Origin of the sequence: Marinomonas ostreistagni, from assembly GCF_016888445.1 — a bacterium.
In the GTDB taxonomy this organism is placed as follows: domain Bacteria; phylum Pseudomonadota; class Gammaproteobacteria; order Pseudomonadales; family Marinomonadaceae; genus Marinomonas; species Marinomonas ostreistagni.
Window position 1 is genome coordinate 632,744 of sequence record NZ_JAFEKF010000002.1, and the last position, 115,343, is coordinate 748,086.

Annotated in this window: 104 protein-coding genes, 1 tRNA gene and 1 CRISPR repeat array (2 of these 106 running past the window's edge); of the genes, 65 read left to right on the forward strand and 40 right to left on the reverse strand. The window is 49.2% G+C overall.

Features of this window, described 5'->3' with window-relative positions; all coding sequences use genetic code 11:
• Window positions 1–462, reverse strand: partial view of a LysO family transporter gene (locus JQX58_RS08355; RefSeq protein WP_204146381.1) — the 5' portion only. 450 nt of this gene lie to the left of the window's left edge; 462 of the gene's 912 nt are visible here — the first part of the coding sequence; its start codon is at window positions 460–462; its stop codon lies beyond the left edge, outside the window.
• Window positions 463–637: 175 nt separating this feature from the next.
• Here JQX58_RS08355 and JQX58_RS08360 point away from each other — a divergent pair, with 175 nt between their 5' ends.
• Window positions 638–2,020 (forward strand): MATE family efflux transporter, encoded by a 1,383-nt coding sequence (locus JQX58_RS08360; RefSeq protein WP_239090222.1) that lies wholly within the window; start codon window positions 638–640, stop codon window positions 2,018–2,020.
• A 45-nt stretch (window positions 2,021–2,065) separates the two neighbouring features.
• Here JQX58_RS08360 and JQX58_RS08365 read toward each other — a convergent pair whose 3' ends face one another.
• Both JQX58_RS08365 and JQX58_RS08370 read right to left on the reverse strand, forming a co-directional pair.
• A complete protein-coding gene (locus tag JQX58_RS08365) occupies window positions 2,066–3,679 on the reverse strand; it encodes a methyl-accepting chemotaxis protein (RefSeq protein WP_204146382.1) in 1,614 nt (537 codons plus the stop codon).
• A gap of 340 nt (window positions 3,680–4,019) precedes the next feature.
• The gene (locus JQX58_RS08370; protein WP_204146383.1) at window positions 4,020–5,504 is read right to left on the reverse strand and encodes a cobyric acid synthase; all 1,485 of its coding nucleotides are present in this window, start codon (window positions 5,502–5,504) and stop codon (window positions 4,020–4,022) included.
• A gap of 86 nt (window positions 5,505–5,590) precedes the next feature.
• Between JQX58_RS08370 and cbiB the strand changes: the two genes are divergently transcribed.
• The 6 genes from cbiB (at window position 5,591) to JQX58_RS08400 (ending at window position 9,722) form a co-directional block, all read left to right on the forward strand.
• A complete protein-coding gene (cbiB, locus tag JQX58_RS08375) occupies window positions 5,591–6,529 on the forward strand; it encodes an adenosylcobinamide-phosphate synthase CbiB (RefSeq protein ID WP_204146384.1) in 939 nt (312 codons plus the stop codon).
• 3 nt (window positions 6,530–6,532) lie between these two features.
• Window positions 6,533–7,600, forward strand: coding sequence for an aminotransferase class I/II-fold pyridoxal phosphate-dependent enzyme (locus JQX58_RS08380; RefSeq protein WP_204146385.1), 1,068 nt, complete (start codon window positions 6,533–6,535; stop codon window positions 7,598–7,600).
• A complete protein-coding gene (gene cobU, locus JQX58_RS08385; RefSeq protein ID WP_204146386.1) occupies window positions 7,600–8,121 on the forward strand; it encodes a bifunctional adenosylcobinamide kinase/adenosylcobinamide-phosphate guanylyltransferase in 522 nt (173 codons plus the stop codon). Before JQX58_RS08380 ends, cobU begins: the two co-directional genes overlap by 1 nt.
• A 146-nt stretch (window positions 8,122–8,267) precedes the next feature.
• Entirely contained in the window at window positions 8,268–8,765 is a 498-nt protein-coding gene (gene gpt, locus JQX58_RS08390) for a xanthine phosphoribosyltransferase (RefSeq protein ID WP_204146387.1), read from the forward strand.
• A gap of 181 nt (window positions 8,766–8,946) precedes the next feature.
• On the forward strand, window positions 8,947–9,351 hold the full coding sequence (locus tag JQX58_RS08395) for a DUF2914 domain-containing protein (protein WP_204146388.1): 405 nt from the start codon (window positions 8,947–8,949) through the stop codon (window positions 9,349–9,351).
• A gap of 38 nt (window positions 9,352–9,389) precedes the next feature.
• Window positions 9,390–9,722 carry a DUF1904 family protein gene (locus JQX58_RS08400; protein ID WP_204146389.1) on the forward strand — a complete coding sequence of 111 codons (333 nt, stop codon included), beginning with the start codon at window positions 9,390–9,392 and terminating at the stop codon, window positions 9,720–9,722.
• Between the two features lie 110 nt (window positions 9,723–9,832).
• On the opposite strand, the gene astB is transcribed toward JQX58_RS08400, so the two are convergent.
• The 3 genes from astB to astA are packed head-to-tail and all read right to left on the reverse strand — an operon-like array spanning window position 9,833 to window position 13,725.
• On the reverse strand, window positions 9,833–11,182 hold the full coding sequence (astB, locus tag JQX58_RS08405) for an N-succinylarginine dihydrolase (RefSeq protein WP_204146390.1): 1,350 nt from the start codon (window positions 11,180–11,182) through the stop codon (window positions 9,833–9,835).
• 11 nt (window positions 11,183–11,193) lie between these two features.
• On the reverse strand, window positions 11,194–12,666 hold the full coding sequence (gene astD / locus JQX58_RS08410; RefSeq protein ID WP_204146391.1) for a succinylglutamate-semialdehyde dehydrogenase: 1,473 nt from the start codon (window positions 12,664–12,666) through the stop codon (window positions 11,194–11,196).
• A gap of 12 nt (window positions 12,667–12,678) precedes the next feature.
• Entirely contained in the window at window positions 12,679–13,725 is a 1,047-nt protein-coding gene (astA, locus tag JQX58_RS08415) for an arginine N-succinyltransferase (RefSeq protein WP_204146392.1), read from the reverse strand.
• Between the two features lie 252 nt (window positions 13,726–13,977).
• Here astA and JQX58_RS08420 point away from each other — a divergent pair, with 252 nt between their 5' ends.
• Entirely contained in the window at window positions 13,978–14,223 is a 246-nt protein-coding gene (locus tag JQX58_RS08420) for a DUF1653 domain-containing protein (RefSeq protein WP_204146393.1), read from the forward strand.
• Window positions 14,224–14,264: 41 nt separating this feature from the next.
• Here the strand turns inward: JQX58_RS08420 and JQX58_RS08425 are convergent, their stop codons facing one another.
• From JQX58_RS08425 to JQX58_RS08435, 3 genes are read right to left on the reverse strand one after another with little or no spacing between them, the layout of a single operon-like run.
• Window positions 14,265–15,236: a LysR family transcriptional regulator gene (locus JQX58_RS08425; protein ID WP_204146394.1), complete on the reverse strand. Its 972-nt coding sequence runs from the start codon at window positions 15,234–15,236 to the stop codon at window positions 14,265–14,267.
• 51 nt (window positions 15,237–15,287) lie between these two features.
• A complete protein-coding gene (locus tag JQX58_RS08430) occupies window positions 15,288–18,377 on the reverse strand; it encodes an efflux RND transporter permease subunit (RefSeq protein ID WP_204146395.1) in 3,090 nt (1,029 codons plus the stop codon).
• A gap of 1 nt (window position 18,378) precedes the next feature.
• Window positions 18,379–19,482, reverse strand: a complete 1,104-nt coding sequence (locus JQX58_RS08435; RefSeq protein ID WP_204146396.1) for an efflux RND transporter periplasmic adaptor subunit — start codon at window positions 19,480–19,482, stop codon at window positions 18,379–18,381.
• A 318-nt stretch (window positions 19,483–19,800) separates the two neighbouring features.
• Here JQX58_RS08435 and JQX58_RS08440 point away from each other — a divergent pair, with 318 nt between their 5' ends.
• Complete coding sequence (locus tag JQX58_RS08440; RefSeq protein WP_204146397.1) at window positions 19,801–20,415, forward strand: COG3904 family protein; 615 nt, start codon at window positions 19,801–19,803, stop codon at window positions 20,413–20,415.
• Between the two features lie 15 nt (window positions 20,416–20,430).
• The gene (locus JQX58_RS08445) at window positions 20,431–20,724 is read left to right on the forward strand and encodes a DUF1289 domain-containing protein (protein ID WP_204146398.1); all 294 of its coding nucleotides are present in this window, start codon (window positions 20,431–20,433) and stop codon (window positions 20,722–20,724) included.
• Here JQX58_RS08445 and radA read toward each other — a convergent pair.
• The 4 genes from radA to glnK all read right to left on the reverse strand — a co-directional run bounded on the left by radA (window position 20,721) and on the right by glnK (window position 25,512).
• The gene (gene radA / locus JQX58_RS08450; protein ID WP_204146399.1) at window positions 20,721–22,106 is read right to left on the reverse strand and encodes a DNA repair protein RadA; all 1,386 of its coding nucleotides are present in this window, start codon (window positions 22,104–22,106) and stop codon (window positions 20,721–20,723) included. The genes JQX58_RS08445 and radA overlap by 4 nt on opposite strands.
• A gap of 102 nt (window positions 22,107–22,208) precedes the next feature.
• Window positions 22,209–23,735, reverse strand: coding sequence for a bifunctional GNAT family N-acetyltransferase/carbon-nitrogen hydrolase family protein (locus JQX58_RS08455; protein WP_204146400.1), 1,527 nt, complete (start codon window positions 23,733–23,735; stop codon window positions 22,209–22,211).
• Between the two features lie 136 nt (window positions 23,736–23,871).
• The gene (locus JQX58_RS08460; protein ID WP_204146401.1) at window positions 23,872–25,134 is read right to left on the reverse strand and encodes an ammonium transporter; all 1,263 of its coding nucleotides are present in this window, start codon (window positions 25,132–25,134) and stop codon (window positions 23,872–23,874) included.
• 39 nt (window positions 25,135–25,173) lie between these two features.
• Window positions 25,174–25,512, reverse strand: coding sequence for a P-II family nitrogen regulator (glnK, locus tag JQX58_RS08465; RefSeq protein ID WP_204146402.1), 339 nt, complete (start codon window positions 25,510–25,512; stop codon window positions 25,174–25,176).
• 457 nt (window positions 25,513–25,969) lie between these two features.
• Between glnK and JQX58_RS08470 the strand changes: the two genes are divergently transcribed.
• Window positions 25,970–26,218 carry an accessory factor UbiK family protein gene (locus JQX58_RS08470; RefSeq protein ID WP_204146403.1) on the forward strand — a complete coding sequence of 83 codons (249 nt, stop codon included), beginning with the start codon at window positions 25,970–25,972 and terminating at the stop codon, window positions 26,216–26,218.
• A gap of 5 nt (window positions 26,219–26,223) precedes the next feature.
• On the opposite strand, the gene JQX58_RS08475 is transcribed toward JQX58_RS08470, so the two are convergent.
• Window positions 26,224–26,436: a TIGR02450 family Trp-rich protein gene (locus JQX58_RS08475; protein WP_204146404.1), complete on the reverse strand. Its 213-nt coding sequence runs from the start codon at window positions 26,434–26,436 to the stop codon at window positions 26,224–26,226.
• A 70-nt stretch (window positions 26,437–26,506) separates the two neighbouring features.
• Between JQX58_RS08475 and JQX58_RS08480 the strand changes: the two genes are divergently transcribed.
• Window positions 26,507–28,024 (forward strand): YifB family Mg chelatase-like AAA ATPase, encoded by a 1,518-nt coding sequence (locus JQX58_RS08480; RefSeq protein WP_204146405.1) that lies wholly within the window; start codon window positions 26,507–26,509, stop codon window positions 28,022–28,024.
• A gap of 58 nt (window positions 28,025–28,082) precedes the next feature.
• Here JQX58_RS08480 and JQX58_RS08485 read toward each other — a convergent pair whose 3' ends face one another.
• The 7 genes from JQX58_RS08485 to JQX58_RS08515 all read right to left on the reverse strand — a co-directional run bounded on the left by JQX58_RS08485 (window position 28,083) and on the right by JQX58_RS08515 (window position 36,007).
• The gene (locus JQX58_RS08485) at window positions 28,083–30,179 is read right to left on the reverse strand and encodes a TonB-dependent siderophore receptor (protein WP_204146406.1); all 2,097 of its coding nucleotides are present in this window, start codon (window positions 30,177–30,179) and stop codon (window positions 28,083–28,085) included.
• A 38-nt stretch (window positions 30,180–30,217) separates the two neighbouring features.
• Entirely contained in the window at window positions 30,218–30,988 is a 771-nt protein-coding gene (gene fecE, locus JQX58_RS08490) for a Fe(3+) dicitrate ABC transporter ATP-binding protein FecE (protein ID WP_204146407.1), read from the reverse strand.
• A gap of 2 nt (window positions 30,989–30,990) precedes the next feature.
• Window positions 30,991–31,950, reverse strand: coding sequence for a Fe(3+) dicitrate ABC transporter permease subunit FecD (fecD, locus tag JQX58_RS08495; RefSeq protein ID WP_204146408.1), 960 nt, complete (start codon window positions 31,948–31,950; stop codon window positions 30,991–30,993).
• A complete protein-coding gene (locus tag JQX58_RS08500) occupies window positions 31,947–32,948 on the reverse strand; it encodes an iron chelate uptake ABC transporter family permease subunit (RefSeq protein WP_338040708.1) in 1,002 nt (333 codons plus the stop codon). Before JQX58_RS08500 ends, fecD begins: the two co-directional genes overlap by 4 nt.
• Before the next feature lie 3 nt (window positions 32,949–32,951).
• Complete coding sequence (locus JQX58_RS08505) at window positions 32,952–33,848, reverse strand: Fe(3+) dicitrate ABC transporter substrate-binding protein (protein WP_204146409.1); 897 nt, start codon at window positions 33,846–33,848, stop codon at window positions 32,952–32,954.
• Window positions 33,849–34,019: 171 nt separating this feature from the next.
• On the reverse strand, window positions 34,020–35,330 hold the full coding sequence (locus JQX58_RS08510) for a sensor histidine kinase (RefSeq protein WP_204146410.1): 1,311 nt from the start codon (window positions 35,328–35,330) through the stop codon (window positions 34,020–34,022).
• A complete protein-coding gene (locus JQX58_RS08515) occupies window positions 35,330–36,007 on the reverse strand; it encodes a response regulator transcription factor (RefSeq protein WP_204146411.1) in 678 nt (225 codons plus the stop codon). The genes JQX58_RS08510 and JQX58_RS08515 overlap by 1 nt, the downstream gene beginning before the upstream one ends.
• Before the next feature lie 127 nt (window positions 36,008–36,134).
• Between JQX58_RS08515 and JQX58_RS08520 the strand changes: the two genes are divergently transcribed.
• From JQX58_RS08520 to rep, 3 genes are all read left to right on the forward strand, one after another.
• The gene (locus tag JQX58_RS08520) at window positions 36,135–37,184 is read left to right on the forward strand and encodes a glycosyltransferase family 2 protein (protein WP_204146412.1); all 1,050 of its coding nucleotides are present in this window, start codon (window positions 36,135–36,137) and stop codon (window positions 37,182–37,184) included.
• Window positions 37,181–38,623: an ArnT family glycosyltransferase gene (locus JQX58_RS08525; RefSeq protein WP_338040709.1), complete on the forward strand. Its 1,443-nt coding sequence runs from the start codon at window positions 37,181–37,183 to the stop codon at window positions 38,621–38,623. Before JQX58_RS08520 ends, JQX58_RS08525 begins: the two co-directional genes overlap by 4 nt.
• A 70-nt stretch (window positions 38,624–38,693) precedes the next feature.
• Window positions 38,694–40,742, forward strand: a complete 2,049-nt coding sequence (gene rep, locus JQX58_RS08530) for a DNA helicase Rep (protein ID WP_204146413.1) — start codon at window positions 38,694–38,696, stop codon at window positions 40,740–40,742.
• A 64-nt stretch (window positions 40,743–40,806) separates the two neighbouring features.
• On the opposite strand, the gene JQX58_RS08535 is transcribed toward rep, so the two are convergent.
• Both JQX58_RS08535 and JQX58_RS08540 read right to left on the reverse strand, forming a co-directional pair.
• Window positions 40,807–41,256, reverse strand: a complete 450-nt coding sequence (locus tag JQX58_RS08535) for a c-type cytochrome (RefSeq protein WP_338040710.1) — start codon at window positions 41,254–41,256, stop codon at window positions 40,807–40,809.
• A gap of 162 nt (window positions 41,257–41,418) precedes the next feature.
• The gene (locus tag JQX58_RS08540) at window positions 41,419–42,639 is read right to left on the reverse strand and encodes a TIGR03862 family flavoprotein (protein ID WP_338040711.1); all 1,221 of its coding nucleotides are present in this window, start codon (window positions 42,637–42,639) and stop codon (window positions 41,419–41,421) included.
• Between the two features lie 246 nt (window positions 42,640–42,885).
• Between JQX58_RS08540 and JQX58_RS15450 the strand changes: the two genes are divergently transcribed.
• Window positions 42,886–44,190 (forward strand): methyl-accepting chemotaxis protein, encoded by a 1,305-nt coding sequence (locus tag JQX58_RS15450; RefSeq protein ID WP_204146414.1) that lies wholly within the window; start codon window positions 42,886–42,888, stop codon window positions 44,188–44,190.
• A gap of 11 nt (window positions 44,191–44,201) precedes the next feature.
• Here the strand turns inward: JQX58_RS15450 and JQX58_RS08550 are convergent.
• From JQX58_RS08550 to flgA, 4 genes are all read right to left on the reverse strand, one after another.
• Window positions 44,202–44,277, reverse strand: a tRNA-Arg gene (locus JQX58_RS08550).
• 93 nt (window positions 44,278–44,370) lie between these two features.
• On the reverse strand, window positions 44,371–44,847 hold the full coding sequence (locus JQX58_RS08555) for a flagella synthesis protein FlgN (protein WP_204146415.1): 477 nt from the start codon (window positions 44,845–44,847) through the stop codon (window positions 44,371–44,373).
• A gap of 16 nt (window positions 44,848–44,863) precedes the next feature.
• The gene (gene flgM / locus JQX58_RS08560; protein ID WP_204146416.1) at window positions 44,864–45,181 is read right to left on the reverse strand and encodes a flagellar biosynthesis anti-sigma factor FlgM; all 318 of its coding nucleotides are present in this window, start codon (window positions 45,179–45,181) and stop codon (window positions 44,864–44,866) included.
• A gap of 110 nt (window positions 45,182–45,291) precedes the next feature.
• Complete coding sequence (flgA, locus tag JQX58_RS08565) at window positions 45,292–45,984, reverse strand: flagellar basal body P-ring formation chaperone FlgA (protein ID WP_204146417.1); 693 nt, start codon at window positions 45,982–45,984, stop codon at window positions 45,292–45,294.
• Between the two features lie 127 nt (window positions 45,985–46,111).
• On the opposite strand from flgA, the gene JQX58_RS08570 reads away from it, so the two are divergent.
• The 21 genes from JQX58_RS08570 to JQX58_RS08670 all read left to right on the forward strand — a co-directional run bounded on the left by JQX58_RS08570 (window position 46,112) and on the right by JQX58_RS08670 (window position 67,972).
• Entirely contained in the window at window positions 46,112–47,050 is a 939-nt protein-coding gene (locus JQX58_RS08570; protein WP_204146418.1) for a chemotaxis protein CheV, read from the forward strand.
• A 42-nt stretch (window positions 47,051–47,092) separates the two neighbouring features.
• A complete protein-coding gene (locus JQX58_RS08575; RefSeq protein ID WP_204146419.1) occupies window positions 47,093–47,926 on the forward strand; it encodes a CheR family methyltransferase in 834 nt (277 codons plus the stop codon).
• 183 nt (window positions 47,927–48,109) lie between these two features.
• The gene (gene flgB, locus JQX58_RS08580) at window positions 48,110–48,505 is read left to right on the forward strand and encodes a flagellar basal body rod protein FlgB (protein ID WP_204146420.1); all 396 of its coding nucleotides are present in this window, start codon (window positions 48,110–48,112) and stop codon (window positions 48,503–48,505) included.
• Between the two features lie 2 nt (window positions 48,506–48,507).
• A complete protein-coding gene (gene flgC / locus JQX58_RS08585) occupies window positions 48,508–48,960 on the forward strand; it encodes a flagellar basal body rod protein FlgC (RefSeq protein WP_204146421.1) in 453 nt (150 codons plus the stop codon).
• An 11-nt stretch (window positions 48,961–48,971) separates the two neighbouring features.
• Entirely contained in the window at window positions 48,972–49,682 is a 711-nt protein-coding gene (locus JQX58_RS08590; protein WP_204146422.1) for a flagellar hook assembly protein FlgD, read from the forward strand.
• A gap of 14 nt (window positions 49,683–49,696) precedes the next feature.
• Window positions 49,697–51,397: a flagellar hook-basal body complex protein gene (locus JQX58_RS08595; protein ID WP_204146423.1), complete on the forward strand. Its 1,701-nt coding sequence runs from the start codon at window positions 49,697–49,699 to the stop codon at window positions 51,395–51,397.
• A gap of 149 nt (window positions 51,398–51,546) precedes the next feature.
• Window positions 51,547–52,287, forward strand: a complete 741-nt coding sequence (gene flgF, locus JQX58_RS08600; RefSeq protein WP_204146424.1) for a flagellar basal-body rod protein FlgF — start codon at window positions 51,547–51,549, stop codon at window positions 52,285–52,287.
• Window positions 52,288–52,328: 41 nt separating this feature from the next.
• A complete protein-coding gene (gene flgG / locus JQX58_RS08605) occupies window positions 52,329–53,114 on the forward strand; it encodes a flagellar basal-body rod protein FlgG (protein ID WP_204146425.1) in 786 nt (261 codons plus the stop codon).
• Window positions 53,115–53,134: 20 nt separating this feature from the next.
• On the forward strand, window positions 53,135–53,794 hold the full coding sequence (gene flgH / locus JQX58_RS08610) for a flagellar basal body L-ring protein FlgH (protein WP_204146426.1): 660 nt from the start codon (window positions 53,135–53,137) through the stop codon (window positions 53,792–53,794).
• 14 nt (window positions 53,795–53,808) lie between these two features.
• Window positions 53,809–54,900: a flagellar basal body P-ring protein FlgI gene (locus JQX58_RS08615; RefSeq protein ID WP_204146427.1), complete on the forward strand. Its 1,092-nt coding sequence runs from the start codon at window positions 53,809–53,811 to the stop codon at window positions 54,898–54,900.
• Window positions 54,901–54,912: 12 nt separating this feature from the next.
• Window positions 54,913–55,863, forward strand: a complete 951-nt coding sequence (flgJ, locus tag JQX58_RS08620) for a flagellar assembly peptidoglycan hydrolase FlgJ (RefSeq protein ID WP_204146428.1) — start codon at window positions 54,913–54,915, stop codon at window positions 55,861–55,863.
• A 117-nt stretch (window positions 55,864–55,980) separates the two neighbouring features.
• Window positions 55,981–57,990 (forward strand): flagellar hook-associated protein FlgK, encoded by a 2,010-nt coding sequence (gene flgK, locus JQX58_RS08625; protein WP_204146429.1) that lies wholly within the window; start codon window positions 55,981–55,983, stop codon window positions 57,988–57,990.
• A gap of 8 nt (window positions 57,991–57,998) precedes the next feature.
• Window positions 57,999–59,216: a flagellar hook-associated protein FlgL gene (flgL, locus tag JQX58_RS08630; RefSeq protein WP_204146430.1), complete on the forward strand. Its 1,218-nt coding sequence runs from the start codon at window positions 57,999–58,001 to the stop codon at window positions 59,214–59,216.
• Window positions 59,217–59,232: 16 nt separating this feature from the next.
• On the forward strand, window positions 59,233–60,759 hold the full coding sequence (locus JQX58_RS08635) for an HD-GYP domain-containing protein (RefSeq protein WP_204146431.1): 1,527 nt from the start codon (window positions 59,233–59,235) through the stop codon (window positions 60,757–60,759).
• 208 nt (window positions 60,760–60,967) lie between these two features.
• Window positions 60,968–61,828, forward strand: coding sequence for a flagellin domain-containing protein (locus JQX58_RS08640; RefSeq protein ID WP_204146432.1), 861 nt, complete (start codon window positions 60,968–60,970; stop codon window positions 61,826–61,828).
• 501 nt (window positions 61,829–62,329) lie between these two features.
• Window positions 62,330–63,184: a flagellin domain-containing protein gene (locus JQX58_RS08645; RefSeq protein ID WP_204146433.1), complete on the forward strand. Its 855-nt coding sequence runs from the start codon at window positions 62,330–62,332 to the stop codon at window positions 63,182–63,184.
• A 59-nt stretch (window positions 63,185–63,243) separates the two neighbouring features.
• The gene (locus JQX58_RS08650) at window positions 63,244–63,678 is read left to right on the forward strand and encodes a flagellar protein FlaG (RefSeq protein WP_204146434.1); all 435 of its coding nucleotides are present in this window, start codon (window positions 63,244–63,246) and stop codon (window positions 63,676–63,678) included.
• Window positions 63,679–63,715: 37 nt separating this feature from the next.
• The gene (gene fliD / locus JQX58_RS08655; protein WP_204146435.1) at window positions 63,716–65,122 is read left to right on the forward strand and encodes a flagellar filament capping protein FliD; all 1,407 of its coding nucleotides are present in this window, start codon (window positions 63,716–63,718) and stop codon (window positions 65,120–65,122) included.
• Between the two features lie 15 nt (window positions 65,123–65,137).
• Window positions 65,138–65,554, forward strand: a complete 417-nt coding sequence (gene fliS / locus JQX58_RS08660) for a flagellar export chaperone FliS (RefSeq protein WP_204146436.1) — start codon at window positions 65,138–65,140, stop codon at window positions 65,552–65,554.
• A 22-nt stretch (window positions 65,555–65,576) separates the two neighbouring features.
• Window positions 65,577–65,876 (forward strand): hypothetical protein, encoded by a 300-nt coding sequence (locus JQX58_RS08665; protein ID WP_204146437.1) that lies wholly within the window; start codon window positions 65,577–65,579, stop codon window positions 65,874–65,876.
• The gene (locus JQX58_RS08670; RefSeq protein WP_204146438.1) at window positions 65,876–67,972 is read left to right on the forward strand and encodes a motility associated factor glycosyltransferase family protein; all 2,097 of its coding nucleotides are present in this window, start codon (window positions 65,876–65,878) and stop codon (window positions 67,970–67,972) included. Before JQX58_RS08665 ends, JQX58_RS08670 begins: the two co-directional genes overlap by 1 nt.
• A gap of 26 nt (window positions 67,973–67,998) precedes the next feature.
• On the opposite strand, the gene pseI is transcribed toward JQX58_RS08670, so the two are convergent.
• From pseI to pseB, 5 genes are read right to left on the reverse strand one after another with little or no spacing between them, the layout of a single operon-like run.
• Window positions 67,999–69,048 carry a pseudaminic acid synthase gene (gene pseI / locus JQX58_RS08675; protein ID WP_204146439.1) on the reverse strand — a complete coding sequence of 350 codons (1,050 nt, stop codon included), beginning with the start codon at window positions 69,046–69,048 and terminating at the stop codon, window positions 67,999–68,001.
• Between the two features lie 3 nt (window positions 69,049–69,051).
• Window positions 69,052–70,197 carry an ElyC/SanA/YdcF family protein gene (locus JQX58_RS08680; RefSeq protein WP_204146440.1) on the reverse strand — a complete coding sequence of 382 codons (1,146 nt, stop codon included), beginning with the start codon at window positions 70,195–70,197 and terminating at the stop codon, window positions 69,052–69,054.
• Window positions 70,166–70,867, reverse strand: coding sequence for a pseudaminic acid cytidylyltransferase (pseF, locus tag JQX58_RS08685; RefSeq protein WP_204146441.1), 702 nt, complete (start codon window positions 70,865–70,867; stop codon window positions 70,166–70,168). The genes JQX58_RS08680 and pseF overlap by 32 nt, the downstream gene beginning before the upstream one ends.
• Window positions 70,864–72,042, reverse strand: a complete 1,179-nt coding sequence (gene pseC / locus JQX58_RS08690) for a UDP-4-amino-4,6-dideoxy-N-acetyl-beta-L-altrosamine transaminase (protein WP_204146442.1) — start codon at window positions 72,040–72,042, stop codon at window positions 70,864–70,866. The genes pseF and pseC overlap by 4 nt, the downstream gene beginning before the upstream one ends.
• A complete protein-coding gene (gene pseB / locus JQX58_RS08695) occupies window positions 72,035–73,027 on the reverse strand; it encodes a UDP-N-acetylglucosamine 4,6-dehydratase (inverting) (RefSeq protein ID WP_204146443.1) in 993 nt (330 codons plus the stop codon). The genes pseC and pseB overlap by 8 nt, the downstream gene beginning before the upstream one ends.
• 170 nt (window positions 73,028–73,197) lie before the next feature.
• Between pseB and JQX58_RS08700 the strand changes: the two genes are divergently transcribed.
• Genes JQX58_RS08700 through JQX58_RS08720 form a run of 5 tightly spaced genes read left to right on the forward strand, consistent with a single transcriptional unit; the run spans window position 73,198 to window position 77,099 of the window.
• Entirely contained in the window at window positions 73,198–73,776 is a 579-nt protein-coding gene (locus JQX58_RS08700) for a hypothetical protein (protein WP_204146444.1), read from the forward strand.
• 4 nt (window positions 73,777–73,780) lie between these two features.
• Complete coding sequence (locus JQX58_RS08705) at window positions 73,781–74,713, forward strand: 3-oxoacyl-ACP synthase III family protein (protein ID WP_204146445.1); 933 nt, start codon at window positions 73,781–73,783, stop codon at window positions 74,711–74,713.
• Window positions 74,714–74,758: 45 nt separating this feature from the next.
• The gene (locus JQX58_RS08710) at window positions 74,759–74,995 is read left to right on the forward strand and encodes an acyl carrier protein (protein ID WP_204146446.1); all 237 of its coding nucleotides are present in this window, start codon (window positions 74,759–74,761) and stop codon (window positions 74,993–74,995) included.
• An 11-nt stretch (window positions 74,996–75,006) separates the two neighbouring features.
• On the forward strand, window positions 75,007–75,804 hold the full coding sequence (locus JQX58_RS08715) for an AAC(3) family N-acetyltransferase (protein WP_204146447.1): 798 nt from the start codon (window positions 75,007–75,009) through the stop codon (window positions 75,802–75,804).
• Complete coding sequence (locus JQX58_RS08720; protein ID WP_204146448.1) at window positions 75,801–77,099, forward strand: DUF4910 domain-containing protein; 1,299 nt, start codon at window positions 75,801–75,803, stop codon at window positions 77,097–77,099. Before JQX58_RS08715 ends, JQX58_RS08720 begins: the two co-directional genes overlap by 4 nt.
• On the opposite strand, the gene JQX58_RS08725 is transcribed toward JQX58_RS08720, so the two are convergent.
• Window positions 77,096–77,653, reverse strand: a complete 558-nt coding sequence (locus JQX58_RS08725) for a DNA-3-methyladenine glycosylase I (RefSeq protein ID WP_204146449.1) — start codon at window positions 77,651–77,653, stop codon at window positions 77,096–77,098. The two genes, JQX58_RS08720 and JQX58_RS08725, sit on opposite strands and share 4 nt — an antisense overlap.
• A 58-nt stretch (window positions 77,654–77,711) precedes the next feature.
• On the opposite strand from JQX58_RS08725, the gene JQX58_RS08730 reads away from it, so the two are divergent.
• The 6 genes from JQX58_RS08730 (at window position 77,712) to parE (ending at window position 83,173) form a co-directional block, all read left to right on the forward strand.
• Window positions 77,712–78,509, forward strand: a complete 798-nt coding sequence (locus tag JQX58_RS08730) for an energy-coupling factor ABC transporter permease (protein WP_204146450.1) — start codon at window positions 77,712–77,714, stop codon at window positions 78,507–78,509.
• Window positions 78,506–79,132, forward strand: a complete 627-nt coding sequence (locus JQX58_RS08735) for an NUDIX domain-containing protein (protein ID WP_204146451.1) — start codon at window positions 78,506–78,508, stop codon at window positions 79,130–79,132. Before JQX58_RS08730 ends, JQX58_RS08735 begins: the two co-directional genes overlap by 4 nt.
• Window positions 79,133–79,165: 33 nt before the next feature.
• Window positions 79,166–80,089: an acetyltransferase gene (locus JQX58_RS08740; RefSeq protein ID WP_204146452.1), complete on the forward strand. Its 924-nt coding sequence runs from the start codon at window positions 79,166–79,168 to the stop codon at window positions 80,087–80,089.
• A gap of 25 nt (window positions 80,090–80,114) precedes the next feature.
• Window positions 80,115–80,567, forward strand: coding sequence for a DUF1249 domain-containing protein (locus tag JQX58_RS08745; RefSeq protein ID WP_204146453.1), 453 nt, complete (start codon window positions 80,115–80,117; stop codon window positions 80,565–80,567).
• Between the two features lie 15 nt (window positions 80,568–80,582).
• A complete protein-coding gene (locus JQX58_RS08750; RefSeq protein ID WP_204146454.1) occupies window positions 80,583–81,173 on the forward strand; it encodes a YqiA/YcfP family alpha/beta fold hydrolase in 591 nt (196 codons plus the stop codon).
• 101 nt (window positions 81,174–81,274) lie between these two features.
• Window positions 81,275–83,173, forward strand: coding sequence for a DNA topoisomerase IV subunit B (parE, locus tag JQX58_RS08755; RefSeq protein ID WP_204146455.1), 1,899 nt, complete (start codon window positions 81,275–81,277; stop codon window positions 83,171–83,173).
• Between the two features lie 62 nt (window positions 83,174–83,235).
• Here the strand turns inward: parE and JQX58_RS08760 are convergent, their stop codons facing one another.
• A complete protein-coding gene (locus JQX58_RS08760) occupies window positions 83,236–83,427 on the reverse strand; it encodes a DUF3012 domain-containing protein (RefSeq protein WP_204146456.1) in 192 nt (63 codons plus the stop codon).
• 210 nt (window positions 83,428–83,637) lie between these two features.
• Here JQX58_RS08760 and JQX58_RS08765 point away from each other — a divergent pair, with 210 nt between their 5' ends.
• Together JQX58_RS08765 and JQX58_RS08770 are read left to right on the forward strand one after the other, a co-directional pair.
• Complete coding sequence (locus JQX58_RS08765; protein WP_204146457.1) at window positions 83,638–84,315, forward strand: YiaD family glycine zipper/OmpA-like lipoprotein; 678 nt, start codon at window positions 83,638–83,640, stop codon at window positions 84,313–84,315.
• A 155-nt stretch (window positions 84,316–84,470) separates the two neighbouring features.
• Window positions 84,471–85,076, forward strand: coding sequence for a UPF0149 family protein (locus JQX58_RS08770; RefSeq protein ID WP_204146458.1), 606 nt, complete (start codon window positions 84,471–84,473; stop codon window positions 85,074–85,076).
• Window positions 85,077–85,159: 83 nt separating this feature from the next.
• Here JQX58_RS08770 and JQX58_RS08775 read toward each other — a convergent pair whose 3' ends face one another.
• Window positions 85,160–86,356, reverse strand: a complete 1,197-nt coding sequence (locus JQX58_RS08775) for an amino acid aminotransferase (protein ID WP_204146459.1) — start codon at window positions 86,354–86,356, stop codon at window positions 85,160–85,162.
• A gap of 162 nt (window positions 86,357–86,518) precedes the next feature.
• On the opposite strand from JQX58_RS08775, the gene JQX58_RS08780 reads away from it, so the two are divergent.
• From JQX58_RS08780 to cas6f, 9 genes are all read left to right on the forward strand, one after another.
• Entirely contained in the window at window positions 86,519–87,694 is a 1,176-nt protein-coding gene (locus JQX58_RS08780) for a methyltransferase (RefSeq protein WP_204146460.1), read from the forward strand.
• Between the two features lie 212 nt (window positions 87,695–87,906).
• Window positions 87,907–88,101: an entry exclusion lipoprotein TrbK gene (gene trbK / locus JQX58_RS08785; RefSeq protein ID WP_204146461.1), complete on the forward strand. Its 195-nt coding sequence runs from the start codon at window positions 87,907–87,909 to the stop codon at window positions 88,099–88,101.
• Window positions 88,102–88,196: 95 nt separating this feature from the next.
• On the forward strand, window positions 88,197–89,048 hold the full coding sequence (locus JQX58_RS08790; RefSeq protein ID WP_204146462.1) for a BrxR family transcriptional regulator: 852 nt from the start codon (window positions 88,197–88,199) through the stop codon (window positions 89,046–89,048).
• Between the two features lie 114 nt (window positions 89,049–89,162).
• Window positions 89,163–90,131 (forward strand): type I-F CRISPR-associated endonuclease Cas1f, encoded by a 969-nt coding sequence (gene cas1f, locus JQX58_RS08795; protein ID WP_204146463.1) that lies wholly within the window; start codon window positions 89,163–89,165, stop codon window positions 90,129–90,131.
• Window position 90,132: 1 nt separating this feature from the next.
• Window positions 90,133–93,480, forward strand: a complete 3,348-nt coding sequence (gene cas3f / locus JQX58_RS08800; RefSeq protein ID WP_204146464.1) for a type I-F CRISPR-associated helicase Cas3f — start codon at window positions 90,133–90,135, stop codon at window positions 93,478–93,480.
• Between the two features lie 14 nt (window positions 93,481–93,494).
• Window positions 93,495–94,841 carry a type I-F CRISPR-associated protein Csy1 gene (csy1, locus tag JQX58_RS08805; protein WP_204146465.1) on the forward strand — a complete coding sequence of 449 codons (1,347 nt, stop codon included), beginning with the start codon at window positions 93,495–93,497 and terminating at the stop codon, window positions 94,839–94,841.
• Window positions 94,834–95,817 carry a type I-F CRISPR-associated protein Csy2 gene (gene csy2 / locus JQX58_RS08810; RefSeq protein WP_204146466.1) on the forward strand — a complete coding sequence of 328 codons (984 nt, stop codon included), beginning with the start codon at window positions 94,834–94,836 and terminating at the stop codon, window positions 95,815–95,817. The genes csy1 and csy2 overlap by 8 nt, the downstream gene beginning before the upstream one ends.
• 1 nt (window position 95,818) lies before the next feature.
• A complete protein-coding gene (csy3, locus tag JQX58_RS08815; RefSeq protein WP_204146467.1) occupies window positions 95,819–96,838 on the forward strand; it encodes a type I-F CRISPR-associated protein Csy3 in 1,020 nt (339 codons plus the stop codon).
• Between the two features lie 13 nt (window positions 96,839–96,851).
• Window positions 96,852–97,415: a type I-F CRISPR-associated endoribonuclease Cas6/Csy4 gene (cas6f, locus tag JQX58_RS08820; RefSeq protein WP_204146468.1), complete on the forward strand. Its 564-nt coding sequence runs from the start codon at window positions 96,852–96,854 to the stop codon at window positions 97,413–97,415.
• Window positions 97,416–97,545: 130 nt separating this feature from the next.
• Window positions 97,546–103,694: direct repeats of the CRISPR family, unit length 28 nt; unit sequence CTTCACCGCCGAACAGGCGGCTTAGAAA.
• Between the two features lie 544 nt (window positions 103,695–104,238).
• Here cas6f and JQX58_RS08825 read toward each other — a convergent pair.
• Entirely contained in the window at window positions 104,239–105,000 is a 762-nt protein-coding gene (locus tag JQX58_RS08825; protein WP_204146469.1) for an EAL domain-containing protein, read from the reverse strand.
• A 264-nt stretch (window positions 105,001–105,264) separates the two neighbouring features.
• On the opposite strand from JQX58_RS08825, the gene JQX58_RS08830 reads away from it, so the two are divergent.
• Complete coding sequence (locus JQX58_RS08830) at window positions 105,265–106,191, forward strand: AEC family transporter (RefSeq protein ID WP_204146470.1); 927 nt, start codon at window positions 105,265–105,267, stop codon at window positions 106,189–106,191.
• A gap of 13 nt (window positions 106,192–106,204) precedes the next feature.
• Here the strand turns inward: JQX58_RS08830 and JQX58_RS08835 are convergent, their stop codons facing one another.
• The 4 genes from JQX58_RS08835 to JQX58_RS08850 form a co-directional block, all read right to left on the reverse strand.
• Entirely contained in the window at window positions 106,205–107,251 is a 1,047-nt protein-coding gene (locus JQX58_RS08835; RefSeq protein ID WP_204146471.1) for a Gfo/Idh/MocA family protein, read from the reverse strand.
• A gap of 41 nt (window positions 107,252–107,292) precedes the next feature.
• Window positions 107,293–107,958, reverse strand: a complete 666-nt coding sequence (locus JQX58_RS08840) for a YceH family protein (protein WP_204146472.1) — start codon at window positions 107,956–107,958, stop codon at window positions 107,293–107,295.
• Window positions 107,959–108,180: 222 nt separating this feature from the next.
• Complete coding sequence (locus JQX58_RS08845; protein WP_204146473.1) at window positions 108,181–108,570, reverse strand: DUF1801 domain-containing protein; 390 nt, start codon at window positions 108,568–108,570, stop codon at window positions 108,181–108,183.
• Between the two features lie 52 nt (window positions 108,571–108,622).
• Entirely contained in the window at window positions 108,623–109,768 is a 1,146-nt protein-coding gene (locus tag JQX58_RS08850; RefSeq protein ID WP_204146474.1) for a MalY/PatB family protein, read from the reverse strand.
• A gap of 324 nt (window positions 109,769–110,092) precedes the next feature.
• Between JQX58_RS08850 and betI the strand changes: the two genes are divergently transcribed.
• The 5 genes from betI to JQX58_RS08875 all read left to right on the forward strand — a co-directional run.
• Window positions 110,093–110,680 carry a transcriptional regulator BetI gene (gene betI, locus JQX58_RS08855; RefSeq protein WP_204146475.1) on the forward strand — a complete coding sequence of 196 codons (588 nt, stop codon included), beginning with the start codon at window positions 110,093–110,095 and terminating at the stop codon, window positions 110,678–110,680.
• A 73-nt stretch (window positions 110,681–110,753) separates the two neighbouring features.
• Complete coding sequence (locus tag JQX58_RS08860; protein WP_204146476.1) at window positions 110,754–111,689, forward strand: choline ABC transporter substrate-binding protein; 936 nt, start codon at window positions 110,754–110,756, stop codon at window positions 111,687–111,689.
• 93 nt (window positions 111,690–111,782) lie between these two features.
• On the forward strand, window positions 111,783–112,628 hold the full coding sequence (gene choW, locus JQX58_RS08865) for a choline ABC transporter permease subunit (protein WP_204146477.1): 846 nt from the start codon (window positions 111,783–111,785) through the stop codon (window positions 112,626–112,628).
• 3 nt (window positions 112,629–112,631) lie between these two features.
• Window positions 112,632–113,813, forward strand: a complete 1,182-nt coding sequence (gene choV / locus JQX58_RS08870; protein WP_204146478.1) for a choline ABC transporter ATP-binding protein — start codon at window positions 112,632–112,634, stop codon at window positions 113,811–113,813.
• Window positions 113,814–114,103: 290 nt separating this feature from the next.
• Window positions 114,104–115,343 carry the 5' portion of an MFS transporter gene (locus JQX58_RS08875; RefSeq protein ID WP_204146479.1) on the forward strand. The gene runs 68 nt beyond the window's last position, so the window shows 1,240 of its 1,308 coding nt (coding positions 1–1,240); it begins with the start codon at window positions 114,104–114,106; its stop codon lies off the right edge, out of view.

The following is a 115,343-nucleotide window of genomic DNA, read 5'->3' on the forward strand; positions in this document are numbered from 1 at the left end:
CAGCTGACAGCCGACTAAAAAGAGCAATAAGTACAGTAGCCAAGTGACCAATTCATCGACGCTCGGCAGCCAATGTTTGAGGCTCCAACCTGCCACTACGCCCGCTAATACCCAAGCCAAGGTCTTGGCTGCATCGCGTAACGCTTGCTGAGTTGATGAATTATTATCCACATGCGCAACCTTGCTAGCGCCGCCGTGGAAAACTCGCCCGCTTATCCACAGTACAGCCAAGGGCAACACAGTGACCGCAACAAACAGCACCATCGCTTGATAGCCCGCAATAACGATTTTACTGGCCAAATTATCCAGCGCGCCGATGCTGTAACCAATCAACCCGAGGATGACAAATGTCAGCTGTGTCAGGCCCTTAGCGACTCGCTCAGGAGTGAACGGTTTTAGATGCAGCCAATAGCCGGCCAAAAGTGCCGCCAGTAGGGGGCCGAGTGTCGAGAGAATGGTCATAATCCCTTGATCCTAAATTGGTTTTGTCAAAATGTCGGGAAGGGGCGCAGTCACACCGGATAAGGCCTGAAAAGCACACAATTGGTGCAATTATACCTTGTTATCGTGCAAGTTTGACCACTTGGTGATAAATTCTGCCGAGCTTATTTTGAACCCTTTTAGTGCGATGCCAACCATGTTTAAACGCCTTAGCCAACGTTATCCCTCTTTAGGGGAAATCCTGCATTTATTGTTTCCGATGATCTTAACCATGACGTTGGAATTATCCATCTCGCTTGTGGATACAATCATGCTGGGTCACTACAATTCGCTGCATTTAGCCGCCGTTGGCCTCGCCGCGAGCCTTTGGACGCCAGTGGGGTGTTTTATGATTGGTGTGACCTTTGGTCTAACACCTTTGATCACGCGTCACCTTCATGGGCGCCAGCGGTTGTTGGTCAATATTTATATGTCCCAGGCGTTTGGTCTATCGATTATTTTAGGCGTGATCGGCGCGCTGATGAGTTTGACCTTGTTGCCGATGGCGGCGCGTTGGATGGCCAGTGAAGCAGAAACCCAGCAGGTGGCGGCGCAGTATTTGTATCTGTTTTCGCCGACCTTTATGGCGTTGGCGCTGATGACTTCGTACAAAAACCTGTTTGAGGCGGCGGGCAAACCGCGTGTGCCTTTGTTGGTTGCGATCCTTAGTTTGATCCTGAATATCATCTTTAACTCGGTGCTGATCTACGGCAAATTTGGTTTCCCAGAGCTGGGGGCAAGCGGTGCAGCGATCGCCTCGGCGGCCTCGGTGTGGCTATCACTTGGGGTATTTGTGTTGTACGACCGTAAGATTAACAGCGACACCTTATTTAGCCGCATTGATTGGTACTATGTGCGCCACTTCGGCATTTTGTTTGGCGTCGGTATGCCGGCAGGCTTTGCCTTTGCCTTTGAGATCGGTTTGTTTTCATCGCTGACGTGGCTGATTTCGTCATTTGGTGATCTGGCGCTAGGCGCTGGGCAAATCGTCATGTCTTACTCCACCATTTTGTTTACGCCATTAATGGCCATGAGTGCCGTGACGGCGATCGTGGTCGCCAAAGCCATGGCCACCGATGGCATTGAAGAGGTGCAACGTCGCATCCGCATTATCGTGGCATTGGGCGCCGGTTATGTAGTGATGTGTTTTACCCTGACGCAGACGTTCAACGAGCAGATCCCACTGCTGTTTAGTACCAATGAAGTGGTCGCGTCGATGGCAGCAGGTATTTTGTTGATTTCATCGTCTTATCAACTGCCTGATATGCTGCAAACAGTCTTCACCGGTGCGCTGCGCGGTTTTCGCGATACGCGCTCAAGCATGATTGCCATGGGCGTGTCGTTGTTTGGTTTTAGTATTCCGTTGGGCTACTGGTTGGCGCATCTAAGCCCGTGGGCCGAGACGCTGCATGTACGCGGGTTGTACGTCGGTTTGGGAATTGGCTTGGTGTTGCTGGCGTCGATCCTGATCGCTCGCTATCGCATGACCTTGATTAAATACCGCCATAAAAAGCTGCCCCATCCAGAGGAAGTGGCTTAACAATCAAACGGCTCTGTCATCATTTGATGACAGAGCCTAATCGGTTTAAACCTTAAACTGATTGGTTAGGTTATTGAGCGATTCCGCTAGGCGGGCTAGCTCTTGGCTAGACGCGCTACTTTGATCCGCTGCGGCAGCGGTGCCGTTGGCGATATCGCGAATCTTCACTAGACCTTCGTCTACTGTCGTAGACACGATCGATTGCTGCTCTGCCGCCGAGGCAATGGCGGTGTTTTGCTCATTGATGTTGGCGACTGAGCGCTTGATCGCGGCTAGCGCTTCACCGGCACGTTGCGCCACTTCTAGCGTGTTTTTCGCTTTTTCATGGCTCGAACGGATCGAAGAAACCGTGCTATCGGTGTTCTTTTGCACCGAGTTGATCATGGTTTCAATCTCGATAGTGGATTCATGAGTACGGTGCGCCAGGCCACGGACTTCGTCCGCCACCACAGCAAAGCCACGACCACTTTCGCCCGCGCGCGCCGCTTCGATGGCAGCGTTCAAGGCTAATAGATTGGTTTGTTCAGCGATGTCGCGGATCACGTCCAAGACTTTGCCGATGTTCGAGACTTGCTCTTCAAGTGAGGCCACACCTGTGATCGAGCCATCCAGCTCGTTAAGTAGGCCAGTGACCGTCTCGACAGTGGTATTCACTTCTTGTTGGCCAAGCTCCGAGCGTTTATTGGCCGATTGCGATTCTTCTGAGGTTGAGACTGCGTTGCGTGCCACTTCATCGACCGCCGAAGACAGCTCTGTAACCGACGAAACTGCTTGCTCAAGCTCCACATTTTGATCGTAGATGGCTTTGGTCGATTGCTCGGTAACAATGCTCAGCTCTTCTGAGGTCGCCGCTAACTGACTGGCTGAGGATTGGATTTCATTGATGGTCTGACGCAATTTGTCTTGCATCGCCGCCAGCGCGCGGATCATCGCAGCGGATTCGTCGTTGGCTTGATCGTCAAAATCTTTGGTCAAATCGCCATCGGCGATGGTTTGCGCGGCTTTGATTGCGTTATTAAGCGGCACAACCAAGCTGCGGGTAAAGAAGTAAGAGAACAGCACCACTAAGATCAGCGCGGCGATGATCGCTGAAACCAAAATAGCCGTGGTTTCACCTTCGGCGGCATCGACGGTGTTGTCACTGTCTACCACGCGTTGGGTTTGAAATGCTTCAAGCTCCTCGATCGCAGCGCCGAGCTTATCACCCACGGTTTTGGCTTGCGCTTGGAGCGCTGACACAGACTGACTGTCATTGATGACGGCATCTAGGATTTGTCGCTGTAGCACCGTGTACTGCTCAAACAGGTTAGTGATTTGATCCACTAAGCCGCGTGCTTCATCCGCATGGGCCACACTTTTCATGTTGTTGAGCTCGGTGACGAAGTTGTTTTCTGCGGCTTGTAGCAAGGCACGCCCTTCGTTGATTTCGTCGGGTGAAAGCATAATCTTCACCACTTCGAAGCGTACTTCGTATAGCGCTGCCATCATATTTTGGGAATAGGATAGCGCTGGAATACGATGCTCAGTAATGATGTCGAATTCGTCCGACAAATTCGAAATACGGTTTAAAGAAAACAGCCCCAGTAGCAAAACAACTAAGCCAACAGTGGCAAAAGCAAACGTCGAGCGCTTGCCTATGGAAAGGGAACGAATGATCATTGTCGTCATTACTCCTTAATAATCGACGAGATATGCGAAGGTGAACTTCGATGAGATTTGGGTAAAGCGCGTAGTGAGCCTGTTCGAGGAAGAGGCGTCTGCTTAGTAAGCGAGTCCAGTCAGATATAGTTGAAATCTAAACTGAGGACATAAAAAGGTAACCGATTACATTTTGCTTACATAAATTGACAGAGGAATAATAAACTTTTTGCCTCAGAGGATAAATAAAGCCATAAGTAAATTTTATAACAGATAAGATATAAGATTTATGCCTATCATTAATAACAGCCATTAGGTGTGCGTTATCAAACGCCAGCGTGTATTTAAGCAAAGGTTAAAGTTAGTCGCGCAGTCCGACAAATTCGCGACACTGCTTAATCAGCGCATCAATATCCATATGCTCATCACAGCTTGCTGCAAGACGGGCGACTTCTTGCTCGCGGTAGGCTTCGTAGTCAAAGGCTTGGCTATCTACAGCGCCCGCCCAGTCAAGTAGGGCTTTTAGAGCGTGTTTGTCGTCAAATAAGCCGTGCAGATAAGTGCCAATAATTTGCCTATCTTCTGATAGATAGCCTTCGAGTTCGCCGTTTTCTAGCGTGGAGAAATGTTGCACAGGCTGGTTGAACTCAGAAATGCCACTGTGAATCTCGTAGCCCTTCACACTGGCATCGCCAAGAGACGTTATCACGCCAGTGCGCTGTCTTAGTTGCTTACCGTCTTTCAGTTCAGTGCGCATGGGGATATAGCCCAAGCCTTTGGCGCTACTTGCTGCGGCGTTTTCTATACCCAGTGGATCGTCTAAGAACTCTCCAAGCATTTGAAAACCACCACAGATGCCTAAAAGCTTGCCGCCGTAGCGCAGGTGACGGGCGATATAGTCTTCCCAACCGAGTTCACGTAAAAAGGCGAGGTCCGCTTGTACGCTTTTACTGCCTGGCAAAATCACTAAGTCAGCAGGCGGGATGGTTTCGTTTTTACGTACAAGCGTCACTTGAACATTTGGGTGCAAGCGCAAAGCATCCCAGTCCGTGTGGTTACTGGTGCGTGGTAGCACGGGAATGACCACATGCAGCTTGGTATCTGAGCCATCTTTGATGGGGCTGGCGGCGACCGCATCTTCGGATTCTAAATGAAAGCCCATTAAGTACGGCAACACGCCGAGCACAGGTTTACCGGTGCGTTCTTCCAGCCAATCAAGGCCGGATTGCAGTAGCGCGATATCACCACGAAAGCGATTGATAACAAAGCCAATCACGCGATCTTGCTCACTTTGCGAGAGCAGTTCTAATGTGCCCACCAAGTGCGCAAACACACCGCCTTTGTCGATGTCAGCAATGATGATCACTGGGCAGTCGATGCTTTCGGCAAAGCCCATATTGGCAATATCGCGGGCGCGCAGGTTGATCTCGGCAGGGCTACCAGCACCTTCGATCAAGACACAGTCGTATTGATCGGCAAGGCGATGGTAAGAATCTAGCGCGGCGTTTTTGGCGATGGTTTTGTATTCGTGATAGCCCACCGCATTCATATTGCCCACCGATTGGCCCTGGATAATGACTTGCGCGCCGGTGTCTGTATTGGGCTTAAGCAAAATCGGGTTCATATGCACATCGGGCTCAAGCCCTGCAGCATAAGCTTGTACCGCTTGCGCGCGGCCGATCTCATTGCCATCGGCGGTGACGGCGCTATTAAGCGCCATATTCTGCGGTTTGAACGGTGCGACCTTGAGCCCGCGCTCTTTCATCAAACGGCATAGGGCAGTGACTAGAGTACTTTTGCCCGCATCTGAAGTAGTGCCCTGCACCATAAGATTAAAAAAACGCATGTGGGTTTGTCCGTTCGATTGATTACAATGGGGCGATTTTAACGTATTTCACGTCTTTTTAATTGAATGATGTCGCGGATAACCTGATGGATTTTCTTTTTGAATATTTTTCCTGCACAGCTTTGGCCTTGCTGAGCGCGCTGTTGCTAGATCGTTGGCTTGGGGAACCGCAATCTTGGCACCCGCTGATTTGGTTTGGTAACTGGGCGAGCCGCTGGCGCAATGCTTGGCAACTACATCCGACGGCCCCGAAAACGCTACAGCGCCTACATGGCGTGGGTGTTTGGAGTGTGGCCGTGCTGCCGTGGGTGGCGTTGTTGGTGCTGTTGTTATGGCTGCTGCCAAGCTGGCTTGAGTGGTTAGTCGGCACAGTGATTTTGTATTTCACCATTGGTTGGCAAAGTTTGCGCGAACACGCGATCGCCATTGCTAAGCCTTTGCACGCACAAGATTTGCCTCAAGCGCGTGCCGCGGTCGGGCGCATTGTCAGCCGAGATACGTCGGCTTTAGACGAAACACAAATTGCCAAGGCAAGCATGGAGTCGGTACTGGAAAACGGCAGTGATGCCATCTTTGCGCCGATTTTTTGGTTCTTGCTATTGGGGCCTGCGGGGGCGCTTTTGTATCGTTTGTCGAACACGCTAGATGCTATGTGGGGTTATAAAACGCCAGAGCTTCTACACTTTGGTTGGTGCGCTGCCCGCATGGACGATGTGTTGAATTACCTGCCTGCGCGTCTGACGGTGCTGACCTATGCTCTGTTTGGCAATACTAAGCGTGCGCTCTGGTGTGCGTGGCATCAAGGCCGTGGCTGGAAAAGTCCCAATGCTGGCCCTGTGATGGCGGCGGGCGCGGGGGCGCTGCAGGTATCATTGAGCGGCGCTGCGACCTATTTTGGCGAACTGCAAGTACGCCCCACCTTAGGGAAAGGCCCTGAGCCTAAAGTGAATGATTTAGACCAAGCGGTGCGCTTGGTGGATAAAGGCGTCTATCTGTGGGCGTTGCTGATTTTGGTACTACTATAAATTATGAATTTTACATTAGAGCCACCCAAGCACGGTGGCGATTTAGCCGTATGGCAACGCCGTGAGCAACATGCTGATCATTGGTTGGATTTGTCGTCTGCATGCAATCGTGAGCCGTGGCCGATTCCTGAAGAGCTATTACAAAGCAGCGCAAAGCTTTGGTACGAACTGCCGGATCAGTTTGTGCTTGAGCAAGCGGCGACGGATTACTTCGGCCAAGCACCATTAGCGATCGGTGCTGGAACGCAGCAGTTTATCGAGATCTTGCCTGCTCTTTTATTAGAAAAAGGTGCACTTGAAAAAGTAGCGCATAAAAAAGTGCTCGTACCAGCGGTGGGTTATCAAGAGCACGGTTACAGCTGGCGCAAATGGGGCTACGAGGTCAGCGAATACCAAGATGTCAGTGAGCTATTGAATACAGACTGGGACATCGCCGTGGTGATCTCGCCCAACAACCCTTCTGGCCAATATCTTTCGTTGCAAGAGTCTGAGCAGCTTAAAGTATTGCTAGAAAGCTCCGAGCGCCACTTGGTGTTAGACGAAGCTTTTTTAGACGCTACCCCCGAGCAGAGTTGGCTTAATGGGCCGCTACCGAGGGGCTGTTTTGTATTGCGCTCGGTGGGTAAATTCTTTGGTTTGGCCGGTGCTCGAGTAGGCTTTATTTTTGGCGATCAAAGCTTTCAAACAGCGATTCAATCCTTGCTTGGTCCTTGGCCAGTAGCGACGCCCGCGCTGCATTTGGTGACCAAAGCGCTCCAAGATACAGCATGGCAAGCAGAGGCATTAGAGTCATTGGCTGAGCGACATGCCTATTTTATCGACAGTGTTGTACCTAAGCTGAATACCTTATTTGACTCGCAAGCCATGCAACACACGCCGCTGTTTTTTACTTGGCAGCTAGAGCCAGAGCAGGCCCAGAAGGCGTTTCAGGCGTTACATTCCGTTGGTATCCATATTCGTTTGGGCGAAGGGTGGGTGCGTGTTTCTCTGCCCGCAGGGCATGAGATGCAACGTTTGAACAACGGCTTGGTGAGATTATTGCAAGGTCATCAATTAAAGGAGCTCGGCTAATGAAGCACTTAGTGTTGGGTGGCGTGCGCAGCGGCAAGAGTCAGTTTGCCGAGCGTTGGATCGCCGAGCAGCGTGAGCAGGTGGTTTACATTGCCACCTCGCAAGTCTGGGATGGCAGCATGGCAGAGCGTGTCGCCAAGCATCAGGCGTATCGCCCTGAGCATTGGCAAACCATTGAAGAGCCTTTCAAACTGGCGGCTACTTTGACCAAGATAGCGGACCAGCAGCCCGACGCTGGGGTGATTGTCGAGTGTTGTTCTTTATGGCTGACCAATTTGCTGTGTGCCGAAGATGAGGCGCAGCTTGAAGCTGAGCGCGAAGCGTTTTTAAACGTCTTGGAAAACTACGCGCAGCCCGTGATTTTAGTCAGCGCCGAAGTGGGCTTAGGCATTATGCCGATGAATGCTCTGGCGCGCCGTTATGGTGATGAAATAGGTACGCTAAATCAACGACTTGCCCAGCTATGTGATCAAGTAACTTTGGTCACAGCAGGTTTGCCACTAAGCCTTAAATCTTGCTGAGGGTCGTTGTTGGGCTGATTGTGGGTATTTTTAAGTAGAAAAAACTTAACCAATTGGTCTAAAATGCGCGACCTATACAGATTTGTCGGTCCAGAGCAGCGTAGCGCAAGCCTTTGTAACCGAATTAGCAAGCTTAGGAGTGAAGCATGAACCCTTATTCAAAAGACTTTCCGGTATCTTGGTACGAACTGCACCGTGACGCCCGTGCGTTGTCGTGGCGCCTATTGGAGCAAGGACCTTGGAAAGGGATCATTGCGATTACTCGTGGTGGCTTAGTGCCAGCGGCGATTCTGTGTCGTGAGATGGACATTCGCCTGATCGATACCATCTGTGTCGTCAGCTACGATTCTACCGAGGAAGGCGGCACGGCTAATGTCCAAGGCGATCTGCGTATTCTTAAAGGCGTAGAAGGCGACGGCGAAGGCTACATTCTGATCGATGATTTGGTGGATACTGGGAAAACCGCCCGCGAGATCCGCAAATTGCTGCCTAAAGCGCATTTTGCCACGGTTTACGCTAAGCCTGCCGGTAAGCCATTAGTAGATACCTTTATCACTGAAGTAAGCCAAGATACTTGGATTCGTTTCCCTTGGGACATGGAATACACCTTTTCTACCCCTTTGGCCGATCGTCAAAAGGTCTAATTAGTGTAAATTGCTTTGAGTCGATTTCGGCGCTTGTATACACTTGCGCCCTCGCTTAAAGATTGCATTTTGCTACACAAAAAAACGCGTTGTTGAGCGAATTTTGAGCTAACTTGTATAGCTACGAGATGTGCTCTTAGGTCACTAAGAGCGTTCTGATGAAAACAGTGTAGGAATCGTTATGTTTCATTCTCTGATTCGCTCCATCTTAGTTTGCTCTGCTGTTATCGGTGTATCCATGGCTTCGGCCAGTGGCTACATTGCGCGGGCGCAGTTTGCCTCTGATGTGTTAGATCGCGAGCCGATCGATGAACTAGGCGATGTGATCCAAGTGCAATACGGTGAAATCCAGCGCGTTTACTTTTTCACGGATATCCGTGATATGTCAGGCAGCCAAGTTACCCATCGTTGGACCCTAGACGGTGAGCTTGAGGCTGAAATCCCATTTGATATTGGTGGTGATCGCTGGCGCGTATGGTCGAGCAAACGCTTAATGCCTGGGTTTGATGGCCAATGGACGGTCGAAGTCGTTAAGGATGGCGAAGTCATAGAAACACGTTCGTTTAACTATGTGGATGAGTGGTAAACTAGGTCTATCTTAGACTCCTTCATGAGGTTGATGTTATGCCACACATTCGCGTACGCGGTTTAGCGCTAGAAGATTTAGAGTCCGTTTCGGACAAGATGGTTGAGTCTCTGGCGCAGCTTACCGACACCCCCAACTCGCATTTTACGCTAGAATATCAAGCGGTTACCTACCTTGCCGTAGGCGGCGCCTCGCCAGCGTATCCGTTTATTGAAATTCTATGGTTTGATCGCGGAGCAGAGGTTAAAGCCCGTGTGGCGCAAGCGATCGACGATTTATTGCGTCCACTGATCAGTGCAGGCCAAGACATTACCGTGCTGTTCCACGATCTTAAAGGCAGTGATTACTTCGAAAACGCTGAACACTTTTAAGTGTAATGTAGGACTGCGCTGTGCGCAGGAATGGTCTTCCTGTCCGCATGTTTTTTCCCGCGCACAGCGCGGTCCTACAAAATGATGATTCCTCAACTCACCGTCCGGTCCTAGGCTTTTTGGAAGTCATAGAGACTGCCCAGCTGCAGTATTTGCGTCAGTTCATCCAGTGCTTCACGAGATTCCCGTAACAGTAGCGGATCGGCTAAGTCGGCTTCGACTAGGCGGTCTCGATAATGTCGATCCACCCATTCATTCAATAATTGAAACAAAGCATCGTCCATTAAGGTCGCAGGGTTCACGGCGTTGAGCTCGTTACTGGTCAGTGCTACGCGTAAGCGCAAGCACGCGGGGCCGCCGCCATTGGACATACTTTGTTTTAAATCAAACACTTTAATGTCTTTGATGGGGGTGTTGCGGGCCTGCAAGTCCGTCAGGTACTGCCACACGCTCTCATTTTCATAACATTCGCTTGGCACGACCAACACCATATCGCCGTTGGGCTGACTTAATAATTGGCTATTAAACAAATAGGATTGCACGCAATTTTCTAAACTGACGGCGCTTTGTGGCACTTCGATAAAATGTAAACGGCTGTCTTGTTGCCCCCAAGCAGCGCGCAAAGCATCGCGCATCTGTGTGTTATCAATAAAGGCTTGCTCGTGATAGAAATGCACGTTGCCATTACCCACGGCGATGACGTCATTATGAAACACGCCGGCATCGATCGCTGCGGGGTTTTGTTGCACAAACACACAGCGCTTGGGATCTAAACCGTGACGTCTGGCGATGGCTTGTGATGCCTCTAAGGTATGACGCGCGGGATAGCGCTCAGGCCTTGGTTGGCGCTGATCAAAGGCGGACATGCCATAGACAAAAAGCTCCACGCCTGCCGCGCCATAAGCGCTACAAAAACGCGTATGGTTGGCGGCGCCTTCATCACCAAAATGATCCACACTGGGCAGCGCATCATGGTGGACAAAATAGTGCTCATCAGCAAAAGTGGCGCGCAAAATAGCCCCAGTAGTTGGATGCTCGATGGCGCGATGAAATTTATTCACCAAGTTTGCGGGCGTGAAGTGCACACGCTGATCGTAGGTGTCGGCACTGGGTGAGACAGTGGCGGCATTGGCGGTCCACATGCAAGAAGCTGAGCTCACCGCAGCGAGTACTTTAGGGGCTTGTTTGGCGGCTTGAGCTAACATTTGCGCATCTGAGCCATAAAAGCCTAGCGCTTTAAGTGTCGGCATGTGCGGACGCTCATGGGGCGCCAATACCCCTTGAATAAAGCCCATATCGGCCAAGGCTTTCATCTTAAACAGTCCTTGTTTGGCTGCCGCTTTAGGATTAGACGGTCGCGTGCTGTTATTTTGAGAGGCTACGTTGCCAAACGACAAACCGCTGTAATTATGGGTCGGTCCGACTAAGCCATCAAAGTTGGCTTCGATTGCATTCGCCATGATTTGCTCTCCTAAAGTGTGACGCCGTGGGGCAGTGTATCGGGTAGCTGTAGCGCCTCGACTTCGATGCTGGCCACTGGGTAGGCGCAATAGTCAGCCGCGTAGTAAGCGCTGGCGCGATGGTTGCCACTTGCTCCCGTGCCACCAAATGGCGCCGCGCTGGAGGCCCCCGTGGTCTGGCGATTCCAGTTAATAATGCCCGCTCGGGAATGCTGTAAAAACCAGTCATATTCAGCGCGCTCATCGGACAAAATCCCTGCCGACAGGCCAAAGCGTGTGGCGTTGGCGATCTGCATGGCCTGGTCGAGGTTGTCGTAGCGAATCACACTTAGCAGTGGGCCAAAATACTCTTGATCCGGCAGACTTGATAAGATCGAGGTGACATCAACGATGGCGGGCGTGACGAAGCCCGTATGGGCCGCTTGGCGTGTCATCGGCACCACTGCATGGGCGCCTAGGTCGATCAGTTTACGGTAGTTTTGCAGTAAGGTATCGGCTGCTGCAGCGCTCACTACTGGCCCCATAAAAGGTTGAGGCTCGGCATCAAAACGGTCCACACGTAAGGCTAGGGTAGCGCTCGTTAAGGCTTCTAAAATGGCATCGCCGTGGGCGCCTTTGGGTAACAATAAGCGCCGTGCACAGGTACAACGCTGACCCGCCGATAAAAACGCCGACTGAATGATTTCATGCACCACTGCACGTATATCTGAGGTGTTGTCTGACACCAGCAGTGGATTATTGCCGCCCATTTCGAGCGCTAGGATCTTACTTGGGTGGCCAGCAAACTGCTCATGCAGAAGATGGCCGACACTCGGGCTTCCGGTGAAAAACAAACCGTCGATACCATCGTGGTTGGCTAGGGCGATGCCGGTATCACGCGCGCCTTGCACCAAATTGAGTACACCCGCTGGCAGGCCCGCTTGCTGCCATAGCTGTACAGTGTAATCGGCGACTGCAGGCGTCAGCTCGCTAGGTTTAAAAACTAAGGTGTTGCCAGCGATCAAAGCGGGCACGATGTGGCCATTTGGCAAGTGTGCAGGGAAGTTATAAGGACCGAAGACGGCCACGACGCCGTGGGGGCGATGGCGCAAAACCGCCGTGGCGCCTGGCATGTCGCTCGATTTAGTGCCAGTGCGTTCTTGGTAGGCCTGCTCCGAAATAGCAACCTTGCCAACCATGGCGGCAACCTCGGTGCGCGTTTCCCAAAGTGGTTTGCCGGTTTCGCGGCTGATCAGTTGTGCCAAGGCTTCGCTGTTTGTTTTCACCAGTTCCGCAAAGCGTTGGATGATGCTAAGGCGCTCGCTCAGAGGGCGGTTGGCCCAAGCTGGAAAAGCGGAGCGCGCCCCTGCGATAGCGTACTCAACTTGAGCAGCGCTGGCGCTGTTGCCGTGCCACACTTGGCTGCCATCGGCTGGATCAAGTGAGGTCAGTGGAGCGCCTTGGCCAGCTTGCCACTGACCGTTAATAAAGTGCATCTGTTGCATAGAAACTCCTAACTAAGCGTGACGCGCATAAGGTGAAAGTTCGACGATGCGCACGGGATCTTTGTGTTGTATCGCTAGGGCATCTGCCTCTGCTTGCGTGAGCACGAGTCCGCTGCCTGGAGGTGTCGGGCGCTGGATCAGCAGACAACGAAAGCCGGCCAGCTTAATGTTGGCGACCAAATAGTAGGGGCCTTCTTCCGTGCTTTTGGGCTCGCCAATACTGGCAAATACGACTCGGCTATCGCGCACGGCGCGGATATCTTGTACGCGTGCTTCGATGGTGGGGCCACCATCAAAGATGTCGACGTAGTTTTCAAAGCGGAAGCCTTCTTGTTCCAGTAAACGGCGTGCAGGTTCAGTGCTGCTATGGCATTTGCCCAACACATCGCGTGCCTCGTTGGAGAGCAAATTGACGTACACGGGGTTATTGGGCATGAGTTCCGCGATAAATTGCTTGTTGCCTTGGGCTGTGAGCTCATCGGCACGCTCGAAGTCGATCGAGAAAAACTGGCGCCCTAAGCTTTCCCAGAGCGGCGAGGTGCCATCTTCGTCACATACACCGCGCATTTCGGCAAAGATTTTTTCGGTAAAGCGCTCAGGGAACTGCGCCAAAAACATAAAGCGGCTCTTGGACAACAGCTGGCCATTACGGGAGTGCCGATAATCCTCTTGTAAGAATAGAGTGCAGACTTCACTGACGCCGGTGTAGTCGTTATTAAGCACCAAGGTCGGATGAGTGTTGTGCACGCCAAGCTCACGGGATGAGTGCGTAATCGTGCCCAAATGGTAGCTGTAAAAAGGCTCATCTAAGCCGACGGTCGCAAGCAGGCCACAGGTGCCGACAATCCGCCCTTGATCGGTGTCTTCTAACACGAAAAGGTAGCTTTGGGGGCCGGGGTGTTCGAGATGCTCGGTGTGGAAAGAAGTGTGCGACAGGTCGATTTTACGTTGCAGCACTGTTTTATCGGGGACTAATGACGTAAATCCGACACCCGTGAGCGCCGCTAAGCGCTCTAACTCGTCTAAATCCTGTTGCTCAATGGCACGTATAACCATCATGGTAATCATCCTCTTATCACTGCACTGAGGTGCCTAAATGCTTCTTCTGATTACAGTTTAGTCGAAATTTTCAGCCTTGCTGTGATGACCCGAAGAAACTTCTTGGTGCAGCGATAGGCGCTATGAATAGCACTGGACGTGCTCGCTAAATAGACCGAGAATAGGCGTCTATGCACCAGTGGGAGCCATCATAAGTGGCGCGCTATTGAGTCTTCGAAGCGTAGAGCGCTTCATCAGCAACGTAGGAACAACATGAAAAAAACGGCTATAAAACCAGGTGTCTACCGTCATTATAAAGGTGCGGAATATTGGGTTGAGCGGGTTGCACGTCATAGTGAGACGGAGCAGGAATTAGTGATTTATCAAGCTTTGTACGGCGACTATGGATGGTGGGCAAGACCTAAATCTATGTTTTTAGAAAGTGTTGAAATCGAAGGTGAGACGATTCCTCGATTTGATTGGGTGCGTGCCAAAATCGAGCCTGATAACCAGTCATAAAACAAAAAAGGATGCTTCAAAGCATCCTTTTTTATGAGCCATTAGTCGGTGTGAATCCACGGCGACGCTTGCATGAAGCTGTAAATCTGGTCGCGGAACCAACGGTGTGCTGGGTCTTTATCGTAACGTTCGTGCCAGCAAATCTGCACCGGATGACGGCCACTGTATGGGTCGGCTTCGATGGCATCGTCTGGTAGCGGCATCACCTTGATATTGGTGTAGTTTTCGCGCGAGGCAATGTTGGTAAACAGCTCGCCCAACTGTGCTGAGCCGATCAACGCCATGCCGCGCTTAACCGCTTCGACGGTCACCGCAATACTGTCGGTTTCAATCTTAGGCTCGATGACGTAGCCCAGTTGCTCCAGTTTTTCGATGGTGACACTGGTGGTGGCACTTTGGAAGTTACGAATATTAAACACTACGGTTTTGTGATCAAGTAGCTCTTTTAGCGTCACTTCGTCTTGGAAGTAGAGTGGGTGTGCTTCACTTAAAATCACACAGCCATCCATACTGCCGACCAGTTTGCTGCGGATATTATTGGGCGTAGACGTGGCATTAATAATGCCAAGGTCGACGCCGTTCATGAGTTCGTCGAAGCCTTCATCACTCCAGTTGCTGCTGACCAAACGAATATTCGGCGCTTGGTAATGTAGCATCGCCAGTAAAGGCTCAATAAACGACAATAAGACTTCTTCATCGGCTTTGATGCTAAAGCGACGTTTGAGCGTGCTTTGGTCAAAATGACTTGGCTGTAGCAAGTTGGCCATCGAGCCTAAGATCGGTGTGATTTGCTCATGCAGTTCGTAGGCACGAGAGGTCGGGCTTAAGCCGTAGGCCTGACGGGTAAACAGTGGATCTTTGAACAGCTCACGTAGGCGCTGTAGAGACTTACTTAACGCTGGCTGAGTCACGCCCAAGCGCTCGGCAGCACGTGATACGCTGCATTCTTCTAAAATGACTTCGAAGGACACCAGTAACTTGATGTCGAGTTTTAGAATATCATCAATTTGCATAATTCTTCCTGAGTTACCTTGGCCGCGAGCGACCAAGGATTTCTAGTGCGATTAACCATTGAAATCGCTGACTTTTCGATACTTCACACGATGCAACATGGCATAAAAGACGGGCACCGCGATCAATGTGAGAATGGTTGCAAAGCCTAAGCCAAACGCGATGACCACTGCCATGCCTTCAAAGAAAGCATCATAAAGCAATGGTACCATGCCTAGGATGGTAGTGATTGCCGCCATACATACCGGTCGCACACGACTTACCGCTGATTTGAAGATCGCCTCATAGGTTTCCGTTCCTTGCGCAAGCTCGTAGTTTATTTGGTCTGCTAAGACAATGCCATTTTTGACGATCATACCTGACAAGCTCAAGAAGCCAAGTAAGGCCATAAAGCTAAAGGCTGCATTCATAACCAGTAGTCCTGAGGACACACCGATCAGCGCCAATGGCACGCAGAACCAAATAACCAGTGGCACGCGCACAGAGTTAAACAACAATATGGTAATGATGAACATAAACAGATAGCCCATTGGCAGCGACGTAAAGATGTTCGCTTGCGCTTCGCTACTGCTTTCGTATTCACCGCCCCATTCTAATTCGTAACCGGGTGGTAGAGAAATATTCTCCACCGGACCACGAATACGGCTGAACACCGACATTGCGGTTTCGTTGCCCAAGATCAAAGGATCGGCCTTAACCGTAATGGTGCGTTTGCGATCACGACGCTCAATAATGGGGTTTTCCCAAACCGTCTCAAATCCATCGACTAGGTTGGCCACTGACACATAGGCGCCGGTCGCTGGACTGTAGATTTGCAGGTCCCGAACTTGATCTATCGATACTCGCTCACTTTCTGGCACCGTTTGTACGATAGGCAGTAGATCAGTGCCATCGCGATAAGTTCCAATTTCTGAGCCAGTAAAGTTGGTCAGCAGCACTTCATCAAGGTCGCTTTTATTAATGCCTAAGCGGCGTGCTTGAGCATCATTAAAAATAGGTCGCAAGACTTTCACAGGGTGACGCCAGTCGTCCTTGATGTTTTCAAGACCGCCATCGGCACGATAGATCGCTTGGGTTTGCTCACTCAATTGACGCAGAACTTTAGGATCTGGGCCACTAAAGCGTGCTTCGACTTTGGCACCCGTTGATGGCCCGAGTTGCAATCTTTGCAACTTAAATTCAACCTCTGGGTACTTGGTCGACATCAATTGATAGATTTCTTCCATCAACGGCGGGATGTCTTCACCCGACTTAGTACGCACAATAAACTGGGCGTAGCTGGAGTCGGTTTGCGTCGCTTCGTAGGTCAACATGAAGCGTAGCGCGCCTTGCCCTGTAGTACTGGTGATAAACTCAACACGCTCATCACCGAGCAAGTCTGCTTCAATCTCGTTTACTTTGTCATAGGTCGCATCAATGTGCGTGCCTTCCGGCATGTTGATGTCTAAGTAAAACATAGGAGTTGTTGAAGGTGGGAAGAAGGCTTGTTTCACAAACTGAAACGCCCAGCCCGATACCAACAGCGCAACCACCAATGAGCCGACGGTAACCCAACGAAAATGCATGGCTTTGTCGAGCAGCCATTTGTACCAGACAAACAAGAAACCACGGTACGGGTCTTGGTCTTGCTGGTCAGCACTGTCGTCTTGATGACGTTGCTTTTTCTCTTTGAAAAACAAATCACAGAAAAACGGCGTCAGAGTAATCGCCGTAATCCAGCTCAGGAGCAAAGAAATCATCAGCACGTAGAACAAGGAGCCGACGAATTCACCCACTGAGTCAGGCGATAAACCAATTGGCGCAAACGCGGTGATGGCGATTACGGTCGCGCCTAAGAGCGGCCACATGGTTTGTTTGACGACGCCTGTGGCCGCCTCCATTTTGCTTTGGCCACGGTGGATGCCGATTAAGATGCCTTCTGTCACGACAATGGCGTTGTCCACCAGCATGCCTAGGGCGATGATTAAGCCCCCCAAGGAGATCCGCTGTAGGTTAATGCCAAAGTATTCCATGACAATAAAGGTGCCCAAAATGGTTAGCAGCAAGATCAAACCGATCAAGATGCCAGAGCGAACGCCCATAAACACCAGCAGTACCAAGATCACGATGCCGACGGCAGCCGCTAGGTTGGATAAGAAATCGCTTACCGATTTGGCCACTTCCTTGGATTGGAAGTACACCGTATCCATGCTGATGCCCACTGGTTGCTGATATTCAAGCTCAGTTAGGCGTTGCTCAATACGCTCGCCCACATCCACTACGTTGACGTTATTGCTAAAGGAAATACCTAATAGCAGAGAGCTGGCGCCATTGAAGTTAACAAGGTGATCTTGCGGGCTTTGGTATTCACGTTTGACCGTGGCGACGTCGCTTAGGCGAATTAGGTTGCCTTCGCCTGGGGTACCAATGGTGAGATTTTCTAGTTCAGAAATATCATTAAATTCGCCGGTCGGGCTGATACGAATGTAATCCGAGCCGACGCGCACTTTACCCGCATTGGAGACAATGTTTTGGTTGGCAAGCAAAGACTGGAACTGCTCCGGCGACACGCCCATGGTGGCGAGCTTGGAGCGCGAAATCTCAATGGTTACTTGTTCCGCTTGTTCGGCGGCTACTTCAACTTTGGCAACTCCATCTACTAACACCAACTCACGCTTAACGTAGTCGACGTAGTTTTCTAAATCTTTGTAAGGATAGCCTTGGCCATGTACGGCGAGCATAATGCCAAACACGTCACCAAAATCGTCCACCACTACTGGGTTGGCGACGCCCGCGGGGAAGCTGCCATTCATATCGCGGACTTTTTTACGTACCTCGTCCCAGATCTGCTTCAGCTCTTCGGCGCGGTAGGTGTCCTTGATGGTGATTTGTACCTTCGAGTAGCCTTCTTTAGACGTGGATTTGATTTCGTCTATATAAGGCAGATTTTGTATCTCAAGCTCGATCGGATAGGTAACTTCTTCTTCGACTTGCTCAGGACTGGCCCCTGGATAGTAAGTAATCACTAGGGCGTCTTTAATGGTGTATTCTGGGTCTTCTAGCTGGCCAAGATTGGTAAAGGCGATGGCGCCCCCGATCAATAAGATCAGGGTCACCAGCCAACTAGAGACTTTGCGCTCAATAAAATAACCGGCAACGTTCACGTTAGATTCCTCCCTCACGCTTCCATGGACGTACTTTCATGTCCGCTGTGAGGCTGTTGACGCCTGCGGCTACGATTTGTTCGCCGCCATTAAGGCCTGACAAAATCTCGATGCTATCTTGGGTCATGTCGCCCAATTTGACCGGGCGTGGTGACACCGTGCCCGCTTCATTGTCATATACCCACACCACGCTGTGGCTATTACCGTCTTCATCTAACTTGTTCATCACCGCTTCTACCGGCACTAAAATATGGCTTGGTTGGCCGCTGATGGCACTGATATCAATGTCGACGGTGGCGGTCATGCCCGGTAATAAGTTGATGTCGGTTTTATCTGGGTTTAACAATGACAAGGTCGCGTCGTATGACTTCGTCGTGGTGTCAGGGGCGGTGCGGTGCTCTTTATACTTGCCTTCAAACACACGACCAGGCACCGCATCGATGGTGACTTTGGGGTGATACTCTAGGGCGACTTTTTGGATGTTGGCCACTAAGCGCTCAGGAATCTGAAACTCGACGTCCATCTGCTCGATGTTTTGGATGTGCAAAATGGTTTGCGAAGCGCCGACGTACTCGTAGTTTTCAATGTCTAGCGACGCAATTACAGCATCGTAGGGCGCTCTAAGCTCAGTGTACTTAAGTTGGTTTTGCGCGTTTTCTAGGGCGTTTTCGGTTTGATCTAGATTGGCCTTAGCTTCGTCAAACTGTGACTTAGAGGTCGCGTTGCTCGCCAGCATGGTTTTAACGCGATCAAATTGCGCTTTGGCCAGTTTGTAATTGGCTTGGGACAGTTCTACCTGTAGCTGGTAGTCGGTGGGGTCCAGTGACGCAAGTAGCTCACCACGCTCGACGCGCTGACCTTCACGGACATTGAGCTTGGTGATTTGGCCGCCAACACGAAAGGCGAGGTCGGCTTCATCGCTGGCTTGAAGCTCAGCCGGAAAGTGGCGAATGCTGACCGCATCCGTGGCATCGATGTTGTACAGTTTAACAGGTCGAATAATCTCTTGCTCGGGGGCGGCGTCTTGATCAGAGCAGCCGGTGAGTAACACAAGAGTTGAAAGAGCAATAAGGATAGGCGTTAGCGCCCAACGTTGGCGTACCATGTAACACTCCGCTTGCGATAGGTAAGAACAATATGAATAACCCAATTTTATATCTTAGGAGTCTAGTTATAAATTTTCAGATTGCTATGCAAGATATTACTGAAGGGTATGTCTTGTGATTTAAGTCGACTATTGTGACCAAACGGGCAGTATTTGCCTCGAATGTGAGTGTCGCTAAGCATTATATGAATGACTGCTTAAATACAGTGGTTTATAGAACAAATGTGATTTGTTGCTTTATTGTGAGCACAGGCTATGCACATCATCTAGTATGCTGTATTTACTCATCTACATTGCCGACACCATAAGGAGTCAACCTTGCAAGCATTAACAGGACGTCAGAGCGTTTGGCTGAGCATTTTAGCGACTGTGTTAGTTATCAGTGGTTGTGCCAACATGGGGGGCTCACAAGCAAGCGTCGGGGCGGCTCGGGCAAGTGCTCCCTTAGCGGTGTTTGTCGATGAAGATGTGGCTTATTTATCGGGCTATCTCACCAGCGAAGTCCCCGAGCAAATTACGAGCTTAATCAATGATTACCCTAATGTGACCGATTTAGTGCTGGTCGATGTTCCAGGCTCGTTAGATCAAGACGCCACCATCGAAGCGGCTAGACTGATTCGACGATTTGAGCTGAATACGCATATCGCTAAAACTGGCTATGTTTTGTCTGGTGGCGTAGATTTATTCTTAGGCGGCGTTGAGCGCACCATTGGCGCGGGTGCTGGCGTAGGCGTGCACTCGTGGCGCGATGTGTCTCATGCCAGTGATGATATTGATTTGTCTGATCCGGTACACGCCAGCTACGTCAACTTCTATCTTGCCATGGGCGTGCCAGAGCGTTTTTACTGGTTCACCCTTGACGCCGCGCCAGCAGAGCGTATTTACTTCTTATCACCAGAAGAGTTTTATGATTATCGCTTAGTGACAGATTAAACCTGTGAGGTAGGGATGGAGCAAATTGAGTTATTTCAAGTTGAAAGTCCCTGCCGTGGCATCTGTGAGTCCAGTAGCAAGGGCTATTGCAAAGGCTGTTTGCGCAGCCGCGATGAACGCTTCCATTGGCATGAAATGAGTGATGCGCAAAAGCGCCAAGTGATTCAACTGTGTCGCAGCCGCTGGCAACGTATCCTAAGAGCGCGCCAAGAGCGACTACAGCACAGTGATAAGCCGATGCCTTACGGCATGGAGGGCGAAGCCATGCAAGACCTCTTCGCCACGCCTGCAACGCTTGATAACGACTAACCGAAAATCGCTTCGATAGCCTCTGCCAAGCGCTCCACACCCACGACCGTCATGCCTTCAATAGGCTTCTTCGGGCAGTTCGCTTTGGGCACGATCGCACGCTTAAAGCCATGCTTTGCCGCCTCGCTGATACGCTCTTGGCCTGACGGCACAGGGCGAATTTCCCCCGATAGACCCACTTCGCCTAAGACCACCAAGTCGTGCGGCAGCACTTGATCACGGAAACTTGACACCACCGCAGCGATAGCGGCTAAGTCGGCCGAGGTCTCTAACACCTTGACGCCCCCGACCACGTTTAAATACACATCTTGGTCGGCGGTCATTAGGCCGCCGTGCTTATGCAACACCGCCAATAGCATGGACAGACGATTGTGATCAAAGCCTACGGTCACCCGTCTTGGGTTACCCAATGCTGAATCGTCGACCAGTGCTTGCAGCTCGACTAGCAGTGGTCGCGTACCTTCCCAGACCACCATCACCAAACTGCCAGCAGCCGGATGATTGGAGCGGTTTAAGAAGATCGAACTGGGGTTTTTGACCTCCTTGAGGCCGTTTTCCAGCATCGCGAATACGCCTAGTTCATTGACCGCACCAAAACGGTTTTTCATGCCGCGCAGGGTACGAAAGCGTGAGTCTTCTGAGCCTTCTAATAAGACCGAGCAGTCGACCATGTGCTCCAGTACTTTTGGACCTGCTAAGGTACCGTCTTTGGTGACGTGACCAACCAGTAACACAGTAGTTTGGGTTTGCTTGGCAAAGCGCGTCAACACCGCGGCACTTTCACGTACTTGCGACACACTACCAGGGGCCGACTCGATGCCATCAAGGTGCATTACCTGAATCGAGTCGATCACCATGACTTTGGGTTTGACTTGTTCGGCGACCGCCAAAATGCCTTCGACACTGGTTTCAGACAGCATTTTTAGGTTTTGCGTGGGCAAGTGTAAACGGTGGGCGCGCATAGCGACCTGCTGTAACGATTCCTCGCCGGTGACGTACATGGCGCTTTGTTGCTGCGCCAGCCAACACATGGTTTGCAGCAATAACGTACTTTTACCAGCGCCAGGGTGACCACCGATCAGCACCACACCGCCCGGTACCAAACCACCACCTAAGACGCGGTCAAATTCATTGGCGCCTGAGCTAAAGCGGGGTACATCGCCAAGGTCGACTTCGGACAAATCTTGAATGCCAGTGGTCGCACCCGCATAGCCTTTGCGCCCCGAATCTTGGCTCGCCGCCACGCGTGCAGAGGTTTTGGCGGAGCTGACTTTGAATTCTTGTAGGCTATTCCATGCGCCACAAGCTTGGCATTGCCCTTGCCACTTAGCGTAATCGGCACCGCACTCATTGCACACAAAAGCTGTTTTCGCTTTGGCCATAATGGATTCCTGTAATGTTTAAAACCTATAACAGAAACAGCCGCTCAAGAGCGGCTGTTGTAGAGCTAAATCTAGATAGGTGCCAGTGTAGCAGAGCTTGCTTTAGCTGGCTTTCCAGTTGATTGAATAAAGATCTTGGCGACGGTCTTTCAGGTTGTTCACCGAGCCTTCACTACGAACTAATTTAAGCTTATCTAAGTCCAAATCAGAGAACATCAACATCTCTGTGTTAGGCGTCGTCTCGGCCATCACCGCATCGTGTGGGAACGAGAAGTCAGAAGGTGAGAACACCGCGCCTTGTGAGTACTGCACGTCGAGGTTTTCTACCTGCGGCAAGTTACCACAGCTACCACAGATCACCACATAACACTCGTTTTCAATAGCACGGGCTTGCGCACAACTGCGCACACGCAAGTAACCGTTTTTGGTGTCAGTCCAAAACGGCACAAACAAGATGTCCATATCTTGCGAGGCAAGATGACGGGCTAGCTCTGGGAACTCAACGTCGTAACAAATCAAGATGCCAACACGGCCGGCGTCGGTATCAAACACGCGTACTTCGTAGCCGCCTTCGATGACCCAGTCACGGCGCTCATGCGGCGTGATGTGGATTTTGCGTTGCTCTTCGATAGTGCCGTCACGACGACACAAATAGCTGACGTTGTACATCACATCATCTTCTACTAGCGGCATAGAGCCAGTGATGACGTTGATGTTGTAACTGACCGCTAGCTGCGACATTTCGCTGACAAAGCGCTCGGTGAAGGACGCCAAGAAGCGGATCGCTTCCATCTGGTTGGTTTGGTCTGGCGCCAAGCCCATCAGTGGTGCGTTGAAAAACTCTGGGAATAGAGCAAAGTCACTTTTATAGCTTGAAAGCGCATCAATGAAGTATTCCACTTGCTTAAGCAACTCTTCGACACTGGCGACTTCACGCATTTGCCATTGTACGGCACCGATACGGACTTGAGTTTTACGGTACTCCAAGACAGTCGTCTCAGGCTCGTAGAAAATGTTTTTCCATTCCAGCAGCGTCGCGTAACCACGTGACTTTTCATCTTCTGGTAAGTACTTGGTCAAAAGACGCGTTACTTGGAAGTCGTTGGACAATTGGAACGTCAAAATCGGATCGTAGATTTTGCGTTTGTCGACCGCTTCTAGGTATTCCGCTGGGTTCATTTCATCCGCGTGCTGGTAGTAGTTCGGGATGCGTCCACCGGCCAAAATAGCAATCAGGTTTTCTTGGCGACACAGCTCTTTACGTGCTTCGTAAAGACGACGGCCAAGACGGTAACCGCGGTAATCTGGGTCAATCAATACGTCCAAACCGTACAGCGCATCGCCTTCTGGATCATGGTGGATACGCTCACGCTGATCGACTAAGTCATCATAGGTGTGTGGGTTGCTAAAGCGTTGGTAATTCACTTTAACAGACAAGGCCATGCCGACAATCTTGTCGTGGTCGACCAAACAAATTTGTCCATCAGGAAGATCTTTGATCAGCTTGCGAATAGTGTGTTTTGGCCAAGAACCGCCGATATCATGGTACACACGGTCCATTAATTCTTTAACTTGTGGGTAGTCATCCAGGGTTAAGTTGCGGATCTTTAAATGTAGATCTTCCAACATACTGTCTCCAAATAGGTGCTATCGATACTAGGACTATAACCACTTTGATAGCAAAATTGCAGAAATAGTTAAACACTAGAACTGAAAAACCCCCGCAGAGCGAGGGTTTTCCAAGGAGAGGTATAATCGCTAAGGATTATTTTTTGAACTCTGGGTACGCTTCCATACCACATTCAGAGATATCGACACCTTCGTACTCTTCTTCTTCAGAGACACGGATGCCCATGATCGCTTTGATCGCTAGCCAAACCACTAGGCTTGAGGCAAATACCCAAACAAAGATGGTTAGTGCACCGGCGATCTGACCGCCGAATGAAGCACCGTCGTTGGTTAGTGGCACGGCTAGTAGACCCCATAGACCGACCACACCGTGGACTGAGATCGCACCTACAGGATCGTCAATTTTCATCTTATCAAGCATCAAGATTGATACCACTACGATTAGACCACCGACGACACCAATTAGGGTTGCGCCCAGTGCTGAAGGTGTAGATGGCTCAGCTGTGATCGCCACTAGGCCAGCTAGTGCGCCGTTTAGCAGCATGGTTAGATCGGCTTTACCGAATAGGATACGTGCTAGAACCAATGCACCCACTGCACCACCGGCTGCGGCCGCGTTGGTGTTAAGGAAAACCATAGCAACTGAGTTAGCATTAGCGATATCGCCAAGTTTTAGTACTGAACCACCGTTGAAGCCGAACCAACCCATCCATAGGATGAAAGTACCTAGCGTCGCTAGTGGTAGGTTGGCACCAGGGATCGCACGCACTTCACCGTTAGGGCCGTATTTGCCTTTACGAGCGCCAAGCACTAGCACACCTGCAAGCGCGGCTGCCGCACCCGCCATGTGTACGATACCTGAGCCTGCGAAGTCAGAGAAACCTAGGTCACCCAAGTTGAACATACCGAAGACGTCTGCGCCGCCCCATGTCCAAGAACCTTCAAGTGGGTAGATAACGCCTGTCATAACCACCGCAAAGGTTAGGAAAGCCCATAGCTTCATACGCTCAGCCACAGCACCTGATACGATCGACATAGCCGTCGCAACGAATACCACTTGGAAGAAGAAGTCAGAGGCACCCGCGTAGATAGAGCCGCCTTCGAAGCCACCTTCACGGCCAGCGAAATCGGTCAGAGTAGACGCGACGTCTACGTCTTGAATGCCTGATAAGAACCATGTGCCGCCGTACATGATGGCATAGCCACACACTAGGTACATGATACAAGAGATCGCAAATAGCGCGACGTTTTTAGTTAGGATTTCAGTGGTGTTCTTAGAACGAACCAGACCGGCTTCGAGCATTGCGAAGCCTGCCGCCATCCACATAACCAGTGCGCCACACACCAAGAAGTAAAAGGTGTCCATGGCAAATTGTAAGTGAAAAATTTGATCTTGCATGAGTCGCCCCCCTAAAGGCTAGAAAGATTCTGACAGCGATTAAACGGCATCTTCGCCTGTTTCGCCGGTACGAATACGAACCGCTTGTTCCAGTGTGACGATGAAGATTTTACCGTCGCCGATTTTGCCAGTGTTGGCTGCGTTGGAGATGGCTTCGACCACTTGGTCGACCATGTCAGCGGCAATGGCTAGCTCAATTTTTACTTTCGGTAGAAAGTCCACAACGTATTCTGCACCGCGGTACAGCTCGGTATGGCCTTTTTGACGTCCAAAACCTTTTACTTCTGTCACGGTGATACCTTGCACACCAATTTCAGAAAGGGCTTCACGAACATCATCCAATTTGAATGGTTTGATGATGGCAGTAATAAGCTTCATACCTACAGTCTCCTTAAAAGTCTGGCTTATGTCGTATCGCAGGTAATTAGCTCTATTCAATATGTGTGCCATATTTTAAAGATCGTGTAAAAGGGCGCTAAATTCGGGCATTAGCGGCTATATGGCAGTGTTTTGGGGAGAAGGTGAATCTACATGGATAGCACGAACGCACTGTCAGTGCGCCATTTTTGTGCATCATAATGGTGCGCTAAGTGAAAGTGCTGTGCGTTGAGACTGGTTGCGCAAGAAGCTGTTTGTTTTCTATACAGTTTTATTTATTAAGAGCGCCCTAAGTCGAAGCATCTGCTAGCAAATAAGGGGCTTTGGCGGTGCTGGGTGCGACCTTATTGCACACTGAGTAAGCATTAAAGGGATGCTGTGGATGCCGTAAAGTGTAAAGACATTCGCTGATAGCGCTTCTATAATGAGGCAAATTTTCTGGTAAAAAGAGGTCGCCATGATTGATCAATTTATTAAGCAGCTAGGTACGGGGCTGGAGCAAGCCGCGACGACGTTGGGCAAATTGCCTGCTGACGAGATTCAAGCGCAAGTGCAAATGGTCGCAAAAGACACCTTGACCAAAATGGATCTTGTCACCCGAGAAGAGTTTGAAGTGCAGGCCGCGATGTTGCAGAAGTACCGCGAGAAGTTAGTGCAATTGGAAGCGCGCCTCGCTGAGCTTGAGCAAAGCGACAGCGCCCAGTAAAAGACTTATTGCCAGCCCTGTAACCATTGTTGTTCGAGCAGGACTTGCCAAGGGTGTTGGTATTCGTTTTTACTGTATACCGCTTCTAGAATAATATCGGTCACGACGTCTTCTTCATCACGGATAAGGCGCGTGACGATAAAATGTTTCTCTTTGTTTTGTGGTACACGGGACGTCCACTTAGAGAGTAACAGCTTGTTGGGGTTAAGTTTTTTCATATCAGTCTCCTTTGAGACAGATACGCCCCAGCAATAAATTTGGATGAATTGGCTTAATCAAGGAGTGATTATGAGCCTAGCTACGATCTACAGTCGTGCCCGCGTGGGCGTGTCTGCCCCGCTGGTTACGGTGGAAATACACCTCTCCAACGGCCTGCCGTCGCTCAATATAGTCGGCTTACCTGAAGCCGCTGTAAGAGAAGCAAAAGATCGCGTACGCAGCGCGATCATCAACAGTAAGTTTGAGTTTCCTTTAAGACGCATCACCGTTAATTTAGCCCCCGCGGATTTGCCTAAAGAAGGCGGACGCTACGATTTAGCCATTGCCATCGGCATCCTTGTGGCCTCGGAGCAGCTCGGCGAGCAGCAACTGGGCGATATGGAGTTTGTCGGCGAGTTAGCGTTATCAGGCGAGCTACGTGCCATTCCGGGGGTATTGCCTTCAGCTATGGCCAGTAAAAGCGCCGCTCGCACCATGATTTGCCCCTATGATAATCGCAATGAAGCCGGCTTAGTGGATCATGAGATCTATCACGCACGGCATTTAACCCAAGTCACCGCGCACATCATCAAGCAGCAAGCCTTGCCTCGCTGTGCCGTCGAGCCAGATTTCTCTGGCACCTTTGATCACCATAAAGACATGCAGGATGTGAAAGGCCAATATCAAGCACGGCGTGCCTTGGAAGTGGCTGCAGCGGGATCCCACAATCTACTGTTTATCGGTCCGCCAGGTACTGGCAAGACCATGTTGGCCTCGCGCTTACCGGGTATTATGCCGAAAATGACCGAAGATGAAGCCTTAGAAGTGGCGGCGGTACAATCCGTTTCGGGGCGTAAAATGGGGGTCGACTGGCATTGGTCAGAGCGTCCCTTTCGCAGTCCGCATCATTCCAGCTCGGCCGCGGCATTGGTCGGTGGTGGCTCCATCCCCAAACCTGGGGAAGCGTCGCTGAGTCACCGTGGCGTGCTGTTTCTCGATGAGTTACCCGAGTTTGATCGCAAGGTGCTAGAGGTGCTGCGTGAACCATTAGAAAATGGCGAAGTGCATCTTTCTCGTGCACGCGGGCAGGTCTCTTATCCAGCGCGCTTCATGTTAGTAGCAGCAATGAATGCTAGCAATGAAGCCTACAGTGGCGAGCAGGACTACTACCAATCCAGTGCCAGTCAAAAGTATTTGCGTAAGCTCTCGGCACCGTTTTTAGATCGCATTGATTTGCATGTAGAAGTGCCACCGCTGCCTACTGATGTGCTGGTCAATCAGACCGAGCTTGGTGAAAGTAGCGCGGCGGTGCGCCAGCGCGTGGAAGCGGCCGTGGCGCGTCAGCGTGCCCGTCAAGGCGTGTTAAATGGCCAACTCAATGGCCGAGATTTAGAGCGAACCTGTGCCTTAAGCGATGCCGATAAGCAATTTATGCAGCAGGCATTGGAGCGTCTAAAACTCTCCGCGCGCGCCTACCATCGGGTACTGCGCGTGGCGCTGACACTGGCCGACCTTGAAGGCAAGGAAGTGGAGCGTAAACACCTGATGGAATCACTTAGTTATCGCAAAATGGAGAAAACCCTCGCCGCCGTGGTCGGCGGTGGCTAAGCACTTAGCTTGCAAAGTGCGTGGCGGGCGCCACACACTTTATGGTGCAAGTTAGAATTTAAAAATCGTACTGAGCGCTTAGGTAGATACGACGGCGCTCGCCTAGGTTGGAGCCGATATTACGGTTAAAGCCAGAGGTGGCGTAGACTTCGTCGGTTAGGTTTTTGATCGTAGCTTGTAAAGTCCAAGCGTCGATCTGAGTCTGCCAAGTGGCATCGTAGACCGTGTAAGGTTTGACCTTTTGGTGATCACGGTTGTATTGCTGGCTAACGTGCTCGGCACCGATGGAAACAGCAGAGGAAAGGCTTGGCAAGTCGTAGCGTGTCCAAAGTCCTAATTGGTGCAGTGGCGAGTTTGAGAAACGATCCGAGTCGCCAGCACCGAAGCGAATGCCATCATCGTTAGCCTGTTTGACGATGGTGTCATTGTAAGCATAGCTTAGGTTAGCGACCCAACGATCGGTAATGTCTGCTAGTACATCAATCTCCGCGCCCTGGCTACGAACCTTGCCAAGTGCGATTTTGCGATCACTGTCATTCGGGTCTTCTTGCAGAATGTTTTCGCGCTCGATGTGATAGACCGCAAGGTTCACATTGAGGCGTTTATCCAACCAATAAGTACGCACGCCCGCTTCCATTTGTCGGCTTTGCTCAGGGTCAAACGGGCCGCCGACCGAGTCTTGTTGATCCCCTGCGCTCTGGGGCTGATAGCCGGTTGAGTACGAGGTGTAAGGCTTTACATTATCCGACCATGCGTAGGTTGCGCCGACACGGGTGTCGATGCCTTGGTCGGAATAGGTCGCATCGTTGCTGCGATCACGATGATCGGTGAAGTCTTCTTCAAAGTGGTTTAAGCGTACGCCCGCCACCAAATCCAAGCGCTCGGTCGCAGCCCATTGATCTTGTAACAGTAGCCCCATTTGCTGAGATACGGTTTGGTTATCTTGGTTGAGCGTTAAATTGTAGCGACTGATGTCTGCGTCATAGGTCGGGTTGTTAAGACTTAGCGGATCAGTGTTGTTAGCACGATAATATAGGTAGTCGTAAGTGTTGCGGGTGTAATCCGCGCCGACTAATACGGTGTGATCATTCACATCAAACACGAGGTTACTAGACAGGCTGATGCCTTCATTGCTGCGCAGTTGGTCACGATATTGGCGGCGCACAGCATCATTGATACCATCGTTGTCAGTATCGGTTAAGCCGCGTGACTCATGATAGTTTTGTATCTCTTCCCCTTTAAAGTAACGCAGTCCAAGGTCCCATGACACGGTGGCGTTAATGTATTGTTCAAGTTTGGCTTGGAAGGTCTCTGCGTCTAATGCTTGTTGGTCGCCAGGCTCGTTGGCATTCCAGCTATCGTCTGCTAAGAAGTTACCATCGTCATCGGTTGGGATACCACGTAGGCGAGCGCCATCTAAGGTTTGTTCGATATTGGTATATTGCAGGGTCAGTGTCGTATCGTCATTAATGTCCCAAGCATAACCTAGGTCGATGTTTTGGTTATCTTGATCGACATTGTTACGGTAGGAGTCACTTTTATCTTGGTATAAAGACAGGCGGTAGCGTTGGCTGGCGTCTTGGTTGATTGGTCCTGAGCTAGACAGTTGCTCAGAATGATAACCCTTGTTACCTGCGCCAAGCTTAATGAAGTTCTCTGGCTCGTAGGTGGGCTTTTTCGAGACATAGTTGATCACGCCGCCCGGTTCACCTGCGCCATAAAGTGCACCAGCAGGGCCTTTGATCGCCTGTACTTCTTGTATGTTCACAAGCTGTGGTACGGTGAAAAATTCCTTATAAGGGTTGCCGCGCATGCCATCGTAGAGTTGCTCGTCTTGATGAAAGCCACGGAAGGTGACGGTCGATACGTTATCCTGTGAAACACCCGAAATAGAGCGATAAAGGTCAGTCACTTGATGCGCGGCTTGGTCTTCAATCAAAGTCTCGGTCAGTACTTGCACGGATTGCGCGGTTTTATCGATGTCTGTTTCTGTTCTACTGCCAATGCTGGCCGATTCTTCCTTGTAATGGGATAAGGCACGTCCTGTGACAAGCAAGGTGTCCAACTGCTCGCTTGAGGTAGTCGTGGTATCCGTCGCCGCCATCAATGGCAGTGACAGTAGCAGTAAGCTTGAGGAAATCATCGGGTATTTCATACAAGGATCTTTTGTTAATAAGTTAGCGGGATATAAAGTTAATCTTCCACCACACACATAGGCGTGCCTGCGACTGGGTCACGGTGGATTTGGGCGTTAAGTGAAAAGACTTCTTTGAGCATGGCTGAGGTTAAAACCTCATCTGGCGAGCCTTGGTGCTTCAACTCACCTTCTTTCATCACGACTAAATGGTCGCAATAGCGTGCCGCTTGATTGATATCGTGCAGCACGGTAATGATGGTTTTGCCTTGTTTATTCAGGCGTTGCAGCTGATGCATTAGCTCTACTTGGTGATTGATGTCCATGTACGTAGTAGGCTCGTCCAGCAATAAGTAGGGCGTGTCTTGCGCCAATACCATGGCCAGCCAAACACGTTGGCGCTGGCCGCCTGACAGCTCACTGACGAGCTTGTCTTTTAGCTCATAAGTGCCTGTCTGCTGCATCATCTGCTCAACGATTTGGTGATCTTGCTGACTTAATTTGCCCCAAAAACCGGTGTAAGGGCTGCGCCCATAAGCCACTAGATCTTGGACCTTGATGCCTTCTGGGATGGGCTGTGTTTGTGGCAACAGCGCTAGCTCTTTGGAGAGCTGTTTAGACGGGTAGGCATGAAGGTTCTGACCTTGCCAGCGAGCTTCTCCCGACATGGCCGGTAAAATACGCGCAAAGCATTTCAGTAGGGTCGATTTACCACAGCCGTTGGGGCCTAAAAGCGCAATAAAGCGCCCGTCTGGCAAGGTTAAATCCATGTCTTTGACGATCGCTTGACCATGGTAGCCAACACTTAATTGATGAGCGCTTAACGACATAGTTACTTCATCCTCAACAGGAGCCAAAGAAAATAGGGCGCGCCAATAATGGCGGTTAAGATACCGGCAGGCAGCTCAATCGGGGGATCGATCGTGCGTGCGGCCAGATCGGCAGCGAGTAGTAAACAGGCGCCAGTCAGCATGGTGGCGGGCAACAGCGCTTGATGGCGTCCGCCGACTAATTTACGTGTCAGATGTGGTGCGACCAAACCTAAAAAGCCTATCGGACCACAGATCGAGACACAGGCTGCGGTCAAAGCCACCGCGATGGCTAGGCTGACTAAACGTAGCACCTGTGGTGACACCCCAAGGCTGGTAGCGGAATCATCGCCAAGGTCTAAAAGGTTTAAGTATTTGCTTAAACCTAATGCCACAGGCACCAGCAAAAACCATGGCAGCAGCGCTTGCAGTTGAGTCCAGCCGCGCCCCCACAAGCTACCGGTTAGCCACAAAAGGGCGTTATTGATTTCGAGCGGTTTGGTCAGCATCAAAAAGTCGATGCAGCTGGCCCAAAACGCCGCCAAAGCCACACCAGTGATCGCAAGCTTAATGGCGCTGCTTTGCGCGCCGCATAGCCACCAGAGAATCAAAGCTGCTACAAGACCGCCCGCAAGCGCCACTTCAGGCAGCCAGTCAGTCGATGCGCCAGCAAAGTAGGTCATATAAAACACGGCGGCGAGGCCCGCTCCATGGCTGACGCCTAACACATCAGGGGACGCTAGTGGGTTGCGGATCACACCTTGTACCAATGCCCCAGAGAGTGCCAAGCCCGCGCCCACTAAAATAGCGAGAAAAATGCGCGGTAAGCGGTATTCGTAAACGGTAAAGTGTTGCTCTGAGCCGACCGACAAGCCTTGCCAGACTTGCTCAAGTGACAAAGACACGGCGCCAAAGACGAGGTTGGCGATGCTCAAAATCAGCAGTAGCGCTAGCCCGAGCGGGAAAAAACGAGAAGCGTTCATAGAGTGCGTTTTCTCACCAAGTAGATAAAGAAGGGCGCGCCGATCAGCGCAAGGATGGCACCTGCTGGGGTTTCCATCGGATAAGTAATGGCGCGGCTTAAGGTATCGGCCAAGGTCACGAGCCCCGCCCCTAGCAGCATCGCTACAGGCAAAAACAAGCGGAAGTCTTGTCCCATTAATAAGCGCGCTATGTGCGGTACGATTAAGCCAACAAAACCGATGCTGCCGACGGTGCTGATGGTAGCACCGACTAAGATCAGTACTAAAAGGCTGCCCAAAAGCTTGCTGCGCAGCAGGTTAATACCAAGGTTACGGGCATTATCTTCGCCCAGTTGTAATAGATTGAGGGCAGGCGTAAGCAGCAGTGCACCGATTAAACCCACCAAGGCTACGGGCCAAAATGTCGACCAGCTTTGCCAGCGAGCGTCCGCAAGACTGCCAGCGAGCCATGTCATTACACCTGCGGCTTGGTCTTCTTCCATTATCACTACCGCTTTGGTTAACGCGGCGCATAAGGCCGAAATCGCCACGCCGGCCAACACCAAACGCCCTTGATCATTGCCGCCCATGCGCCAAGCGCTGCCCAGCAACATCACCAATAGCCAAGCCAAACCACCACCGAGCATGGCAGCGATCGAGGTACTGAAGGCACCGTAAAAGGCGGGTAGCGTAGAAACCAACGCCATGCCCAACGCAGCACCTGCGTTGACACCTAAAACAGAAGGCGCCGCTAATGGGTTGCGCGTCAGACCTTGCATAATAGTGCCCGCAGCCGCTAACGCGGCACCGACCAATAGTGCCGTCAGTAATCGCGGTAGGCGCAAGTCGATGACAATGCGTTGGGCGATGACTTGGCTATCAAAGGCCGTAACAGCATGCCAAACGTCGAGACCTGTGACTGGCACCACCGACCAGGCAAATAAGTTCCACCAGCTGAGCAGCACTAGTCCCATGCACAAGAGAATGCCTAGGCTGAGTGATTTGATCGGTGTGTTCACAGGTTATTGCTCAGTGAAAATGTTCACTAAATCTTGTGCCATATGCTCAGCCGCCATGACACCACGACAGCGGGCCCAGATATTTGGGTTAACACTGTAAATATGCTCGTTTGAGGCCGCTTGCAACACGCTCCACAAGGGCTCACTTTGCCACTTTTCGATGATGCTCGGCTGAGTGTAATGGCCAACGATCAGGTATTCAGGGTTCACCGCGAGCAGCTGTTCTAGGCTAGTTTGACGCGAGGCGGTGTCATCGCGCTCGGTTTTTGGCATCTGTAAGCCCAAGCGAGAAATTACGCCGCCCGCGTAAGAATCATCTGTATGCAGAAATAGATCATCCGCGCGTGCAACAGCAAATTGTACGAGGGCGTTGTTTGGTAGTTTGCTGGCAAAGTCCGACATGATGGTTTCATGTTGGGCAAGGCGAGCTTGCATCTCGCTTTCTTTGCCCACCGCTTTACCAATGATAGCAGCGGCTTTGAGATTGTCCTCATAGGTTTCACGACGAGACGGCAAGATCAGCGTTGGCGCGATTTTCTTAAGGTCATCGTACACCGCTTCATGGCGTGAGATATCGGCAATGATCAAGTCTGGCTTGAGCGAGGCAATCACCTCTAGGCTCGGCTGCGAGCGCGTGCCGACGGATTGCCAATCCCCAATAATATCTCGAACTTCTGGCAACACGCGGCTTTTGTCTTTGTCATCAGCAATGCCAATAGGCTTTACGCCAACAGACGCAAGTGCATCCGCAAAGGAGAATTCTAACACCACAATACGCTGTGGTGTCTCCTCGATAGTAAAGGTGCCTTTGCTGTCTTGCACGGTGACCGCGTAACTCGAAGTTGCCAACAACACGCCGATCAGCAGGATGCCAACGCGCTTTAAACCAGATAGAAGCATGTAACACTCACTCGGTGATTGAATTTCGCAATGATGATAATGTTTCTCAAATGCGTTTAAAAGCAACCGACGGTGTTCTTAACTTACAAATGCTACCTAGTTCTATTTTTAGCGTGTGGCACAATATTTCTGGCTCTTTGATCGCCAGTTACTGGAGCAAAAAGCCTTTGCCTAAGGAATAGTCGGTAAAGCAGCTGTTTCAACGTCTGGCGCTAACGGCTCATCACGTAGGTCGAGGGTGGCAAGGCAGCCACCTTGGGCTTTGTTGACCAAGGTATAGCGCCAGCCATAACGTTGACAGATGTCTTGTACAATCAGTAAACCCAGACCATGGCCCTGACTTTCTTGGTTGGGGTCATAGCCTTGTCCTTGATCACTGACACTGATGCAGTGCTCCTGCAAACGCACCTCTATAATGCCTGACTCCGACGCTGCAATACTGTTGCGTAATAGGTTGCCAAGGGCCATGTCGATCACCGCGGGTGTCGCATGAGTGCGAGGCGTGCCCTGACATACGAAAGTCAATTGCAGTTGTTTTGCCTCAGCTTGCGCTTGATGCTTATCTATTAGGCTGCGCACTTCCTCGAAGCTCAGGGTTCGGCAGGGCGTGTTATTGTGGCTTTTTTCATAGCGCACCAACCCCAATAGTGCATCGACCATGGTCAACATGTGTTCGGTGGCGTGGCGCATACGCTCAACTTGGCGCATGGCAAAAGGGGAGTTATCGGTCTTAGCTAATAAGTTACAGGAGCCTTTCATAACTGTCAGTGGCGTGCGTAATTCATGACTGGCGTAACGGGCGAAGGCTTGTTCACGTTTCATCAAAGCATCCATATCGCTGCGGTATTGGTTGAGCGTGTTGGTGAGCGTTTGAAACTCTTGAGCGGCGTCTTGAGGGACGTTAAACACGCGGTTAGTATCCCCTTGGTGATCGCTTAATTGGGCACACAAATAGTTAATGGGTTGAATGAGGCTCTTCGACAGTCGCGTTAAAATCGCTGTAAAGCAGCCGATTAACAGCACTACTAAGGTAACGATAATGGCCATGACATTCATGTATTCTTGTAAGCTGATTTCGATGGCATCAATCTTGGAGACCAATGCCATTTGCCGTGTTTCACCGCGTTTGGTATAGGTCGTCATGTACAACATGCGTGAGTCGCTGCCTTGTCCTACTTCCCCGATAAACTCCTCTTGACCAGCCAAATAATCACGGATCTGTTTGGGCGCGTGTTGCAGACCATTGTAGGCAATTGTCAAAGGGTCCAGCTGCACTGACTTGATGTTGGGATAGGCCAAAAAGTACTGAATGGCCTGCTGCTTGTCGATCATAATACGGCGTTCGCCCACACGATCTTCTGACCATGCCAATACGACACTGATCAAAATAAGACAAAACAGGCCCACGGTGATGGCCACACTGATAAAAAATAAGGCTAGCCGACCAGTCATGCTGTCGGCATTGCGAAATAAGGCAGGCATTACTCGGCGCTCTCTAAATAGAACCCTATTTTGGGTTGCGTTTTTAGTATCTGAGTTTCAAAGGGTTTATCCAGCTGGCTTCTTAGCTGATAAATATGGCTGCGTAACACATCGTTATTGGGTGTTTCATCGCCCCACAGCTGATAGGCAATCTCTTCTTTAAGCACCAAGTTGGGCGCTTGGCTCACCAGCATCTTGAGAATGGTATAAGTGGACGGTGTTAACGCCAGTAACTTGCCTTGACGATACGCTTTACCGCTTTTGGTCTGGATAGTGATATCGCCAAATTGCAAGGTACTGCTCGCCACTTGACCGCTACCGCGGCGTATTAAGGCTTGCATACGCGCATAGAGAATATCTAAATCAAAAGGTTTAGTGAGATAGTCATCAGCGCCTATAGTCAGCCCGCTTAGCTCATCTTGGCGACTGTCCAGAGCGGTTAGCATCAGAATCGGTGTGCTATTACCGGCTTCGCGTAAACGCTGACAGACACTTAAGCCATCTAGCCGTGGCAACATAAGGTCCAATACGATGATGTCGAAACTGTTTTCGAGCGCTAACTTTAACCCTAATTCGCCGTTGTCCGCGTAGTCGAGCTCGATGTTTTGGCACTCAAAAAAGTCGCCCAACATGCCTGCGATTTCGCGATTATCTTCAATTAGTAGAGCTCTGTGCATAGGTGATTCGCCAAGTTAATAGTCAGGTTATTATCGCTCATGAACGTGAAAAAAACGTCAATGACAAGTTGTTCACAGTCACTCTATTAGGATGAAGACATTGTTGAATTACGTATAGGGTACGTATATGTCTTCTTTATTTAATACTGCCAAACATAGCACTGAACGCCGCTTAATACCTATCAAAGCTCGCACCGTGCAACCGGTTTTGTCTGTGGTGGTGCCATTTTTTAATGAGCAGGCGGTGCTGCCTGAATTTCATCGCCGCTTAACTCGTGTGCTCGATGCCTTGCCGGATCTGTGTGAAATTATATACGTGGACGATGGCAGCAGTGACCAAGGTTTATTAGTGGTACAACACTTTCCGACCTCAAGTAGCTATGTGCGCTGTGTGGCTTTAAGTCGCAATTTTGGCAAAGAAGCGGCGATGAGTGCTGGTCTGGAACAGGCGCGTGGTGAGGCGGTGATTTTGATTGATGCGGATTTGCAAGATCCACCTGAGTGCATTCCACAAATGCTTGAGGTGTGGCGCAGCGGTGTCGATGTGGTCAATATGAAACGCTCAAAACGTCATGGTGAAAGTTGGTTTAAGCGTCAATCGGCGGCGCTGTTTTATAAGCTGCTAAATCGTTTGGCGGCGCAAAATATTCCTGAAAACGTGGGTGACTTTCGACTGCTAAGTGCCCGTGTGGTGCAGCATATTAATGCTTTGCCAGAGCGTAATCGTTATATGAAGGGGCTGTTGGGGTGGCCTGGGTTTACTCAGCAAACACTGCTGTTTGAGCGCGATGCACGTTTTTGTGGGGAAAGTAAATGGAACTATCTCAAGTTACTCGGATTGGCGATGGATGGCTTTACCTCCTTTTCGATCCGTCCTTTGCGTTTAGCAACCTTGGCGGGCGCCTTAACGGGCGCTTTGGCGTTGTTGTTTGGCGCATTTATCGTGGTGAAAACGCTGGTGTTAGGCGAGCCTGTGTCGGGCTATCCGACCATGATGGTGGCGATGCTCGGACTGGCTGGGGTACAGCTGTTGGCGATCGGCTTACTGGGAGAATACATCGGCCGAATTTTTGTTGAAGTAAAAGGACGCCCGCTGTACTTGGTTCGCAGTCAGATCGAAATCGCCCCAGCGTCGTCTGTTAAGAACCAGCCTGCGTCGTTGGAGGTGGTATCGTGAAGACCTTAAGCAACAAACAGTTGTGGATGCTATTGGCCATTGCCCTCATATTGCGATTGATTTCACTTGCTACCTACCCATTGATGGATACCACGGAAGCACGCTATGGCGAAATGGCACGCTTGATGGTCGAAACCGGTAACTGGCTCACGCCTCAGTTTGATTACGGTGTGCCTTTTTGGGGGAAACCACCGCTGTTTACTTGGATGAGTGCATACGGCATCGAGCTGTTTGGCTTAAGTGAGTTTGCGGTGCGCGCGCCACACTGGTTGGCGGGGGTGGCTACGATAGGGTTGATGTCCTTTATGGCCCATCGCTTAGGTTACAGCGCTTTGGTGACAGCGGTTGTTTTGGCGACCTGCGGAATCTTCTCGATTGCCTCGGGTGCTGTGATGACGGATATGGCACTGACGTTAGCGATGACCATGGCGATGCTGGGGTTTTACTTAGCTTGGCGTGAGCAAGGCACGCAGCAGCGGCTGTGGGGGTACGTTGGCTTTGTTGGGCTGGCGATTGGTCTACTGGCAAAAGGGCCGATTGTATTGGTATTAGTGGGACTGACAGTGATGCCTTGGTTAATGTTGCAACATGGCCCAGTGGGCGCGTTTAAAGTGCTTTGGCAACGCTTCCCACTGCTGTCAGGTACGGCACTGATGCTCGCTATTGCCTTGCCTTGGTATGTGTTGGCAGAACGTGCTACGCCAGGCTTTTTGGATTATTTTTTGGTCGGTGAGCACTTCAAGCGTTTTGTCGTGAGCGGTTGGGATGGTGACTTATATGGCACCGCCCATGATCGTCCGCGCGGTATGATCTGGTGGTATTGGTTACAAGCAGCTTTTCCTTGGTCGTTGGTGTTGCCGGTTTTGCTTTGGTTGCGTCGGGCTAAAGTTAAACAAGCGCAGCAGGATAATGGCTTGTTTAGTTTCTTATTACTGTGGATGCTTTCGCCGATGGTGTTGTTTACCATGGCCGGCAATATTTTACCTGCCTATGTATTGCCTGGTGTGCCAGCGCTGGCATTGCTGGTGGCGCTGCTGTACGACAAATACGATGCCAAATGGTTTTCGGGAGTGGCGCTGGTGTTGCCGATCTTGCTGATGATTATGATGCTGGTATTGAATATGGGCAAGGCTGACAGCCGTAGTGATCGCATTGTATTCGAGCATGTCCAAGAGGATATTCCGGCGTATTATGTCGCACATCGTCCCTTCTCAGGGCAGTTTTACAGCCAAGGCCACGCCAAGCTGTTAACCGATGAGGTGCCATTGGAGGCGCTGGATAACTACTATCTTATTGGCAAAAGTGACCGCTTACGTGAGCTGGTGCAACAGCAAGCCCTAAGCTGCACACAGGTGTTTATCGCACCCTCAGGGCGACAATTGCTGAGCTGTCACGGTGCCAACGCTAGTGTGGCTTGGTACCACAATTTTAACCACTAGACTCTGTGCGCGAAGCCTACCGACTGGTGTAGAATAGGGGGATTCCAATCATTTTTGTGGTGAGTCCTCTATGAGCCAGTCGGTCCCTTCTATTGCCCAGCGTATGCGCACCCTGAACGAGCGTCAGCTCGAAGCGGTGAAGCAAATCGATGGGCCGCTCTTGGTATTGGCCGGCGCGGGCTCCGGTAAAACCAGCGTGATCACCACCAAGATTGCTTACTTGATTCAAACCTGCGGCTTCAAGGCCAATAATATTGTCGCGGTGACCTTCACCAATAAGGCGGCTCGAGAAATGAAAGAGCGTGTGGTGAGTATGCTGTCCAAGGAAGAGAGTCGCGGCCTGAGCATTTCTACGTTCCATACCTTGGGGCTAAACATTCTGCGCAAAGAATACCGTAAGGTAGGCTTGAAGCAGGGCTTTACCTTGTTTGATGCCCAAGATGCGCTGGCCTTGGTGAAGGACATTCTGGATAAAGAGTTCGGCGGCCAGTTAGATGCGGCCGGATTTTGTCAGCACACCATTTCCAATTGGAAAAACGATCTCGTGCCCCCCAACGAAGCGTTGACGCAAGCGGACACCGAAGAGCTGCAATTGGCGGCGCAAGTGTACGGTCAGTATCAGCGCTATATTCGTGCTTACAATGCTGTCGACTTTGATGACCTAATTTTGTTGCCCGTTAGCTTGCTGATTTCTGATCAAGCACTGAAAGAGAAGTGGCAGCGCAAAGTGCGCTACCTATTGGTAGATGAGTGCCAAGACACCAACGCCAGCCAGTATGAGTTGATTCGCCTGCTAGCCGGGGATCGCAAATGCTTCACCTTGGTAGGAGATGATGACCAATCCATCTATGCTTGGCGTGGCGCGCGCCCAGAAAACTTGGAGCGCTTATCGACCGATTATCCGAATTTAAAACTGGTGAAGCTGGAGCAAAACTATCGCTCCACGCGTACCATTCTTAAGGCCGCCAACACGCTGATCGCTAATAACCCACACGTCTACGATAAGGCTTTGTGGTCTGATCTGGGGATCGGTGATCCGATCCGAGTAATGGTAACGCGCAACGAAGACGCTGAAGCGGAGCGGGTGGCGGCGGAGATTCAATCGCGGCATTTGCGTCATAATATTCCGTATCAAGATTTTGCGATCTTGTACCGTGGTAATCACCAAGCACGATTGCTAGAGATCAAGCTGCAAGCGTATCGCATACCCTACAAAATGAACGGTGGCTCATCGTTTTTCTCCCGTGCCGAAATCAAAGACTTGATGGGCTATCTGCGCCTACTGGTAAACCCTGGGGACGATAATGCCTTTTTACGTGTGATCAATTTACCGCGGCGCGAGATTGGCCCTGCCACGCTTGAGAAAGTCGGTAATCTGGCCAACGAACAACACATCAGCTTATTTGAAGCGGCTGGCGATAAAGCGCTTGATGAAACTGTCAGTCCTAAATCCCTACGCCGGGTGCGTGAGTTTGAGGCGTGGATCACCAGCTTGCGTGAACGTTTGCATAAAAGCTCGCCGATCCCTGTGATTGAGCAAATGATTCATGACATGGATTATTTTGGCTGGCTACAAGAGCAAGCGAGCTCGCCTAAAGCCGCCGAAAAGCGTATTGATAACGTTCGATTTTTGCTAGATTCGATTCAGCGCATGATGGAATCTGCTTGGGAAGAAGACGAAGACGCAGGGCTCGATCATGCCATTTCTAAGTTATTGCTGATCGACATGCTTGAGCGTCAAGAGGAAGAAGAAGACGAGGACAAAGTTCAGCTACTCACGCTGCACGCGTCTAAAGGTTTGGAATACCCGCATGTGTTTTTGATTGGTTGTGAAGAAGAATTATTGCCTCACCGTAATAGCATCGAAAATGACGACATTGAAGAGGAGCGTCGCTTGGCGTATGTGGGCATCACGCGGGCTAAGCGCACACTCTGCATTACCATGGCGGCCAAACGACGCCAATATGGTGAGGAAATCGATTGTCTGCCGAGTCGCTTTTTAGATGAACTGCCAGAAGAAGATTTGGTCTGGGAAGGGCGCGGTGATGAGAGTGAGCAGCAGAAAAAAGAGCAGGGCAAAGCCTCTTTATCGGCGCTTAAAGCAATGCTCAATTCTTAATAAATAAGTGACATAAAAAAGGCGGCTTAACCAGTGTTAAGCCGCCTTTTTATTGAGCGAAAGCTTATTTTGTGCTGTCGACCATGTATTCAATGGCATTGCTGATTTCATCATCGCTACAGTTGGCACAGGTGCCGCGCGGTGGCATAGCGTTGATGCCGTTAATAGCATTGCTCAGCATGGTATCAAAGCCTTTTTCGATACGCGGAGCCCAATCGCCAGCGTTAGCAAACTTCGGCGCATTGGCAACACCGATAGCATGACAAGCGGTACAGAATTGATTGTAGATAGCTTCACCTGTGCGTGGGCCATCATTGGCTGCCACGGCGGTCGAGGTTGCCACTTCACACTCTTCTCCAGCGACACACACATCACCCACAGGAGCAATACGCGCGGCGATTTCTTCTGGGCTTTGCCCGTAAGCACTTGCCGTTGAGCTTAAAAAAGCAGCAAAGCCTGCAAGGCTTACCAGTGCCAGCAACTTGCGGCTAAAAAATTTGGTCAGCGAACTCACTATGATTTTCCTCGATCCAAAGTAGGCCAGTTGAATAAAACGATGAGCGCAGTATAACCACAGGCCAAAAGTGCTGAAACCGAATTAGCACGAAATTTGGACAAACCCCGCTCTAAGTCAAAAAATCGCGCCTTTTCAGCGTCCAAATGAGAATCAGGTTGCTTATTGATGCGCAAGATACGTGCTAACCCCTAAGCCCGCTTTACGCCCTGTGGCAAAACAAGCCGTGAGCAGATAGCCGCCGGTAGGGGCTTCCCAATCGAGCATTTCACCGGCGCAAAAGACGCCCGGTAAACGTTTTAGCATGTAGTCTTGCGTCACGCTTTGTTGGCACACGCCACCTGCGGTCGAGATCACTTCCTCCACCGGCTTGGTTTTATAAAAGTAAACTGGAATCGCCTGTAAACACTTAGCGAGTTTTTGCGGCGTATCGAAGTCGTCTTTCTGGAACGCTTCAAACAGCAAGGCCGCTTTGACGCTGTCGAGCTTTAAGGTGCGTTTTAGGTATTTACTCATCGACTCTTTGGCTTTGGTGTTGGCCAGTTTTTCGGCCACTTGGGCTTCACTAAGATCTGGGAGCAAATTGATGGTTAAGCGGGCTTGGCCAGCATGGTTAATGGCATCGCGCAGGTGTTTTGAAAAGGCGTAAATCAGGCTGCCTTCCATGCCATCTTGGGTGACAATACCTTCGCCTTTGCGGGTGATGATTTCACCTGCCAAGGTTTTGACAGAAAAGGCCACACTTTTTAAGGGCGCGCCAGCGTAGTTGGCTTGTAAGTGCTCACTCCAGTGGCTGTAAAAACCACAGTTAGTGCTTTCAAGCGGGGCAACTTGGATACCTTGGCGTGACAAGAAACCGACCCATTTGCCATCTGAGCCAAGTTTGGGCCAGCTCGCGCCCCCCATGGCCAGTAAGATGGCATCAGCACTTTTGTGCTTATCTAGGCCTTCGTAGTTAAAGGTCGCGGTTAGGCCTTCTAGCCCAATCAGCTTATGGCGCATATGAAAGACCACGCCCAGCTCTTTTAAACGTTTGAGCCAGTTACGCAGTAACGGTGCGGCTTTCATCTTTTCCGGAAATACGCGTCCAGAGGAGCCGACAAACGTATCGATTCCAAGGTCATGAATCCATTGGCGCAGAGCTTGGTTATCAAACGCTTTAATAGCCGGTGTTAACCACTCGGCTTTATCGTAATAGCGCGACATAAAAGGCTCAAACGCCTCTGAATGGGTGATGTTCATACCGCCGATGCCGGCGAGGAGGAACTTACGACAGGCACTTGGCATGGCATCGTAAATATGTACTTGATGGCCGGCAGTTTGAATCACTTCTGCTGCCATGAGCCCAGCGGGCCCCGCTCCGACGATGATGACTTGTTTCACGCAGTTATTTCCAAGTTATAGCAACAAAGCGCGGCATGATAACGGATTTTTGCATGACTGCCATCCGTCACGTCGTTAACAGGTCCAATAAGGGCGCTTGGCATAGGCGTTGCTTGATACATATTTGTATTAGATTGAAACCAATTGATGTAATCAATTACCAAATATAACAGTTATTGCATAGGCTTAAGATCATAATATCCAGAAGTAAGTTATTAGAATGGCCATAAGTCACAGAGGTGGTATATGTTCGGTTTTAAACGTAATGAGCAAGAAGCAAATAATCAGCGTGATATAGAAGCAGCCACGTTGAAACGACAAAAGGATGAGTTGAACGCTATTCGAGCTCATACTGCCTTTATTACTTTTCAGCCGGATGGCGTTATTCTGGATGCGAACCAGCTGTTTTTAGCGGCCGTGGGTTATAGCAAAGAAGAAGTGGTGGGCAAACATCACAAAATCTTCTGTGATCCTGAGTATGTGAACAGCCAAGCGTATCGCCAATTTTGGTCAGACCTTGGCAATGGTAAGTCGTTTGGGGGCACATTTGAGCGCTTCAAGAAAAACGGCGATCAATTGTATTTATCCGCCAACTATTTTCCGGTCAAAGATGAACAAGGCCGCGTGATTGAAATCATTAAGATCTGTAGTGATGTCACCCAAACACAGACTGAATTAAATTCGCAAAATGCAATCTTAGAGGCACTCGATCGCTCGCAAGCAGTGATCGAATTTGAGCCTGATGGCACCATTCTTAAAGCTAATGAAAACTTTTTAGCAGTCATGGGCTATTCCGCTAAGGAGATCGTGGGTCAGCATCACAAGATGTTTTGTGAAGATGACTTCTACCAAAAACATCCAGATTTTTGGTCACGTCTTGCCAATGGACAATTGTATTCTGGTCGCTTTAAACGGGTGGATAAGCAAGGCAATATTATTTGGTTGGAGGCGACTTATAATCCGATCCTTAATGATGATGGCAAAGTCTATAAAGTCATTAAATTTGCGTCGGACATTTCTGAACGCGTCAACATTACTTTGACAGCAGTCGACATGGCGGCGGCGACATCTGAAGAAACCAATCAAATAACGGGCAACGCAGTGACGGTCCTTCGAGAAGCTGTACGCACTTCACAGGATATTTCTGTGCAGGTCAACAAGGCTTCTACGGTAGGCGAACAGCTGATGGAGCAGTTTAAGAGTATTTCTGGCATGGTGGGGACGATTCAATCGATCGCCGACCAGACTAACTTATTGGCTCTGAATGCGGCGATCGAGGCAGCTCGGGCTGGGGATGCGGGGCGTGGTTTCTCCGTGGTCGCAGACGAAGTACGCAAGCTTGCCAGCAACACCTCGGAAGCTACCGAAGAAATCGCCAAAGTGGTCAACTTTAACCATGAGTTGATTAAGCAAATCGATACGGCATTAACGTCTGTTTCAGGCATTGCTATGCACGGTGAGGGCAGTATTACCGAGGTGTCGCAAGGGCTTGAAGAAGTTAAAAGTGGCGTAGAGCAGTTTGTGCAGATGGTAGAAAATCTACGTCCATAAAGTGAGTCGCGTGGCGTCTCCACCAGGACTCGAACCTGGAATAGCCGCTTAGGAGGCGGCAGGTATATCCCGTTTACCTATGGAGACGACGCCCACGCAGTATAACAATTTGTATCTTGTATACCAACTCGCGGGAGCTCCAGCTCACTGTTTTAATTAGGATTTATTAAGAAAGGTAAGTTAAGCGCGGCCTAAAGTGTGCTTGCTGCTCACGGGGCGTGTGCCACCGGAAGAAGTGTAAACTTTGTTTTTACGGCTGTGGCCCTGCAACATTTCAAACATAGCTTTGTTGCGTTTACGTAAGGTGGCCAGGATGTGAGCATTGGTCTCATTCGCTTGTTTACATTGATCTAAAAGATCATTGCAATCACGTACGAGATCTTTGACATCGTCCATGTTGGTTTGCTGACTTAGCCATTCAGTAAAGGCGGCTTCTGAGGGAGCTTTGGCATCCAGTACGCCAAACTTCACTAACATCAAATTACGTTTGCGGTTGGCATTGTCGATACCATCGAGTAAACGTTTCTTTTCGTCGGTGAGTTGCTGGATATGTTCAGGCGTTGCTGTGGCGAGTGCCGTGCGCTCTTGCTGCAGCACCTCAAGCAATTGCTCAAGGTGTTGTTTGATTTGAGTGATAAGGGGGGCAAGCGGGATCATGGTTTACATCCAGCGATTAGCTGAATAGCTCATCCATTTGCAGCATGCTGCTGGCAAGCTTTTCAGAGTCGATCTTGTAATCGCCTGACGCAATCGCCAATTTGATTTGCTCTACTTTATCCATATCGATGGCTGCCTCTTCACTGTTGCTGCCTTTAGCTTGCAGTGATTGTGCGACGTTACTCAGTTGAACTGTGTCTTCTGACATCAGCTCTTTGCTGTTTACGCTGGTGTTATTAGTAGCTTGCGTTGAGTTGGCGTCATCCTTTTGGATACGCTCGTTCTTTTGAGTTGGGCTTGGCTGTACGCCAACGCCTGAAATGTTAATTGCCATGTTGCTTGCCTCCAGAATTTATTCCGCTAACTCAGTTATCGGTCACGCGCCCCACAACTTTAGAAAAAGTTTTGAGATATTTTTAAACTGAAGATAGCAAGTCGATATGACTAGTAGTTTACTAAAACCTCACCGCTACTGACAACTTTTCCGTACACAATTCGACCAGAACTGACGTTTTCAACGCGTATCTGTTGACCTTTGACACCATCTTCTAAAGCGACACCGTTCATACGCACGACAATACTATTACTTTGTGCGGTGATCAGTACTCGGGCGCCTTTTTTAACCAAGTTGGGTTGCTCGGTTTGGCCATCAGTAATGAAGTCATTGATGCGTATATTGCGACTGGCAAGCAGGCCGTAGGGTGGGTTTTGCTCGGTGTACAGATGGCCTCTTAAAGTGGCTAGGTCCACTTCTCCAATATCGGTGTTTTGGCGCGAAATAACATCACCACGGGAAATCGGCGCAGCGGCTTTGATGCCGGTAATGAAAATATTTTGTCGCACTGGCACATAGGATTTCCAGAAGGGCGTTTCACAAGCGATGGCATACGTCGTACGTGACATGGATTCAGGGCGCTGATTCTCGATGGTGAAGTATTGGTTGTCACAATCCGGTAAGTACTCCAGTGCTACCCTGTTCTGTATTTCTATTTCGATCCTGGCATTAGGATAAGTGGTTTGTAAGCGTTTTGTTTCATGGTTTTCAATAAAATCGTTAATTTGAGTTTCTATTTGTGACGCACTACTCCCACTAGCGAGAAAAAAGAGTAATATGGTCAGAAGCTTGACGTGACCCATCGGTTATCTCCAGGGATGTCGACTAGGGTTAGTAAATTACGCAAAATCACTCTATCATTTGATGAGAGGTTTTCATAACAATAGGGAAATTTCCCTATTTGAGCGCATATATTTTTAGGAGGCTTTTATGGCCGGAGTACTCGAGAGCGTAAACCAACGAACACAGCTCGTCGGAGAAAATCGTCTTGAGCTTTTGCTTTTCCGACTTAATGGCAAGCAGATATACGGTATTAACGTATTTAAAGTAAAGGAAGTACTGCAATGTCCCAAGTTGACCAGCATGCCACACAGTAGTTCTGTGGTGCGTGGGGTCGCTCATATTCGTGGAGGCACTATTCCAATTTTGGATCTGGGTCTAGCCACTGGGGCAAGCCCAATCGAAAACATTGAACATTGCTTTGTCATCATCACCGAGTACAACCGTCGTATCCAAGGGTTCTTGGTGCGGGGTGTGGAACGCATTGTGAATATGAATTGGAGCGATATTCAGCCGCCTCCTAAAGGTCTTTCTAACGACAATTACCTCACCGCAGTCTGTCAGGTTGACAAAGAAATGGTGGAGATTATTGACGTTGAGCAAATCTTGTCTGAAGTAGCCCCTACGCGTCAAAACATCTCTGATGGTATCGTTACGGAAGATGTGCAGCGTAATGCTAAGCAGCATCATATTTTGATTGTTGATGACTCGTCGGTTGCGCGTAAACAGATCAAGCGCTGTATGGAAGATGTCGGCTTTGCCACCACGGTTTTGTGTGACGGTAAAGAAGCGTTGACTTATTTGCAGAACTTGGTCGCCGAAAACGTAGATGTGACCGAACATTTCTCGATGGTGATTTCGGATATCGAGATGCCGGAGATGGATGGTTACACGCTCACCACGGCGATCCGTAACGACAGTCGTTTACAAGACCTGTTTATTCTATTGCATACCTCTTTAAGTGGTGTCTTCAACGAGGCCATGGTTAAGAAAGTTGGTGCGGATGGCTTCTTGGCCAAGTTCCAACCTGATGAATTGGCCCGTATCGCGATTGAAACGGTTGCTGCGCAAGAGGCAGCTGAAGCCTAGTGAGTATTTTTTGTCGGCATTATGGCGGCCTAAGGAGCATCAATGCTAAGTAGTTCTAATGCGATTACCCCAGCGGGATATGAGCGTTTTCGCAAGTACCTTCAAAAAGAGAGTGGTATATCGCTTAGTGATAACAAACAGTATTTGGTGGCCAGTCGCCTAGGCAAAATCTTGGAGCGTGAAAACTATACCAAGCTTGAGTCTCTAGTCGATGCACTTGAACGAGGTGGACGCTCTTCGAAGTTGCGCGAAGAAATCATCAACGCGATGACGACGAACGAGACGCTTTGGTTCCGCGATGCCCACCCGTTTAAAATTCTAAAAGAAGTGGTGCTGCCGCAGTGCGACAAACGACCGTTGCGTATTTGGTCAGCAGCGTCGTCCACCGGCCAAGAGCCATACTCTATTAGTATGGTGATTGATGAGTTCAAGCAAGCGCGTCCGGGTGTTTTAAAGCCGGGTGAGAAAATCATTGCTACCGACATTTGTACCAACATCCTTAAGCACGCCAAGCAAGCTGAATACGACAGTTTGGCGATTGCTCGTGGTTTGAGCCCAGAAAATCAAAAACGTTACTTTGACAAGGTGACCGATGCGGTTTGGAAGGTTAAGCCAAATGTGTCGGCGCGAGTGGAGTTCAAACATTTGAACTTGATTGACTCGTTTAGTTCGCTGGGTAAGTTTGATGTGATTTTTTGCCGTAACGTGCTGATTTACTTCACGGCCGAAACCAAGCTCGACATTTTGACACGCATGCATGCCTCACTTAATCCTGGCGGTTACTTATTCTTAGGTGGCTCAGAAGCCTTGAGCGGTCTGTCTTCTTTGTTTGAGATTGTTCAGTGTCACCCAGGCATTGTTTACCGCGCTAAATAAATCAGTTTCCCCCTCTGTTTATAAAAACGGCAACCCCTTAAAAGGTTGCCGTTTTTTGTTTGCCGCCTCTTGCCGATCTCATTACCTATTTTTTATAACTCATTGAAATATAAGTAAAAATATTTTTGGCATCTATATTGCTTTATATTGATAAATTCAAATAGGTGTCACTGGATAAGAGTTATGTCGATTAGTTTCAAAGATGCTTTAAATGGCCATGATCAAATGCTGATGTTTCGCACTCAGCGTGCTTCAGTGTTGGCAAACAACATCGCCAACGCCGACACGCCGAACTACAAAGCGCGTGATATTACTTTTGATTCAGTGCTTGAAGCAGAACGTAATCGCTTAACGCTAGCAGGAAATGACGATCAGCATATTTCTGCACGCAGCTCGTTATCCAGCACCGATGAAATGTTATATCGCACACCAAGCCAGCCTTCGCTGGATGGTAATACGGTAGACATGCAACGTGAGCAAGCGGAATTTGCGCAAAACCAGTTGCAGTTTGATACCAGTTTTATGTTTTTGGATAGAAAGATCAGCGGCATGAAAAAAGCGCTGACTGGAGGTCAATAATAATGTCTTTAACTAACATTTTTGCTATTTCCGGTTCGGCGATGAGTGCCCAGACGGTTCGTCTGAACACTGTGGCCAGTAATATTGCCAACGCCGACAGCGTAGCGAGCTCAGCCGATCAGACTTACCGTGCGCGTAAACCTGTGTTTGAGCAAATGATGACGGACGCCATGCGCGATCGTGGCTGGAACGCATCAAATGACGCAACTGCTGGAGAGTCTGGTATGGGCGTTAATGTGGCAGGGATCATTGAGTCGGATGCACCGCTTCAGCCACGCTATGAACCACATAACCCGATGGCCAATGAAGAGGGTTATGTGTTTTATCCAAATGTGAACCCGGTGGAAGAAATGGCCGATATGATGTCTGCGTCGCGCTCATTTCAAACCAATGTTGAAATCATGAACTCTGCCAAAACCATGATGCAGAGAATGTTGACCCTAGGTCAGTCCTAAGGGGGTAAATTATGTCTGATATTTCTACAAATTCTGCATTATCGGGGCTGATTTCTCAGTACGGTACTGATGAAGCAAGAGCCCGAACAGGTGTTAGCAACAATACGGTTAGCACCAGTGAAGAAAGCTCTAATGGTTTAGCCAACCAAGACGTCTTTATGCGTCTTTATATCGAGCAGCTGAAAAACCAAGACCCGACTAAACCACAGGATTCGGGCGATATGGTATCGCAAATGGCGGAGTTTAGTTCGCTTGAGCGTTTGACCAATATGGCCGATGAAATGGAGAACTTGTCGCAGTCGTTGATCTCCAGCCAAGCGCTGACAGCATCGACCTTGGTTGGCCAGTATGTGTACGTTGAACAAGATACGACAGCGGTTGCGGAAGGCAATCCAACCATGCTGAAAACGGCGTTTGCTGACGATGCAGTGAAAAATGAGCTGCAGATCATCAACAGCGCAGGCCAAACGGTAGACCGTTTACCACTGACCGATGAAGAGTTTACGTGGGATGGTACTGACGGTGAAGGCAATGCTGTACCAAGCGGTATGTATACGTTTAGAGCAACTTCTACCAACGCTGAAGGGGAAGTGACTCAACTAGGGGTAATGACCCCAGCAAGAATTAACGGCGTTACCATCAATGGTAGCGAAGGTTCCACTTTGAATGTAGCCAACTACGGCAAGCTGCCACTGTCTGACAAGCTTGATATTGTAGGTTAGCGGGAGAAATTACTATGGCTTTTAATACAGCACTTTCCGGTATCAAAGCGTCCGCTGACTTTCTCAGCACCACCGGTAACAACATTGCCAACTCAGACACTACCGGCTTCAAAAAGTCGCGCGTAGAGTTTGGTGACTTGTACAACACTAACGTCATTGGTGCTGGAAGTAACAACACCATTGGTAGTGGTGTGGCAGTCAATAACATCGCGCAAGAGTTTTCATCAGGTAACATTGCTTACACTGATAACAACTTGGACTTGGCGGTAGATGGCACTGGCTTCTTCGTTTTGGACGTAGGTGGCACGCAAGCTTACACCCGTGCTGGTGACTTCAAGTTAGACGCCGATGGTTTCTTGGTAACCAACGACGGTGCCAATGTACAAGGCTACAACGCGACTAATGGCATCATTGGTGGTGCACTAGATGACCTTCAAGTGCCGACCGATCGTATTGCTCCTGAAGCATCCACTGAGATTGGTATTGAAACCAACTTGAACTCAGAAGCGGAAGCTGTGCCGCCTTACATTGCCGCCTCGTTTGATCCAGGTGATCCAGAGACTTATACCTTTACTCAGACTGAAAACGTTAATGACAATAACGGTGATGCTCATGCTGTGACATACTACTATGCTAAGTCTGAGTCACCTAATACCTATCAGGTTTATGTGACAGTAGATGGCGAATTAGAGGATGCAACAGGCACGCCTTGGCTTAATACTGATCAGTTTGTCACCTTCGATGATGCGACAGGTAGCTTTTCAGGTAATGCTAATAATGCTTTCGACCCAATCTATGTGGGAGCAACTGAGCCACAGATAGGAGATCTGGGTACAACGCCTGCGATTGGGCCGATATCTGGTTCGTTTGATAACACCAGCACCGTTACACTTAATACCAGTCTAGCGCCGGGCGGTATCATTGAGCCGGACAATTTTGCGCGTCAGGCATTTGATCCAACCGATCCTGCTACTTACACCTACGGTAATACCAATACCGTATACGATGCCTTAGGTGAAGCGCATACCATTGGTTACTACTTTATCAAACAAGGTGAAAACAACACTTGGGAGATGAAGGTTACGATTGATGGTGAGGTCAATCACCCGACTGAAGTAGATGGTGCTGGTAACCCTGTACCATTTTTGCCGGAGGACACAGTGGTACGCTTTGATAACCAAGGTAGTTTGATCGGTGCTTACACGGGTTATGCGCCTTACGCGGTATCAAGCCCAACCCAGCTAAGTATTACTGGCTGGGACCCAACTAACTTGAACTCAGAGCTGGATATTGATCTAGGAAGCTCAACTCAATACGCGCTTTCAAGTTCTGATACCTTTGATCAGGATGGTTATGCGGCCGGTGAGCTTCAGGGTGTAAGCTTTGATGAAGATGGTTTCTTGATTGCTAGCTACACTAACCAGCAAACAGCAGTGTTAGGGCAAATAGCCTTGGCTAACTTTGACAATGTCGACGGTCTAACTCCAGCAGGCGATACGTCTTGGGTGGCAAGTTCTAGCTCGGGAGCGGCAAACATTGGCAGGGCCAACACAGGTACCTTTGGTAGTATTCAAGGCGGCGCCTTAGAAGAATCCAATGTGGACTTGACCGAGGAGCTGGTAGCACTGATCGAAGCGCAGCGTAACTATCAAGCTAACTCGAAGACCCTAGAGACCGAAAACACCGTCACACAGACGATTATCAACCTACGATAAGTTTTCTGAGAGTATTTAAAAGCCCAGCCTTTGCTGGGCTTTTTTGTGCCTGTAAGAAGGTAGTCTCTTCTGTGTACAGAGTTGGCACGCAATTTGTTAATAAATTAAATACAGCAATTCACTTTGTCAGTTTAGGGTAGGTTGAAGCAATGGATAGAGCGTTATATTTAGCGATGAGTGGCGGCAAACAAGTGATGAATGCCCAGACCATTCATGCCAACAACTTGGCCAACGTATCGACCACAGGTTTTCGCGCCGACTTCGAGCAAGCGCGCTCTATGCAAGTCAACGGCGAGCACTATCCTTCACGTGTTTACGCGATGACAGAGAATCCTGGTACCAATTTTGAATCCGGCGCCCTGCAGCATACAGAGCGTGAGATGGACGTTGCCATTCAAGGCAATGGTTTCATTGCGGCGATGGATGGTATGGGGCAAGAAGTTTATACCCGACGCGGTGACTTACAGCTGACTACGGCTGGCCAGCTGGTGACGGCAACAGGCTTGCCGGTCATGGGCAATGCGGGGCCGATTTTTTTGCCGCCATTAGATGAATTGTCGATTGCCGAAGATGGCACCATTTCGATCATTCCAGAAGGCGGCGACGGTACACAGATTACAGCATTGAACCGTTTGAAACTGGTCTCAGCGGATCCTGAAGATCTGACCAAGGGCCCCGACGGTTTGATCCGTACCAAAGATGAACAACCTTTGGCGATGGATAATAACGTCAAAGTGTTATCTGGTTTTTTAGAAGGCAGCAACGTCAATGCTGTCGAAGAGATGACCAACATTATGGAGTTGTCTCGTCGCTTTGAAATGAACATCAAAGTTATGAATACGGTGCGTGAAAACGAAGACGCATCAGCCCGAATTTTGCAGTCAAGCTAAGCGCGGACTGGATAGAATAGAATTGTAGGTAGGAGAGCACAATGCATTCAGCACTATGGGTAGCACAGACCGGCTTATCGGCAATGGATAAGCAGCTTACAACCATCTCAAACAACTTGGCTAACGTGTCGACCACCGCCTTTAAAAAGGACCGTGCGGTGTTTGAAAATCTACTTTATCAAACGCAACGTGCACCGGGTGGCTTGTCGTCGCAAAATAACGAATTGCCATCAGGTCTGCAATTAGGCGCTGGTGTACGCGTAACGGGTACGCAAAAAGACTTTGAAGTAGGTGATTACAATGTCACCGACCGTGACCTCGATATTGCTATCCAAGGGGCGGGCTTTTTCCAAGTACTACAACCCGATGGCACCATTGCTTACACCCGTGATGGCCGCTTCCAGCTCAACAGTGAAGGTCAAATCGTTGACTCGACCGGCTTGCCTTTGGAGCCTGAAATCGTTATTGACCAAGACGTGATTAACATCACCATCACCGAAGATGGTGGCGTTTCTGTGCGCCGTGCTGGGCAAACTGACAACGAGCAAATCGGTGAAATTAATACGGTCAATTTTATTAACCCAACCGGTCTTAACTTCTTAGGTAGTAACTTATACGGTGAAACCAACGCCAGTGGCGCGCCGATCGAAGGTGTACCAGGTGAAGATGGCTTAGGCGCACTAGGGCAAGGCATGCTGGAAGCTTCTAACGTCAACTCGGTAGAAGAATTGGTTAACTTGATTACCACTCAACGCTCCTACGAAATGAACTCAAAAGTCATCTCTGCGGCAGATGGTATGTTGAGTTTCGTCAACCAGCAGTTATAGAGATCATTAAGGGGACTGTGATGCGTTATCTACTGGCTTTGTTACCTGTGTTGTTAGTGGGCTGTGCAGCAGTGGAGTCGACACCTGTGCCGGATGATCCGTATTATGCGCCGGTTATTCAGACCGCAATGCAGCGTGATCGCTCTAGTGAAGGTGGTATTTATCAAGCGGGCATGGGGGATGTGTTTTTTGGCGATGACAAAGCGCGTCAAGTGGGTGACATCCTGACCATTACCTTGTCAGAAAACACCACCTCGACCAAAACCAACGGCGCCTCAGTCAGTAAGTCCTCTTCAGCCACGATTCAAAACCCTACTGTGTTGGGTGTGCCGATTGGCCTAGATACCGATCTGCCGGGCATGAACAGCGATTTTGCTGGCAATGCCAACGCCAACCAAAGTAACAGCCTTGATGGCAGCATTACGGTTACTGTCTATGATGTGTATCCGAATGGATTATTGGCCGTGCGTGGCGAAAAATGGATTACACTCAACCGCGGCAAAGAGTATATTAGAGTGTCAGGTTTAGTGCGTGAAGAAGACATTACCGCGGACAACACGGTGCTTTCAAGCCGTTTGGCCGATGCTCGAATTGCCTACTCTGGCACAGGTGAATTGGCGACAGGCAGCAAACAAGGTTGGCTGACGCGCTTCTTTAACAGCAGTTGGATGCCGTTTTAATTAGGTGAAAGCTCATGAAGGTGAAGTCGTTTTTATTATCGATATTATTGGTGTTGACTGCCTCTCAGTCTATGGCTGAGCGTCTAAAAGACATTGCCAGTGTTGCCGGCGTGCGCGAAAACCAATTATTCGGCTATGGTTTGGTCATTGGTCTTAATGGTACTGGCGATGACACTGACTTCACCAACCAGAGCTTTATCAGTATGTTGAACCAGTTTGGTATCACTTTGCCAGATGGCGTTGATACCGACTCAGATAACGTCGCTGCAGTGTCGTTGACAGCGACCTTGCCTGCTTTTTCTAAGCCTGGTCAGGCAATCGATGTAACCGTTTCCTCCTTGGGTAATGCCGACAGCTTACGTGGCGGTACCTTGTTACTTTCAGCGCTTAAGGGTGCGGATGGGCAAGTCTACGCCATTGCTCAAGGTAACTTAGTGGTCGGTGGTTTGGGAACCAATGGGATTGATGGCTCACGCCAAGGTGTTGAGATCCCGACCGTGGGTCGTATCCCTAATGGTGCGACGGTCGAAAAAGCAGTCGCCAACAGCTTTAACCGTGGCGACACCTTAACTTTCAACTTAAATCGCCCTGATTTTACCACCTCAAAACAGGTGGCCGATAAGATCAACAGCTTACTTGGGCCAGGTGTAGCGCAATCCTTAGATGCGGCTTCTGTGCGTGTGACAGCACCGCGAGATCCTTCACAGCGTGTGACTTTCTTGTCTATCCTAGAAAACTTAGAAGTTGAGCTGGGCCGTGAGCGCGCCAAAATCGTCGTCAATTCACGTTCTGGTACGATTATCATCGGTCAAGATGTGACGGTCGCGCCAGCCGCGGTAACGCATGGCAGTTTGACGGTGACGATTCGGGCCAATGCTGAGCTAGGAGGCAATGCCTTGCCAGGTGCCGGTCAAGATGTGATCCCGCGCCAAGGTATTGATACCGATGAAGAAAGTGGACATATGTTTGTGTTTACCCCAGGCGCTTCTTTGAATGATATCGTACGCGCAGTCAACCAAGTAGGCGCTGCACCCGGTGATGTCATGGCCATTTTAGAAGGTCTTAAGCAAGCGGGCGCGTTAAACGCAGATCTAGTGGTGATTTAACCGAGGTGTGAGATGAGTAGAATCGACGACAATACCTTTTTTGCGGACTTTAACTCTCTCGCAGGTCTGAAAAACCAAGCGCAAAAAGACCCCAACGCAGCACTCAAAGATGTGGCTAAGCAATTTGAGTCTATCTTTATCAACATGATCTTCAAAAACATGCGTGACGCCAATGAAGCCATTGGCGGCGGCCTGTTTGATAGCTCCCAGACCAAGCAATATACCGAAATGATGCATTCACAGATGGCGCAATCCATGGCCAACAGTGGCGGCATTGGTTTTGCTGATGCCTTGATTCGTCAGTTTGAAGGCAAGGGCAGTGGTTTGCAGGGTGCTGCAGCGCAATCTGATACCGATGTGTTGCAGCGTATGGCCTTGCTCGACAGTGGTAGTGCCAATTTGGTTGCCAAGCAGGCGGCCGAAAGAATGGCCGAGCGTGTCGTCAAGGATGCACAGCAAACGACGCCAACGATGAAAGCAGCAGATGTCGCTTTCCAATCGCCTGATAGCTTTGTTGAAACGCTTTGGCCGCATGCCCAGCAAGCGGGTGAAAAGCTCGGAGTCGATCCGCGTGCGATTCTGGCGCAGGCGGCACTGGAAACCGGTTGGGGCAAATACCCAATGGCCAAAGGCGACGGTTCGCCAAGCTATAACCTGTTTGGAATCAAAGCTGACCAACGCTGGTCAGGAGAGCGAGCCTTGGTTAATACCCTCGAGTTTCGTGGTGGTATTGCCCAACAAGAGAAAGCGGCGTTTCGCGCTTACGATTCCTTTGCCCAGAGCTTTGATGACTACGCGGATTTCTTGCAATCAAGCGAACGGTATAAAGATGCCCTGATGGCTGGGGACAATGCGGCAATGTTTGCCGCTTACCTGCAAAAAGGTGGCTATGCCACAGACCCTGACTACGCGGATAAAATCAGCAATATCCTCTCAAGTAAGTGGTTTAAAGCCCTTTTCTAAGTCTTTTACAGAGAAAACACCCCTTTACAAATATAACCAAGCAACTTGGTAAAGTAATTGCATCTACTGTCGATACATAAGTATGTGCCTAAGCTTTGGTATTGAGAGGTTGGTGAAATGAGCAGTTTATATTCCATTGGTTTGTCCGGTTTGCAGTCGAGTACGGCGCGTATCACTACGACCGGTCAAAACACTGCCAACGTCGATACTGAGGGCTACAGCCGTCAAAAAACGGCGACCGTCAGTCAGCAAGGGGGCGGGGTTCGCGTTCAAGATACGGATCGTATCGTCAACAAGTACCTAAATCAGCAGCTGCAGAGTGACACCGCCAATTATAATTTCTACGATAGCTACCACACCAAAATGCGCTCGTTTGATAGCTTATTTGGCGAAGAGAGCATTTCGGTAGCGACCTATCTAGAAAACGCTTTCAGCGCCTTACAAACCGCTAACAGTGATGCCACCGACAGTGCTGCTCGTGCCAATGCGTATCAAAGTTTTGATCAGCTGGCAGGGCAATACAATGAGCTGGCAGGTTTTATCAATGAACAGCGCACACTGGCCTCAGATGAATTGGTTAACAACAATCAAATGGTCAACAATCTGACCGGTCAAATCGCCGATCTTAACGCACAAATTTTCCGTATTGAATCGGCGTCTAGTAACAGCGCTAACGAGCTGCGTGATCGCCAAGATCAATTGGTACGAGACCTGTCTGAATATCTAAGCGTGAAGTCTAGCTACGACAGCAAAGGCCTGATGAACGTGAATCTAAGCTCTGGTCAGCCGCTGGTGTTAGGCGATCGAGCCAATGAATTTAAGTTGATTACCGATGCCTCGGACCCTGACAGTGTGCTCAAAGCTGAAATCGATTTTGGGCGTTACTCAGTTGGTGTGCCGGCCGATGATCTTGGGGGCTCGACGGGCGGCTTATTAGCCTTTCGTAATGAATTTATTACCGCTTCAGAGCGTATGTTGGGCCAGCAAGCGCTGACCTTATCAGATACCATGAACGAGCAGAATAAACTTGGTTTAGACATCAATGGCGACTACGGTAACGACTTATTCCGTACCCGCAGTATTGATGTTTCCATCGACCCTGAAAACAGTAACCCTAATGTGGGGCTGGATGTACGCGTCAGTGCAGGACAATCGGCGGATGTTACGACGGACTCCTATGAGCTTGTGATGACCTCGAATTCACAGTTTAAAGTCGTTAATTACGATATGAATGGGCGTATCTCGCGTGAGTCGGACATCATTGATACAGGCACCGCGACGCCTAATGCTGACGGCTACTATGAAATAGAGGGGTTTGGTGTTGAGGTATCATTCGGAGCCTTAGCGTCCTATAACGGGGGCGATCGCTTTGAGTTCGTACCAACGAAAACCGCAGCGTCTTCACTGACGCTTAATGCCCGTACTGGAGACGACTTTGCGCTATCGGCACCGATTGATTTGACGACCCCGTCTGAGTCGCCGTTTAACCTATCGGATGCGCAGCTTGAGATCTCCTCAATCACCTCGACTGACCCTGCTACATCAAAGTTTACTTTGGCGGGTGGTTTAGAGGCGGACGCTCCAGTGGAGCTACGCTTTACCGACTCTGATACGGTGCGCCTCTATGATGCGAGTGGCAACCCGGTGGGGGCCGAGTACGATTTGAGCAGCTATAATGACATCTTAGAGCAGGCCTTTTCAGCGACACCCTTGGGTTATGATTATGCGGGCCCATTTGGCTATGATGTCAGTTTAAATGGTACGCCGCAGGCGGGTGATCGTTTCTACATAGGCTTTAATGACGCGGGTAATGCCGATAACTACAACGGTTTGAAGCTTGCCGAGTTACAAGTGGCGCCGACGGTAGGCGGTACACAAACGTATGCCCAAGGCTTTACCTCATTGGTAACCGAGGTCGGTAGTGTCACGGCATCCTTAGAAACCAACACGGATGCTAGTGAAGCCATTATGAATCGCACCGAGGCGGCACGTGATGAAGTCTCAGCGGTCAGTTTAGATGAAGAGGCGGTTAACTTACTGCGTTTCCAGCAGTCTTACACGGCTTCGGCACAAGTGCTTACAGCAGCACAAAATACATTTTCAACGTTAATCAGTGCGTTAAGGTAGGTGATTAAATGCGTGTCACTTCAAACTTAATTTATAACCAGTCTGCGCAGTCGATGACTAAAGCGAGTGAGCGTAACTTGCAGGTGCAAGAGCGTATCTCTGAGCAGTCCGATATTGTGCGTCCAAGTGATGACCCTAATGGTGCCGCCAAGGTCATGGCCTATGAGTTAGAAAACAAGCGCCTGATGCAGTACAAAGACAACATGACGCTGGCGAAGAACACACTTGAGTATTCTTCTTTAGCGTTGGGTAGCATCAATGATGTCTTAGACCAAATTAACGTACGTATTATTCAGTCGGTCAACACGGCTAACTCCCAAGAAGATTGGAATGCGATCGCCGGGGAAATGGAGAATCTGCTGGCTACCACAGCGGATTTGATGAATTCCAGAGACTCTAATGGCAAATACATCTTTGCCGGTACGTCGCCAGACAGCCCTGCGTTTGAACGAGGCACCGATGGGCGTTACTTTTTTGCGGGTAATGAAGGCACGCGTAGCGCGCAAATCGCGGACAATGTGTCGGTGCAAGTCAGTGATTCGGGGAAAGGCCTTTTCCAAGATGTGCCCACTCGCAGCACTTTTACTGCGACCGCAGGTGGCGGTGGTACGCTGGAGTCGACTATCAGTGATCAGCAAGCTTACGAACAATTTGTAAAAGATAATTTTAGTGGTTTGCCGACAGCGACCAACGGTTTTAGCTTGACGACTTCAGCCGGCACACCGGATCAATTTCAGTTTGTGAACGATGATACCGGTGCGGTAGTCGCCTCTGGTGATTATGTGTCAGGTGAACCGATCACTATTAATGGCATGAGGTTTACCCTAACAGGCCCAGTCGGTAGTTCGGTCAATATGACAATTGATCCGCCTGGCCGAGACAATGTGTTAAACCAAGTGATGGACGCTATTACTGCTTTGCGTGATCCGACTTTAACTCGCGCGCAGCGATCTGAGTTTCTAGATAGCGCGACCACCAGTATCGTCAATACTCAGTCGAGTATGGGCGAAGTGTCATCGTCGGTTGGTTCACGAATTAACACCATTGATAACCGTGAAACGCAGCGTTCAGCGACAGAAATCTTTAACAAGTCGGCGCAAGAAGACATCGGTGGTTTAGACATTTATAAAGCATCGACAGAGCTGCAATTGTCTGAAACGGCCTTATCAGCTTCACAATTATTATTCAGTCGTATCAGTTCTTTATCGTTATTTGATCGCCTTTAAGCAGTAGGATGGGCTCATGGCAAAATTTAATGTAGACAGCCTGTTTGGTGTAGATGTTGATTTTGCCTATTTCAATGCCATCGAGATCGTGGCCAAGCTAGGCTTACTCAAGGAAGTGCTGGGCAATAAGCGCGTCAAAGGCTTAATGGCTCAGCATGGCCGCAAGCATCGTATTGTTTCGATCGCTGCTCGGCAGGTTTTATTAGACTATTTAAAGCCTGTGCTGGATGGCAAATTTATGCCCTTCGATGAGTATTACGTAGACGATGCCTTGCATACAGGGCGCGATCAGCGTTATGAGGCAGAAGAAAAATTTTTGTTTCTTATGTTGTCCATCGCGCGTGGTAAATCCGTAACGGGTTTGAAGCGTCTAGGTGAGCGGACTTCGACGCGTGAGGCGCGTGCATTTTATGGCAAAGGCTTGAGTCTCTATAAATATTTGCGTCAAGAGCTCAATGATCATACCCGTGACTATATTCAGCGTTATAAAGAGCGCCAGTCAGGAGTGGTACCGGAACAGGAGACGCAGCAAGCGCCAGCCGATTCGAATACCACTTCTACTCCTACTCCGCGCAAGTCTAAGCCAGTCGTTAAAAAGCCTACCAATAATGAGCCAACGCCTTTTGCTAAAGAAGTGGCCACGGCGTTAGCGTTACAAGCGCAAGCAAGTCAATTGATTGCCGAGCAAGCGCAACTTGCTACCACTGGAACTCCGGTGGATTTGGATGCGTTTAAAACATTGTGTGCGCGCTTAATCGACAGTTATCGTCGTAACCCCCACGCCTTAATGTGTGTGCGTCACATACAGAATAGCGATGATTACATTGCTGAGCATAGCTTTGCCTGTGCCGTGCTCAGTTGTAGCTTGGCTCACGCATTAAAGCTAGATGATCGTTATGTTGGGGCGGTAACGCTGGGGGGGTTGTTGTTTGATATTGGCCGCTTCCGCTTGCCCAAACCTTTGACCCACAAAGCGGGTAAGCTCAGCGACGCCGAATTTTCCCTGATGCGTAAGCACTTGCAGTTTGGTGAAAGCCTATTGCGCTACAACCAAAGTATGCCCAAAGTGGTTTATCAGATGATTTGGGATCACCATGAACGCGAAGATGGTGCCGGTTACCCCAATGGTAAAGTCGGCTCAGAGATCAGTGCTTACGGTAAAATTGGGGCGATTGTGGATGCTTACGATGCGATGACATCTGAGCAAACCTTCAAAGCGCCCCTCACACCCACCCAAGCCCAAGAAAAACTCAAAGCGGAGTCTGGCTTGGCCTTCGATACGAATGTTCTTAATGCTTTTTTATCTCACTTAGGCAGTGTGCCAGTGGGCTCTTGCGTCGAACTAAGTAATGGGCGACTAGGATTTGTGCTCACGCTTAATGCCCGTCAGCAGCCGTCGCTCGTGCGCCAAGTCTATAGTCTTACCAACAAAAGTTATATTGTTGCGACGGATGTAGCGATCGACAAGGTCGCAGGTACCCGCATCCAGCAAGTCGTCTTACCTGCAGATTACAATTTACGTTTCATCGATCATATCGCCTAAATTTCTGCTAAAGATTTTGCCTATCTGACCGTTACTAGAAGTGTCAGTATGATTTATAGCCCTTGCTAAAGCGTTTAGAAAAAAGTGAAAAAAAATTCTAAAGCTTTTACCAACTAGGACGATAAATAAATTATACAAGATGTAAGCAAATAACTAACTAAATCAAATGCTTACATAGAACTTTTTACATTTCTAGGAGAACAATATTATGGCTTTATACGTTAATACAAACGTTTCATCGCTAAACGCTCAACGTCAAATGATGTCATCTGGCAACAGTCTAGACACTGCTTACGAGCGTCTATCTTCAGGTCTACGTATCAACAGTGCAAAAGACGATGCGGCAGGTCTACAAATCTCTAACCGTCTGACTTCTCAGATCAACGGTTTGAACCAAGCGGTACGTAACGCCAACGACGGTATTTCTCTAGCGCAAACAGCTGAGGGCGCCTTGGACGAAACGACTAACATGCTACAACGTATGCGTACCCTAGCGGTGCAGTCTGCTAACGGTTCCAACACTGATGAAGACCGTGTGGCACTACAGCAAGAAGTAAGTCAGTTGGCCCAAGAAATCAACCGCGTTGCTGACAACACTACCTTCGGTGGTCAAAATCTGCTTGATGGCTCTTATGCAGGTCAGTTCCAAGTCGGTGCTGATTCAATGCAAACGATTTCTTTCTCGCTAACGGTTGTTGCAACGGGTGGTACTGCTGGTGCAGGCTTCAAAATTTCGGGAATGAGTAGCTCTTACGATGTAGGTAGTATCAGTATCTCTTCTCAAAGTGGTGCGCAATCTGTGATTGCCAATATCGACAGTATGATTGCTGCAGTGGATTCGAAGCGTGCTGAATTGGGTGCGGTGCAAAACCGTTTCACTTCTAGTATTAGCAACTTGAGCAATATCTCTGAAAACGTTTCAGCGTCTCGCTCACGTATTCGTGATACTGACTTTGCCGAAGAAACAGCGAAACTGACTAGCGCGCAAATCTTGCAACAAGCAAGCTCAACTATTCTTGCGCAGGCGAACCAACGTCCTCAAACAGCATTGTCATTGCTAGGGGGCTAATAACGAAAAAAAGAGCGGCTGATCAGGCCGCTCGTGATGTGAAGCAATTTCGAATACCGGAGGCAAGAGGTTTTGGCGAAGGTATTCGAAAACTTTCTCGCTTCTTACTCCTAGAAGTGATTTTTGAGCCAAGTGTTAGCGCACTTGGCTTTTTTTATGAAGACTTGGCGGGTCTTCATTGTTTACTTAGCAACCTACGTGCCAGCTTATTAAAAATAAATTCTTCTACTATTTTTGCTTGTTTTAGACTTGGAAGGGCGATATTTCAGGCCAACTGTAAAATAAGTTAAAGATAAAAAAGTTATTCAATACAATAAGTTGCCGCTTTGTTAGGTGTTTTTTTGCCGCTAGCGGAAAAAAAGTTCAAAAAAATGCTAAAGCTCTTTTCAGTTGCGCCGTTAAAGATACCAAGAGGTTTAAGGTGTTTGTGGGTTTGGCGACCCGACACCACTACAAGGTTTGCTTGGCAGCAAGCCAACATGGCGAAACTAGGAGGCTATTATGGCTTTATATGTAAACACTAACGTTTCTTCGTTGAATGCTCAGCGTCAGATGATGTCTTCAGGCAACCAGCTTGATACTGCTTACGAGCGTTTGTCATCTGGTATGCGTATCAACAGCGCAAAAGACGATGCGGCGGGTCTTCAGATCTCTAACCGTTTGACGTCTCAAATCAACGGCTTGAACCAAGCGGTACGTAACGCTAACGACGGTATCTCTCTAGCACAAACTGCTGAGGGTGCGTTGGACGAAACCACTAACATGCTTCAGCGTATGCGTACTCTGGCAGTACAGTCTGCCAACGGTTCAAACACTGATGAAGACCGTGTGGCACTACAACAAGAAGTGGCTCAATTATCTCAAGAGATCAACCGTGTTGCTGACAACACTACTTTTGGTGGTCAAAACCTTCTTGATGGTTCATACACAGGTACTTTCCAAGTTGGTGCAGACTCTGGTCAAACAATCTCTTTCTCTTTGAGTGTTGCAGCAACAGGCGCGACAGGGGAAGGTTTCAGAATCTCTGGTATGAGCAGCACTTACGATGTAGGCAGTATCAGTATTTCTACTCAGAGTGGTGCGCAATCTGTGATTGCCAACATCGACAGCATGATTGCTGCGGTTGACTCTAAGCGTGCGGAGCTTGGTGCAATACAAAACCGTTTCACATCAAGTATCAACAACTTGAGCAACATCTCTGAAAACGTATCTGCTGCACGTTCACGTGTTCGTGACACAGACTTCGCTCAAGAGACTGCTAAGCTAACTAGTGCTCAGATTCTACAGCAAGCCAGTTCATCAATCTTGGCTCAGGCTAACCAGCGTCCTCAAACTGCGCTATCTTTATTAGGTTAATAGAGTGATACTAAAAAGCTGGAGTATGACTCCAGCTTTTTTTATTTGGGAGAACGCCCATGTCTATTAGTTCTGACTTTTCAAAAAATACCCTTGCCCCTCTGCAAACTGGACAAACCAATCAGCAAGCGGAACAAGCCTTCCAAACGGCGCGTCAAAAAGATGCTCAAGTTGTATTGGAGTCGGCCGATAGCAATAGTACATCTGATGCAACGCAACAGCGTGGCAAAGAATTTGCAGAATCATCTCTTGCCGCTGTAGAGCCAACCGATGTGGCTGATGTGAATGTTAAAATGCGTCAGTTAAGCGTTGGCCTTTCTTTTGAAAGAAGTGATGATGGCCAAGAGAATGTGGTCAAAGTGATCGATCAAGAGACTGGTGATGTGGTTCGCCAAATTCCAACCGAAGAGTTCTTAGAAATGTCTAAGCGATTAGATGAGATCTTTGGGGAACTAGACGAGCTCAAAGGCAACTTGGTCAACAGTAAAGTTTAAATGTAATTGTTTGATGGCGCCCATCTAGGAGAGTCATATGTCTATATCATCATTAGGTGTTGGATCAGGCTTAGATTTAGAGTCTTTGGTCCAAAACATGGTCAGTGTACAGCGCGACTCACGTGTCGCCTCTTACAATGAGCGTATCAACGATTACAAATCTGAAGTGTCAGCTTACGGAGCGATTCGTTCTGCTCTTGAAAAGTTTGAAACCGCCGCAAAAGAATTAAGCGATAGCAGCTTATTTACCGGCCGTACGGCAAATATGACCCAGCCTGCTTCGGGGGATATTGTATCGGTTGAAGCGGATAGCGACGCATCTAACGGTTCATACAACATTTCAGTCAGTCAGCTGTCGCAAGGCAGTCGCAGTGTTTCCGCTGAGGGCGCTTTTGGTAGTGCTGATGACGCTGTTATCGATGCTGCTGGTACGGATGGCGACCTAACCTTTACCGCAGGCTCCGAAACCTTCACCATTAGTGTGACCGCAGGTACAACGTTATCTGAGTTGCGTGAGCAAATTAACGATGCCGAAGGTAATTTTGGCGTTTCAGCCAACCTAATTGATGACGGCAGTGGTAACGTCTTTCTCTCTCTTACATCGAGTGTATCGGGGGAAGGTAACGACCTTGTGGTTGAAAACACCAATGCGGCCTTAGATAAAGTCTCCTCAGTAGCGTTTGATGGCAGTGCTGGCGGCATGACTATCGGTACCGGCGATGAAGCGCGTGATGCCATGATTAACGTTGATGGTATTGATATCCGCAGTGACACTAACAACTTTGACGGCGCTGTCTCTGGTCTTTCCATTACGGCGACAGCCGTATCTAATTTAGATGCCAATGGCGATCCTGAGCGTGCCCGTGCCAGCATTGATTTTGATACCGAGAAAGTCAAAGAAACATTGGAAAGCTTTGTTGAATCCTATAATGCTTTGCTTTCAGTATTTGACCGCCAAACGTCGAATAGTAGTGTACTAAATGGCAGTAGCTTAGTGCGTGGTCTTGAAGGTGCTCTAAACTCTAATCTTATGACCACATTCACTGATGCCGGTGCACTCGGCAGTATCTTTGATGTGGGCATCGAGATGGATGATGATGGCAAGCTATCGTTAGACAGTACGCGCTTTAATCGTGCGATGGAAGACAGCTACGATGACTTGGCTACAGTGTTCTCTGGTGAAAATGGCATCAGCAGCAAATTAGAAGAACTGATGTCGAGCTACACTGGCTCAGACGGGCTGCTTAAAGATCTGGTTGATGCCTCCAATAACTCGGTATCCGATGTCGAAGATCAGCTAGAAAATTACGAATACCGCATGGAATTGTACGAGCAGCAGTTGCGCGATCGTTTCACCCAGTTGGACTCCACGCTTGCCAGTCTCAACTCAAATGGCAACTATCTCATGTCGCAACTGAGTAGCCTAAGCTCGGGCAATAGCTAAGATTAAGGAGTTCCTATGTACGCTACGAACAAAGGCATTAATGCCTATAAAAAAGATTCTTTAAAAGCCGATTTGGCGGGTGCTAGTCCACACCGTGTTATCCAATTACTGATGCAAGGTGCCCTGGAGCGTCTTGCATTAAGTAAAGGCTTCATCGAGCGCCGTGATATGGAAGCCAAATCCAATACGCTTACACGTGTTATCGAGATCATCAACGCTTTGCGTGATGCGTTAGACCGTGACGCTAACCCAGAGTTAGTTGACAACTTAGATGCCCTATACAGCTTCATGATCGAACAGGTGCATGAAGCAGGTCTTAAAATGGATGTGTCTAAGATTGATGTAGTCATGGGGCTGATGCTTGAAATCAAAGGTGCTTGGGATCAAATCGCTGGTGTTGCGCAACAAGATGCCTCATCAGTAAACGCCTAAAGCCATTTCAGGGATTTTTAGAATGTCTGCCAATGGCGCAAATTTCTTTACCTTAAAAGCAGAGCTTGAAAGTGCTCTTCAAGAGCTTGATATCGATCGCATCTGTCAAGTCAATGATCGAATTACTGGGCTGATAAGCCAAGGCGGCCTTTCTTCAGAGTTTATCGCCACTCACCAACAAGAGGTGACTGAGCTGTATCGACTGATACGTGAGTCAGAAACCTTGCTAAACTCTGTGCGTGCTGAAATTAAAACCTTACAGTCTGATGTCAGCAAAAAACGCAAGAGTTCGAAAAAGTATACAGATGTAGGAAAGCTTTAATGTTTGAGCAAGCGGTAATCGAATCCATATTACAACGCATTGAAGCAGGGCGTCAGCGGTTAGTTGATAACGATGACATTCTTAGCGACCGATACCGCACGAATATAGAAGTGCTTAAACAGCATTTTCCGGATATCTATGAGGTCATGAAAGATTATGAGCCTCAAAATAAAAATGTGTTTATGGAGTCAGATGGGGCGCTAAACCTTTTTTATCCGGAGAATAACGGTAGTACCGTATTCTCCGAAACACCATTCAAAGATATTGAGCAACGCTATCAAGCGTTTTGCGAAAAACCAAACAGAACGTTGCTAAACGTTGATGCCAATGACCGAGGCTTGTCACGTCATGAGTTTTACTTAACTAAAATAAGTAGAATGAAAAGTGACTTGAAGGCGCAACATGAAAAGCTTACTCGCGTACCTGATGCGATGGGTGCGATTGTCTTATTTGGTTTTGACTTTGGTTACCAGTTAACTCGTATCTTAGACAGTCATTTTGTAAAGCATGTATATATCTACGAAGAGAATCTAGATTTCTTTTATTACTCACTGTTTGCCATTGACTGGCAGTGGATAGTCGATGAAACCCTTAGACGTAATACATCTCTTCACTTCTTTTTAGGATTGGACCATAAAACTTTTATTGCGCAGTATATGAACCGATTGCGCTTCAACGGTTTGTACTTAGCTGCTTACACTTATTTATATTTTGGTTATAAAATTGAAAATGTAAAAGATGTTTTCTATGAGTTTCATAACCAATATGGTAAGCAAGTCATGGGGTGGGGCTTTTTTGATGACGGTATTATTGGCATTGGCCAGTACCTTGCCAGAAAGAATAAAACGCTACTTGCCGTTGAACCCAAACAAGACCCTAAGCCGGGCTTTAACGATAAGCTTGATGTGCCAGTGTTTATTTTAGGTAATGGTCCTTCCTTAGATAATCATATTGAGTTCATTAGAGAATATCAGGACGAGGCAATTATCGTATCCTGCGGCACGACCATTAACACATTACAAAGATATGGGATCAAACCAGATTTTCATGTGGACGTGGAGCGTCTCCGACAAACGGTCGAGAAGCTTGCCCCGCTTGATAAAGACTTTTTGAAAGGCATCACTGCGTTAACCGTCAATGTCATTCATCCAGACTTTTATCAGTTTTTTGACAGAGCTGTCATCGGCCTTAAGCCCAGTGAACCAATATCTAGCATGATGTGTTTGACCGATTTGGTGTCTGAGGAAAATCGCTCTCGCTTGATGCATATGCACTTTTCGGCGCCTTTGGTTGCCAACCTTGCCATGTCATACGTGACCCAGATGGGGTATTCTGATATTTACTTGATGGGCACCGATTGTGGCTTTCGTGAGCGTGGTCAGCACCACTCTAAATTAAGTGGTTATTACACCAAAGAGGGTAAAGATTCAGGTCTTGCGAGAATTGATAAAAGCCTTATTCAGCGAGAAGCTAACTATGGCGGTATTGCTTACACCACATCTATCATGGATGTCTCTCGGATACAGCTTGAATATGCCATTCGTTGGGCAAAGAAAAGAAACAAGCTACTAAGATGCTACAACTTATCTGATGGCGTGAAAATTGGTGAAGCAGCCGCGATTTCGTCGGATGACCTGTTGATTTTGCCAAAAGGCAAATCTTTTAAGGATGCGTCAAAACAGTATGCTTTAGAGCAAATCACTGCAGCAGAGCCGGATAACTTTGATAGCAGAGTGATTCCTGGTATTCAGAAGGATTTTGCGGAGTTTACCGAAAAAGTCAGCGAGCTACTTGATGAGTCGTTTACGGACTTTGAAGGGCTAATGCTGACTCTTTCTAAAGTGAACAATCACACATTACTTCAGCACAACTACGGCAGGCCTTATCTCGCAGAGCTGTTCTATGGCTCCTTTGTCTACTTTGCTAATGAAGTTTTGGACTATGCCTGCAACATAGAAGGGTTTGAAGTGGCGAATGTACGTAAGTTGTTTGATGTATTTCAAGAGTTTGTGCGAGAGATGCCGCCGATGCTTGAAAACGCCAAGGACTATGTAGACAAGCGTGAGAACATTATATCCGATCGCTACCATGCTTAATAAAAAAGGCGCCATCGGCGCCTTTTTTATTGCTTCAGAAGCTCCCAAGCGATGGCCGTTCCCCGCTCAATATCGTCCTTGGCGTATTGCCCAAGGACGTCAGGTAAATTTTTAGGGGCCAAGCCGTAGCCTGGACGAATACTCTTCACGTTGTCCTTGGTGATCGCTTCACCTGCTTTAATGTCTTTCACTGCATACAGAGAGCGTCGGAATACCAGGTTACCTTTTTCAGCGTCAGTGAGGTCATAATTGACTTTGCCTAAGGCTTGCCACGCAATTTTGGTGTCACGGCATAAGGCTGTTAGGTCCTCAGGTTCCAGTGAGAAGGAGTCGTCTGGGCCGCCGCCATTGCGGTCTAAGGTAAAGTGCTTCTCGATAATGGCAGCCCCCATCGCAACTGAAGTCACCGCTGTGATGTTGTCGATGGTGTGATCCGAAAGCCCGACGGTGCAATCAAAGCGTTGCTGCATATCTTGTATGGTGCGTAAGTTGTATTGTTCAGCAGGGGAGGGATAGCCGCTGACGCAATGCAAAATCGCTAGTTCGGTACAGCCTGCGTTACGTGCAGTATCGATGGCTTCTTGGATCTCTGCCTCATTGGCCATGCCTGTAGAAATAATTAGCGGCTTACCTGTGCGAGCTGCGGCCTCAACCAGTGGTAAATCAATTGCCTCAAACGATGCGATTTTATAGGCGGGCGTGCCGAGCTCTTCTAACAGCTCGATCGCGGTGTAATCAAAAGGTGAGCTGAAAATCGTTAGCTCAAGCTCTTTGGCTTTTTCAAATAACGCTTGGTGCCACTCCCAAGGGGTATAGGCTTGTTGATACAGCTTATACAACGTGTTGCCATCCCAAAGGCCGCCGCGGATTTGAAAGTCTTCTTTATCGCAGTCGATGGTGAGGGTGTCGGCGGTGTAGGTCTGTAACTTAACCGCATCGGCTCCTGCATTTTTGGCGATCTCAATTAACTGCAGGGCATTTTCAAGACTGCCATTATGGTTGGCAGACAGCTCGGCAATAATATAAGGAGGGTGATTGGGGCCAATTTCACGGCCGTCGATATGTAATGTATCCATCTCTCAGTTCGCCTTGTACAGGGAATGTTTTGTTACCAGAGTATAAAGCAGTGCTTCTAAATTGTGTTTATCAACACTGGCAAAGGTGTCATTAAACACTGTCAGTGAGGCACGTTCTTTGTCTGGATCAACCGCGTGCGCTGTTGCGCAGCCGATAAAGTTAAGCGTGAGTGTGTCGGGCATCAAAGTATTAAAAATAACTTGTGCTCGCGCCAAGTGATAATCACTGGTGACCACGGTTAAGGATTGAATATTGTGACGCGCCAATAAGTGCAAGCGCGTAAAAAACGCGTCCCCTACCGTATCGCGCGAAGCTGGGTTGAGTAATATATGCTCTTCAGCCACGCCTTGTGCTTGAAGAAAACGCGCAGTGGCTTCACATAAGCTGACACTAAAGCGCGGATCATAGATCCAGCCGCTGGTGATCAAATAGTCACACTGGTGTTCGTCAAAATATTGTAGCGCTGCTAAACAGCGTTGTTGTGTTTCCTCGTTGATGACCGAATCGCTGTCCATCAGGTTCGACAGAATCAGCACCGCTTTTTTCGGCGCATTGGCCTTGAGCCTTTCTATAGTAGCTTGAATATTGTCGTTCCAATCTACCCCGTCTGGCAGCTCACTTTGGGCATGGTAAGTACCGAAAGCAAGCTGTGTTTGTGGGGTGTAGGACTGGTTTAGCAGAGCAGCTAAATGTTTTTCAAACAGAGCTTCAATCGCTTCTTTCAAGCATTGATAAGTCGATGCAAAGCTGTGTTTCTGCGGATCGAAACTGAGCTTTTGTTGGTACAACAACTGGCCGGTATCGATCTTTTCATCGATCAGATGAATGCTAACCCCAGCAGGTGTGCCTTCGTAAAACGACCAAAAGTTCGGGTGGGCGCCCTTATTAAACGGCAAATAAGAAATATGTAAGTTAATGACTGGGCAAGCAGCTTGCTCTAACACCCTTGGCTGAATGATGTGACGATAGCCAAAGGATACTGCGAGATCGTAGCTCTCAAGCGTCGTGATCGGCGCTTGGCAGTGGTCTATTACACAGTTGTGTGATTCCAGAAGCTCGATTAAACGTGTTTCTGAGCGATCATAGCCCAAAAATAGAATACGTTTGGCAGAGGAATTATGTGTGCTTGGCGGCGTGGAGTTTTTCATAAAATAGCTCTGCGATGTCCCAGTCGATAGGGGTATCAATGTCGCGGACCTTTAATGCAGGCAACTCGGTGATACGCGAGTGTTGTGCAAAGAAGGCCTGCTTATGCACAAAAGCTTGGGCGCGTCCCCAGTAGAACTGGCCTGCATCATGATACGCTGCGGGTAAATCTTGTGAGCGCGTTTGCGCATGCTCAGGTTGAAACATGGCGATTTCTTGAGCGTCATTCAGATAAATGGCGCGCTGAATCGGGAAATCAAACGCCACCGCACTGAAAACATACTGAACCTGCGTCTGCTCTGTGAGTAAAGCTTGCCCATGGCGTAAATCCTGCGGCTCAAGCAAAGGCGCAGTAGGGTAAATGCAGCATACCAAGGTGTCTTCTATATCAAGATCGTCAAGGCTCTCAATGGCATGAGCGATTACATCCAGTGTGCCAGTATAATCATCGGCCAATTCAGCTGGGCGCATAAACGGCACCTCGGCGCCATATTGTCGCGCTACGTCTGCGATTTCGTGATCATCGGTCGACACGATTACCCGATCAAAACACCCTGACTGCAGCGCGCACTCAATTGAATAAGCGATGATTGGCTTACCGTGAAATAGCTTAATGTTTTTACGTGGAATGCGTTTGGAACCGCCGCGGGCGGGGATCACGGCTATGTTCATAGAATGATCGCCTGATCGATAGCCTGTTGCAGGGTTTCCACTACACGCACTTGCTGTTCATCGGTCAAGTCAGGGTAGAGTGGCAAGCTTAATGTGCGTTGATAATAATCTTCGGCCACTGGGTACATGCCCCAGTTAAAACCGCGTTGTTGATAAAACGGCTGAGTATGCACAGGAATGTAGTGCACTTGGGTGCCGATTTGATGATCACGCAGATACTTAAAGATACTAGCACGCTGCTCAGCGAGTACTTCATTTAACACAATCGGGAATAAGTGCCAGCTTGAGAAACCGTAATCCGCTTCGCCTGGCAGTTGAATCGGTAAGCCGCTGAGTAGCTGATAATAGCGCTGTACGAGGGCGCGACGTCGTTCGATAAAGTGTGACAAGCGCTCTAACTGGGATAAGCCCAGGGCGGCTTGTAGCTCAGTCATGCGGTAATTAAAGCCCAGCACTTGCTGCTCATAATACCAATCTCCAGGCGAGGTGGTTTCAAGCTCAAGCTTATTTTTAGTGACGCCTTGATGCACCAAGGTGCGCATACGCTCGGCTAGATGCTCGTGCTGAGTGATCGCCATGCCGCCTTCGGCGCTAGTCATTACCTTGACAGGATGGAAGCTGAAAATACAAATATCCGAATAACGCTGGCCCACGGGCGTGCCTTTATATTTGGCGCCGATGGCGTGTGAGGCGTCTTCGATAATGGAAAAGCCATAGGTTTGCGCTAGTTCATACAGCGCCCGCATATCGCAAGGGTGACCGCCAAAGTGCACTGGGATCACGACTTTAGGTAAGCATCCAGAAGCCTCAGCTTCGGCCAGTTTTTCGGCCAAGCGCACGGGGCAGAGATTGTAGGTTTGCGGATCTATGTCGACAAAATCAACACTGGCGCCGCAATACAGCGCACAATTGGCGCTGGCAATAAAGGTATTGGGCGTGGTCCAAACGCTGTCGCCAGGCCCAACGTCTAAAGCTAAGCAGGCGACATGTAACGCCGAGGTGGCACTATTAGCCGCGACGGCGTATTTACACTGACTAAGCTTAGCGATAGCACGCTCAAATTGGCCCACTAATGGCCCTTGGGTTAAAAAGTCTGATGTCAGCGCTTCGCAGACCGCTTCTACATCGGCCGCAGTAATTGACTGACGACCGTAAGGGATAAATTCGTTACTCATCGTCAAATGCCAAGATTTCGTCGACCGATAAAAACTCAGGGTTGGTGCCGGATTGGTATTCAAAGCCAAGCTCGACCAACTCACCTTGTTCGCCCAAAGCATTCGAATCAAAGCTCATGGTCTGATGGTAAAACTTGATACTTGGGGCAATGACGAAGTGATCGTGGAATTCAAACGTATGATAAGAATCGTCCGTTGGGCACATGACTTCGTGTAGCTTTTCGCCTGGGCGAATGCCGATGTCTTCTACTGGAATACCAGGCGCGTAGGCTTCAGCTAGGTCCGTGATTCGTACCGAAGGAATCTTGGGCACAAAAATTTCGCCACCTTGCATACGTGCGAAGTTTTTCAAAACAAAGTCGACGCCCATCTGTAAGGTAATCCAAAAACGCGTCATGTCTGGATGGGTGACGGGAATGCTGGTCGCGCCTTGCTCGACTTTTTTCTTGAATAACGGCACCACAGAACCGCGTGAGCCAACCACATTACCGTAGCGCACGACCGCAAAACGTGTGTCACCTTTACCAACGGTATTGTTGGCCGCGACAAACAGTTTGTCTGAGGCCAGTTTGGTCGCACCGTAAAGGTTAATCGGCGCTGCGGCTTTATCCGTAGATAGGGCGATAACTTTTTTGACGTTATTGGCGATGGCTGCGGCGATGACGTTCTCAGCACCGTGAATATTGGTTTTGATGCATTCCATCGGGTTGTATTCAGCAGCAGGGACTTGCTTCAGCGCCGCCGCATGAATCACATAGTCCACATCGCGCATGGCTTGCGTCAGGCGATCTTTATCGCGTACATCACCGATAAAGTAGCGCATACAAGGCGCATCGAATTCCTGAGCCATCTCATACTGCTTAAGTTCGTCACGAGAATAAATAATCAAGCGCTCTGGCTGGTAGCGCTTTAGTAACGTCTGAACATATTTTTTACCGAAAGAGCCAGTACCGCCAGTGATTAGGATGCTTGCGTTATTAAACATAGGAATTCTCTAATGTGATTCAATCTGTCTAAGACACTTGTCGGCAAGTCCTTGAAAAACTTGAAGACTCGATTGCATTGCTTTTAGTGTATAGTCAAAAATATAGTAGCATTTTTCGAGCGCGAGTCGATGACTACGGTCGTTGAGTAAGCCAACACTAAGGAGAAGTGGTGTTTCAATTCAAAGGTCATCGGCAATATATACACGGCACTGATTTTTATCAGCACACTCTCAACGCTGCGCAAGCACAACGTGAAGACGTGGTATTTATTCGTAGTATGGCATTTCGCAGCTATGCCGAGTTTCAATGCGAATTTTCCTTAACACCACCGACGCAAGACGCGACCATTCCCTGTAGTGGTAAATTAGCGCTAGCCGATGGCAGTACGATTCCATTTTGGTGGCAAGAAACAAACGATGCTGTGACGTCACGCTATGAATACGATGAGCAGGCTGTAGTGCAAGGTTTTCAAATTACGGACCAAAGTATTCGTTTGGCCACACCGCACTTGCAGTATTACAGCTTGATAGAAACCATTGTTGCATTGACCAAATGCTTGCATTACGCGTTAGACAGTGAAGTCGATGGGAAATGGGTGTTCGCTCAGCTCAACTTAGATCAAGCGCTGCCGATAACCACTGAAGACATTGAAATCAGCGTACAAAACTGGATCCCAAAACGCTTTTCAGTGAGTGATATCCATTGTGCTGGCGTAAAAGTCGGTAAAATACGATTTATAGTGGGGTAGTCCTATGACCATCGGTATTAAAGCGATCGCAAGTTATGTGCCTGAGCAGACCATTGATAACGTGGCTCAAGCCCGAGCATTCGGCGAGCCTGACTCATTTGTCACAGAAAAGTTAGGCGCCAAAGTTCTACCGCGTATGGCAGCAGAAGAAGATACCTCTGATTTGTGTGTCAAAGCCGTGCACGCGTTACAAGCTAAAGCGCCTGACCTTGATCTAGATGCCATTCAAGCTTTGGTAGTGGTCACACAAAACGGCGATGGCAATCAACTGCCCCATACGGCCGCCGTCGTCCAGCGAAAACTGGATCTTCCTACCCATATCGCAGCGTTTGATTTATCTCTAGGGTGCTCAGGGTACATCTACGGTTTATATGCTGTTAAAGGCTTTTTAGACGCGTCTGGGCTCACTAACGCTTTGCTGATTACGGCGGATCCTTACTCGAAGATTATTGATCCTAGCGACCGCGTTACTTCTCTTCTATTTGGTGATGCTGCCACTGTGACTTGGTTAGGCGAGCAGCCAGAATACCATCTAGGCAAGGTTCAATATGGCACTGATGGCACTGGTGAGACGTTTTTGCAAGTACAAGATGGCACCTTGCATATGCACGGTCGACAAGTATTTAACTTTGCCGCTACCAAAGTGGCGCCACATATCAAATCGACGATTGAGCAAGCTGGACTTAACGAAGATCAAGTAGATCGCATTATTGTCCATCAAGGCAGTTTGGCAATTGTAGATGCGATTGCCCGCCGATTTAAACATAAAGAACGCTTTGTCCGAGATATCGAGCAAACGGGTAATACGGTGTCTTCATCGATCCCATTATTGCTGGAAAAATACATTCTGGATCAAGGTGCCCAAGATCAGCATATCGCCTTAAGTGGTTTTGGTGTTGGTTTTTCTTGGGCCAGTGCAGTGCTGCATCGTGCCTGATACACTGTTTCTAATCCCTATTTACCCTCATAGAAGGAATTAAACATGATTAAAGCCAATGACTTATGGAGCCTTATGGCTCAAGCGGATATCGATGTCGAAGCCAGTGAAGCCAACACAGAAAAAACGTTTTCAGAACTAGGGTTAGACAGCTTAGATGTATTTAACTTCTTTGTTGAGGTCGATACCGAATACGGTGTAGTGGTCGCGGATGATGAATTTGAAGCTTTAAATACGCTAGAGAAAGTGGCACAACGTATCAACCAGTCAAGTGCAGCCTAAATTACCTCGCCATGATTGATTATACCAAAGAAGACTTAATCAATGCCTACCGTGCGCTCGGCGTAAGCGAAGGGCGCACGGTTTATATCACCGGCAACCTAGGGCGTTTGGGGCGTTATGAACACAAGGCGAAGTCCGCTTTATTAGCAGATCATCTTGATGCCATTCAGCAGCTGATTGGTGCGACCGGCACGTTGGTCGTGCCGACTCATAGCTTTCAGATGGTGCAATCTGAGACAGCATTTGATCCTCAGCGCACTCCAAGTGAGACAGGGCCTTTTACGCAATATGTTCTTGAGCAGCCTGGCGCGGTGCGACAATTCCATCCGTTTTCGTCATCCACTGCGCTTGGTGCGCAGGCGCAAGCGATTTGTGGTGGTGGCACACGCCATGTATACGGCCCAGGCTCGCCCTTCGCGCAAATGATTGAGCACGATGCTTTGTTTATTTCGCTTGGTAAAGAAGCGACTCATACGATCAGTATTGTGCACCATTTAGAGTTTACTCATGGCGTTCCCTATCGCTACGTAAAAGAGTTTCTTAAAGCCGTTGTGCGGGATGCTAAGCCTGCCGTTGAGCCTTTTTATTTGCATGTGCTGTATCGTGATATGGATGTGCAGCGCGATCGTAATCGAAAGATAATGGCTTCTTTCCAACAGCGCCATAAGCTGCATTCGGTCCCCCTAGGACGCTCGATAGCAGAGTCGTTTAGTATGCAAAACTTCTATGAGCATGTGCATCATTTGATGCTTGAAGATCCCTATATCTGGTTAACGACCCCTCCACAGACAAGGCCTTACCAAACGTGACATTATTTTTAGATCCTGAGCAGCTGGCTCAAACCATGTATCAATGGGCACAAGAGTTGTATCCCATTCCTCGTAGCTTAACGGGGCAAGGGGTACGAGATACTCTGGCCTACTTACAAGATAAGCTGCCAGGTCTTACGGTACATTCAGTGGCCACCGGGACCAAAGTGTTTGATTGGGAAGTGCCGAATGAGTGGAATATTCGCTCAGCGTGGATCGAACATGAGTCAGGTGAGCGCATTGTCGACTTTCATGACAACAACCTGCACGTTTTAGGTTATTCAGAGCCAGTAGATCGGATGATGTCTCTTGAGGAGTTACAGGCGCATTTGTACTCCTTGCCTGAGCAGCCTGATGCTATCCCCTATGTCACCTCTTATTACAAAAGGCGCTGGGGTTTTTGCTTAACCCAGCAACAGCGAGACGCACTGCCTGCAGGAAACTTTCGGGTGCACATCGACTCAGACTTAGCGCCTGGAGTGCTTAACTATGGTGAGCTACTAATACCCGGAGAGACTGAGCAAGAAGTCATGCTCTCAACCTATGTTTGCCACCCGTCAATGGCCAACAACGAAGTCTCTGGGCCAGTGGTGGCTACTGCATTAGCACAACATATTTTAGCGCTGCCTAAGCGCCGTTTTAGTTATCGTATTTTATTTTTACCTGAGACCATTGGTTCGATCACTTACCTTTCGAAGCACTTGGATACACTAAAACAGCGCCTGCAAGCGGGCTTTATTGTTACTTGCGTCGGCGACGAGCGTGATCATTCGTATGTGCCTAGTCGACATGGACATACCTTGGCAGATCAGCTTGCTAAACATACCTTAAAGCATACTTATCCTGATTACAGTGCTTATACGTGGCTTGATCGGGGCAGTGATGAACGTCAGTTTTGTGCGCCAGGCGTGGATTTGCCCGTGTGCTCGATGATGCGCAGTAAATACGGCGAGTACCCCGAGTATCATACATCCTTGGATGATATGGATCTGATCAGTCCAAATGGTTTATACGGAGGGTATCTAGTCATTAAGCGGGCGTTGGATATCTTAGAGGCGAATTACAAACCGAAAATGAAAGTGTTGTGTGAGCCACAGCTTGGCAAGCGCGGCCTGTATCCGACGGTGTCATCAAAAGATCATGCCACAGGAGTGCGTAGCATGATGAACTTCATCAGTTACTGTGATGGCAGTGTTTCATTGTTAGATATTGCAGAACTGATTAATGTGCCAGCATGGGATCTGATCCCGATTATGCATCGATTAGCGCAAGAAGATTTGATCGAATACTGCTAAGGTTTCACCACACACCCAACCAGGTGATCATCCACTACGCCAACCGCTTGTAGGTAGGCGTAACAAATGGTGGGGCCAAAAAACTTAAAACCACGGCGTTTCATATCTTTAGAAATCCGTTCGGCCAGTGGTGTCACAGCGGGCACCTCGGCCAAGCTTTGTGGTTGATTGACGATCACTTGATGGTCCACAAAGCTCCATAAATACTCAGCAAACGAGCCAAATTCTTGGGCGGTGCGTAAGAAGCTTTGTGCATTGGTAACGGTCGCGGCGATTTTGCCTCGGTGGCGCACGATGCGGCTATCTTGTGACAGTCTATCTATATCTTCGGCCGTCATCGCGGCAACTTTAGTCGGGTCGAATTGGTGAAATGCTTGGCGATAGCCTTCACGTTTGCGCAATATCGTGATCCAGCTTAATCCTGCCTGCGCGCTTTCCAGTACAATAAACTCAAATAAGGTCTGGTCATCGGTGACCGGTTTGCCCCATTCATTGTCGTGGTAAGCGATGTATTCAGGGCTGCTTAAGCACCAGTCACAGCGTCGTGAGTCCATGGTTTTATTCACCTTTTTGTATTGCTAAAACTTTATTACCAAATGCTAGGGAGTGCAAATGAACTTCGCTAACAATATGTTTATAAACGGTTTTGCTTGGTTTTTTTGGCCTCTGATGCTGTTGTTACTAGGGCTTGCTGTACGCTATGCCCCGTGGCGCACCTTGCTATCTGATGCGCCGCTGCAGCACCGTTGGCTTGGTTTCACCTTAGGTCTAATCGTCGTTTGGCAGCTCAGCATCGATCTAAACCTTGGTGTGGTGGTGCATTTTATCGGTATGAGTACCTTTGCCTTGGTATTTGGTTGGCCGCTGGCGCTGATTTCTGGTGTGTTAGCGCAGACGATAGACGTGCTGTTGGCGCCGCAATACGCTTCTATGTTGGCGTTTAACGCACTGCTAAATGTCGCCGTGCCGGTGTTGGGTGTTTGGTGGTTGCATCAAAGGGTTGAGCGCCTTCAGCCGAGTAATCCGTTTGTATTTATTATGGGAGTAGGTTTTTTTGGTACGGTTCTCACCACTACGCTAGCAAGTCTATTGGCATTTGCTTTAGTAGCGGCGTTTGGACAGGGAGCGCTGGATATGGAAATCGGCGAATACCTAGGCTATTTGCCGATTTTTATCTTCCCTGAAGCGGTGATCAACGGCATGGTCATTAGCGCCCTGAGCATCTTGCATCCGCACTTGGTGCAAGCGTTTGACGAGGAGCGCTACTTCAAGCACGATAAACATCAGATGATCTTAGACGAACACATAGACCCCGCCCTCGATCTTGAGCAAAGCGAAGCGCCTGAAGAGAGTGACGATAGTCGCTACCGCCCGCCCAAAGAGTGGTATGAAAAGGACGATGACAAGTGAAATTTAAGCCGACTTACCAGCACAGTGATGTAGAGATTCGAAAAGACGAAGTGGTTTACGACGGCTTCTTTAAAATGAATAAACGTGAATTGCGCCATCGTAAGTTCAACGGTGAATGGTCGGAGTTTATGACCCGCGAAATGATGGTGCGTTCGGATGCGATTTGTGTGCTCTTGTTTGACCCTAAGCTTGATAAGTTATTGATGATTGAGCAATTTCGCCCTTGTTTGCCAGAGCACGAATCGCCTTGGTTGTTAGAAGTGGTCGCCGGCATGGTCGAAAAAGGCGAGTCTGACGAAGATGTAGCACGCCGCGAGTCACTAGAAGAGGCGGGGGTCGAGGTGCAGCGTCTAGAGTACATGTTCCGCTTTGTGCCATCGCCCGGTGGTTTGGTAGAACACTTGCGCATGTACGCAGGTGAAATCGATGCCAGCCAAGTCAATCTAGATAAAACACAAGGTTTAGACGAAGAGCACGAAGACATCAAATTGCATCTATTTGACAGTGACGATGTGCTGCCTTTGTTGGAGCAAGAGATCGTCAATGCCAGTGCCATCATGGCGTTGCAATGGTTTGCGCTAAATCGTGATAAACTCAAGCAAAAGTGGTTAGACGGTAACTAAACAGTGTTAACGAAACTCTTACCTTGGACATGGATGCAGCCCTTTATTGGGCTGCTTTCATTTTTATTCGTCAGTAGCAATATTTTGCTGTGTGGTATCGCCATTCACTTAGTGGCGCTCGTGCAGTGGCTGTGGCGCAAGCCAAATGCTTGGGCGCGGCCATGGTACGATCGTTGTTATCAAGCTTGGGTCAGCGGTTGTACGTTTTGGTTCACGGTCATGCTCGATACACGCTGGCAGTTAGATGACTGGCAACCGCCGACAAACCAGCAATGGCATCTGGTGATTGCCAATCATCGCTCTTGGGTTGATGTGTTTATTTTATTGGCGCAGCTGAACGGGCGTGTGCCGATGCCACGTATTTTTATGAAAGATACCTTGTTTTGGCTGCCATTGGTTGGCACGGCGACTAAACTTATGGGCTTTCCACAGGTCAAACGTTATAGCAAAGCGGTGTTGGCCAAGCGCCCTGAGTTAGCCCAAGTGGATCGTCAGACGACCGCTAAAGCCTGTGCGCCGCTACTGGCCGCACCCAGCTCGGTGCTAAGTTTTGCCGAAGGCACCCGCTTTAGCGCGCGAAAGCATGCAGACCAAGCCTCACCCTATCAGCAACTTTTAAGGCCGAAGGCGGGCGGTGTTTGGATGGTGCTCAACGCTATGCCGCAACGATTTGACACCATCACAGACGTCAACATCGCATATTTTGGGGAAGCCCCGTCCTATTGGGATCTGCTGTGTGGTCGGGCCATCCGCGCATATGTTAAGGTGCGCGACATTGATATCCCCGCCCCTGTGCGCCAATTACAGGGAGAGCAAGATAAGAGCGCCTTTTTTGATTGGTTCAATGCCTACTGGCAGGACAAAGATAGGCACCTAGTAGCGGATTTGGGAAAGTGTTCTAAGCTTGAAATGAGCCAAAAAGACACCATTAAGAAGGGAAAAGGTTTACAAAGTTAACTAACTTGAATGATGAGAAGTATCCATGCAGAAGTCTTATATCCCAAATTTAGCCGAGCTTCAGATGCTAGGGGAGTTGAATTATCGACGCCTTGGCAAGCTTGTGCGTGGGTATGAGGAAGAGAGCGCTTGGCACTTCACTATTCATACTAATGGCCAACAAAGCCGCTTATCTTTGGAGCTAACCGAAGAGACGCGCTTTACTGCGCAGCTGACCCTGACCTTTTCGCCTGAGATTGCCATCAAATTGCCGTTTAGCAGTGATTTAATCATGACAGTGCGCTTATACCACGACGTGGGGATCGCCGAGATCACCGATGGTCATCGTCATTACCAAGGGGTTTACCCGTACCCGAATGATGACATGCACCATCGCGATGAAAAATTCCGCTTAAACCAACAGCTGGCAGATCTTCTAGAGCTGTGCTTGAAGCACGGCCATCGCATGTACGATTTGCCGGATTTTCAGTTGGCCTAACCAAGGTGTCGATGCATGCCCTTTATTATTTATATTCACGGCTTTAACAGCTCAGAACTGTCACACAAATCTCAACTGGTTAAGCAGCGCATGCAAGCGCTGGGGCTGGGTGAGCAATTTGCCTGCCCACGTCTACCTTGGCAGCCCCAAGCTGCGATCGACCAGCTTAGCGAACAGATCGAAGACTTACAGATGGAAGGTTACGAAGTGACTTTAGTCGGCAGTTCTTTGGGAGGCTTCTACGCCAGCTTTCTATCGGACAAATTTGGCCTTAAAGCCGTGTTAGTGAACCCAGCTGTCGAAGCGCCTGTGCTACTGCGCGACTATTTGGGCGAACAAACCAACCCTTACACCCAAGAAACCTACGTGCTCGAAGAAGCGCATATGCAAGAGCTTGAAGACCTGCAAACTTGGCAACCGCGCCCAGAAAATATCTGGCTAATGGTGCAAGAGGGTGATGAAGTCTTAGATTATCAAGCGGCCCTTAATGCCTACCCGCATGTGGCACACAAAACCCACGAGCCTAATGGCGACCATAGCTTTGTTGGCTTTGAGCGTCATGTGGACGACATCTTGCGTTTTGCTGGTTTCACTGACGTAGCGTAAGGCTTTACGCTGTCAAGGTTTGCCAGCGTGCACAACCCGTTATAGACTCTTACCACTTTGCTTTTTGGCGGATGAACCGCCCTTGAATTTTGGAAGTACCCATGTCTGCAAAAGAATATAATGCTGGATCCATTGAAGTTCTCAGCGGGCTAGAGCCTGTACAAAAACGCCCAGGGATGTACACGGAAACCACTCGCCCAAACCACCTTGCGCAAGAAGTCATCGACAACTCGGTAGACGAAGCGATCGCCGGTCACGCGGACCGCATCACAGTCACGCTATACAAAGATAACTCGCTCAGTGTGGAAGATAATGGCCGCGGCATGCCGGTGGACATTCACCCTGAAGAAGGCGTGTCTGGGGTCGAGCTGATTTTGACCAAGCTGCACGCGGGCGGTAAGTTCTCGGGCGAAAACTATCAGTTCTCGGGTGGTTTGCACGGTGTGGGCGTCAGCGTCGTAAACGCCTTATCCACCTCACTGGAAGTGTGGGTCAAGCGTAACGGCACTCAGTACCACATTGGTTTTGCCGATGGTCATAAAGTCTCCGAGTTAGCGGAAGTGGGTACGGTCGGTAAGAAAAATACCGGCACCATGGTGAAGTTTTCGGCGGACCCAAAATACTTCGACAGTGGTAAGTACTCACTATCTCGTCTTAAACACCTTCTTAAAGCCAAAGCGGTATTATGCCCAGGCCTGCATGTGGTGTTTGTCGACCAAAGTGGCGCCAGCGAAGAGCGTGAAGAATGGTACTACGAAGACGGTCTAAAAGACTATCTGATGAAAGCCAACGAAGGCTTTGTGTTGCTGCCCGAAGAGCCCTTTATCGGTGGTGCGGTTGAGCCCACACAAGGTGTCGATTGGGCGGTACAGTGGCTACCAGAAGGCGGTGAGCTGATCACCGAAAGCTATGTCAACTTGATCCCGACGGCCCAAGGCGGTACCCACGTCAACGGTCTGCGTACCGGACTTTTAGAGGGTATCCGTGAGTTCTGTGAATTCCACAACCTGCTGCCGCGTGGCGTCAAGCTGACCGCAGAAGACGTCTGGGATCGTTGTAGTTATGTGTTGTCAGCCAAGCTGCAAGAACCGCAATTCTCAGGGCAAACCAAAGAGCGCTTGTCATCGCGCCAGATCGTAGCGTTTATCTCTGCGACGGTAAAAGATGCGTTTAGCTTGTGGCTTAACAAGCACGTAGAAGACGGCACCAAGATCGCCGAACTGATCATCTCCAGTGCGCAAAAGCGCCTGCGTGCCAGTAAAAAAGTCGTACGTAAAAAGGTCACCCAAGGCCCGGCTCTGCCAGGTAAATTAGCCGACTGTGCGGGTCAAGATGGCCGCACCAGTGAGCTTTTCTTAGTGGAAGGTGATTCGGCGGGTGGCTCTGCCAAACAAGCCCGTGATAAAGACTTCCAAGCCATCATGCCGCTGCGCGGTAAGATCCTCAACTCATGGGAAGTGGACTCGAGCCAAGTGCTGGGTTCGCAAGAGATTCACGATATCTCTGTGGCCCTTGGGGTAGATCCGATGGACGAAGACATCTCTGGGCTGCGCTACGGCAAAGTCTGTATCCTGGCCGATGCTGACTCCGATGGTCTGCACATCGCGACCTTGCTGTGTGCATTGTTTGTGAAGCACTTCCCAACCTTGGTCAAGAATGGTCACGTTTTTGTGGCGATGCCGCCTTTGTACCGTATCGATATGGGCAAAGAAGTGCACTATGCCTTGGATGACGAGGAAAAAGACATCATCCTGCACAAGCTTGAAGCGGAAAACAAACGTGGCACGCCAAACGTACAGCGCTTTAAAGGCTTGGGTGAAATGAACCCAGCGCAATTGCGTGAGACGACCATGGCGCCAGACACACGTCGCCTGATTCAGTTAACCATGGAAGATCCATTGGATACCGGTGAAGTGCTGGACAAGCTGTTGTCGAAAAAGCGTGCCAGTGATCGTAAGAATTGGCTCGAAACCTACGGCAACCTAGCGATCGTGGATTAACTTTGCTGCTAGCGCCAGTAAAAGCCGCCTTTAAGGCGGCTTTTTACGTTGTGAGCGGAGGCTTATTCTGCTCGGGTAATCAAGCAGCTGCGCGTGAATTCAGACACTTCATTAGCGGTCCATTCGCCAGTTGGTTTATCTTTCATATCATCACACCATTCTGGTGTGCCGACCTCTGGGCTACAGCCTTGTAGCAGCAATACGCCCGTCATGGCGACCACTAAAGTGGTGGCTTTTACACATAGTTGTTTCATAAAACCGTTAATCCAACATCAATACTTTTGATTTATCCAAGGCGTAGTCTAAAGCAAACCTGTGCAGCAAAATGTCAACGTAATGCCAGCAAATGGAAATGCTAAGTAAATAGTTTGTGAAGCTGGACTCTTGCCATGCATTGGCCTTTATACTGTAAAGACTGCTACATTCTAATTATCAAACGAATAGCTTAATTAAGGATTATTGAGATGAAACTAAAAAGCACTATCGCCATCGTATCTATCGCTGCTGTTCTAGCAGGTTGTCAGTCTATGCAGCGTCAAAATGCGACCACTGGCGAAACTGAAACCAACTCAACGTCTAAAGGCGCGATCGTTGGTGCTGTGTCAGGTGTGTTAGTGGGCCTTGCAACAGGTGACAACGCTAAAGAGCGTCGTAACCGTGCTCTAGCGGGCGCTGTGGCTGGCGGTGCAGTCGGTGCTGGCGTGGGTAACTACTTCGACCGTCAAGAAGCTGAGCTACGTGAAGAGCTACGTAACTCTGGTGTGCAAGTGCGCCGTGTAGGTCAAGATCAGCTTGAGCTAGTGATGGAAAATGGCATTGGTTTTGCGACTGATTCATCAAACCTTTCATCATCAATCTTCCCTACGCTTAATGGCGTTGCCAAAATCTTGGTTGAATACCCAGACACCGTCTTGATGATCACAGGTCACACAGACAGCACAGGTAGCGAAGAGTACAACCAAGACTTGTCTCTTAAGCGTGCCGACTCAGTACGTTCTTACTTGATCGGCCAAAACGTTGCCAGCAACCGTCTGTCTACTATGGGTGCCGGCGAAAGCCAGCCAATCTGTGACAACGGCACTAGCTCAGGTCGTCAATGTAACCGTCGTGTAGAAATCAACATCTACCCAAAAGGTAACTAATAGACCTTGGAAGCATGGCCGCTCGGCCGTGCTTCTTCCTTTATCCTTCATGGCTTACTCTTCAAAGTGCCGAGTCGTACGCCAAATTCCTACCTGATAAATCCCGCAAAAGCGATTACACTTAGAGTCTCTAACCCGACATGTAGAGATGTATTATGCAAGACGAAGCTTTGCCAGTTGAGGCGATGTACGAGCGCCTAGATTACTATTTGCAGAACTATGGCTCAGAGCGTTCCATCATGACAGTGTCTGAGCTGGATGGATTTGTCACCGCGATCGGGTGTAGTAAAGATGTACTCTCGCCAGACGATTGGTTCCCTGCGATTTGGGGCGTGAAAGAAGACCAACCTAATTGGCCAGTGAAAGACGAAGAAGACGAATTTTATGGCTTGGTCATGCTGCTACACTTAGAAGCGGTAGACGGCCTGATCAATGGTAATCTGAATCCTTTGTACCTAGAGCATGACGACGACAAAGGTCATGTGACTGTGATCGTAGAAGATTGGTGCGCGGGCTTTTTACGTGGCGCAAGACTGACCGGTCTTAGCCGCTGTGCTGAGCGCGAGTTTATCGACGAGGTCATGGCCGGCGTACGTCTATTTGGTTCACCGCGTGGTTGGGAAAAGCTTGATGCCATGAGCGATGCAGAGCGCCAATTTTGGCGTGAAACGCTCGAGCCTTCCGTGACTCGCTTGGCGCAATATAACCACCCCGAAATCCAGACCAATGATGATCCAAGTGCGGCTCCAGTGCTGCATTAAGTCTACTAAATGCCCATAAAAGCCAAACGCTAGACAAAAAAAGAGCCTCAGATGAGGCTCTTTTTAGTTATACAGTAGCAAGATTAGCCGACAACTTTAGCGATCGATTCACATAGGTAATCGATATTGTCATCACTGATACCCGCCACACTCATGCGACCTGTGTCTGCGATGTAGATCGAGTATTCAGAGCGCAATGTGCGTACTTGCTCAAGGGTTAGGCCTGAGTAAGAGAACATACCACGTTGCTTTTCGATGAAGCTGAAGTCTTTGCTCACACCCGAAGTGGCTAGCTTTTGTACCAGTTTAGTGCGCAAGTTGTTGATGCGACTACGCATTTCAGTCACTTCTTGCTCCCAAAGCGCGTGCAGCTCAGGGTTGTTCATAATGGTGTATACCACTGTCGCACCGTGCGCTGGCGGCATAGAGTAGTTAGCGCGGATCGCTTGACCAATAATCGAAAACGCATTGGTTGCTTCTTCTGCTGTCTCAGCAATTACGCTTAGACCACCACAACGATCACGGTAAATACCGAAGTTTTTCGAGAACGAGTTAGCAATCAACATGCTTGATACGCGTTCAGCCATGTAGCGCAGGCCAGCCATATCTTCGTCTAAGCCATCACCAAAACCTTGGTAAGCGGCATCTACAAGCGGCAATACGCCACGCTGATTTACGAAATCTGTCAGTGCGTGCCAGTGTTCAATTTTAAGGTCAACGCCGGTTGGGTTATGACAGCAAGCGTGCAGCAATAGCACATCGCCTTGCTTCATTTCAGCGTCTAAAAACGCCATCATATCGTCAAAGCGTACATCGTTAGTTTGTGGATCGTAGTAAGGGTATTCCACCACTTCAACGCCCGCAGAGTTAAAGATCGACGTATGGTTGCCCCAAGTCGGATCACTGACAAACAAACGCGCGCCATCAAGGTTAGCACTGATGAAATCGGCCGCGACTTTCAGCGCGCCAGTACCACCAGGTGTTTGTGTCGACGCGATGCGACCTTGTTTAATGATGTCGCTGTCTTTGCCCAGCAAAAGATTTTGGATCAAAGGTGCGAAATCCGCGGCACCGTAAACACCCAGATAAGCCTTGGTTTCCTCGTTTTCAACCATCAGAGCTTCGGCTTTTTTGACCGACTCAAGAATAGGTGTACGGCCAAGATCATCTTTATAGACACCGACACCCAAATCGATTTTTTTAGGATTTGGATCTTGTTGGTGAGCAACAATCAGGGCTAACAAAGGATCGCCAGGAACGGCCTTAAGGTGTTTGAACATATCTGAAATTTCCTTAGAGCGGGAGCAAGAATTGCCTTGCGTAATAAACAAAAGGTCCCTTATTCTGCGCTTTTGACGCTAAAATACAATTCGCGTAAGCGCCAATAAATGCGAACTTTTGCCAAACTGTACAAAAATCTGAACACCTAGCGGCTGCCCTCTATGACTTCTTCTTTTGCCCAAGCCTTTTTACAGCATGATCACTGGCTGACTCAGCATCGACCGTTGTGGGATGTGCAAAGTTTTCACCACCTTGATTGGCCATGGCAGGAGACTTATCCGGCTTTGTGTCAGTGGCTCAGTGAGCAAACCGAGGTGCCAAGCGCGACCGAGGTGGAAGCCGCTTTAGCTCGCCTTGTGCCAGAGTATGGTGAGCGACCCGCATGGCCGTTTGCCGCCACGGAAAATCCTATATCAAAAGCTGCACCACCCAGTTACTTCGAGCAAGGTATAAAAGGGCGCAAATGGCAGCAAATCCTTGCTTTAAGTGATGCCATTGAGCTGATCTCGCCGACCGTTGAGTGGTGTGCCGGCAAAGGGCATTTGGGCAAAGTGTTGGCGTTTCAGCATGAGACTCAAGTGCACAGCCTAGAATGGCAACCAAGCTTATGTGAGGCTGGCACAGCTGAGGCTAAGCGTTTGCAGGTTGCCCAAACTTTTACTCATGCCGATGTGCTCAAGGGCGAAGGGCAAGCGGCACTTGAGCACGCCAACAGCGCCGTGGCGCTGCATGCTTGTGGTGACTTGCATCGGGTGCTGTTGGAGCAGGGCGTGGCGGCAGCGCTTAAGCGCATCGCCATTTCTCCCTGTTGTTATCACTTAACGCAAGACGCGCACTATCGCCCGCTGTCTATTCAAGGGCAGCGCGCCACCACACGACTGAGCAAAGACAATCTGAAGCTCGCCGTCAAAGAAGTCGCCACCGCTGGCCTGCGCGAGCAACGCCTCAAACAGCTCGAACTCAGTTATCGTCTAGGCTTTGATAGCTGGCAGCGTGACGTGACCGGTGTCAATCAATATCTTGCTGTGCCATCTTGCCCTAAAGCTTTATTACAAGAGGGCTTTTTCGCGTTTTGCCATTGGGCCGCTGAGCAAAAATCACTGCCAAAGCCGACCGACGCGGCATTACTGAGCGGCTACGAAACAATCGGCCAGCAGCGCAGTCAGCATGTCGCCATGATCGAAAGTATCACACAACATTTTCGTCAAGCGCTCGAGCGTTGGCTGGTGCTCGATCGTGCTCTATACCTCGAAGAAAACGGCTACCAAGTTAGCATCCGTGAGTTCTGCCCCGTCACACTCACGCCGCGCAACCTATTAATCTATGCGTATCAATAACTTCCTATGTAGATGGCTTCAGTTTCTTGTTAAGAGTCACGATATTTATGTAAGCAATATGCAAGAAAAACAGATGAAAACCATTTTCATTTGTTGATTTTATGCAATGAAACCTACAATATAGATCCATAACGCTTTTAACTGCTTTACTTTGTCGATATCGTGTAAAGCGAAACATTTATGAAGCATCATTCAACTAAGGAAGTGAGTGTATGAAACTTAAATACTTTGCCGGTCTGCTAACCATCGCACTTTTCACTGTTGTCACAGGCTGCTCTGATGGCGCCAATGAAGTCAGCGCCGAAAATTGTAACCCTGACAACCTACGTCAAATGAGTGACGAAAAAGCCATGTGGGATCTTTCTGGCCGCTGCATGCGTGAAGGGGCTTACAAGCTTAACTCTTAAGCTCGCTCGCGCATTTTATCGCGCACCAATATTGCTCACACAGTCGTAATTCTTTACGCTCTAGCTTCACCTAGCGCCTAGGAAGGATGTAGAGCATGGACGTAAAACAATGGGGCACCCCGCACCCTAATTGGTTGATAGAACTACTATTGTACTGGGAAGGGCACATCAACTCCCGTGCCCTCACCGAACGCTTCGCCGTTACCCGCCAAACCGCCAGTAAATGGATCAAAGCCTATCATGCCGAGGCAGATTTACCGGTCGATTACCAAGCGTCCAAAAAAGCCTATCATGCGCCTATTTTCCATACGCCGTACTACATCTCAGGCGCTATTGATGAATATCTAGACTGGCGTAAGCTGGGGTTGTTTCCCAATCGTAGCCACGATACACAAGTCTCTGAAACCCAAAGTGTCACGCGTATTGTGATGCCGCGCCGCTTTGTCGCACCAGAAATCATGCGTCCACTGATCCAAGCCTTGGATAGCAACGCAGCGGCCGATGCTAATTATCTCTCTATCAGTGGTAGTGCTGCTCAAGAACGTATCCTGTACCCACATACCTTTGTCAAAGCCGCCAATCGCTGGCATGTGCGCGCTTACTGTGAACACGCGCAAGGCTTTCGTGACTTTGTCTTAAGCCGCTTTATCAGTGTGGATTTTGACGGCACACCTGCCACGTACACAGCAAAAGACGATCAAGCTTGGAACACACCGGTAGAGATTATCCTCGAGCCGGATCAACGTCTTACCGCACAACAAAAAGCCATCATCGAACACGACTACGGCATGCAAAATGGCCAGCTCGTCATCGCCACCACCGGCGCATTGGTCAAATACACCCTCGACGATCTACAGATCAAAACCAAAATGCTCGAAGTAAACCCACAAGCCCAACAACTGGTATGTGTTAACTACGCTGACATCAAAGCATGGCTTTATGACTAGATAGATTGCTGCAGAGCAAACACCTGTTAACTCAGTTAACGTGTGCAAATGTACAGGGTTGTGAAGGCTGAAAAAGTGATTAGAGTGAAGGGAAATGACTAAGGGATTTGAGTGATGGAGCAATTTTCACCAACGGATATGAAAACCATATTGCACTCTAAACGTGCCAATATGTACTACTTAGAATACTGTCGAGTATTGGTCAAAGACGGCCGAGTAGAATACGTCACCGATGAAGGCAAGCAGTCTTACTATTGGAATATTCCGATTGCCAATACCACTACGCTGTTACTCGGTAATGGCACGTCGATCACGCAAGCCGCTGTCAGGGAGCTGGCGAAAGCCGGCGTACTGATTGGCTTTTGTGGCGGCGGTGGCGCACCGCTGTTTTCCACTAATGAAGTGGACTTCGACGTATCTTTTTTTAGTCCTCAGAGTGAGTACCGTCCGGTAGGTTATTTGCAAAACTGGGTGTCGTTTTGGTTTGACGAAGCCAAGCGGCTGGATGCTGCCAAGCTTATCCAGAAATATCGTATCGAATTTACCAAAGCTCAATGGCTTAAAAATAAGCAGCTAAAAGAATCTGGATTAGCCATTAATGTAGCCGATCTTACTAAAGCACTAGAGCAGTTTGAGCTGCAGGTGGACGAAGCTAAAGACACGCAAACCTTAATGCTTAGTGAAGCGCGCTTAACTAAGGCGCTGTATAAAATCATTTGTAATGTGACTGGCTACAATGACTTTTCAAGGGTGAAGCAAGGCGCAGGGACGGATTTTGCAAATCGTTTTTTAGATCACGGCAATTATTTGGCCTACGGTCTGGGCGCTACCGCAACTTGGGTACTAGGGTTGCCTCATGGTTTATCTGTATTGCATGGTAAAACACGCCGTGGCGGTTTAGTGTTTGATGCGGCGGATCTAGTGAAAGATGCGGTTGTTCTCCCTCAGGCTTTCCTGAGTGCGATGAATGGCGATACAGAGCAAGACTTTCGCCAAGCCTGCATTGGGGCGGTGCGTCAGAGTGAAGCGCTCGATTTTATGATCGACAGTCTCAAAGCGATCAGTGAGGAGTGCAGCGCTTAATATGAATATCTTGCTGGTTTCTCAATGTTCCAAAAAAGCGTTACAGGAAACACGCCGTATCATTGATCAATTTGCTGAGCGCACGGGTGATCGCACTTGGCAGACGGCGATTACTGAGCAAGGCTTGGTAACTCTGCGTAAATTGCTTAAGAAAACCGCTCGCCGTAACACCTCCGTAGCCTGCCACTGGATACGTGGAAGTAATCGTACTGATTTGAAATGGATTGTGGGTAACCCGCGACGTTTTAACAGTGAAGGCACGGTTCCGACCAATGTAACAGGTCGAGATATTTTGCGTGCCAAAGATGAAAATGTCTGGCATACCGCAGAGGATATGCGTCTATTGGCCTGCATCGCGGCGCTATTTCATGATGTGGGTAAAGCCAACCAAGCCTTTCAGGATAAAATTAACCCTCGCAAGAAAACAGACATGTTTGAACCTTACCGACATGAGTGGGTATCCCTGCGTGTTTTTGAAGCCTTTGTTCAAACAGCTACAGCTGGTGTTGAGTCATCGCAGCAGGATTACGCTTGGTTAACTGCTTTAACTCAAATCGATGCTCATACTGATGGCCTTGTTCGAGAAGCACTTATCAAAGATGGGTTAGACAAAAGAGCCCGCTCGCCATTTAGAAATTTACCGCCAGTAGCGCAAACTGTCGCTTGGCTGATACTCAGTCACCACAAACTGCCAGAGCCTGATCAGGCTGACTCAAATTACTTGGTTCGTCCGCAGCGTATGCTTAGCTCCGTTAAAAGCCCTTGGAACTCACCGCAAAGCTCCAAAGATTGGAGTCGCGAAGAAATTGAAGCCGTTTGGGCATTTCCAAAAGGCACGCCATTTCGCAGCAAAGTGTGGCGTGAGCGTTTAGCCCGTGTCGGTGCGCAAGCACTCAAGCGCTCAAGCCTTCCCCAAGCTGAGTGGCTGTTTGATCCCTTTACACTACACCTTTCTCGCTTAAGCCTAATGCTGGCGGATCATTACTATTCAGGGCAAAACCGTGTAGGGCAAAAAAGCGCTTGGCACGATCCTGCGTGGGGCAAAACACAAAAAGACACTGTCTTTGCCAATACATGGCGCGAGCGAGGCAGTGCTGATAAAGGCAAATATAATCAAACCCTAGATGATCATTTGATCGGTGTGTACCACCATAGCCATCAAATGGTACGAAAATTGCCGTCCCTAAAAGAATCCTTACCAGTAATTACGCGGCATCCTGAGCTAAAGAAGCGTACTGCTAATAGCCGCTTTGCTTGGCAAAATAAAGCCTATGAGTTAGCGGTAAGTGTACGCGATACAGCGCGCCAACATGGCTTTTTTGGGGTAAATATGGCCTCTACTGGCATGGGTAAAACCTTTGCCAATGCGCGCATTATGTATGGGCTAGCAGACGAACGAAAAGGTTGTCGTTTTAGTGTGGCGCTGGGCTTAAGAACGTTAACTCTGCAAACGGGTGATGCTTTTAAAGAGTTATTAAAGCTCGATGAAGAAGATCTTGCCGTGATGATTGGCTCTAAAGCGGTGAAAGCGCTGCACGATGATCATCAAGCGAAAAAAGCGGATGTTTCAAATGAAACACAGGAGCGCGTACTGGGTTCCGAATCAGCCAATGAATTTGCCGATCAAGACTGCTATGTCAGTTACGAAGGTGCATTAGGAGACGGCTTCTTATCAAACTGGCTCAAAAGTTCTCCCAAGATCAATAAGCTCGTTAATGCACCAGTCTTGGTGAGTACGATTGACCATCTGATGCCTGCAACCGAAGGCAGTCGCGGCGGTAAGCAAATCGCGCCCATGCTACGTTTGTTAACCTCAGATTTGGTGTTGGATGAGCCGGATGATTTTGGTTTGGAAGATTTGCCTGCGCTGTGTCGTCTGGTGCATTGGGCAGGCTTGCTGGGAAGTCATGTTTTACTGTCCTCTGCGACCTTACCGCCGGATTTGATCGAAGCGTTGTTCGATGCTTACCAATCCGGACGAGCACAATATGAAAAAGCTGTCAGTGTTAATTCAAGCTCTACTACCAACATCGTTTGTGCTTGGTTTGATGAATTCAAAAGCTCTTCCATACAGGCGGCGCAACTGTCTGACTTCCGTGCTGAGCATAAGCGCGTGATAGCAAAACGCTGTGACAAACTTACCCAGCAAGCGGTACGTAGAAGAGTCGAGTTAGTAACGCTTGAACCTGTAGCAAAAACCGCGCTCATGGATGAAATCGCCACTAAAGTTCAACAAAGTATTTTAACGCTGCATCAGCACTATCATCATAACCACCCATCGAAGCGGGCTAAGGCGAGCTTTGGTTTGGTGCGTATAGCGAATATTAACCAGCTGGTTGCCATCGCCAAACAGCTTATGGCAATGCCAAGCCCTGATGGCGTGCAGATGCATTATTGTGTCTATCACAGTCAGTATCTGCTTTTGCAGCGTTCGGAGATTGAGCACATGCTCGATACCGTGCTAAACCGCAAAGACCCTAGGGCAATATGGCTGCAACCCAGTGTACGCGATGCCATAGATAAAGCACCTGAGAAGCAGCATATCTTTGTGGTGTTGGGCAGTCCAGTTACCGAAGTAGGGCGGGATCACTCCTATGACTGGGCGGTCGTGGAGCCATCATCGATTCGCTCATTGATACAGCTAGCAGGACGAGTATTGCGTCACGATCAAGTGACAATCGTAGAGAAGCCTAATATTCACCTACTCAACCAGAATTGGCGCGCATTGCGTGGTGATGAAATCAGCTACATGCGTCCTGGGTTTGAAAGCAAATCATTAATGTTGCAGTCACATTTACTGGAGCAGTGCCTTGAGCCAAGTGAATATCAAACCATTAATGCCTTACCTCGAATCCAAAAAGCGGCTGAGCTAAAACCAACGAAGCGCTTTGTAGACCTTGAGCATGCAGCCTTAGCCATGCAGCTGTGGGGCACCGATAAACATTCAGACGAAGCTTACGCTGGCCTTTGGTGGCAACAGCCTATGCATTGGACAAGCCATTTGCAAAAGCTCCTGCCGTTTCGTCGTCATACGCCTAGTGAAGATTATTGCTACTACATCGAAGAAGAGTTCGATGAACCATTGATGCATCGTTGGCATGATAACGGTGAATTAAAACTGGATGACAAGCAAAGCTTTCAGCGTAATGACAGTATCGCTTTAGCTCGAGGTGTAAGTGTTTGGGGTGGTGCGTTTGATTACAGTAAGCAAATCAACGAATTAGCGGAACGTTTAAACCTAACGCTTGCTGAAGCAACGATACAATTTGGTTCAGTGAACTTGCGTCGCGAAAGTGAAAAAGACGTCTGGCAGCAGAGCGAAATTTTCGGATTCTATAAAGTTATCTAAAGAAGGAAAAAGGGATGGAGCAGGAAGAAAAGAAAACACTCTCTGATAAAATCCTCGACTACATCAATAGTCGTAAAGAGGAAAAGATAGGTGAGTTCGATAACGCAACCCAAAAAGGTATGAACGCAGCTTTGCCGGAAGAGGTTCCAGCATACGAACAGAAGCGATATGAGTTAAGGGTTGAAAAAGTTGAAGGTTATAAGCCTGCTTTATGGCTATCGGATGCTGCCAAAAGAGCAAAGCAAATTGAGATGGCAACTCACGCTTTGAAGTACACTCACTCTGATGCGAGAGGAACCAGTGTTTTAGCTAACTTTGATGAAAATTATTCTCAATTTATAGGTACTCACAGCCTTGAGGCACCAGTGGTTGATATTGTTGGTAATGCGGCAGCTTTGGATGTGGGTAAGCTACTGATGCTACAAGATAGTTCAGGCAAGTTGCTTGTTCATTATATTCAACAAGATGATATGTCACCTTTTAAGCAGTTTGCTGAGACCGAGCAACAGTTGTCTGAATGGTTATCTGGGTTTAAGTTAGCACTAGAGACACGTGATCCAGCTTCACACAGATTAGCTAAGCAACTTTATTGGCCAGTAACTTCTTGTAGTTATCACCTTTTGTTACCGATTTTTTCGACATCTCTTGCTCATGAAATATATGAAAGAGTGAAGTATGCAAAATTTTCGGAAGAACAAAAAAATGCACGTGAGGCACGTCGTAATGAAAAAGTATCGGATATCAAAACTATTGAGTTTCCCGATATAGCCGTACAGGCATTTGGAGGCTCTAATCAACAAAACATCAGCCAATTAAACTCCACCCGTGGTGGTCGAGCCTATTTACTAAGTAGCGCTCCGCCAACATGGGAAAGTCAAGAGCAACCACCACTAAAAGTAAAATCCATCTTTAGCGGCCCATTTTCACGTAAGGTTTATCCGCAGATTTTAGGTTTGAAAAAGTTCCTCGTGGCGAAGCTACATGAGAGGAGTACTTGGGAGATTCGTAATGAGCGCGCCCAGCGTATTGACGATATTGTTGATCGTTTAATTGGCTATGCGGCGACTGTGCGCAGTTTTCCTGCTGGCTGGTCAAGCCATCCAGAATGTTACTTACCTGAGCATCAAAAACTTTGGCTAGATCCTAAGCGCTGTCAGCTAGACACTGAATTTGCCGAGGCATTTGATCTTAAAGAATGGCAAGGTCAAGTTGCCGAAGACTTCTCGCGTTTTCTAAATGCTGAGTTGGAACGCAACAGCGAGATTGCTACCGGCGATGTAGAGTTTAAGCAGTGGAAAGTACTAACCGCGCAAGAACTACGCCTAGTCAAAGACGACGTAGAAGGAGCCTTCTGTGGATAAGTTATTAGTGATTAAACACCTAGAAGTAGAAGGTGCAAATTCCATTGCAGGGTTGACTTGGGGCTTTCCTGCAATCACCAACTTCCTAGGCTTCACCCACGCACTACAGCGAAAAGTACACGAGAAAATTTCCTCATCCATATTATTGGAAGGTTGTGCAGTGATCTGTCACACCAGCCAACCGCAAACCTACAACAATAATATGAGTCGTGAGCACTACTTTGCTTTGACTCGTAACCCACTTGTGCTCAAAGGCAAAGAGGCTGTTACTGCGCCATTTAATGAAGAAGGCAAGATGCGCATGGATGTATCGTTGCTGATCGACATTAAAAGCACAGAAGAGGATGGTTATTTAGAGCCGGATGATTTGGAAGATTTACAAGAATTGATTCCAAATATTATCCCGACCATGCGATTAGCTGGAGGATCTATTTCCAGATTTGAGACCGCCGAAGTAGTGTTAGATGCTGGTACACAAAACCGTGATGATCACGCTCGTAAACGTTTCTTGCGTCAGTTTTTACCGGGCTTTGCTTTGGTCAGCCGACACAAAACTTTAGAGAAGCATATGGCAAGAACGGGACAGTCACCGCTGGATGCTTGGTTAGATTTTAGTACCCGTACAATGCACGCCGAAGCTCCAGAAAAAGAAGGCGACAAGGCGAAGTGGGAGGTTGATCGACCTGAATTCAGCGGCTGGTTAAAGCCGATCATGGTTGGTTATCAAAGTATCTCTGATCTGTATGAAGCAGGGCAAGTGGGCCATGTGCGCGATCGCGACGTGCCAGTACAGTTTGTTGAATCGATCTACTCGTTAGGGCAGTGGGTCAGCCCACACCGTATTACCAATATTGAGCACTTACTTTGGACGCAGAGCTACGAAGCAGAGCGTTCCCTTTACTTATGTAATAACCCGTTTGAACCCGATACATCTCATTTTTTAAACAACGAATTATCGAATACTGAGGAGCAATAGCATGGCAGCCGTAAAAACAGCATCTGTACTAGCATTTGAACGTAAATTGGCCAATTCGGACGGCCTGCTTCTAGCAGGTAACTGGTCTGATATTGACAGTAATTCTAAATGGCAACCGATCGCACTGCAGGAAAAGGCCGTGCGTGGCACCATCTCTAATCGCCAGAAAAATGCCGTCTTAAATGACCCTGCAAAGCTTGATCAAGAAGTGAATAAGGCCAATCTACAAAAAGTCGATACCGCTGCACTTCCTTTTGATTGCGATACCTTGAAGGTTGTATTCAGTTTGCGTGTACTAGGTGATCTAGCAACGCCTTCTGCCTGTAACAGCCCTGATTATCAAGAGGTGCTAAGCAACACCATCAAGTCTTATATCTCTGAGCAGTCGTTTGCCACGCTAGCGCACCGTTATGCATCCAACTTAGCCAATGGCCGCTTCTTATGGCGCAACCGTGTGGGCGCAGAAGATATCAAAGTACGTATTACCCAAGTCACAAAGGAAGGTGAAACCGCGTGGACATTTGATGGTTATGATTTATCACTGCGTGATTTTGATTATCAAAGTAATGACCTTAAAGCTTTGGCCTCAGCTATTGAGCAAGGTTTAGCAAGTGATCAGTTTACTTACCTAAAAGTCGAAGCCTTTGTGAAGCTAGGTGAAGGCCAAGAAGTTTTTCCATCCCAAGAGCTAGTACTAGATCCTGAAAAAGATAATAGCAAGAATCAAAATCGTAAGAGTAAAGTGCTTTATGATATAGATGGAACCGCCGCGTTGCACTCACAAAAAATCGGCAATGCTATTCGTACTGTGGATACTTGGTATCAAGGTGCTGACGAAGTGGGTCCGATTTCAGCCGAACCTTTTGGCTCTGTGACCAGTCGTGGTAAGGCCTACCGCAGCAACAAAGATGATTTCTACACACTGTTCGATAAGTGGATGGAAAAAGGCCAGGCTCCAGCGCTTGATCAGCAACATTATGTGATTGCCAACCTCATTCGTGGCGGTGTGTTTGGCAAGTAAATCGGAGTAAGTAATGGATTATTATTTAGATATTAAAATTCTAGAAGACCCTGAATTTACGGCTCCCATTCTTATGAATGCGTTGTTTAGCAAACTGCATCGCGCACTCGTCGAAGTATCTAACCATGATATTGGCGTTAGTTTTCCTGATGCGGGTAAAAAATCATTAGGTAAACGCTTAAGACTGCACAGTACTCAAGTAAAGCTATCTGAACTGGAGTCATTGCCATGGCGCAAAGGGTTAGGAGACTTTACTCAGGTATCCGACATTACTGAAGTTCCGAAAACAGGTGAGTATTGGCTAGTACAGCGTATTCATGTGCAAAGTAATCCTGATCGATTGCGTCGCCGAGCAATGAAGCGTCACGGGCTTAGCTACGAACAAGCGGTTGAGCAAATACCTGACAGCGCAGCGAAAGCACTAGATTTGCCTTTTGTGCGTATTAAGAGTCAATCAACAGGCGAGCAGTTTCCCTTATTTATCAAACAAACCGTGATTTCCGAAGGTTCTCAATCTAACGAAATACAGTTTTCAAAATATGGGCTGAGCTCGACAACGCCTGTGCCTAAGTTTTAACCCTTTATTTAGTGACGCCTGCCAAAGCCCGTAAATACGGGCTTTGCTTTTTTTCTGATAAAAAAGGGTGTTTTTGTGTCTGATAGACAAAGCTCTTTAACAATCAACTAGATACTGATAATTTTGTCTACTTCACCGCCGAACAGGCGGCTTAGAAAACTTGCGTTACACCGAAGTAATTCGCACGCAGCTTCACCGCCGAACAGGCGGCTTAGAAAACTGGCATCCAGTAGCGTGGAGATTGACAATTCTTCACCGCCGAACAGGCGGCTTAGAAAAGTTTGGTGATCTGCGGCCCATCCTTGAGCCACTTCACCGCCGAACAGGCGGCTTAGAAAATCTTGAGGCATTATGATATGCACCCCCAATACTTCACCGCCGAACAGGCGGCTTAGAAAATTAACGCTGCCATCGTGCGTATGGGATTTGGTCTTCACCGCCGAACAGGCGGCTTAGAAAGCAGCGGTGACGGCAAACGAGCGGCCGTCGATCTTCACCGCCGAACAGGCGGCTTAGAAATTCTTTTACTGGGAGGTTCGCACCAGATCCACCTTCACCGCCGAACAGGCGGCTTAGAAAAGATTTTTAAGTTGTGACGATCAGACATAACCCTTCACCGCCGAACAGGCGGCTTAGAAAAGACAAGAGCGGCCTGTGTAGCCGTTGCCCAGCTTCACCGCCGAACAGGCGGCTTAGAAAAGTAGGCATAGAAATTACTGGCGTATTCGAAGCTTCACCGCCGAACAGGCGGCTTAGAAAGCGCAGCGCATGACCTGTTATTGCTTCGTAAGCTTCACCGCCGAACAGGCGGCTTAGAAATCGACATCATGGCCCAGACAGAACGCCGCTTTCTTCACCGCCGAACAGGCGGCTTAGAAATTCGTATTCAGCGTGGCGCCTAATACCGTTGTCTTCACCGCCGAACAGGCGGCTTAGAAAGCAGGCGACCACGGCTAGAAAGAAGATGTACACTTCACCGCCGAACAGGCGGCTTAGAAATAGCCCATTCCAATACTTTAAATAACCGCTGTCTTCACCGCCGAACAGGCGGCTTAGAAACTGAATGGCCCAATCCATGGCGCTAGGAATTGCTTCACCGCCGAACAGGCGGCTTAGAAAGCAACCACAGTACCATTATTATTGACTGTAATCTTCACCGCCGAACAGGCGGCTTAGAAAACCTTAACTGGATCATTGGCATTAACTACTTCCTTCACCGCCGAACAGGCGGCTTAGAAATTACCGGTAATAGAGTGCAAAACCACAAAGTTCTTCACCGCCGAACAGGCGGCTTAGAAAATTAGCGTCTAGGCCGTCTATGTTCTTGGCTACTTCACCGCCGAACAGGCGGCTTAGAAATGTTCTTCTATAGGAGGACACTGTTCTTCTAACTTCACCGCCGAACAGGCGGCTTAGAAAATTAACGACATGGGATTGATCCCATCTAGCCCCTTCACCGCCGAACAGGCGGCTTAGAAACATGCCGTGAGCTTGTCGCCCGTCAGATCGGTCTTCACCGCCGAACAGGCGGCTTAGAAAGAAAGCATCGACCCCGAGCAAGCCAAGGCAGACTTCACCGCCGAACAGGCGGCTTAGAAACCTTATATGACGCAAGCGCAATGGGCGGAATACTTCACCGCCGAACAGGCGGCTTAGAAAATTAGCGTCTAGGCCGTCTATGTTCTTGGCTACTTCACCGCCGAACAGGCGGCTTAGAAATGAAAATACTGCCGATATTTACCGACCTGCTTCTTCACCGCCGAACAGGCGGCTTAGAAACGTAGTAGCCATACTGGATGGCGACGGCAATGCTTCACCGCCGAACAGGCGGCTTAGAAAGAAGTAGTTTGCGCGCAATGGATCATACTCATCTTCACCGCCGAACAGGCGGCTTAGAAAGGCGCGCTAAATTTGTGACCAATTGGTAACAACTTCACCGCCGAACAGGCGGCTTAGAAAAGCTATAGCCACTGGATCCATTGCCTCGATCCCTTCACCGCCGAACAGGCGGCTTAGAAATCGTCTTCGTATTTCTCGACCTGCACTTTGATCTTCACCGCCGAACAGGCGGCTTAGAAACCGAGTTTCGTAACGCTCGAATCATAAAGAAACTTCACCGCCGAACAGGCGGCTTAGAAATGCTCAATAAAAAGGTTTGTGTGTATCTCTGGCTTCACCGCCGAACAGGCGGCTTAGAAAAGCGCCAACTTAAAACCCTGGACCACAATACCCTTCACCGCCGAACAGGCGGCTTAGAAAGGTCAACGATTTTTACGATCAGTTCTTTGGCTCTTCACCGCCGAACAGGCGGCTTAGAAACTGAACAGGCCACCAAACCCCATACGCACAACTTCACCGCCGAACAGGCGGCTTAGAAAGTATCGCAACCGATCGAGGCGGAGATCACCACCTTCACCGCCGAACAGGCGGCTTAGAAATGCTTAACTGAGCCGTCAGACAATTCAGAAAGCTTCACCGCCGAACAGGCGGCTTAGAAAATAACCCTCGAATTTAGCAAACACAGCACCAACTTCACCGCCGAACAGGCGGCTTAGAAAGCGAGCTGATGGAAGGCCAGAGCCAAGGTAAGCTTCACCGCCGAACAGGCGGCTTAGAAAAAGGAGCGAGCAACACCCTTTGCAATGGCATTCTTCACCGCCGAACAGGCGGCTTAGAAAACATGGTTCTGAGTTCGAGTCACCACACATAAGCTTCACCGCCGAACAGGCGGCTTAGAAAACCCCAGTACTGAAGTCAACCACATCAACATACTTCACCGCCGAACAGGCGGCTTAGAAATGCCGCAACGTATCGCCGTTTTCGCGCAGGGTCTTCACCGCCGAACAGGCGGCTTAGAAATAAAGGTAATATAACGATCACTTACATCCGGACTTCACCGCCGAACAGGCGGCTTAGAAAATGTAGTTCTGACGGGCTAGGTCTGATTTCACCTTCACCGCCGAACAGGCGGCTTAGAAAATGTAGTTCTGACGGGCTAGGTCTGATTTCACCTTCACCGCCGAACAGGCGGCTTAGAAAACTGAATCTATCGCGCTTTGAAGTTCTTCGTTCTTCACCGCCGAACAGGCGGCTTAGAAACATGTCAGAAGAAAAAGTAATTATGTACAGCGCTTCACCGCCGAACAGGCGGCTTAGAAATGCAGCATGTCGTATTTGTGGCGGTCATAAATCTTCACCGCCGAACAGGCGGCTTAGAAATAGATGGCGTGCATATCTGCCATGCCGAATGTCTTCACCGCCGAACAGGCGGCTTAGAAAAGAGAATGACTAAAACGAAGAATGGTCAAGGTCTTCACCGCCGAACAGGCGGCTTAGAAAAGAGAATGACTAAAACGAAGAATGGTCAAGGTCTTCACCGCCGAACAGGCGGCTTAGAAATTTGCCTAGGATGACGCTAGACCAATGCAGCTCTTCACCGCCGAACAGGCGGCTTAGAAATGTAGCTGTAAGCGAATACAAGCATTTCTTGACTTCACCGCCGAACAGGCGGCTTAGAAATGTCGACGCAGGCCTAGGTTGCTAACAACTGCCTTCACCGCCGAACAGGCGGCTTAGAAATGCACAGATTCTCAAGTCTGACAAGCTCACAGCTTCACCGCCGAACAGGCGGCTTAGAAAGACGGAGATGTGGTGTTCATCGAAGTCATTGACTTCACCGCCGAACAGGCGGCTTAGAAAATCGCTGACGATAGTCTTGATTTCTCGCCCATCTTCACCGCCGAACAGGCGGCTTAGAAAATCAACTTCAACACGCCGACATGGCATGTTTCCTTCACCGCCGAACAGGCGGCTTAGAAATATCCGGCAGGCGCCGGCATGCATTACACAGACTTCACCGCCGAACAGGCGGCTTAGAAAGTTATCGAAATTCTCTCTGTCTGGGCCAAAGCCTTCACCGCCGAACAGGCGGCTTAGAAACAGAACGCCGGAAATGGTGGTGCTTATTTCACCTTCACCGCCGAACAGGCGGCTTAGAAAACACTGCGCAGCCAGCCGGAACACTACCAACGCTTCACCGCCGAACAGGCGGCTTAGAAATGTATCTGCGTTGACAGCAAAGTTGCCGTTATCTTCACCGCCGAACAGGCGGCTTAGAAAACGACCAGTGGGTATAGAAATTACTGGTGTATCTTCACCGCCGAACAGGCGGCTTAGAAACCCACCGAGCGCCATAGCCTGCATCTGACCATCTTCACCGCCGAACAGGCGGCTTAGAAATGGCATTTTAGCCTAACACCCAAGTTGGGTTTCTTCACCGCCGAACAGGCGGCTTAGAAAATCATTTCCGGCGTTCTGGGCTGGACATCAGTCTTCACCGCCGAACAGGCGGCTTAGAAATATTAGGTATCTCACCAGTGATGAGCAATCCACTTCACCGCCGAACAGGCGGCTTAGAAATTCCAAGTCGATACTATCGGCAAATTCTCTGACTTCACCGCCGAACAGGCGGCTTAGAAAGCGCTGTCATTGATGGCCGTAAGCGCTTTGAACTTCACCGCCGAACAGGCGGCTTAGAAAGTCATTTAGCGTTGTTTTTCCCAAATACTCAACTTCACCGCCGAACAGGCGGCTTAGAAACACACATCTACGTCATCATCAGTGAAGTGCAACTTCACCGCCGAACAGGCGGCTTAGAAAATTGAGATTCTTAACACTTACCTTAAATGTTTCTTCACCGCCGAACAGGCGGCTTAGAAAGACAGCGGCGGCGCGTTGTCCGGCACACGTTCCTTCACCGCCGAACAGGCGGCTTAGAAAGGAGTGGCGTTACGAGGAAGAGATCGATCAATCTTCACCGCCGAACAGGCGGCTTAGAAACGATGCAGTGCCGATGTAGATCAGCTGGCGTTCTTCACCGCCGAACAGGCGGCTTAGAAAGATCTCCACCGGCGTGATCACTTCGAGCGTGTCTTCACCGCCGAACAGGCGGCTTAGAAAGCGTGCTGAATTGCTTGAGGTCCCAGCTAAGCCTTCACCGCCGAACAGGCGGCTTAGAAAGATCAGTCGTCCCCACTCAAGAAGGGGCGTCACTTCACCGCCGAACAGGCGGCTTAGAAATATGCACGCAACGCGAGCGGCGCCGAGACTGTCTTCACCGCCGAACAGGCGGCTTAGAAAACGCCGCCCCACGCGGTCATGTGTGCAATGTCCTTCACCGCCGAACAGGCGGCTTAGAAAGACTACCCTTACGGATCGGCACGCAACGACAGCTTCACCGCCGAACAGGCGGCTTAGAAAGTATGACGGGAGCGCGAACTGGTCTTCCCATTCTTCACCGCCGAACAGGCGGCTTAGAAAAGATTATGGCCGTGGGCGCTGGTTTGCTTTCGCTTCACCGCCGAACAGGCGGCTTAGAAAGTATTCGTGGATTGCAGCTACATCTAAAACTGCTTCACCGCCGGACAGGCGGCTTAGAAAATCAACAGAGTTACAGTTAAGCGTTTGTAGCCCTTCACCGCCGGACAGGCGGCTTAGAAATGAAAGGTTCAGCTTTGTACTTGAAAGTTATACTTCACCGCCGAACAGGCGGCTTAGAAAAAGGATATTGGCCTAGTAGTTGCGGGCATTCCCTTCACCGCCGAACAGGCGGCTTAGAAATAACGGGCGACAAGCTGCAAGCATGGGCCAAACTTCACCGCCGAACAGGCGGCTTAGAAATATATGAAAATAAGAAGTTTTATACTGTTTCACTTCACCGCCGAACAGGCGGCTTAGAAAAACCGGGCTTTTTTTATGCCTCTCGATAATACCTTCACCGCCGAACAGGCGGCTTAGAAAAGCACACTACAAATACCCTGAGCCGTTTAACCCTTCACCGCCGAACAGGCGGCTTAGAAAGTTCCGACGAACTTTGAGCGAGTCGGCATGGTCTTCACCGCCGAACAGGCGGCTTAGAAATGCCCAAACACCGTCCGCTCTGTCCCGATAGCCTTCACCGCCGAACAGGCGGCTTAGAAACCCAGAAACTACAGACGCAAGTTTTTTGCCTGCTTCACCGCCGAACAGGCGGCTTAGAAATAGCGAAGTTCATTACCAAACGATGGGCAGGCGTTCACCGCCGGACAGGCGGCTTAGAAACATTGCGCGTGACCACGCCATGAAGCCATGAACTTCACCGCCGGACAGGCGGCTTAGAAACATTGCGCGTGACCACGCTATGAAGCCATGAACTTCACCGCCGGACAGGCGGCTTAGAAAAATACGATATTGCCTCTTCATTTTCTGAGCAGCTTCACCGCCGGACAGGCGGCTTAGGATTGCTAACCGAAAACCTTTTCTCCTAGAGGTGATTTTGGTCGCCGATGAAATCGCCTCGTACAAAGTGCTTGTTGGTCGCCGATGCAATCGCCTCGTACAAGGGCTTTTGGGTCGCCGATGCAATCGCCTCGTACAAGGGCTTTTGGGTCGCCGATGCAATCGCCTCGTACAAGGGCTTGTTGGTCGCCGATGCAATCGCCTCGTACAAAGGGCTTTTGGGTCGCCGATGCAATCGCCTCGAACAAAGGGCTTGTTGGTCGCCGATGCAATCGCCTCGAACAAAGGGCTTATCTCCCGCGGAAACCGCGGTCCTACAGGTAATTTGGTCGCCGATGAAATCGCCTCGTACAAAGGACTTATCTCCCGCGGAAACCGCGGTCCTACAGTAGACCTGGGTGGCCGATGCAATCGCCTAGTACAAGGGCTTTTGGGTCGCCGATGCAATCGCCTCGTACAAGGGCTTTTGGGTCGCCGATGCAATCGCCTCGTACAAAGGGCTTGTTGGTCGCCGATGCAATCGCTTCGTACATTGTACGAGGTGGGGTTAGTCTTCTGGCCAGTAGATGTCGGGGACGGCTTCGAAGCTGGGTTTGGCAAAGAGGAAGCCTTGGAAGAGGGTGATGCCCATGGCGCGTAGGGTGCGGTATTCGGCTTCGGTTTCGATGCCTTCGGCGATGATGCGTTGGCCGAGGTCGTTGAGTAGGTTGACGGTGTGTTGGACGATTTTCTGTTTGGTGGTGTCTTGATCGATGTCACGCACCAGTTGCATGTCGATTTTGCTGATGTCGACTTTGACGTCAGAGAGTAAGCCGAGGCCGTTGTAGCCGGAGCCGAAGTCGTCGATGGCGGTGGTGAAGCCAAGTTGTTGGTAGTGGTTGACGATGTTGATCAGGTGATCATGGTCGATGATGCGTTCGTTTTCGGTAAATTCGAAGATGATTTTACGTGGATCGAAATCGTAGTTTTTGGCCGCGGCGAGGGTGGTGCGGATGCACAGCTCGGGTTTGTAGACGGCATTAGGTAAAAAGTTGATACACAGGTAAGAGGTAATGCCGAGCTCGGCGGCCAGTTTGATGGCTTTAACACGACAGCTTTGGTCGAAGCGGTAGCGGTTGTCTTCGGTGACGTGTTTGAACACTTCGCCGGCGCCTTCGCCATTGGTGCCACGTACAAGGGCTTCTTTGGCGAATACAGTTTTGGTGGATACGTCGACAATCGGTTGAAACGCCATGCTGAAGTCAAAGCCAAGATCACATGCTTGTGCACATTCGCGGCATGCGAGTTCTTGAAAATCAATGGGCTGCATGGTGTTTCCTCTTGTCAGTGTAAGTAAAGTGAAGAATATCTGGGGCTATTTGTAAAGAAAATAGTCTTGTGTCAAAAAATTGATTTAATCAATTATTCTTGCCATATCTTATCTAGGTTAGTGGGTATTGGCTGTTTCATTCTCGACTTATCTATTCCTTTTATCCCCTTAAGAGCATATCGGTGGGATTAATTCGTTTGCGTTTACGCACGTGGCGTTAGTCTGCTGTATCATGCGTGCCTATCAGAGAGAGAGGGGATTGTGATGACGGTGTTTACGGCGATTTTGCCGGTCTTTTTATTGTTGTTGATGGGGGCGTTGCTGCAGCGTCAGCGTTTTCCATTTGAAGGGTTTTGGCAGGGCGTAGATAAGCTGGTGTATTGGTGCTTGTTTCCAGCGCTGTTGTTCACCAAAACCAGTGTGATTGATTTTAGTAATCCGATGCTGAGTCGCTATGCCATGACGTTGGTCGGGGCGATGGCGTGTACGGCGCTGTTTGTATTTGTGCTGGCGCGGGTGATTAAGCAGCCTAATCCGACCATTACGTCGATGGTGCAAGCAGGTGTGCGCTTTAATACGTTTGTGGCATTGGGTTTTGCTGAGCGTTTGTTTGGTACCGAGGGGTTGGCTCTGGCGGTGCTGGGCGCGGCGGTGTTGATTCCGAGTATTAATATCTTTTTGGTGATCTTTATGGTCACGATGCATGGCGACAAAGAGGTGTCGCTACCGAAGTTGGTCAGTAAGGAGCTGGTGAAGAATCCGCTGATCATGTCGATTGTGTGTGGCATTAGTCTGAATTTGTTGGGGCTAACACCGATTCCGATTGTGTCGGAGATGGTGGAGATGCTGTCACGTGCGACCTTGCCGTTGGTGTTGCTGGCAGTGGGTGCGGGCGTTCGTTTGACGACTATTCGCGGTGTTGGGCTGCCATTTTGGATCTCTAGTGCGGGGCGCTTTTTAGTGTTCCCAGCGGGGATTTTATTGGCCTGTCATCTGCTCGGCATTAGTGGCTTGGCGGCGTATGTGGCGTTGCTGTTTGGTTTGGTGCCGACGGCGCCGTCAGGTTATGCCTTGGCGCGTCAGTTAGGCGGCGATGCGGAGCGTATTGCGGTATTTATTACGTTGCAAACGGCGATGTCGTTGGTCACGGTGCCGGTCAGTATGGCACTGGCCCAGCGTTGGCTGGGCTAGTGCGCTAGACAATTTAGTGTTGGTGGTGGGCGTGCTCGTGATGATGGTGCTCGATATCGCAGTCATGATCACAGGGCTCTGGCTCACCCGGGTAGTAGACGCCGATATCTTGGCGAATTTCGTCCATGGTGGCGAGTAGGTTGAGGGTGTCTTGCCAGCTGTGATTTGGGCTCTGTGTCAGGCCTTCTTCGATACAGCGGTTCACTTCTTCGACTTCAAATTGGTAGCCAAGACCTGGGAAGTCAAATTCGATATTGTGCTCGGCGCCGCCGTCTTTCACCAGTGTCAGGGATTTGGCAAGGTGCCAGTTGTGACCAAATTCGATGTAGCCGTCGCTGCCAGATAAGATGGCGCGGTTAGGCTGTTGGCTGACGATGGAGGATTCAAGTGACGCCATTTGGCCATCGTCCCAGCCGAGCAGTAGTTGCTCAAACACATCGACATCGGTATCGCCGACTAAGGCTTGGTTTTGCATGAAGTCAGGCTTACCAAAGAATAGCTGCGCTAAAAAGATCGGGTAAATGCCCACGTCTAGTAATGCACCGCCACCCAGTTCTTTGTTTAGCAAGCGGCCATTTGGGTCCTGTGAGCCTTTGAAGCAGAGGCTGGCTTGGATGCTTTGTAGTGTGCCGATTTCCCCTTCTTCGATCCATTCTAAGGCTTGCTCAACCGCTGGATTAAAGCGCGTCCACATGGCTTCCATGACAAACACTTCATGCTCGGCGGCTAGGTCAAATAGCTCGGCCGCTTGGGCTTCATTTAAGGTAAATGGTTTTTCACACAGCACGGATTTGCCCGCGAGGATGCAGGCTTTGGTGAGTTCGTAGTGAAGGCTGTGAGGCACGCCTAAATAGATAACATCCACTTCGTGGCTGTTGATTAAGGAGAAATAGTCGACCATGGCTAGGTCGATGTTAAAGCGCTCGGCAAAGTCATCGGCGCTCTGTTTATTGCGTGAGGCGACTGCGCGCAATTCACCGGTTTTAGCGTAAGCAAAATCCGCGGCAAAGGCTTGCGCGATCGTGCCTGTCCCAATTATTCCCCAGCGTACTTCATTCATCACAGGCTCCTCAGTGGGCGTTTTTCGTTGCGTATCCAGTATTATAGTTCAGCGTTGCCTTCAAGGGCAGCTAAGCGTTGGTGCAAATCTTGGACAAGTTGTTCTAGGGTTGCGACGCGTTGTTCAAGCTCGGCTGATGTGTTTGGTGCAACGGTCGCTGCGTCATTGTCAGCGGCGGCGCTGGGTTCATTGTTTTCAAAGCAAAACAGCTCTTGGTAGCGGGCTTCTCGCTTGCCAGGTTCGCGCGGCAGTTGTTCAACAAAGGGGCCGTGGATATTGTCGCGCAGGGCATTTAGGCTTTGCTCGACCTCTTGAATGCTGGCAAACGCATGTAAGCGGCCGCTGCGTGAGCGCAACTCGCCAGGTGTCTGTGGGCCGCGTAGAAGTAATAGGCAGACGATTGCGGTTTGGCCGGCATCAAATTGCAGGTCAGAAAACTCAGTATTGCAAAAGCGATGCTGGTATTTGGGTACGCGGCTGCCGTTGTGAAACACTTCGGTGACCAGACCGCGGGCGACTAGGCCATCGACGCTGTTTTGTACGTCTAGATCATCGTAGCTGACGACTGGGTCGCGGCTGGATTTTTGGTTGCAGGCGTTGCTTAGGGCGTTGAGCGTCATCGGATAATGGTCCGGGGTGACGATGGACTTTTCGATTAGGCTGCCGATGATGCGGGCTTCCTTGGCAGTCAGGTGGTGGTGCGACATATAGCTCTCCTATGACGACGAATCCTTTTGCCTTTACGTTAAAATTAAAAGCCAGAAATAACAATGATTTAAAGCGCTTATTCAGCGGTTTTTTAGAGTATTAGTGTGCTTGTGTCAGCGACGCTATGGCGGGTAGCCAAGCGCGGCGTGAGCACAGGTGCGTGGTGGGCACTTAGCAGACGTGTGGGTTTAGGCTGCTAAGGTAACGGCTGGGTTGGGGTACTAATGTAAGGAAAAGTCCAAGGGTTGTTGGCGTTGGATATCGACTTTAAGCATCGCTAGAAGCTCCACTAAAACGTTTAAATTGACTTCGTCTAAGTTGTCGATGATTAAGCAATGATCGCCAAGATGGACGTGATTAAGACGCTCTAAGTAGCTTGATAGTTCTAGTTCGCTGCTGTGGTACAGGCTTAAGCTTTTTTGATGGGGCACTAGGGCAAAGGCCCAGCGTTGGCCCAGATAAAAGACGCGTACGCCTTGTTCGGGGATGACTTTCGCCTCGGGGGCGATGGCAAAGATCAGTTCATTGAGTGTATCAAGATCGGTGTTTACATCGTCATTTGGGGTTGGGCTCGGACTCTCGAGGGCCGATAGATCAAGGGTCGTCAACATAGACACCTCCACGTAGGGCAATTAAATGACGTATGTTGACGACGGGTAGACGTTACGACAGGGAATCCAGTGCAGTCAAAATACGGTGCATCGCGTTTTGTAGTTGTTGTCGCGAACATCCAAAGTTTAGGCGAATAAAGCCCGGTGCGCCAAAACCTTCACCATCAGAAATACCGACACCAGCCTCTAAAAAGAACTTGTGCGGGTCCTCAAGTGAATAGTCACTCACATCCAACCAAGCTAAATAAGTAGCATCATGATCGGCCATCTTGATACGCGTACCCGCGATGGCGTGACGAATATAATCACGATTGCCAGTCAAATAGTCGAGTAACTGCGCGTGCCAAGTTTGGCCATCACTGTAGGCGGCTTCGGCAGCCACTAGGGCGAGCAAATTTGGTGCAGGGATGAGCGCAGCACGCGCTTGATTGAAGCGTTGGCGCAATTTGGCGTTGCTTATTACGGCAAACGCATAACCAAGCCCTGCGATGTTAAAGGTCTTCGATGGCGCCATCAGGGTGACACTGCGCTGGGCGGCATCGTCATTCAAGCTAGCAAAGGGGATGTGTGGCTGGTCATTTAAAATCAAATCGCAATGTATTTCATCGGAGACGACGATGAGGTCATGTTGCTCAGCAAGCGCATGGATGGCTTCAAGCTCTTGGCGTGTATAGACCGTGGCACCTGGGTTGTGCGGGTTGCACAGCAAGATCATTTTGGCATCAGGCTGCTGGCAAGCTTGCGCGAGCGTGTCTAAATCCACTGACCAACGATTCCCTTTGAGTACAAAGGAAATTCTGTCTAGTTCTCGATCAGCCATCTCTGGCGCTTTGGTTAAATGATAGTAAACAGGGCTAGGAACGATCACGCGATCGCCTTTTTCGGTCAGAGCGCGTACGCACAAGTGTAGTGCGCATACCAATCCAGGCAAGTGCACGATGTGGGCGCTGTGTGGCTGCCATTGATAGCGCTCCTGGCAGTGTGCCTGAATCGCAGAAACCAGTGATTTAGGGGCGAACGTGTAGCCAAATACGCCATCTTGGACGCGTTCTTGCAAAGCGTCCTTCACACATTGAGGGGCTTCGAAATCCATATCAGCAATCCACATCGGAATCACGTCCTCAGGATACTTACTCCACTTGTCACTGTGGCTTTGGGTTCGGTCAATAATTTCGTCGAAATGGGACGCCTGACTCATATACACTCCTAGTGTGGTGAAAAGACGGTTTGCACATTGCAGATTTGATACTGCCACACCTGTGTTGATAGAGACATTTAAGTGCTTCAGAGTGGCGTTTTTAGATAACTTATGTGTAGGAACTTAGCGTAGCGTCTATAAAGTGAACAACTTTCGTAGAAATGTGTAAAAAATTTTTTAGAGCGCTATTCCTTGCGTAGCAAGACTTCCAGAGCATTCGGTTATTTGACGCCAAATCTTTAGAGCTATTAAGGGTTGACCATTACCTTTTGATCTGTCTACTATAGTTTTTATTAAATGGTTGTTTAATTAAAAGGAATCCAGATGCCTAAAGTTGGAATGCCAGAAATACGAAAGCCGCAGTTGATAGAAGCAACCATTTCCGCTATCGACGAATTAGGGTTTCCTGGCGCAACGGTAAGCGTAATTAGCAAAAAAGCGGGGGTGTCTCCGGCGATCATTAATCACTACTTCGGTGGTAAAGATGGTCTGCTTGAAGAAACCATGCGCAGTCTAATTAAGGAGTTTTTTGAGGTGTTGCAGCGTGAGCAACTACAAGTGCGTAGCGGCAACACCTTTGATAAAGCCATGGCGATTGTGCGGGCCAGTATTAGCCAGTCACAAACGCATCCGCAAGTGGTCAAAGCCTGGATGGGTTTTTGGGCCTCGGCGATGCATAAGCCAGCTTTGTTTCGATTACAGAAAGTTTATTCACGTCGATTGCAGACCTGTTTGGTGGTGGTTTTTCGTGAGCGCTTTCCGATAGAGCGTGCACGAGAGGTTGCCTTTACAGTGGCGGCAATGATTGACGGTATGTGGCTACGAGGCTCCCTTGCGGGAGGCATCGATAATGAGCATGCCGCCAATATGATCAACGAGTATATTTCGTTGGTGTTAAATCAGCCGAACTGAGCGCTACCTAAGGACAGTAGCGAGTTTGGTTGAGCGTGAAACGAATGACGAATGAATCCACGGGAGATAGATTATGAAGAATTTCAGTCGCGCTACATTAGCTTTATGCATTGCTGGAGCCTCGTCACTGTCGATGGCGGCAGAGCAGTGTTCCACTGTACGTTTCTCGGATGTTGGCTGGACCGACATCACGGCAACCACAGCGATCGCTTCAACAGTGCTTGACGGTCTAGGCTATGAAACCAAAACACAACTATTGTCCGTGCCGGTAACGTATACGTCACTTGCCAACAATGATATCGATATTTTCCTAGGTAACTGGATGCCAACCATGGAGGCGGATATCGCACCGTATCTAGAAGCTGGCACCGTGGAAGATCTAGGACCAAACCTTACCGGTGCTAAGTACACGCTAGCGGTGAGCCAAGCGGCTTACGATGGTGGTGTGACAAGCTTCGAAGATATCGCTGAGCATGCCCGTGAGTTCAGTGGTCGTATCTACGGTATCGAGCCTGGTAACGATGGTAACCGTCTGATTCAGAGCATGATCGACGAAGATGCCTTTGGTTTAGGTGACTTTCAGCTAGTCGAGTCGAGCGAGGCGGGCATGCTGTCGCAGGTGAACCGTAACGCACGCCGTGACAAGTGGATTGTCTTCTTAGGCTGGGAGCCACACCCAATGAACGCTAACTTTGATATGGCTTATCTAGACGGTGGTGATGATTACTTCGGCCCTAACTACGGTGGCGCGAATGTTCACACGAACGTACGCAAAGGCTACCTTGAAGAATGTCCAAATGTTGGCAACTTGTTAACCAATCTTAACTTTACCCTCGAAATGGAAAACGAGGTGATGAGCTTGATCTTAGACGAAGGTCAAAAGCCTGAAGCCGCAGCCGCTCAATGGCTGAAACAAAATCCAGCGGTGTTGGATACTTGGTTAGAAGGCGTCTCTACTCAATCTGGCGATAACGGCCTAGCGGCTGTGAAAGGCTCTCTCGGCCTCTAAATACGCGCTCCCCCTGTTTGTTGTAATTGCTTACTAAGGCACCCTTTTTAGGGTGTCTCGGTAACGGCTGTAAGTTTTTTGGAGATCTCGCGTATGAATTGGCTAACTGAGCATAAAATTCCCCTTGGCGATACGATGGAAACCTTTGTTAACTGGTTGATCGATGTTGCTTCTTTCTTTTTCGACTTTATTTCAATCACTCTAGAAACCATGATTTTTGCCATGGTCGATGGCCTAGAATGGATGAACCCTTTTGCCGTCGTGGCGATCGTTCTAGCGTTTGTCTGGTGGCTGCACCGTAGTCTGCCGATGCTGGCATTTGTTACGCTGGCGTTTTTATTGATTATGAACCTAGGCTACTGGCAAGAAACTATCCAAACCTTGGTGTTGGTGGTGACGGCGACCATGATCAGTGTCTTGATCGGCGTGCCGATCGGTATTGCGGCGGCGCACCGTCCATTGTTGTACACGATTTTGCGCCCAATTTTGGATTTGATGCAGACCATTCCAACGTTTGTGTACTTGATCCCAACCTTGATTCTATTCGGTCTTGGCTATGTGCCGGGTCTGATCTCAACCATTATTTTTGCCATCGCCGCACCGATTCGTTTGACTTACTTAGGCATTAGTAAGGTGCCTAATGAGCTGCGTGAAGCCGGCTTGGCCTTTGGTTGCACCAAATCCAAATTACTCTACCGCGTGGAGTTGCCAGCGGCGATGCCAAGCATCATGGCGGGTGTGACCCAATGTATCATGCTGTCACTTTCGATGGTGGTGATCGCGGCGCTAGTTGGCGCAGATGGTCTGGGTAAACCTGTGGTACGTGCGCTAAATACGGTGAATATTTCGCAAGGCTTTGAGGCGGGTGTGGCGATCGTGTTGGTGGCCATCATGCTGGATCGCATCTGTAAAACACCTAATTCAAAGGCGGAGGGTTAAGTTATGCCAATGGTTCAAATTGAACATCTAGACATTGTCTTTGGTAACCAGATGCGCGAGTCACTGCGCTTGTTAGACAAAGGCATGAGCCGCCCTGAGATTTTGGCCCGCACGGGTGATGTGGTCGGTGTGCAGGATGCCACTATCTCAGTAGAAGAAGGTGAGATTTGTGTGTTGATGGGGCTGTCAGGCTCGGGTAAATCGACCCTGTTGCGCGCTATCAATGGGCTTAACAAAGTCGCTCGCGGCCGCTGCTTGGTCAAAGACGGTGAACGCATGGTCGATATGGCCAAGTGCGATGAAAATACTTTACGCCATATGCGTACCAATCGCGTGTCCATGGTGTTTCAAAGCTTTGCCTTGATGCCTTGGTTGACGGTTCTGGAGAACGTGGCTTTTGGTCTTGAAATGCAAGGCGTGCCGAAAAAAGAGCGTGAAGAGCGTGCTAACAAGCAGCTGAAAATGGTCGGCCTATACGATTGGCGTGATAAAAAACCAGATGAATTGTCGGGTGGTATGCGCCAACGTGTCGGTTTAGCGCGCGCTTTTGTGATGGACTCGGATATTCTATTAATGGACGAACCGTTTTCTGCCTTGGACCCGTTGATTCGTTCTCAGTTGCAAGATGAGCTGATCGAGCTGCAAAAACGCTTAAAGAAAACCATCATCTTTGTGAGTCACGATTTGGACGAGGCGCTTAAGATCGGCTCTAAGATTGCCATTATGGAGTCGGCGCGCATCATCCAAGAAGATGTGCCAGAGCAGATTGTGCTCAACCCAGCGACCGAGTATGTGGAGAAATTTGTGGCGCACACGAATCCATTGAATGTGTTGCGCGGTAATGCCCTGATGACGCCGATCGATCAAGTGGCGCAGCTAGATGGCTGGTACCATGTTAATGAGCACTTGAGTTTAGACATCCAAGACGGCCAGCTCAAAGCAGCCAGTTCTCATGGTCAAAATGTGGCGATCAGCCAGTGGCACGAAGGCATGGCGATCGAAGACATGCCAGAGCAAAGCGTGGTTACGGTGCCGGTGGATGTGTCGATGCGCGATGCGGTTGAAATTCGTTATCACACCAAGCTTCCCTTGGTGCTTGAGCGTGATGGCAAGTGTGTCGGGGTTTTGGGGGATCATCAGTTTTATCATGCACTGCTGGGTAAACATTTCAGCCGTGCGTCTTAGCGCTTAATGCGTCACCAGTTTGGTGAAGTCAAAATGAAGGCCGGTGCGCCGCGGCTTAGCAAGGAATGCTAACCACGGTGAATTCTGTAGGGGAAGGTCGGTCTTTGTTTTGATGGATCCGCTTTATTAGGAAGGCATTAGATCTGTGAGGGTCTAGTGCCTTTTTTGTATGGGCTAAAGCTTGCAATTGCTCTTTTAAGAGAGCGCTAATGTGATTAGACTTTAACCACTTTTAAGCTGTTTAATAAACGCTTTATGTGCCCGCTGAAATGACATTGGAAGGTTGATTCATGTTTAAGCAAACCCTGTTGCCGATTTGGAGTCTGTTGTTTGGTATCGCCATTATTACCATGGCCGGTGCGCTGCAAGGCTCGTTATTAGGTATTCGTGCATCGATTGAAGAGTTCAATACCACCGCCACGGGTTTGATCATGTCGGCGTACTATGTGGGCTTTATCCTAGGCTCGCTGCTGGTGCCAACCTGGGTCAAAAATGTCGGCCATATTCGAGTGTTTGCTGCCGTGGCTTCTATGGCGTCGATCACCATTTTGCTGCAGTCGCTGGTCGTTAACCCATGGTTTTGGATGCTGATGCGTATGGGCACAGGTCTGTGTTACGCGGCACTGTTTATCGTTACCGAAAGTTGGCTCAATGCCATCGCCACCAATAATACCCGCGGGCGTTTATTTTCGATCTACATCATTGAGGTGTGGGCCAGCCAAACCTTGTCGCAATTCTTGCTCAACGTGGGCTCGCCTAGCGGCTTTGATCTGTTTATTTTGACCTCGGTGCTGATTTCGTTGGCGCTGGTGCCGCTGTTGATGGTGCGCACGCCCTCGCCAACCATCGAGGTGCCGGAGAAGCTGAATATTTTAGGCTTGATCAAAACCGCGCCTTTAGGTGCCAGTGGCGCGTTTGTCGCAGGCCTTACTGCTGGTGCGTTATTAGGTTTAGCGGCGCTGTATGGTAAAAGTATTGGGCTTAATATTGCCGAAATCTCGCTGTTTGTGGGGGCTAGCTACTTAGGTGGGATGATTCTTCAGTGGCCGATTGGTAAACTATCGGATCGCCAAGACCGGCGCATGACCATTCTTTGGGTGGGCGTTGTGGGGGCCATCATGGCGCTAACGGTGCCGCTTGGCCAAGGTATGGACAGCTTTGCTTTGATGTTGGTGGGTATGTTTTTGGCGGGCGCGTTTACGTTCCCCATGTATGCGCTGTCGTCATCCCATATGAATGATCAACTGCGCCCTGAGCAAGTATTGTCTGCCAGTAGTGGCTTGATTTTATTCAACGGTGCCGGCGGTGTGATCGGGCCGTTGGTGGCGTCTTTTATGATGGATGTGGTGAGCGTCAATGCGCTGTTTTGGTACCTAGGCGCCATGAACCTAACCATCGCTGTCTATGCCTACTACCGTATTAAAGTCACACCGCCGACGGTGATCGAAGATCAGGGTGATCACGTGCATGTGGGCATCGCGGTGTCACCGGTCGTGACGGCGGAGATGTTGTCAGAAGCGGACTCTGGTT

Excerpts from the sequence above, each read along its gene's own strand:
- JQX58_RS08460 (WP_204146401.1), bottom strand. The coding sequence starts at position 25,134 with ATGCAAGATCAAATTTTTCACTTACAATTTGCCATGGACACCTTTTAC.
- JQX58_RS08680 (WP_204146440.1), bottom strand. The coding sequence starts at position 70,197 with ATGAAAAACTCCACGCCGCCAAGCACACATAATTCCTCTGCCAAACGT.
- glnK (WP_204146402.1), bottom strand. The coding sequence starts at position 25,512 with ATGAAGCTTATTACTGCCATCATCAAACCATTCAAATTGGATGATGTT.
- betI (WP_204146475.1), top strand. The coding sequence starts at position 110,093 with ATGCCTAAAGTTGGAATGCCAGAAATACGAAAGCCGCAGTTGATAGAA.
- cas6f (WP_204146468.1), top strand. The coding sequence starts at position 96,852 with ATGGATTATTATTTAGATATTAAAATTCTAGAAGACCCTGAATTTACG.
- choW (WP_204146477.1), top strand. The coding sequence starts at position 111,783 with ATGAATTGGCTAACTGAGCATAAAATTCCCCTTGGCGATACGATGGAA.
- flgG (WP_204146425.1), top strand. The coding sequence starts at position 52,329 with ATGCATTCAGCACTATGGGTAGCACAGACCGGCTTATCGGCAATGGAT.
- JQX58_RS08485 (WP_204146406.1), bottom strand. The coding sequence starts at position 30,179 with ATGAAATACCCGATGATTTCCTCAAGCTTACTGCTACTGTCACTGCCA.
- radA (WP_204146399.1), bottom strand. The coding sequence starts at position 22,106 with ATGGCCAAAGCGAAAACAGCTTTTGTGTGCAATGAGTGCGGTGCCGAT.
- JQX58_RS08380 (WP_204146385.1), top strand. The coding sequence starts at position 6,533 with ATGAATTTTACATTAGAGCCACCCAAGCACGGTGGCGATTTAGCCGTA.
- JQX58_RS08825 (WP_204146469.1), bottom strand. The coding sequence starts at position 105,000 with ATGCAGCCCATTGATTTTCAAGAACTCGCATGCCGCGAATGTGCACAA.
- pseI (WP_204146439.1), bottom strand. The coding sequence starts at position 69,048 with ATGGATACATTACATATCGACGGCCGTGAAATTGGCCCCAATCACCCT.
- cas3f (WP_204146464.1), top strand. The coding sequence starts at position 90,133 with ATGAATATCTTGCTGGTTTCTCAATGTTCCAAAAAAGCGTTACAGGAA.
- JQX58_RS08595 (WP_204146423.1), top strand. The coding sequence starts at position 49,697 with ATGGCTTTTAATACAGCACTTTCCGGTATCAAAGCGTCCGCTGACTTT.
- JQX58_RS08715 (WP_204146447.1), top strand. The coding sequence starts at position 75,007 with ATGATTGATTATACCAAAGAAGACTTAATCAATGCCTACCGTGCGCTC.
- JQX58_RS08670 (WP_204146438.1), top strand. The coding sequence starts at position 65,876 with ATGTTTGAGCAAGCGGTAATCGAATCCATATTACAACGCATTGAAGCA.
- JQX58_RS08750 (WP_204146454.1), top strand. The coding sequence starts at position 80,583 with ATGCCCTTTATTATTTATATTCACGGCTTTAACAGCTCAGAACTGTCA.
- JQX58_RS08510 (WP_204146410.1), bottom strand. The coding sequence starts at position 35,330 with ATGCCTGCCTTATTTCGCAATGCCGACAGCATGACTGGTCGGCTAGCC.
- flgH (WP_204146426.1), top strand. The coding sequence starts at position 53,135 with ATGCGTTATCTACTGGCTTTGTTACCTGTGTTGTTAGTGGGCTGTGCA.
- JQX58_RS08770 (WP_204146458.1), top strand. The coding sequence starts at position 84,471 with ATGCAAGACGAAGCTTTGCCAGTTGAGGCGATGTACGAGCGCCTAGAT.
- JQX58_RS08435 (WP_204146396.1), bottom strand. The coding sequence starts at position 19,482 with ATGGTACGCCAACGTTGGGCGCTAACGCCTATCCTTATTGCTCTTTCA.
- JQX58_RS08650 (WP_204146434.1), top strand. The coding sequence starts at position 63,244 with ATGTCTATTAGTTCTGACTTTTCAAAAAATACCCTTGCCCCTCTGCAA.
- JQX58_RS08520 (WP_204146412.1), top strand. The coding sequence starts at position 36,135 with ATGTCTTCTTTATTTAATACTGCCAAACATAGCACTGAACGCCGCTTA.
- cbiB (WP_204146384.1), top strand. The coding sequence starts at position 5,591 with ATGGATTTTCTTTTTGAATATTTTTCCTGCACAGCTTTGGCCTTGCTG.
- JQX58_RS08745 (WP_204146453.1), top strand. The coding sequence starts at position 80,115 with ATGCAGAAGTCTTATATCCCAAATTTAGCCGAGCTTCAGATGCTAGGG.
- JQX58_RS08590 (WP_204146422.1), top strand. The coding sequence starts at position 48,972 with ATGTCTGATATTTCTACAAATTCTGCATTATCGGGGCTGATTTCTCAG.
- JQX58_RS08425 (WP_204146394.1), bottom strand. The coding sequence starts at position 15,236 with ATGCAAATTGATGATATTCTAAAACTCGACATCAAGTTACTGGTGTCC.
- astA (WP_204146392.1), bottom strand. The coding sequence starts at position 13,725 with ATGATGGTTATACGTGCCATTGAGCAACAGGATTTAGACGAGTTAGAG.
- JQX58_RS08475 (WP_204146404.1), bottom strand. The coding sequence starts at position 26,436 with ATGAAAAAACTTAACCCCAACAAGCTGTTACTCTCTAAGTGGACGTCC.
- JQX58_RS08395 (WP_204146388.1), top strand. The coding sequence starts at position 8,947 with ATGTTTCATTCTCTGATTCGCTCCATCTTAGTTTGCTCTGCTGTTATC.
- JQX58_RS08470 (WP_204146403.1), top strand. The coding sequence starts at position 25,970 with ATGATTGATCAATTTATTAAGCAGCTAGGTACGGGGCTGGAGCAAGCC.
- fecE (WP_204146407.1), bottom strand. The coding sequence starts at position 30,988 with ATGTCGTTAAGCGCTCATCAATTAAGTGTTGGCTACCATGGTCAAGCG.
- JQX58_RS08515 (WP_204146411.1), bottom strand. The coding sequence starts at position 36,007 with ATGCACAGAGCTCTACTAATTGAAGATAATCGCGAAATCGCAGGCATG.
- JQX58_RS08635 (WP_204146431.1), top strand. The coding sequence starts at position 59,233 with ATGGCAAAATTTAATGTAGACAGCCTGTTTGGTGTAGATGTTGATTTT.
- JQX58_RS08775 (WP_204146459.1), bottom strand. The coding sequence starts at position 86,356 with ATGTTCAAACACCTTAAGGCCGTTCCTGGCGATCCTTTGTTAGCCCTG.
- JQX58_RS08365 (WP_204146382.1), bottom strand. The coding sequence starts at position 3,679 with ATGATCATTCGTTCCCTTTCCATAGGCAAGCGCTCGACGTTTGCTTTT.
- flgK (WP_204146429.1), top strand. The coding sequence starts at position 55,981 with ATGAGCAGTTTATATTCCATTGGTTTGTCCGGTTTGCAGTCGAGTACG.
- JQX58_RS08575 (WP_204146419.1), top strand. The coding sequence starts at position 47,093 with ATGCTAAGTAGTTCTAATGCGATTACCCCAGCGGGATATGAGCGTTTT.
- JQX58_RS08790 (WP_204146462.1), top strand. The coding sequence starts at position 88,197 with ATGGACGTAAAACAATGGGGCACCCCGCACCCTAATTGGTTGATAGAA.
- JQX58_RS08665 (WP_204146437.1), top strand. The coding sequence starts at position 65,577 with ATGTCTGCCAATGGCGCAAATTTCTTTACCTTAAAAGCAGAGCTTGAA.
- JQX58_RS08850 (WP_204146474.1), bottom strand. The coding sequence starts at position 109,768 with ATGAGTCAGGCGTCCCATTTCGACGAAATTATTGACCGAACCCAAAGC.
- flgA (WP_204146417.1), bottom strand. The coding sequence starts at position 45,984 with ATGGGTCACGTCAAGCTTCTGACCATATTACTCTTTTTTCTCGCTAGT.
- JQX58_RS08570 (WP_204146418.1), top strand. The coding sequence starts at position 46,112 with ATGGCCGGAGTACTCGAGAGCGTAAACCAACGAACACAGCTCGTCGGA.
- JQX58_RS08555 (WP_204146415.1), bottom strand. The coding sequence starts at position 44,847 with ATGATCCCGCTTGCCCCCCTTATCACTCAAATCAAACAACACCTTGAG.
- astD (WP_204146391.1), bottom strand. The coding sequence starts at position 12,666 with ATGCAACAGATGCACTTTATTAACGGTCAGTGGCAAGCTGGCCAAGGC.
- JQX58_RS08760 (WP_204146456.1), bottom strand. The coding sequence starts at position 83,427 with ATGAAACAACTATGTGTAAAAGCCACCACTTTAGTGGTCGCCATGACG.
- JQX58_RS08765 (WP_204146457.1), top strand. The coding sequence starts at position 83,638 with ATGAAACTAAAAAGCACTATCGCCATCGTATCTATCGCTGCTGTTCTA.
- pseF (WP_204146441.1), bottom strand. The coding sequence starts at position 70,867 with ATGAACATAGCCGTGATCCCCGCCCGCGGCGGTTCCAAACGCATTCCA.
- rep (WP_204146413.1), top strand. The coding sequence starts at position 38,694 with ATGAGCCAGTCGGTCCCTTCTATTGCCCAGCGTATGCGCACCCTGAAC.
- JQX58_RS08645 (WP_204146433.1), top strand. The coding sequence starts at position 62,330 with ATGGCTTTATATGTAAACACTAACGTTTCTTCGTTGAATGCTCAGCGT.
- JQX58_RS08615 (WP_204146427.1), top strand. The coding sequence starts at position 53,809 with ATGAAGGTGAAGTCGTTTTTATTATCGATATTATTGGTGTTGACTGCC.
- flgM (WP_204146416.1), bottom strand. The coding sequence starts at position 45,181 with ATGGCAATTAACATTTCAGGCGTTGGCGTACAGCCAAGCCCAACTCAA.
- JQX58_RS08360 (WP_239090222.1), top strand. The coding sequence starts at position 638 with ATGTTTAAACGCCTTAGCCAACGTTATCCCTCTTTAGGGGAAATCCTG.
- JQX58_RS08725 (WP_204146449.1), bottom strand. The coding sequence starts at position 77,653 with ATGGACTCACGACGCTGTGACTGGTGCTTAAGCAGCCCTGAATACATC.
- flgC (WP_204146421.1), top strand. The coding sequence starts at position 48,508 with ATGTCTTTAACTAACATTTTTGCTATTTCCGGTTCGGCGATGAGTGCC.
- trbK (WP_204146461.1), top strand. The coding sequence starts at position 87,907 with ATGAAACTTAAATACTTTGCCGGTCTGCTAACCATCGCACTTTTCACT.
- JQX58_RS08840 (WP_204146472.1), bottom strand. The coding sequence starts at position 107,958 with ATGTCGCACCACCACCTGACTGCCAAGGAAGCCCGCATCATCGGCAGC.
- fliS (WP_204146436.1), top strand. The coding sequence starts at position 65,138 with ATGTACGCTACGAACAAAGGCATTAATGCCTATAAAAAAGATTCTTTA.
- pseC (WP_204146442.1), bottom strand. The coding sequence starts at position 72,042 with ATGAGTAACGAATTTATCCCTTACGGTCGTCAGTCAATTACTGCGGCC.
- fliD (WP_204146435.1), top strand. The coding sequence starts at position 63,716 with ATGTCTATATCATCATTAGGTGTTGGATCAGGCTTAGATTTAGAGTCT.
- JQX58_RS08420 (WP_204146393.1), top strand. The coding sequence starts at position 13,978 with ATGAAAAAAACGGCTATAAAACCAGGTGTCTACCGTCATTATAAAGGT.
- JQX58_RS08835 (WP_204146471.1), bottom strand. The coding sequence starts at position 107,251 with ATGAATGAAGTACGCTGGGGAATAATTGGGACAGGCACGATCGCGCAA.
- pseB (WP_204146443.1), bottom strand. The coding sequence starts at position 73,027 with ATGTTTAATAACGCAAGCATCCTAATCACTGGCGGTACTGGCTCTTTC.
- flgL (WP_204146430.1), top strand. The coding sequence starts at position 57,999 with ATGCGTGTCACTTCAAACTTAATTTATAACCAGTCTGCGCAGTCGATG.
- JQX58_RS08455 (WP_204146400.1), bottom strand. The coding sequence starts at position 23,735 with ATGTTGGAAGATCTACATTTAAAGATCCGCAACTTAACCCTGGATGAC.
- JQX58_RS08445 (WP_204146398.1), top strand. The coding sequence starts at position 20,431 with ATGGAGCAAATTGAGTTATTTCAAGTTGAAAGTCCCTGCCGTGGCATC.
- choV (WP_204146478.1), top strand. The coding sequence starts at position 112,632 with ATGCCAATGGTTCAAATTGAACATCTAGACATTGTCTTTGGTAACCAG.
- JQX58_RS08845 (WP_204146473.1), bottom strand. The coding sequence starts at position 108,570 with ATGTTGACGACCCTTGATCTATCGGCCCTCGAGAGTCCGAGCCCAACC.
- cobU (WP_204146386.1), top strand. The coding sequence starts at position 7,600 with ATGAAGCACTTAGTGTTGGGTGGCGTGCGCAGCGGCAAGAGTCAGTTT.
- flgF (WP_204146424.1), top strand. The coding sequence starts at position 51,547 with ATGGATAGAGCGTTATATTTAGCGATGAGTGGCGGCAAACAAGTGATG.
- JQX58_RS08505 (WP_204146409.1), bottom strand. The coding sequence starts at position 33,848 with ATGCTTCTATCTGGTTTAAAGCGCGTTGGCATCCTGCTGATCGGCGTG.
- JQX58_RS08830 (WP_204146470.1), top strand. The coding sequence starts at position 105,265 with ATGACGGTGTTTACGGCGATTTTGCCGGTCTTTTTATTGTTGTTGATG.
- cas1f (WP_204146463.1), top strand. The coding sequence starts at position 89,163 with ATGGAGCAATTTTCACCAACGGATATGAAAACCATATTGCACTCTAAA.
- JQX58_RS08705 (WP_204146445.1), top strand. The coding sequence starts at position 73,781 with ATGACCATCGGTATTAAAGCGATCGCAAGTTATGTGCCTGAGCAGACC.
- JQX58_RS08740 (WP_204146452.1), top strand. The coding sequence starts at position 79,166 with ATGCAGCCCTTTATTGGGCTGCTTTCATTTTTATTCGTCAGTAGCAAT.
- JQX58_RS08710 (WP_204146446.1), top strand. The coding sequence starts at position 74,759 with ATGATTAAAGCCAATGACTTATGGAGCCTTATGGCTCAAGCGGATATC.
- JQX58_RS08370 (WP_204146383.1), bottom strand. The coding sequence starts at position 5,504 with ATGCGTTTTTTTAATCTTATGGTGCAGGGCACTACTTCAGATGCGGGC.
- astB (WP_204146390.1), bottom strand. The coding sequence starts at position 11,182 with ATGGCGAATGCAATCGAAGCCAACTTTGATGGCTTAGTCGGACCGACC.
- flgJ (WP_204146428.1), top strand. The coding sequence starts at position 54,913 with ATGAGTAGAATCGACGACAATACCTTTTTTGCGGACTTTAACTCTCTC.
- gpt (WP_204146387.1), top strand. The coding sequence starts at position 8,268 with ATGAACCCTTATTCAAAAGACTTTCCGGTATCTTGGTACGAACTGCAC.
- parE (WP_204146455.1), top strand. The coding sequence starts at position 81,275 with ATGTCTGCAAAAGAATATAATGCTGGATCCATTGAAGTTCTCAGCGGG.
- JQX58_RS08730 (WP_204146450.1), top strand. The coding sequence starts at position 77,712 with ATGAACTTCGCTAACAATATGTTTATAAACGGTTTTGCTTGGTTTTTT.
- JQX58_RS08400 (WP_204146389.1), top strand. The coding sequence starts at position 9,390 with ATGCCACACATTCGCGTACGCGGTTTAGCGCTAGAAGATTTAGAGTCC.
- flgB (WP_204146420.1), top strand. The coding sequence starts at position 48,110 with ATGTCGATTAGTTTCAAAGATGCTTTAAATGGCCATGATCAAATGCTG.
- csy3 (WP_204146467.1), top strand. The coding sequence starts at position 95,819 with ATGGCAGCCGTAAAAACAGCATCTGTACTAGCATTTGAACGTAAATTG.
- csy1 (WP_204146465.1), top strand. The coding sequence starts at position 93,495 with ATGGAGCAGGAAGAAAAGAAAACACTCTCTGATAAAATCCTCGACTAC.
- JQX58_RS08480 (WP_204146405.1), top strand. The coding sequence starts at position 26,507 with ATGAGCCTAGCTACGATCTACAGTCGTGCCCGCGTGGGCGTGTCTGCC.
- fecD (WP_204146408.1), bottom strand. The coding sequence starts at position 31,950 with ATGAACGCTTCTCGTTTTTTCCCGCTCGGGCTAGCGCTACTGCTGATT.
- JQX58_RS08640 (WP_204146432.1), top strand. The coding sequence starts at position 60,968 with ATGGCTTTATACGTTAATACAAACGTTTCATCGCTAAACGCTCAACGT.
- JQX58_RS08860 (WP_204146476.1), top strand. The coding sequence starts at position 110,754 with ATGAAGAATTTCAGTCGCGCTACATTAGCTTTATGCATTGCTGGAGCC.
- JQX58_RS08780 (WP_204146460.1), top strand. The coding sequence starts at position 86,519 with ATGACTTCTTCTTTTGCCCAAGCCTTTTTACAGCATGATCACTGGCTG.
- JQX58_RS15450 (WP_204146414.1), top strand. The coding sequence starts at position 42,886 with ATGTTCGGTTTTAAACGTAATGAGCAAGAAGCAAATAATCAGCGTGAT.